At 69.3% G+C, this 101510-nt stretch carries 96 protein-coding genes, 1 pseudogene and 1 riboswitch; of the genes and pseudogenes, 39 read left to right on the top strand and 58 right to left on the bottom strand.

Annotated features, from left to right (window positions below):
- On the bottom strand, positions 1–246 hold a 246-nt coding region (locus A5680_RS16745), incomplete at its 3' end, for a lipoprotein LpqH (RefSeq protein WP_197499801.1).
- On the opposite strand from A5680_RS16745, the gene A5680_RS25825 reads away from it, so the two are divergent.
- The 5 genes from A5680_RS25825 (at position 223) to A5680_RS16725 (ending at position 3728) form a co-directional block, all read left to right on the top strand.
- Positions 223–360: a lipoprotein LpqH gene (locus tag A5680_RS25825; RefSeq protein ID WP_156675142.1), complete on the top strand. Its 138-nt coding sequence runs from the start codon at positions 223–225 to the stop codon at positions 358–360. The genes A5680_RS16745 and A5680_RS25825 overlap by 24 nt on opposite strands.
- A gap of 53 nt (positions 361–413) precedes the next feature.
- Complete coding sequence (locus tag A5680_RS16740) at positions 414–1739, top strand: cytochrome P450 (RefSeq protein WP_055403458.1); 1326 nt, start codon at positions 414–416, stop codon at positions 1737–1739.
- A gap of 61 nt (positions 1740–1800) precedes the next feature.
- Positions 1801–2244, top strand: a complete 444-nt coding sequence (locus A5680_RS16735) for a nuclear transport factor 2 family protein (protein ID WP_055403429.1) — start codon at positions 1801–1803, stop codon at positions 2242–2244.
- Positions 2245–2522: 278 nt separating this feature from the next.
- On the top strand, positions 2523–2762 hold the full coding sequence (locus tag A5680_RS16730; RefSeq protein ID WP_055403428.1) for a hypothetical protein: 240 nt from the start codon (positions 2523–2525) through the stop codon (positions 2760–2762).
- 33 nt (positions 2763–2795) lie between these two features.
- A complete protein-coding gene (locus A5680_RS16725) occupies positions 2796–3728 on the top strand; it encodes a DMT family transporter (RefSeq protein ID WP_067821260.1) in 933 nt (310 codons plus the stop codon).
- Positions 3729–3883: 155 nt separating this feature from the next.
- On the opposite strand, the gene A5680_RS25345 is transcribed toward A5680_RS16725, so the two are convergent.
- From A5680_RS25345 to bfr, 9 genes are all read right to left on the bottom strand, one after another.
- On the bottom strand, positions 3884–4132 hold the full coding sequence (locus A5680_RS25345; protein WP_082459860.1) for a DUF3761 domain-containing protein: 249 nt from the start codon (positions 4130–4132) through the stop codon (positions 3884–3886).
- Positions 4133–4239: 107 nt separating this feature from the next.
- Positions 4240–4674: an SRPBCC family protein gene (locus tag A5680_RS16720; protein WP_055403426.1), complete on the bottom strand. Its 435-nt coding sequence runs from the start codon at positions 4672–4674 to the stop codon at positions 4240–4242.
- The gene (locus A5680_RS16715; protein WP_067821257.1) at positions 4674–5516 is read right to left on the bottom strand and encodes a lysophospholipid acyltransferase family protein; all 843 of its coding nucleotides are present in this window, start codon (positions 5514–5516) and stop codon (positions 4674–4676) included. Before A5680_RS16715 ends, A5680_RS16720 begins: the two co-directional genes overlap by 1 nt.
- Before the next feature lie 30 nt (positions 5517–5546).
- Positions 5547–6656, bottom strand: a complete 1110-nt coding sequence (locus A5680_RS16710; RefSeq protein ID WP_067821255.1) for an amidohydrolase family protein — start codon at positions 6654–6656, stop codon at positions 5547–5549.
- 10 nt (positions 6657–6666) lie between these two features.
- A complete protein-coding gene (locus A5680_RS16705) occupies positions 6667–8019 on the bottom strand; it encodes a glutamine synthetase family protein (RefSeq protein ID WP_067821253.1) in 1353 nt (450 codons plus the stop codon).
- A 33-nt stretch (positions 8020–8052) separates the two neighbouring features.
- Positions 8053–8934, bottom strand: coding sequence for a TIGR03854 family LLM class F420-dependent oxidoreductase (locus A5680_RS16700; RefSeq protein ID WP_067821252.1), 882 nt, complete (start codon positions 8932–8934; stop codon positions 8053–8055).
- Between the two features lie 55 nt (positions 8935–8989).
- Positions 8990–9484 (bottom strand): carboxymuconolactone decarboxylase family protein, encoded by a 495-nt coding sequence (locus A5680_RS16695; RefSeq protein ID WP_055405244.1) that lies wholly within the window; start codon positions 9482–9484, stop codon positions 8990–8992.
- Positions 9485–9513: 29 nt separating this feature from the next.
- Positions 9514–11586: an MDR family MFS transporter gene (locus tag A5680_RS16690; RefSeq protein ID WP_067821251.1), complete on the bottom strand. Its 2073-nt coding sequence runs from the start codon at positions 11584–11586 to the stop codon at positions 9514–9516.
- 84 nt (positions 11587–11670) lie between these two features.
- The gene (bfr, locus tag A5680_RS16685; RefSeq protein ID WP_055405255.1) at positions 11671–12150 is read right to left on the bottom strand and encodes a bacterioferritin; all 480 of its coding nucleotides are present in this window, start codon (positions 12148–12150) and stop codon (positions 11671–11673) included.
- A 358-nt stretch (positions 12151–12508) separates the two neighbouring features.
- Here bfr and A5680_RS16680 point away from each other — a divergent pair, with 358 nt between their 5' ends.
- On the top strand, positions 12509–12694 hold the full coding sequence (locus A5680_RS16680) for a bacterioferritin-associated ferredoxin (RefSeq protein ID WP_055405246.1): 186 nt from the start codon (positions 12509–12511) through the stop codon (positions 12692–12694).
- 6 nt (positions 12695–12700) lie between these two features.
- Here A5680_RS16680 and A5680_RS16675 read toward each other — a convergent pair whose 3' ends face one another.
- From A5680_RS16675 to A5680_RS16660, 4 genes are read right to left on the bottom strand one after another with little or no spacing between them, the layout of a single operon-like run.
- The gene (locus A5680_RS16675) at positions 12701–13450 is read right to left on the bottom strand and encodes an enoyl-CoA hydratase/isomerase family protein (RefSeq protein ID WP_067821250.1); all 750 of its coding nucleotides are present in this window, start codon (positions 13448–13450) and stop codon (positions 12701–12703) included.
- Between the two features lie 18 nt (positions 13451–13468).
- Positions 13469–13912 (bottom strand): PPOX class F420-dependent oxidoreductase, encoded by a 444-nt coding sequence (locus A5680_RS16670; RefSeq protein WP_067821247.1) that lies wholly within the window; start codon positions 13910–13912, stop codon positions 13469–13471.
- Positions 13909–14619 carry an EthD domain-containing protein gene (locus A5680_RS16665; RefSeq protein WP_067821243.1) on the bottom strand — a complete coding sequence of 237 codons (711 nt, stop codon included), beginning with the start codon at positions 14617–14619 and terminating at the stop codon, positions 13909–13911. The genes A5680_RS16670 and A5680_RS16665 overlap by 4 nt, the downstream gene beginning before the upstream one ends.
- A gap of 36 nt (positions 14620–14655) precedes the next feature.
- On the bottom strand, positions 14656–15591 hold the full coding sequence (locus A5680_RS16660) for a hydrogen peroxide-inducible genes activator (RefSeq protein ID WP_067821239.1): 936 nt from the start codon (positions 15589–15591) through the stop codon (positions 14656–14658).
- 101 nt (positions 15592–15692) lie between these two features.
- Here A5680_RS16660 and A5680_RS16655 point away from each other — a divergent pair, with 101 nt between their 5' ends.
- The 3 genes from A5680_RS16655 to A5680_RS16645 are packed head-to-tail and all read left to right on the top strand — an operon-like array spanning position 15693 to position 18124.
- Positions 15693–16280 carry a peroxiredoxin gene (locus tag A5680_RS16655; RefSeq protein WP_067821237.1) on the top strand — a complete coding sequence of 196 codons (588 nt, stop codon included), beginning with the start codon at positions 15693–15695 and terminating at the stop codon, positions 16278–16280.
- Positions 16281–16307: 27 nt separating this feature from the next.
- On the top strand, positions 16308–16844 hold the full coding sequence (locus A5680_RS16650) for an alkyl hydroperoxide reductase (RefSeq protein WP_067821234.1): 537 nt from the start codon (positions 16308–16310) through the stop codon (positions 16842–16844).
- Entirely contained in the window at positions 16844–18124 is a 1281-nt protein-coding gene (locus A5680_RS16645) for an alpha-amylase family protein (protein ID WP_067821231.1), read from the top strand. Before A5680_RS16650 ends, A5680_RS16645 begins: the two co-directional genes overlap by 1 nt.
- On the opposite strand, the gene A5680_RS16640 is transcribed toward A5680_RS16645, so the two are convergent.
- Positions 18110–18547 (bottom strand): DUF1810 domain-containing protein, encoded by a 438-nt coding sequence (locus tag A5680_RS16640; RefSeq protein ID WP_055405254.1) that lies wholly within the window; start codon positions 18545–18547, stop codon positions 18110–18112. The two genes, A5680_RS16645 and A5680_RS16640, sit on opposite strands and share 15 nt — an antisense overlap.
- An 18-nt stretch (positions 18548–18565) precedes the next feature.
- Here A5680_RS16640 and A5680_RS16635 point away from each other — a divergent pair, with 18 nt between their 5' ends.
- From A5680_RS16635 to A5680_RS16600, 8 genes are all read left to right on the top strand, one after another.
- Positions 18566–19810 (top strand): alpha-hydroxy acid oxidase, encoded by a 1245-nt coding sequence (locus tag A5680_RS16635; RefSeq protein WP_067821228.1) that lies wholly within the window; start codon positions 18566–18568, stop codon positions 19808–19810.
- A gap of 93 nt (positions 19811–19903) precedes the next feature.
- Entirely contained in the window at positions 19904–22225 is a 2322-nt protein-coding gene (lon, locus tag A5680_RS16630; RefSeq protein WP_067821225.1) for an endopeptidase La, read from the top strand.
- Between the two features lie 66 nt (positions 22226–22291).
- Entirely contained in the window at positions 22292–22780 is a 489-nt protein-coding gene (locus tag A5680_RS16625; RefSeq protein ID WP_067821222.1) for a hypothetical protein, read from the top strand.
- A gap of 150 nt (positions 22781–22930) precedes the next feature.
- Entirely contained in the window at positions 22931–23416 is a 486-nt protein-coding gene (locus tag A5680_RS16620) for a hypothetical protein (protein WP_067821219.1), read from the top strand.
- Positions 23417–23508: 92 nt separating this feature from the next.
- Positions 23509–23886 (top strand): nitroreductase family deazaflavin-dependent oxidoreductase, encoded by a 378-nt coding sequence (locus tag A5680_RS16615; protein ID WP_067821216.1) that lies wholly within the window; start codon positions 23509–23511, stop codon positions 23884–23886.
- 10 nt (positions 23887–23896) lie between these two features.
- Entirely contained in the window at positions 23897–24229 is a 333-nt protein-coding gene (locus A5680_RS16610) for a TfoX/Sxy family protein (protein ID WP_067821213.1), read from the top strand.
- Between the two features lie 43 nt (positions 24230–24272).
- Positions 24273–24908: an endonuclease gene (locus A5680_RS16605; RefSeq protein ID WP_067821210.1), complete on the top strand. Its 636-nt coding sequence runs from the start codon at positions 24273–24275 to the stop codon at positions 24906–24908.
- Positions 24905–25630: a DUF72 domain-containing protein gene (locus tag A5680_RS16600; protein ID WP_067821207.1), complete on the top strand. Its 726-nt coding sequence runs from the start codon at positions 24905–24907 to the stop codon at positions 25628–25630. The genes A5680_RS16605 and A5680_RS16600 overlap by 4 nt, the downstream gene beginning before the upstream one ends.
- Here the strand turns inward: A5680_RS16600 and A5680_RS16595 are convergent.
- From A5680_RS16595 to A5680_RS16585, 3 genes are all read right to left on the bottom strand, one after another.
- Complete coding sequence (locus tag A5680_RS16595) at positions 25627–27738, bottom strand: hypothetical protein (protein ID WP_067821204.1); 2112 nt, start codon at positions 27736–27738, stop codon at positions 25627–25629. The genes A5680_RS16600 and A5680_RS16595 overlap by 4 nt on opposite strands.
- Positions 27739–27847: 109 nt before the next feature.
- Entirely contained in the window at positions 27848–29332 is a 1485-nt protein-coding gene (locus A5680_RS16590) for an acetyl-CoA acetyltransferase (RefSeq protein WP_067821201.1), read from the bottom strand.
- Between the two features lie 58 nt (positions 29333–29390).
- Positions 29391–31784, bottom strand: a complete 2394-nt coding sequence (locus A5680_RS16585) for a CaiB/BaiF CoA transferase family protein (protein ID WP_369827671.1) — start codon at positions 31782–31784, stop codon at positions 29391–29393.
- Between the two features lie 121 nt (positions 31785–31905).
- On the opposite strand from A5680_RS16585, the gene A5680_RS16580 reads away from it, so the two are divergent.
- Positions 31906–32814, top strand: a complete 909-nt coding sequence (locus tag A5680_RS16580; RefSeq protein ID WP_067821195.1) for an undecaprenyl-diphosphate phosphatase — start codon at positions 31906–31908, stop codon at positions 32812–32814.
- Positions 32815–32823: 9 nt separating this feature from the next.
- On the opposite strand, the gene A5680_RS16575 is transcribed toward A5680_RS16580, so the two are convergent.
- Complete coding sequence (locus A5680_RS16575) at positions 32824–33324, bottom strand: GNAT family N-acetyltransferase (RefSeq protein WP_067821192.1); 501 nt, start codon at positions 33322–33324, stop codon at positions 32824–32826.
- A 103-nt stretch (positions 33325–33427) separates the two neighbouring features.
- On the opposite strand from A5680_RS16575, the gene A5680_RS16570 reads away from it, so the two are divergent.
- From A5680_RS16570 to A5680_RS16560, 3 genes are all read left to right on the top strand, one after another.
- Complete coding sequence (locus A5680_RS16570; protein ID WP_055403629.1) at positions 33428–34276, top strand: SDR family oxidoreductase; 849 nt, start codon at positions 33428–33430, stop codon at positions 34274–34276.
- Positions 34277–34351: 75 nt separating this feature from the next.
- Complete coding sequence (locus A5680_RS16565; protein ID WP_055403628.1) at positions 34352–36721, top strand: phosphoketolase; 2370 nt, start codon at positions 34352–34354, stop codon at positions 36719–36721.
- A 110-nt stretch (positions 36722–36831) separates the two neighbouring features.
- Complete coding sequence (locus A5680_RS16560) at positions 36832–37575, top strand: CPBP family intramembrane glutamic endopeptidase (RefSeq protein WP_055403627.1); 744 nt, start codon at positions 36832–36834, stop codon at positions 37573–37575.
- A gap of 7 nt (positions 37576–37582) precedes the next feature.
- Here the strand turns inward: A5680_RS16560 and A5680_RS16555 are convergent, their stop codons facing one another.
- The 5 genes from A5680_RS16555 to A5680_RS16535 all read right to left on the bottom strand — a co-directional run bounded on the left by A5680_RS16555 (position 37583) and on the right by A5680_RS16535 (position 42133).
- Positions 37583–38611: a zinc-binding alcohol dehydrogenase family protein gene (locus tag A5680_RS16555; RefSeq protein ID WP_067821190.1), complete on the bottom strand. Its 1029-nt coding sequence runs from the start codon at positions 38609–38611 to the stop codon at positions 37583–37585.
- A gap of 48 nt (positions 38612–38659) precedes the next feature.
- Positions 38660–38959: a GlsB/YeaQ/YmgE family stress response membrane protein gene (locus A5680_RS16550; RefSeq protein ID WP_055403625.1), complete on the bottom strand. Its 300-nt coding sequence runs from the start codon at positions 38957–38959 to the stop codon at positions 38660–38662.
- A 131-nt stretch (positions 38960–39090) separates the two neighbouring features.
- Complete coding sequence (locus A5680_RS16545; protein ID WP_067821187.1) at positions 39091–40146, bottom strand: alanine and proline-rich secreted protein Apa; 1056 nt, start codon at positions 40144–40146, stop codon at positions 39091–39093.
- Between the two features lie 107 nt (positions 40147–40253).
- Positions 40254–41360, bottom strand: coding sequence for a sulfate/molybdate ABC transporter ATP-binding protein (locus A5680_RS16540; RefSeq protein WP_067821185.1), 1107 nt, complete (start codon positions 41358–41360; stop codon positions 40254–40256).
- A complete protein-coding gene (locus A5680_RS16535; protein ID WP_067821182.1) occupies positions 41357–42133 on the bottom strand; it encodes an ABC transporter permease in 777 nt (258 codons plus the stop codon). Before A5680_RS16535 ends, A5680_RS16540 begins: the two co-directional genes overlap by 4 nt.
- Positions 42134–42267: 134 nt before the next feature.
- Between A5680_RS16535 and A5680_RS16530 the strand changes: the two genes are divergently transcribed.
- Positions 42268–44928, top strand: a complete 2661-nt coding sequence (locus A5680_RS16530; protein WP_231977641.1) for an adenylate/guanylate cyclase domain-containing protein — start codon at positions 42268–42270, stop codon at positions 44926–44928.
- Between the two features lie 9 nt (positions 44929–44937).
- On the opposite strand, the gene modA is transcribed toward A5680_RS16530, so the two are convergent.
- A complete protein-coding gene (modA, locus tag A5680_RS16525) occupies positions 44938–45708 on the bottom strand; it encodes a molybdate ABC transporter substrate-binding protein (protein ID WP_067821179.1) in 771 nt (256 codons plus the stop codon).
- A gap of 254 nt (positions 45709–45962) precedes the next feature.
- On the opposite strand from modA, the gene A5680_RS16520 reads away from it, so the two are divergent.
- The 4 genes from A5680_RS16520 (at position 45963) to A5680_RS16505 (ending at position 49674) form a co-directional block, all read left to right on the top strand.
- The gene (locus A5680_RS16520) at positions 45963–46640 is read left to right on the top strand and encodes an SDR family oxidoreductase (RefSeq protein ID WP_067821263.1); all 678 of its coding nucleotides are present in this window, start codon (positions 45963–45965) and stop codon (positions 46638–46640) included.
- Between the two features lie 59 nt (positions 46641–46699).
- Positions 46700–47617 (top strand): LLM class F420-dependent oxidoreductase, encoded by a 918-nt coding sequence (locus tag A5680_RS16515; RefSeq protein ID WP_055403619.1) that lies wholly within the window; start codon positions 46700–46702, stop codon positions 47615–47617.
- A gap of 107 nt (positions 47618–47724) precedes the next feature.
- The gene (locus A5680_RS16510) at positions 47725–48105 is read left to right on the top strand and encodes a DUF4189 domain-containing protein (RefSeq protein ID WP_055403618.1); all 381 of its coding nucleotides are present in this window, start codon (positions 47725–47727) and stop codon (positions 48103–48105) included.
- Between the two features lie 180 nt (positions 48106–48285).
- Complete coding sequence (locus tag A5680_RS16505) at positions 48286–49674, top strand: NAD(P)/FAD-dependent oxidoreductase (protein WP_067821176.1); 1389 nt, start codon at positions 48286–48288, stop codon at positions 49672–49674.
- A gap of 13 nt (positions 49675–49687) precedes the next feature.
- Here the strand turns inward: A5680_RS16505 and A5680_RS16500 are convergent, their stop codons facing one another.
- Positions 49688–50077, bottom strand: coding sequence for a PaaI family thioesterase (locus tag A5680_RS16500; RefSeq protein WP_067821173.1), 390 nt, complete (start codon positions 50075–50077; stop codon positions 49688–49690).
- 273 nt (positions 50078–50350) lie between these two features.
- Between A5680_RS16500 and A5680_RS16495 the strand changes: the two genes are divergently transcribed.
- The 4 genes from A5680_RS16495 to A5680_RS16480 all read left to right on the top strand — a co-directional run bounded on the left by A5680_RS16495 (position 50351) and on the right by A5680_RS16480 (position 54770).
- On the top strand, positions 50351–50770 hold the full coding sequence (locus A5680_RS16495; protein WP_055403615.1) for a BlaI/MecI/CopY family transcriptional regulator: 420 nt from the start codon (positions 50351–50353) through the stop codon (positions 50768–50770).
- Positions 50771–50784: 14 nt separating this feature from the next.
- A complete protein-coding gene (locus A5680_RS16490) occupies positions 50785–51735 on the top strand; it encodes a M56 family metallopeptidase (RefSeq protein WP_055403614.1) in 951 nt (316 codons plus the stop codon).
- Between the two features lie 100 nt (positions 51736–51835).
- On the top strand, positions 51836–53293 hold the full coding sequence (gene gndA / locus A5680_RS16485) for an NADP-dependent phosphogluconate dehydrogenase (protein ID WP_067821170.1): 1458 nt from the start codon (positions 51836–51838) through the stop codon (positions 53291–53293).
- A gap of 40 nt (positions 53294–53333) precedes the next feature.
- A complete protein-coding gene (locus A5680_RS16480) occupies positions 53334–54770 on the top strand; it encodes a GuaB1 family IMP dehydrogenase-related protein (RefSeq protein WP_067821167.1) in 1437 nt (478 codons plus the stop codon).
- A 10-nt stretch (positions 54771–54780) separates the two neighbouring features.
- Here A5680_RS16480 and A5680_RS16475 read toward each other — a convergent pair whose 3' ends face one another.
- Positions 54781–55401, bottom strand: coding sequence for a GNAT family N-acetyltransferase (locus A5680_RS16475; RefSeq protein ID WP_067821164.1), 621 nt, complete (start codon positions 55399–55401; stop codon positions 54781–54783).
- A gap of 299 nt (positions 55402–55700) precedes the next feature.
- On the opposite strand from A5680_RS16475, the gene A5680_RS16470 reads away from it, so the two are divergent.
- The 6 genes from A5680_RS16470 to A5680_RS16445 all read left to right on the top strand — a co-directional run bounded on the left by A5680_RS16470 (position 55701) and on the right by A5680_RS16445 (position 65108).
- Positions 55701–57071, top strand: a complete 1371-nt coding sequence (locus A5680_RS16470) for a hemolysin family protein (protein WP_067821161.1) — start codon at positions 55701–55703, stop codon at positions 57069–57071.
- A complete protein-coding gene (locus tag A5680_RS16465; protein ID WP_067821158.1) occupies positions 57068–58108 on the top strand; it encodes a hemolysin family protein in 1041 nt (346 codons plus the stop codon). Before A5680_RS16470 ends, A5680_RS16465 begins: the two co-directional genes overlap by 4 nt.
- 280 nt (positions 58109–58388) lie before the next feature.
- On the top strand, positions 58389–60578 hold the full coding sequence (locus A5680_RS16460) for a malate synthase G (RefSeq protein ID WP_055404175.1): 2190 nt from the start codon (positions 58389–58391) through the stop codon (positions 60576–60578).
- Between the two features lie 114 nt (positions 60579–60692).
- On the top strand, positions 60693–62738 hold the full coding sequence (locus A5680_RS16455) for a substrate-binding domain-containing protein (protein WP_067821155.1): 2046 nt from the start codon (positions 60693–60695) through the stop codon (positions 62736–62738).
- Between the two features lie 238 nt (positions 62739–62976).
- Positions 62977–64230 (top strand): 3-oxoacyl-ACP synthase KasB, encoded by a 1254-nt coding sequence (gene kasB, locus A5680_RS16450; protein ID WP_055404173.1) that lies wholly within the window; start codon positions 62977–62979, stop codon positions 64228–64230.
- A gap of 17 nt (positions 64231–64247) precedes the next feature.
- Entirely contained in the window at positions 64248–65108 is an 861-nt protein-coding gene (locus tag A5680_RS16445; protein WP_067821152.1) for a haloalkane dehalogenase, read from the top strand.
- Positions 65109–65112: 4 nt separating this feature from the next.
- On the opposite strand, the gene gcvP is transcribed toward A5680_RS16445, so the two are convergent.
- The 12 genes from gcvP to A5680_RS16385 form a co-directional block, all read right to left on the bottom strand.
- Positions 65113–67938 carry an aminomethyl-transferring glycine dehydrogenase gene (gcvP, locus tag A5680_RS16440; RefSeq protein WP_067821149.1) on the bottom strand — a complete coding sequence of 942 codons (2826 nt, stop codon included), beginning with the start codon at positions 67936–67938 and terminating at the stop codon, positions 65113–65115.
- A 161-nt stretch (positions 67939–68099) separates the two neighbouring features.
- Positions 68100–68197, bottom strand: a riboswitch (glycine riboswitch).
- Between the two features lie 41 nt (positions 68198–68238).
- On the bottom strand, positions 68239–68844 hold the full coding sequence (locus A5680_RS16435; protein ID WP_067821146.1) for a MerR family transcriptional regulator: 606 nt from the start codon (positions 68842–68844) through the stop codon (positions 68239–68241).
- Positions 68845–69093: 249 nt separating this feature from the next.
- On the bottom strand, positions 69094–69588 hold the full coding sequence (locus A5680_RS16430) for a bifunctional nuclease family protein (protein ID WP_007170013.1): 495 nt from the start codon (positions 69586–69588) through the stop codon (positions 69094–69096).
- A 102-nt stretch (positions 69589–69690) separates the two neighbouring features.
- Complete coding sequence (locus tag A5680_RS16425; RefSeq protein ID WP_055404169.1) at positions 69691–70452, bottom strand: MerR family transcriptional regulator; 762 nt, start codon at positions 70450–70452, stop codon at positions 69691–69693.
- Positions 70452–70913: a glycogen accumulation regulator GarA gene (gene garA / locus A5680_RS16420; RefSeq protein ID WP_369817909.1), complete on the bottom strand. Its 462-nt coding sequence runs from the start codon at positions 70911–70913 to the stop codon at positions 70452–70454. Before garA ends, A5680_RS16425 begins: the two co-directional genes overlap by 1 nt.
- Before the next feature lie 250 nt (positions 70914–71163).
- A complete protein-coding gene (gene gcvH / locus A5680_RS16415) occupies positions 71164–71562 on the bottom strand; it encodes a glycine cleavage system protein GcvH (protein WP_067821140.1) in 399 nt (132 codons plus the stop codon).
- Positions 71563–71591: 29 nt separating this feature from the next.
- On the bottom strand, positions 71592–72431 hold the full coding sequence (locus A5680_RS16410; protein WP_055404181.1) for a DUF881 domain-containing protein: 840 nt from the start codon (positions 72429–72431) through the stop codon (positions 71592–71594).
- Positions 72432–72433: 2 nt separating this feature from the next.
- Positions 72434–72766, bottom strand: coding sequence for a small basic family protein (locus tag A5680_RS16405; protein ID WP_067821137.1), 333 nt, complete (start codon positions 72764–72766; stop codon positions 72434–72436).
- A 52-nt stretch (positions 72767–72818) separates the two neighbouring features.
- Positions 72819–73742, bottom strand: coding sequence for a DUF881 domain-containing protein (locus A5680_RS16400; protein ID WP_055404165.1), 924 nt, complete (start codon positions 73740–73742; stop codon positions 72819–72821).
- The gene (locus A5680_RS16395; RefSeq protein WP_055404164.1) at positions 73735–74355 is read right to left on the bottom strand and encodes a CDP-alcohol phosphatidyltransferase family protein; all 621 of its coding nucleotides are present in this window, start codon (positions 74353–74355) and stop codon (positions 73735–73737) included. Before A5680_RS16395 ends, A5680_RS16400 begins: the two co-directional genes overlap by 8 nt.
- 61 nt (positions 74356–74416) lie before the next feature.
- Positions 74417–76741, bottom strand: coding sequence for an accessory Sec system translocase SecA2 (gene secA2 / locus A5680_RS16390; protein WP_067821134.1), 2325 nt, complete (start codon positions 76739–76741; stop codon positions 74417–74419).
- A gap of 38 nt (positions 76742–76779) precedes the next feature.
- Positions 76780–78423 (bottom strand): acetolactate synthase, encoded by a 1644-nt coding sequence (locus A5680_RS16385; RefSeq protein ID WP_067821131.1) that lies wholly within the window; start codon positions 78421–78423, stop codon positions 76780–76782.
- Positions 78424–78516: 93 nt separating this feature from the next.
- On the opposite strand from A5680_RS16385, the gene A5680_RS16380 reads away from it, so the two are divergent.
- Entirely contained in the window at positions 78517–80442 is a 1926-nt protein-coding gene (locus A5680_RS16380; RefSeq protein ID WP_067821127.1) for an ABC transporter ATP-binding protein/permease, read from the top strand.
- Here the strand turns inward: A5680_RS16380 and A5680_RS16375 are convergent.
- From A5680_RS16375 to A5680_RS16365, 3 genes are all read right to left on the bottom strand, one after another.
- Positions 80439–81893, bottom strand: a complete 1455-nt coding sequence (locus A5680_RS16375) for an FAD-binding protein (RefSeq protein WP_067821124.1) — start codon at positions 81891–81893, stop codon at positions 80439–80441. The genes A5680_RS16380 and A5680_RS16375 overlap by 4 nt on opposite strands.
- Positions 81894–81942: 49 nt before the next feature.
- Complete coding sequence (locus tag A5680_RS16370) at positions 81943–82446, bottom strand: VOC family protein (protein WP_067821121.1); 504 nt, start codon at positions 82444–82446, stop codon at positions 81943–81945.
- A gap of 121 nt (positions 82447–82567) precedes the next feature.
- Entirely contained in the window at positions 82568–83251 is a 684-nt protein-coding gene (locus A5680_RS16365) for a TetR/AcrR family transcriptional regulator (RefSeq protein ID WP_197281309.1), read from the bottom strand.
- A gap of 113 nt (positions 83252–83364) precedes the next feature.
- Between A5680_RS16365 and A5680_RS16360 the strand changes: the two genes are divergently transcribed.
- Complete coding sequence (locus A5680_RS16360) at positions 83365–83820, top strand: nitroreductase/quinone reductase family protein (protein WP_055404896.1); 456 nt, start codon at positions 83365–83367, stop codon at positions 83818–83820.
- Between the two features lie 6 nt (positions 83821–83826).
- Here the strand turns inward: A5680_RS16360 and A5680_RS16355 are convergent, their stop codons facing one another.
- Together A5680_RS16355 and A5680_RS16350 are read right to left on the bottom strand one after the other, a co-directional pair.
- Positions 83827–84510, bottom strand: coding sequence for a hypothetical protein (locus A5680_RS16355; RefSeq protein ID WP_055404904.1), 684 nt, complete (start codon positions 84508–84510; stop codon positions 83827–83829).
- A gap of 95 nt (positions 84511–84605) precedes the next feature.
- Positions 84606–85550 carry a sterol desaturase family protein gene (locus A5680_RS16350; RefSeq protein WP_055404897.1) on the bottom strand — a complete coding sequence of 315 codons (945 nt, stop codon included), beginning with the start codon at positions 85548–85550 and terminating at the stop codon, positions 84606–84608.
- A 64-nt stretch (positions 85551–85614) separates the two neighbouring features.
- Between A5680_RS16350 and A5680_RS16345 the strand changes: the two genes are divergently transcribed.
- Positions 85615–86811 carry an NAD(P)/FAD-dependent oxidoreductase gene (locus A5680_RS16345; protein WP_067821114.1) on the top strand — a complete coding sequence of 399 codons (1197 nt, stop codon included), beginning with the start codon at positions 85615–85617 and terminating at the stop codon, positions 86809–86811.
- Here A5680_RS16345 and A5680_RS16340 read toward each other — a convergent pair.
- From A5680_RS16340 to A5680_RS25340, 14 genes and pseudogenes are all read right to left on the bottom strand, one after another.
- The gene (locus tag A5680_RS16340) at positions 86808–87527 is read right to left on the bottom strand and encodes an MgtC/SapB family protein (RefSeq protein ID WP_055404899.1); all 720 of its coding nucleotides are present in this window, start codon (positions 87525–87527) and stop codon (positions 86808–86810) included. The two genes, A5680_RS16345 and A5680_RS16340, sit on opposite strands and share 4 nt — an antisense overlap.
- Before the next feature lie 148 nt (positions 87528–87675).
- Entirely contained in the window at positions 87676–87996 is a 321-nt protein-coding gene (locus tag A5680_RS16335) for a DUF732 domain-containing protein (RefSeq protein WP_055404900.1), read from the bottom strand.
- A gap of 92 nt (positions 87997–88088) precedes the next feature.
- The gene (locus tag A5680_RS16330) at positions 88089–88412 is read right to left on the bottom strand and encodes a DUF732 domain-containing protein (protein WP_067821111.1); all 324 of its coding nucleotides are present in this window, start codon (positions 88410–88412) and stop codon (positions 88089–88091) included.
- 47 nt (positions 88413–88459) lie between these two features.
- On the bottom strand, positions 88460–89872 hold the full coding sequence (locus A5680_RS16325; RefSeq protein WP_067821108.1) for a PPE family protein: 1413 nt from the start codon (positions 89870–89872) through the stop codon (positions 88460–88462).
- Between the two features lie 64 nt (positions 89873–89936).
- On the bottom strand, positions 89937–91193 hold the full coding sequence (locus A5680_RS16320) for a PPE family protein (RefSeq protein WP_067821104.1): 1257 nt from the start codon (positions 91191–91193) through the stop codon (positions 89937–89939).
- Between the two features lie 959 nt (positions 91194–92152).
- Complete coding sequence (eccA, locus tag A5680_RS16315; RefSeq protein ID WP_067821102.1) at positions 92153–93985, bottom strand: type VII secretion AAA-ATPase EccA; 1833 nt, start codon at positions 93983–93985, stop codon at positions 92153–92155.
- The gene (gene eccE, locus A5680_RS16310; protein WP_055405604.1) at positions 93982–95178 is read right to left on the bottom strand and encodes a type VII secretion protein EccE; all 1197 of its coding nucleotides are present in this window, start codon (positions 95176–95178) and stop codon (positions 93982–93984) included. Before eccE ends, eccA begins: the two co-directional genes overlap by 4 nt.
- An 18-nt stretch (positions 95179–95196) precedes the next feature.
- On the bottom strand, positions 95197–97014 hold the full coding sequence (locus A5680_RS16305) for a type VII secretion-associated serine protease mycosin (RefSeq protein ID WP_067821099.1): 1818 nt from the start codon (positions 97012–97014) through the stop codon (positions 95197–95199).
- Positions 96992–98503, bottom strand: a complete 1512-nt coding sequence (eccD, locus tag A5680_RS16300; RefSeq protein ID WP_067821096.1) for a type VII secretion integral membrane protein EccD — start codon at positions 98501–98503, stop codon at positions 96992–96994. The genes A5680_RS16305 and eccD overlap by 23 nt, the downstream gene beginning before the upstream one ends.
- Before the next feature lie 267 nt (positions 98504–98770).
- A complete protein-coding gene (locus A5680_RS16295; RefSeq protein ID WP_055405688.1) occupies positions 98771–99673 on the bottom strand; it encodes an ESX secretion-associated protein EspG in 903 nt (300 codons plus the stop codon).
- A gap of 87 nt (positions 99674–99760) precedes the next feature.
- Entirely contained in the window at positions 99761–100045 is a 285-nt protein-coding gene (locus A5680_RS16290; RefSeq protein ID WP_046182844.1) for a WXG100 family type VII secretion target, read from the bottom strand.
- Between the two features lie 50 nt (positions 100046–100095).
- Positions 100096–100392 carry a WXG100 family type VII secretion target gene (locus A5680_RS16285; RefSeq protein WP_007771418.1) on the bottom strand — a complete coding sequence of 99 codons (297 nt, stop codon included), beginning with the start codon at positions 100390–100392 and terminating at the stop codon, positions 100096–100098.
- Between the two features lie 288 nt (positions 100393–100680).
- Positions 100681–100980 (bottom strand): PE family protein, encoded by a 300-nt coding sequence (locus A5680_RS16280; RefSeq protein WP_046182845.1) that lies wholly within the window; start codon positions 100978–100980, stop codon positions 100681–100683.
- A gap of 404 nt (positions 100981–101384) precedes the next feature.
- Positions 101385–101510 (bottom strand): annotated as a pseudogene (locus A5680_RS25340) (hypothetical protein); the annotation flags it as partial.

Genomic DNA, 101510 nt, shown 5'->3' with positions numbered 1-101510 from the left:
GCGAACTCTGCCCGGAGTGATGCCGGTGAACCCGTCGACGTTGCGGATCTTCACCCACTGGGGCATCACCCGATAACCGCTGGTGAGCACCACGGCCTCCACCGAGCCGTCGCGGTCCTTGATGTCGATGGTGCGGTACTGCTGGGTCTGGCTGCACGACGGCGGGCGTGTCGTATGACTGGCACCGTCGATGGTCAGGCGCGCGGCCTTGCGGGGCGTGGTTTGGGCCTGCCCGCATCCGGCCACGCCGACGTCACCAACGACGCGTACACGATCAGCGGCAGCGCGTACGGCATCAACAGCAGCAACAACCCCAACAAGGTGATCACGACCGAGTTCAAGATCATCGCCGAGTGCTGACGCCGTCCGGGGTGCGGGCCTAGGCTCGGTGACATCGAGCGATGGAGGGGCCGGTGAAGGAACGTTTGCACTGGTTGGCGATGCACGGCTTCATCCGGGGCGTCGCGACGCTGGGGGTGCGGCGGGGCGACCTGCACGCCAGGTTGATCGCCGATCCAAGGGTGGCCGCCGACCCGGTGCCCTACTACGACGAACTGCGGGCCGCCGGCCCGCTGGTCAAGGGCCGCGTCAGTTATCTGACGGCCGACCACGCGCTCGCGCATGAGTTGCTGCGCTCCGACGACTTCCGCGTGCTGGTGTTCGGGTCGAACCTGCCGGGGCCGTTGCGCCGGTTGGAGGAACGCACCCGCGACGACCTGCTGCATCCGCTTCGCGCGCCGTCGTTGCTCGCCGTCGAGCCGCCGGACCACACCCGCTACCGCAAGACGGTGTCGGCGGTGTTCACCCCCAGGGCGGTAGCGGCGTTGCGCGATCGCGTGCAGCAGACCGCCGCCGACCTGTTGGATCGGCTGGCCGCCGAATCCGGACAGGTCGTCGACGTTGTGGGCCGGTATTGCTCGCAGCTGCCGGTGGCGATCATCAGCGATATTCTCGGCGTCCCCGCCGAAGACCGGCGGCGCGTGCTGGAGTTCGGCGAACTCGCCGCTCCCAGCCTGGACATCGGGCTGACCTGGCGGCAGTACCGCAGCGTGCAGCGAGGGCTGGAAGGGTTCAGCTCGTGGCTCGCCGGGCACCTGAGCGAGTTGCGCCGCAACCCGAGCGACAACCTGATGAGCCAACTGATCCAGATCGCCGAAAGCGGCTCCGCCGAAACGTATTTGGACCCCGACGAGCTGCAAGCGATCGCCGGGCTGGTGTTGGCCGCCGGGTTCGAGACGACGGTCAACTTGCTGGGCAATGGGATTCGCATGCTGTTGGACGCTCCCGACCGCCTGGACACCTTGCGCCACCGGCCCGAGCTATGGCCCAACGCCGTCGAGGAGATCCTGCGGCTGGAGTCGCCGGTGCAGCTGACCGCCCGGGTGGCGCTGGGCGACGTCGAGCTGGCCGGTCAGCAGCTTCGCCGGGGCGACCTGGTGCTGGTCTATCTGGCCGCCGCCAACCGCGATCCGGCGGTGTTCGCCGAGCCGCACCGCTTCGACATCGAACGGCCCAACGCGGGAAGGCATCTCGCGTTCTCGGGCGGCCGGCACTTCTGTTTGGGTGCGGCGCTTGCGCGCGCCGAGGGCGAGGTGGGGCTGCGCACGTTCTTCGACCGGTTCCCCGAGGTCCGCGCGGCGGGCGCGGGCAGCCGGCGCGATACCCGCGTGCTGCGCGGCTGGTCGTCGCTGCCGGTGGCGCTGGGGCCGGCCCGGTCGATGGCCCGCGTCGACGGCTAGGGCATCCCCCGTTGACACCCGGGGAGTTACCGAGTTTATTTGCGCTATGACAGACGTGTCTATGATCTCGGTCGAGGATGTCGTACTCGGGCTATGGCAGGCGCTCTCGCGGCGGGACTGGGAGGCGGTCAAGACGTTCCTGTCCGATGACTGCCTCTACGTCGACATGCCGGTGCCCGCGTTGTCGGCGCGCGGACCCGAAGACATCGTCAAGCGGCTGAAGATGGGGCTCGAGCCGCTGGCCGGTTACGAGAACCACGACGGCGTGCTGGTTTCCAACGGTTCCGACGTGCTGTACGAGCACTCCGAGACGTGGACGTTCGAGACGGGCGAGCAGGGCGTGCTGAGGTTCGTCACCGTCCATAAGGTCGCGGACGGGAAAATCACCGTCTGGAAAGACTATTGGGACATGAACAGTCTCGTCAGCTTCGCTCCCCCGAACCACTTCGAGAACCTCGCGACGGCCGACACCAGCTGGGTCTTCGACGCGACGAGCTTGGTCTAGCGGAACCGTCCACTCGTTTCTCTCCCGGTGTGAGCGCACGAGCACTCCCCCAGAACTGACCAAGCGGAAGGTTCAGGGCTGGGTGGCCAGACTGAGAGACGCGTCGGCGCGCGCCACCACGTTGTCGCCGTGGCGGGTTGGTCAACGGCGAGCCCTCTTACGCGGGGCGGGCACGCGCGATGCTTACCAAATGGATAGGAAACTCTATCCCTAGAGGCAACCCAATCTGGCTTCCCGGCCATTCCGGGAGCAGTGCTTCGTCCATCACCATTTTCTTCATGATTCGGCATGAACCGCGCAACGACGATGCACATGACCGAAAGGACGTCGACGATGCCATGACCGCCAGCAACATCCACCCGCCGACCGCCGCCGACCAGCAGAACCCTCTCCGGTCGGCGTTCCGGGCCGCCTTCATCGTGGCTGTGACTGGTGGCACCTTGGCCGGCACCGGGCTGGTCCTGTGGCTGTTGAAAGCGCTGGCGACGAGCAGGTACGGCGTCTACTTCGGGGTCTAGCCCGAAGTGGTCTCGGAATCTTGAGGAGGTCCCATGGTGAAGTCGGAGATCGCGGTTGTGCTCGCCCTGTGCGCCGCGCTGGCATCCGCGATCGGCGCGGTGAGCCGTCAACAGTCCGCGCACGAGGTCACCGACGAGCCAGTCGGCCACTGGGAGTTGTTCCGCATGTCGTTGCGCGACACCCGGTGGTGGCTTGGCGGCGGCGGTGCCGTTGCCAACTACAGCCTGCAAGCCGCCGCGCTGGAGGTCGGGTCGGTGATGTTGGTGACGGCGCTGCAGGTGACGGCGCTGCTATTTGCCCTGCCGGTCAACGCGCGGCTGACCCGTCAGCGGGTGACCCGCGGGCAGTGGATGTGGGCGACGGTGCTCGCCGTCGCTCTGGCGGTGGTGGTCACGGTTGGCGACCCGACGGCCGGGCAGTCGCAGGGGTCGCCGGCAACCTGGACTCTGGTGGCCCTGGTGTTGGGTCCGCTACTGGTGTTCTGTGTCCTGGGTGCGCGCAAGTGGCCCGGTCCGCGTGCGGCGGTACTGCTGGCGGTGGTGGCCGGTTCGTCGCTGGCCCTGTTCGCGGTGCTGACCAAAGCCGTCGTCGCGGCGGCCGGACACGGTTTCGGGGCGCTGCTGTGCGCGCCGGAATTCTATGTCTGGATACTGGCGGCGTTGGCGGGGATGGTCTTTCAGCAGTCTTCGTTTCGCGCCGGTGCGCTGACCGCCTCACTGCCGTCGGTGACCGTGGCCAAACCGGCGGTGGCATCGGTCCTGGGCATCGTGGTGCTCGGCGAGACCCTGAACGCCGACGGCGTGGGCGTGATGGTCCTGGCGTCGGCGGCGATAGTGGTGATTGTCGCGATAGTGGCGCTGGCCCGCGGCGAGGCCCATACGGGGGCGTTCAGTAGTGAGCAGAACGCGCAAACCTCGGCCGATGCCGACACCGGCTGGGTGTTCGGCGCGCCGGCCTTGGTCTGACCGACCGGTCGGCGGCCTGCATTCGGCCCTCCGCCGACGCTAATCCTGTTGCGCCACAGGATGTTCGGCGATGCCGGCGCTTGGGCGTTCGGATGGTCACCCCTCGTCCTCCGACCATCCGATCGCTTGGGAGCAGCGCCGGTCATCGCCGACCGCTACAAGTACTGCTGGACTCCCCCGTGTCCGTGGCAGGTGCCGCCCGCATGCGGGTGTTCGCTGAACGACCAGCTGCCGTCCGCGCATTTCGCGGTGGCACCGGGTGGCTGTGACGGGCCTTGTTGCGGATAGGGCACGCAATCGCCGGAACTGGCGATGTAACAGCCGGGCGATGAGTGGGCCGGTGCTGCCAGACCGCTTGCGGCGGCGGCGACGACGGCGGCGACGAGAGTCGCTCGAAGCAACATGCTCCCAAATCCTTCTGGTCCTGCGATGGATGGTGACGTTGCCCGATTCGTCGATCGGAGCCTATGCCGCGCGGGGATTTCTCGGGGGGTGAATTGGAAAAATTCGCCTACGACTCGGCGAGCTTCCGCAGGCGTTTGAGTGTGTCGGCGACGGTGCGTCCCACCTGGCGCACGGCGATCCGGTCAGCGATGTACCCGAGCAGTCCCCCGGGCGCCTGATACGACAGCCGGAACGTCACCTTCGTGCAGCCGTCGCCGCGGTCGCGCAACCGGATCCGTCCGCGCAGCGTGACCCCGGTGATGCCCACCCAGGCCAGGTCCCGGCCCTCGTCGAACTCGACCACCTCGATCAGCCCACCCACGGGCACCGAGCCGATCTTCCAGTGAACGGTGTAGCGCGCACCGACGCCGGCCGGCTTGTCGTTCGACGACTCCCAGCGCTCCAAGTTCGTCATGAACGACGGGTAGCAGTCCGGGTCGCTGACGATCTTCCAGACCGCGTCGCGGTCGGCGTTGATGACGCAGCGGCGTTCGACGCGCATCAGCCGATCACCGGGAATCGTCGCTCGGCGGCCAGCCGGTCGACACCGCCCTGCAGGCTGGCCATGACCTTGTCGTGCACCGCTTGGTCTTCGAATTCCGAGCCGTCGACCTCGATCGGGTCCTGCACCTCGATCACGATCTTGGTCGGCAACGGAATGTGGCCCGCCAGGTCGCTGATGTTGAGGCCCCACGGCAGCGCCAGCGAGATCGGGATGCTCTTGAGCCGGAGCAGCTTGTCGGCCATCAGCAGCTTGGCCAGCCACTGCCCGCGGTTGAGGAACAGCGCGCTCTCCTGGCCGCCGACGCTGGCGACGGGAACGATCGGCACGCCGGTTTCGCGGGCCAGCCGCACGTAGCCCATGCGGCCGCCGAAGTCGACGGTGTGGCGTTCCCACGACGGGCGGAAGACCTCGTAGTCGCCGCCGGGGTAGACCAGCAGCGCCGCCCCGGATTCCAGTGCGAGGCGGGCGTTTTCGGGGTTGGCGGCGACCGTGCCGAACTTGCGCAGCCAGCCCAGCGGTGGCGCGGAGACGACGAGGTTGTGGGCCAACTGATAGAAGGGCCGCTCGACGCCGAAATAGGAGCAGAACGCGAGGGTGAAAACGAACGTGTCCGGGGGCACGTTGCCGCCGCTATGGTTGCCGACCAGCAGCACCGGCCCCTCGGCCGGGATGCGGTCCAGGCCCCGCACGTCCGCGCGGAAGTACAGCGACGCCAGCAGCCAGGTTCCCGGAAGTTGGTCGCGGATGTAGTCCGGATCGCGCTGATCGAGGTCGGCTTTGGGCACCCGCGACACGACCTGATCGCGGGCCCAGTTCAAGACGTCGCCCATGGTCGCCATTGGGGCGGGGTACCCCGGTGCTACCGCACGTCAAACGCCATAGAGGCGGGCGGCGTTGCCGTGGGCGATCAGGTCGACCACCCGGATGGCGTCGCTCGCGCTCCAATCGCCGTCGGCCACGAAGTCCCGCAGCACGCGATGAATTGCCCTGCGCCACAGGGCCGCGCCGAGGAAATGCAGTTCGGCGGGCCCGAACCCGTCCGACGAGTACAGGATTTTGCCGAAGGGGGCCAGCTCAAGCAGCCGGGCGACGAACGCCGGTGACCGCGCGCCCAGCTGGTTCACGGTCAGTCCGCCGTCGACATAGACGTTGTTGAAGGCCTGCGCCAGGTAGCCGGCCTCCCGCTCGTACGGGTAGCAGTGCAGCAGCACGATCGGGGTGTCCCCGGACCGCCGCAGGAAGTCGAGCAGCAGCAACGGGTTGGTCTTGTGCAGGTCGCAGTCCCTGTCGCCGAGGCCGACGTGGAATTGCAGGGGCTTGCCCAGTCGGAGCGCCTGATGGAGACCGAAGCGCAGCAGCACCCGGTCCTGCAGCCGGGTGCCGCCGGCGTCGCGCCACCGGGCGGCGGCCTTGGTCACCTGCGCCGGTGACGGCTCGCTCAGGTCGCCGTCGAAGCCGCCCCGGTAGGCCAGGATCGACTTGGTGCCCACCGCCGTCGCCGCGCGCCGGCGCAGGATGTCCTCGAAGGCCCTCGCGTAGTCGCCCGGCGCCCGCGCGGCCTGCTCGGCGACCTGCTCGAGGCGCACCACCTCGTGGGCGCGGTTGCCGGAGAGGTTCGCCATCTCGTCCGGCCCGGCGGTGTCGGCGCCGATCCCGGTGTCCACCAGCCAGTCGCTGACTCCGGCGGCCGACAGGAACGTCCGGGCCAGGTCGGCCTCGCTCAGTTGGCTGCGGCGATCCCAATAGGATTGGGGCTCAGCATGTTTGGGCAGGCCCAGCAGCGGGGCGCAGTGGGCGCGCACGGCGAAGCCGAGCTGAGAGTCGAAGCCCGACCCCACGATGGGCTCGGTGTTGGCCTCGTTGAGCGCGTTCTCGAACCGCCGCCGGTCCCCCGCCGTCAACCAGCATCCGTGCGCGTGCTGGTCGATCAGGGCCACTTCGCCGACGTGCCGGGCCAGCGCGGAGGAATCAGGCGCCATGACGAGCCCGTCACACGCTCCAGGCCATGCGGAACTTGTCCGCCAGTTGCTCGGCCTCCAGGCCGCCGTACCGCTCGTGCTCCAGGCGCCGCACCGCGACCACCATGTCGACCGTTGGATCGCCCAATATGCCCCGCATTAGCTCCGAGCCGTCCAGTGCGGCAATGACTTCCGCCTGTTGCCGGTGCAGGGTGGCGATCCCGTTGCGCTCGCGATCGGCATCGGACAGGGTGGCCGGGTCGACGGTGATCTCCGGTGGCAGCGGCGCTCGGCGGTTGATGCCGTCCAGCGCGAGCCCCAGAATCGCCGCCGACGCCAGGTAGGGGTTCGCCGAGGGGTCCACGATCTTGACTTCGACGTTCCCGCCACGCGGGTTGCCGGGCCCGCCCTCGATGAATCGCACCGCCGCCTCGCGGTTCTCGGTGCCCCAACACGCGTAGGCGCCGGCCCAGTTGCCGGGGTGCATCCGCAGGCCGGACACGATCGACCCGCACAGCACGGCCTGCGCCTGCGGCAGTCCGCGGACCACCCCCGCCACGGCGCTCCCTCCCGCCACCGTCATGCCGCGCGCGCCCGTGCCACCGGAGAACAGCGGCTCCTCCGACATGGTGAGCGAAAAATGTTGGTGGGCACCGGATCCGACGCCGTCGGCGAACGGTGCGGGCGAGAAGCTGATGCGAAGCCCGTGGCGGCGCGCCACGCGGCCGATGACGAGCCGCAACAACACCAGCTGGTCGGCGGAGGCCACCGGCGTTTGGGGCGCCACGGACAGTTCGAATTGGTTGGCGCCGTACTCGGGATGAAACTGGTCGATCGCGATGCCGGCCACCGCCGCCGAGCGGGTCACGTCCCGGACGAACGCCTCGTGCTCGAGGATGCCGGCCAGCCCGTACTGCGCCCACAGCGTCGTCGGGAGGCGGGCACCGTCGGGGGCGACCAGCAGGAATTCGACCTCGTGCCCGATCACCGCCTCGACACCGGCCTCGGCCAGCGCGGCCTCGACGCGGCTCAGCGTGCCGCGCGCGCAGGCCGGAACGGGCGCGCCGTCCTGCTCGAAGAACCCGGCGGGCGCCCACGCCAGCCCGTCGCCGACGATGCGCATCGCCGACAGGTCGATGCGGAGGCGCTGGTCGCCGATCACCCCGACATCGGGGGTGAAGGCGATGCCGCTCTGGTCGATCGCGAAGGCGTGCCACGAGGGGCTGGCGCCGAGGCCGGGATTGGCGAACGCGTTCGTCCGCCGGAGCGGGACCGTCTTGGCCAGGATGAGCCCCGCGGGGTTCACCACGGTGCCGATCACGGTGTCGACGCCCTCGGCCTCCAGCTGGGCGATCGCCGCGGCGGCAAGCGGTGTGCCGGTCATGGCAGTCATTGTGCAGCCTCGAGGCCGCCGAATTCAGTTCTGGCGGGCGGTCAGCTCGGTGACGAACCGATCGAGGAAGCCGTCCAGCGGCGCGCCCCCCGCCGGCCGGATCACGAATTTAGTCAATCCCGCGTCGATGTAGGCGTCGAGTTGTCGGTGCAGCTGGTCCCAACCGGCGGCGATGAGCTCGGCGGGGTCGACGTCCGGGCGCCGCTGCCGAGCGGCCGCGGCCAGTCCGGCGGGCAGCTCGCCGTCGGTGACGGCCAACGAGATGCCGAAGTGATCGGGTTCGATCTCGCGGCCCGCCTGCGCCGCGGCGCGCTGGATCGCCTCGCGGGCCGCCCGCGACTCGGCCGGGGTGAGGAAACTGCCCAGCCAGCCGTCGGCCAAGGCCCCGATGCGCCGGTACGCCGCCGGCGACGAGCCGCCCACCCAGATGTCCAGCGGGGGCGTGGGCCTGGGCAGCACCGACGCCCCGGTGACGGAGAAATACCGACCCGAATAGCTCGCCCGATCCTCGACCAACGTCGCGCGCAGCACCCGCAACGCCTCGTCGAACACCGCGGCGCGCTCCCCGTCCGGCACCACGAAAACCTCCCGCTCGGCCGGGATCGCCGACCGCAGGCCGAAGACGGGCAGCACCCGCTTCGGTGCGACGGCCGCCAGCGACGCCAGCTGCTTGGCCACCAGCACCGGATGCCGCCCGGGCAGCACGGCCACCGAGGTGCCGACCTTGAGGCGGGTCGTCCTGGCGAGCGCGTAGGCCATGCCGACCACCGGGTCGACCGCCGGGGAGTACACCAGCTCGGAGAACCACAGCGAATCCACGCCGCCGGCCTCGAGACGATCGACGATGGGCGCCAACTGATCTGGTGTGGTGTCCGCGCCCAGTCCGACGCCGAAACGGATCTTCACGCCTAGCGCAACGCGGCGGCGCCGCGGTTTGTGCCCGGAAGACGACGAGCCGCGGCTACGCCCGGCTGGGAATCGTCAGTTTGCAGGCCTGCCCGATGTCGAGCGTGCGCAAGACGCGACCCATGCCGACCCACAGCGCGCAGGACAGCGCCAGATCGGCCAGCAGCTCGTCGGAAAAGTGTGCCGAGCAACGGCTCCAGAAATCCTCGTCGTCGCGCAGGGCGGTGTGGTCGGTGGCGAATCGGTCCGCGAACTCGGCGGCCAGCCGCTCCTGTTCGCTGTAGCCGGGCCAGGTGCGCCACTCAAGCGCGTGGTCATACAACTCCTCGTCGACGCCGGCGGCGGGGCCGTCTTCGTCGCGGGTGTTGACGCAGACCACACATTCGTTGCGGTGGGCGATCACCGCGCGCGCCAGCTCGCGGGTGCGCAGCGGCAACCGGTTCTTCGTGTAGACCGCGTTACTGAAGCCGCCCAGGGCGCCGCCGATGTCGGGAGACTTCGCGAACCAGCCGGCCAGGTCGTCGTCAGCAAATGTTCCGATTCGGCTCATGGCGTGATGGTACGCCCGCACCGCCCGTTTCAGGGGGTGGGCACCGCGATCTTGGTGGTGGGCCGGTCGTCGCTCCAGTCCCGTTGCGCGAGAACGCGCCCCGCGACGCGATTCAGCGCCGCTTCGACCACGCGACGATCCGGTCGTCCGTCGAATCCCGGTGACCGGGCGAGCTTGTCGACCAGCCAGCCCACCAGCAGCGAGTGCACGTAGTCCACTTGCTGGGCGCCGGCCGGCGTCAGCCACATCTGGTCACCGTCGCCCCTGGCGTATCCGGTCGCGATCAGGCGCGCGAAGGTGGGCTCCAAGACCTCGAACGGTATCCGCAGGTAGTCGGCGATGTCGGTGAGCCGGGCCGTGCCGTACATCTGTCCGTAGCGGTTGATGCGCAGGACGCCCCACAATCCGGCCACGTCGAGTCGGCAGTCGGGTCGCATGGCGATGCTGCGCAATCGCATGCCGGGCACCCCGCGCAGCATGCGTTCGACCGCGCCCTCCAGCATCTGATCCGGTGTCTCGGTGTTCGGCATGCCGAACGCGTCGCCGAGATCGATTGTGCTGTCGTGCATTTCGCGCAGCGGGATCTCCCGCAGGAACAGTGCCAGGACGAAGCCGGCCAGCGCGACCGGAACCGCCCAGAAAAACACGTGGGTGAGCGACTCGGCGTAGGCGGCGACGATCGGGGCGGCCTCCTGGCGGGGCAGCCGGTGCAGGGCCTCCGGCGACGCGGCGGCCGCGGCCGGCGCGCGGCTGGCCACCAGTGCCGGGCCGATCCGGCTGTGCAGGAAGTTCGTGAACAGCGAGCCGAAAATGGCGGCGCCGAACGAGCTGCCGATCGTGCGGAAGAAGGTGACGCCGGAGGTCGCGACGCCGAGGTCGTCGAAGCTCACGGTGTTCTGCACGATCAGGACGAGGGTCTGCATGCACATCCCGATCCCCGCGCCGAGGATGACCAGGAACAGCGATTGGACCAACGTCGATGTGGACGGGTCCATCCGCGACATCAGAAAGAACGCCACCGCCATGACGGCGGTGCCGGCGACGGGAAAGACTTTGTATCGGCCCGTGCGGCCGACGATGACACCACTGCCCATCGAAGTGATCAGCATCCCGATCACCATCGGCAACGTGCGCAGGCCCGATGTGGTGGCCGAGACGCCGTCGACGAACTGCATGTACGTCGGCAGGAACGTCAGGGCGCCCAGCATCGCGAAACCCACCACGAACGACAGCACGCAGCACACCGTGAACACCGGGCTGCCGAACAGCCGGGTCGGCAGGATCGGCGCGGCGGCGCGGCTTTCCACCCAGGCGAAGATGCACAACGCGATCACCGAGCCGGCGAACAGGCCGATGATCGTGGGCGATCCCCACGGGTAGGTGGTGCCGCCCCAGCTGGTGGCCAGCGTCAGCCCGGCGGCGCCCAGGCCGACGAACAGGATCCCGGTGTAGTCGATGACCGGTTTGGTGCGCTCGGACAGCGCCGGGATGGCGGCGGCCGCCACGAAGAAGACCACGACCGAAATCGGCACGTTGATCCAGAACGCCCAGCGCCAGGTGAAGTGGTCGGTGAAGTAGCCGCCGAGCAAGGGGCCGATCACGGTGGTGACGCCGAACACCGCGCCCATCGCGCCCTGGTAGCGGCCGCGGTCCCGCAGCGGGATCACCTCGCCGATCAGCGCCATGGCGGTCACCATCAAGCCGCCGCCGCCGATGCCCTGCAGCGCCCGCGCCGCCACCAGCATGCCCATCGAGCTGGAGAGCCCACACAGCACCGATCCGGCGACGAAGAACACGACGGCCGCCTGGAACACCCGCTTGCGGCCGAACAGGTCACCGAACTTGCCGACGAGGGCGGTGATGATGGTCGAGGCGAGCAGGTAGCTGGTGACCACCCACGATTGATGGCCTGCGCCACCGAGATTGGCGACGATGGTCGGCAGCGCGGTCGCCACGATCGTCTGGTCCAGCGCGGCCATCAGCATGCCGAGCAGGACCGCGACAAAGATGAAATTGCGTCGCTGCGGGTCGACCGCGACGTCCCCGGGCTCGGAATCCGACGTGCCACCGGTTTCAGCCGCCGCTGGTGTTGCCCTCGTCATGCCCGCCTTCCCACGGCTTTCGATGGTAGTGAGTGCCCACGGTCAACCCGTGGCAACCAAAACCGGCGAAAGGCGTGGGCCGGGTCAGCTCGGCGGCCGGGACACGCACTGCGCGGAGTAGAGCTCCACGCCCAGCTTGTCCATCAGCTCCAGCTGCGTCTCGAGGTAGTCGATGTGCTTTTCCTCGTCGGCCACGATCTCTTCCAGCAAATTGGCGCTGGTGGTGTCCTGCTTCTCGCGGCACATGATGATGCCGGGCTTGAGCCGGTCCATCACCTCGTACTCGATCGCCAGGTCGGCCTCGAACTGCTCGCGCAGTGTCTGGCCGATGCGCAACGAAAAGAGGCGCTGGTAGTTGGGCAACCCGTCCAGCAGCAGGATGCGGTCGGTGATGGCCTCGGCGTGCCGCATCTCATCGAAGGATTCGGCCCGGGTGTGCTCGGCGAGCTCGGTGAACCCCCAGTTGTCCTGCATCTTCGAGTGCAGGAAATATTGGTTGATCGCGGTGAGCTCGCCGGTCAGCTGCTCGTTCAGCAGGCGCAAAACATCCGGATCGCCTTGCATCTTCACTCCCCTACGGTGACGGTGTAAACGGTGGCCGTTCTCGGCGCCGGGCCGGGCGCGCTGGGCTGAGCGCACCATGCCGGGCCGTAACCGCACTTTGCCACGGCCGGTGGCAATCTTCCAGCAAGGTATGGCTGTGCTCAGTGTGTGTCTCGCGGAAACTCCGTGGCCCACGTTGCTGGCGGGTAAGGTTAGACTGCGCTAACGAAGTTAGGTTAGACTCAACTAATAAGGCTGTCGGTTCGGCACTTGTTTCGGGATTCCCGCTGACGCGGGATGCCGAGAGGGAGGACGAAGTGCGGTCGCGTGGCCACGCCGTCGACGAAGGGAATGTCGCCCGCATGCAGGGGATGCGCTGATGTACGTGTGCCTCTGTGTCGGCGTGACGAACCACACGGTGTCCGAGGTGGTCGCGCGCGGCGCCTCCACCTCGAAAGAGGTCATGGCCGCGTGCGGGGCCGGGGGCGACTGCGGACGGTGCAGGCGGACGCTGCGGGCGATCATCGCCGCGTCGGCGAACCTCGAGGCCGCCCCGTCGCGGTAGCCGGCGTCAGCGTTTGTTGAAATCCGCCAGGGCGGCGGCGTTCGCCTGGGCGCCCATCAACTCGGCGAAGTGAGCGTTTTCCCGCGCGGTGGCCGCCGCGATCTCCGGACGAACGGGTTCCATCATCGTGTGCTTGACCGCCATCAGGCTCGAAATGGGCCGGCTGGCAAGGACTTCGGCGTGCCGGCGGGCCTCGGGCAACAGGTCATCCGGCTCGCAGACCCGCCAGACCAGGCCCATGCGGAGCGCCTCGTCGGCGTCGACCCATTCCGAGGACATCAACAGCCAGGCGGCGTTCTGCCGGCCCACCAGCTGCGGAAGCAGGTAGGACGACGCCGCTTCCGGCGCCACCCCCAGGCTGGTGAACGGGCACTTCAGCCGGGCCGTCGACGACATGAACGCCAAATCGGCGTAGCCCAGGATCGTGGCGCCGATGCCCACGCCGACCCCATTGACCGCGCAGATCAGTGGTTTGGGGAACGCGCTGAGCGCGTTGATCAGCCCGATGAAGCCATGCTTGCCCGGGGCGAAATCCGGATCGGTGATGCGGGCCTGCATCTCGGCCAGATCGGTTCCGGCGCTGAAGCCGCGACCCGCGCCGGTCAGCAGCACCACGGCGACCTCGGGATCCTCGGCGGCGGCCAGCAGCGCTTCCGTGGTGGCGTCGTAGAGGGCTTCGTCGAATGCGTTCAACGCCTCGGGCCGGTTGAGCGTGAGGGTGCGCACCCGCTTGTCGTCATCGATCTGCAGCGTCACCGCTGCAGCGTAACCAGGTCAGCCGTTGCTGTAGACGCGGGTGGGCGCGATCAGCACGACGGCGCGGCGCTCCCGCGCCATCACCCGGTCGTACTCCTCCCAGTCGTCGTGCGTGCCGCCCGCGGCGGTGAAGACGTCGCGCAGCAACAGCCGCAACTGGTCCTGGTCGGGCAACCAGGGCTGCGTGTCGTCCGGACCGACCAGCTCCGCGCGGCCCTCGACCGTCGCCCACTGCCAGCCGTTGCGGAAGGTGATCGCCAGCTGCGGCCGCGCCCGCAGGTTCGCCAACTTGACCTTGCCGTAGGTGGTGAAGCCCAGCACCTCCTGCCCGGTTTCCGGGTGCGGCAACAGGCCGACGTTGACCAGCGAGGCCTGCACCGTTCCGTCGGCGCGGACGGTGGAAACGACCGCCAGGCCGTGTTCCGCCGCGGCCAACGCCACGGCGTCGCGCAGAGTTGTCATGTGGCTTCCTCGATGAACGGTGTCTTGAAGACGTAGCGGCTGGTGGGAACGGTGTCGATGTTCTCGTTGGCGCCGAACGCCGTGGTACTCGCGACCATTCGGCCCAACCGGTCGTGCAGATCGTTGTCGTCGGCGGCACCGAAGAACGCCTTGAGATCGGTGATCGCCTCCGTGGGGAACAACTCCTCGACGATGCCCGCGATTCCCGGTGCGTCCGGGGTGAGGGTCCGCACCACCCAGTTCTGGGTGTAGCCGAAGGTGGACTGCGTCTCGATGGCCACCGAGGTGTGATAGCGCTGCCACCGGGTCAGCCAGCTCGCCTGGTCCAGCCCGGCCGGCCGGCGCAGCAGCGCAATGTTAGCCAAACCGGTTGTGCGAGAACCTAATTCGGACGTAGGCGCTTTCAGCGGCACGGATTCGGTCACCAGGTACGCGGCGAGTTGTTCGCATTCGGCGCCCAGCAGTGCCAGGGCCGCCGTCATCTGCTCGCCGTAGCACTGCTGCGTCCACATGCTCACCACCGCCCCGACGGGCGGGTCCAGCGTCGTCAGCGTCATCAGTGAGTGGCGCACCGCGTCGTCGCGCACGTTGACCGACAGCCCCGGCAGGCCCAGCTCCAACAGGGCGCTGACGACGGGGCCGCGCTGGCGGGCGCACCACTTCTCGTCCGAATCGGCACGCATGAGCACGGCGATGACCTTCTCCATAGGCAGAACCTACTGCCCGGCCCGCGCCCCGCCGCCCTATTTGACCAGGCGCACCTGATGTTGGCTGCGGATCACGGTGCCGATGATCCCGGCCAGCTGCCGGTAGGACTCGTCGCGGCCGCTCGACGAGCGGTACACCAGGCCGATGCGCCGTCCGGGGCGGGGCGCGGCGAACTGCGCCAGCCCGAGGCGGCTTCGCGTCGCCTCGACCGGCACCGCGCTCTGCGGGATCAGCGTCACGCCCAGACCGCCGGTCACGCACTGCACCGCGGTGGCCAGCGAGGCCGCCCGGGTATTGGCCAGCTCCGCGCGCACGCCCGCCTTATGGCACACCTCGAGCGCCTGGTCGCGCAGGCAGTGCCCCTCGTCCAGCAGCAGCAGCGGCAGGTCGGCCAGTGCCGTCGCCGGGACCCGGCGCTGTCCCGACAGCGGATGCCCGGGCGGCAACGCCAGCACGAAGTCCTCGTCGTAGATCGGGATCGCGGTGACACCGCGGGCGTCGGCCGGCAGCGCAAGGAGCGCCGCGTCGAGCGCGCCCTCGCGCAGTATCGTCAGCAGCCGCTCGGTCTGGTCTTCCGTCACCCGCAACGTCATCGCCGGGAAGCGTTCGGCGAGGCCGGCCAGCACGGTCGGCAGCACGTAGGGCGCCACCGTGGGGATCAGTCCCAGCCGCATCCCGGCGCGCAGCGGATCGGCCGAGCCGGCGGCCGCGGCGGTGAATGCGTCGGCCGCGTCGACGACGGCCTGGGCGCGCGGAAGCAGCGACGCGCCCTCCGCGGTCAACAGGACACGCCGGGTCGAGCGCTCGATCAGCTGGGTGCCGAGCCCGGTTTCCAGCGCCGCCAGCGCCTGGGACAACGTTGACTGGCTGACGCCGAGACTGGCTGCGGCGCCGCTGAATTGACGCTTCTCGGCGATCGCGACAAACGCGCGCAGGCCGGCGATCGTCGGCTGATAACTCCTATCGGACATGCCTATAAGTGTAGTGGGAAATATCACCTTTACTTTAGGTAAGCGAAGCGGGCACCATGGCAGGGACGGCTAATCTTGAGTAAATCCAAAAAAGGAGCGACATGCCTCTGCTGACCATCGGCGACCAATTCCCCGCCTACGAGCTCACTGCACTGATCGCGGGCGACCTGTCCAAGGTCGACGCCAAGCAGCCCGAGGACTACTTCACCACCATCACCAACGACGACCACGAAGGCAAGTGGCGCGTTGTGTTCTTCTGGCCCAAGGACTTCACCTTCGTGTGCCCGACCGAGATTGCCGCCTTCGGCAAGCTCAACGACGAGTTCGCCGACCGCGACGCGCAGGTGCTCGGCGTCTCGATCGACAGCGAGTTCGTCCACTTCAACTGGCGGGCCCAGCACGAGGACCTGAAGAAGCTGCCGTTCCCGATGCTGTCCGACATCAAGCGGGAGCTGAGCCTGGCCACCGGCGTTCTCAACGCCGACGGCGTCGCCGACCGCGCGACCTTCCTGGTGGATCCCAACAACGAGATCCAATTCGTTTCGGTCACCGCGGGTTCCGTGGGCCGCAACGTGGAAGAAGTGCTGCGGGTCCTCGACGCGCTGCAGTCCGACGAGCTGTGCGCCTGCAACTGGCGCAAGGGCGACCCGACGCTCGACGCCACCGAGCTGCTCAAGGCTTCGGCCTAATCACTAGGGTTTGATCAGGGAGGCGAGATGAGCGTAGAAAACCTCAAGGAAGCGCTGCCCGAGTACGCCAAGGACCTCAAGCTCAACCTGGGCTCCATCACGCGCACTACGGAGCTGAACGAGGAACAGCTGTGGGGCACCCTGCTGGCGAGCGCCGCGGCGACCCGCAACACCGAGGTGATCACCCAGATCGGTGCCGAGGCGGCCGATGTCTTGTCGGCCGAGGCGTACAACGCCGCCCTGGGCGCCGCCTCGATCATGGCGATGAACAACGTGTTCTACCGCGGCCGTGGCTTCCTGGACGGGAAGTACGACGACCTGCGGGCGGGCCTGCGGATGAACATCATCGCCAATCCCGGTGTGGACAAGGCGAACTTCGAGCTGTGGTGCTTCGCGGTGTCCTCGATCAACGGCTGCCCGGATTGCGTGGCAGCCCACGAGCACACGCTGCGCGAGGCGGGCGTCAGCCGGGAGACCATCCAGGAGGCGCTGAAGGCCGCGGCCATCGTCGCCGGCGTGGCGCAAGCGATCGTCGCCTCCCAGACGCTGGCTGCCGTCGGCTAGTGACGGCTCCAGCCTGGGTAGAACACGCGATCTGGTGGCAGGTCTATCCGCTGGGGTTCGTCGGCGCGTTTCCCGCGTCGGACGGGCCGCCGCAGCCGGGCGAACACCGGCTGCGGCGGCTCGTCGACTGGTTCGACCACGCCATCGCGCTGGGCGCTTCGGGCATTGCGCTGGGACCGATATTCGCCTCGCGCACACACGGTTACGACACCACCGACCACTACCGCATCGATCCCCGGCTCGGTGACGACGCCGATTTCGACCACCTCGTCGCCGAGGCTCACCGCCGCGGGCTGCGCATCCTGCTCGACGGCGTGTTCAACCACGTCGGCGTGGACTTCCCCCGCTACCGCGACGGGGCACCGGGGTGGTTCAGCGGCGGAACGTTCGAGGGCCACTCCGAGCTGATCACGCTCAACCACGACAACCCCGAGGTCGCCGACTACACCGTGGACGTGATGGCGCACTGGCTGGGCCGCGGCGCCGACGGCTGGCGCCTGGACGCGGCTTACACGGTGCCCGAACGGTTTTGGGCGGCCACGCTGCCGCGGGTGCGCGAGCGGTTCGGAGACTCCTGGTTCGTCGGCGAGCTCATTCACGGCGACTACGCCGCGGTAGTGCGCGCCGCCACGTTCGACTCGGCGACCCAGTACGAGCTGTGGAAGGCGATCTGGAGCGGCCTCAACGACGGCAACTTCTTCGAGCTGGACTGGGCGTTGCAGCGGCACGCCGAGTTTCTCGCCGGCTTCGCGCCCCTGACCTTCATCGGCAACCACGACGTCACCCGTATCGCCAGCCGGCTCGAACGCCCCGAGCACGTGGCGCACGCGCTGGTGATCCTGCTGACCGTCGGTGGCGTGCCCAGCGTATACGCGGGCGACGAGCTGGGATTCCGCGGGGTCAAGGAGGAGCGCTACGGCGGCGACGACGCGGTGAGGCCCGAGTTCGCTTCTCCCCCATTGCAATTGGATGACTTCGGGGCGGAAATGTGGGCCCTGCACCAATTCCTGGTCGGGCTACGTCGTCGCCACCCGTGGCTGCACCGGGCGACGACGAGCGCGCTGCGGCTGCGAAACCGGCACTACGTGTACGAGACGCGCAACGGCGACGACGCGCTGCTGGTCGCGCTCAACATCGGCGAGGAGCCGATGCGCGTGGCGCTGACGGAGCTGGGCGCGGGATACCGGCGGGTCATCGGCGGATCGGCGGCCCCACCGCAGGAGGTCGTCGACGCGGTGGTGGTCGAGCCGCACGGCTGGCGGATTCTAGGCCCGGCCTAGCCGCTTCAGCGTCAGCTCATCCTGCTGCCCGCCGTAATACTTCTCGAGCAGCGCGACGAACTCCCCGTTCTCGTCGGTCGCCAAGGCGAACAGCGTCATCGACGAACGTAGCTTCAGGTCGTCCGGCGAGCCGAAGATCTCGCCGGCCGAGCGGCCCCGCACCTGGTTGACCAGGCGGGCGCACTCGCGCAATCGCGGCCCGAGCAGCTCGTGGGCCAGGTAGGCCCGCGCCTCGTCCAGCGACGAGATGCCGTAGTGCACCGCGGTCGGGCTGCCGCCCAGGCCGCGCAATTGCGGGAAGACGAACCACATCCAGTGGCTGCGTTTTCGACCGGCGCGCAGCTCGTCCACCACGGTGCGGTACACCGGGGCCTGCGCGTCGACGAAGCGCTCCAGGTCGAAGGGGTCGCTGCGCGCGTCCATGTGACTACGGTTGCACATATGCCGGTCCGACGACGAGTGCCCAGGGTGCGCGATCTGGCGCCGCTGATCCAGTTCAAGCGACCGCAGTTCGACGCCACCAGGCGCCGCCTCGACGCCGCGTACACCATCGAAGACCTGCGGCGGATCGCCAAACGGCGCACCCCCAAGGCGGCGTTCGACTACACCGACGGCGCGGCCGAGGACGAGATCTCGCTTTCGCGCGCTCGACAAGCCTTCCGCGACATCGAGTTTCACCCGACGATCCTGCGTGACGTCACCAACGTCACCGCCGGCTGGAACGTGCTGGGTCAACCGGTCGTCCTGCCGTTCGCGATCGCGCCCACCGGCTTCACCCGGTTGATGCACACCGAGGGCGAGATCGCCGGTGCGGGGGCGGCGGCCCGGGCCGGCATTCCATTCTCGCTGTCCACGCTCGGCACCTGCTCGATCGAGGACCTCGTCACCGCTGTTCCCCAGGGCAGGAAGTGGTTTCAGCTCTACATGTGGCGCGACCGGGAACGCTCGATGGCGCTGGTGCGCCGCGCGGCCGACGCGGGTTTCGACACCCTGCTTGCTACCGTCGACGTCCCGGTGTCCGGGGCCCGGCTGCGGGACAACCGCAACGGGATGACGATCCCGCCGACGCTGACGCTGCGCACCGTGCTGGATGCCGTGCCGCACCCGAAGTGGTGGTTCGACCTGTTGACCACCGAGCCGTTGGCGTTTGCGTCGATGGACCGCTGGCCCGGGACCGTCTCGGAGTACCTCTCCACCATGTTCGACCCGAGCCTCACCTTCGACGACCTGGACTGGATCAAGGCCCAGTGGCCGGGCAAGTTGGTGGTCAAGGGCATCCAGACGCTCGAGGACGCCCGCGCGGTCGTCGAGCGCGGCGTCGACGGCGTCGTGTTGTCGAATCACGGCGGACGCCAACTGGATCGGGCCCCGGTGCCCTTCCACCTGTTGCCCGTGGTCGCCCGCGAGCTGGGCAAGGACACCGAGATCCTGGTGGACACGGGGATCATGTCCGGCGCCGACATCGTGGCGGCGATCGCCCTCGGTGCGCGGTGCACGCTCGTCGGGCGGGCCTACCTGTACGGGCTGATGGCCGGCGGCCAGCCCGGCGTCACCCGCGCCATCGAGATCCTGGCCGACGGCGTAATCCGGACGATGCGGCTGCTGGGCGTCACCTGCCTCGAAGAGCTTTCGCCCGGGCACGTGACACAGCTGCGGCGACTGGGGCCGGTTTCGCCGCCAGTGTGAGGCGGGCCGCACGTTGGGCCTGAAGGAAGCGTCCCGGGAACAAACCGGCGCCGGGCTGGGTTGAGCGCATCAGACTCAGTTTTTGGAGGATTGATGGCTGAAGCCAAATCGGTGCCGGTGCTGTTTGTCACCGACACCATCGTGTTGCCCGGAATGGTCGTGCCGATCGCGCTCGACGATGCCGCTCGGGCGGCGATCGACGCCGCCCAGGCGAGCGAGTCGGGGCAGCTGCTGATCGCGCCCCGGCTCGACGACCGCTACCCCTCGCACGGCGTGATCGCGAAGATTTTGCAGGTCGGACGCATCGCCGGCGGCGGCACCGCGGCCGTCGTGCGCGGGGAGCGCCGGGCGCAGATCGGGACGGGAGCCTCCGGGCCGGGCGCGGCGCTGTGGGTCGAGGTGACCGAGGTCCCCGACGTCGAGACGACCGACGAGGTCAAGGCGTTGACCGCCGAGTACAAGAAGCTGCTGCTGGCCATGCTGCAACGGCGCGAGGCCTGGGAAATCGTCGACTACGTCAACAGGCTGACCGACCCGTCGGCCCTGGCCGACACCTCGGGGTATGCGTCGTACCTGTCCAACGAGCAGAAGCGGCAGCTGGTCGAGACCGTCGACGTCGCCGAACGGTTGCGCGTGCTGATCGACTGGACCAGTTCGCACCTCGCCGAGGTCGAGGTCAACGACAAGATCGCCGAGGACGTCCGCGAGGGCATGGAGAAGACGCAGAAGGAGTTCCTGCTGCGCCAACAGCTGGCCGCCATCCGCAAGGAACTCGGCGAGGGCGAGCCCGATGGATCCGACGATTACCGGGCCCGCGTGGAGGCCGCCGACCTGCCCGAAAAGGTGCGCGAGGCCGCGCTGCGCGAGGTCGGCAAGCTGGAACGCTCCAGTGACCAGAGCCCGGAGAGCGGCTGGATCCGCACCTGGCTGGACACGGTCCTCGACCTGCCCTGGAACGTCCGGACCGAGGACTCGACGGACCTGAAGGCCGCGCGCGGCGTCCTGGACGCCGACCACCACGGGCTGGACGACGTCAAGGACCGCATCGTCGAATACCTGGCCGTGCGGGCCCGCCGCGCCCAGCGGGGGCTGCAGGTGGTGGGCGGCCGCGGCTCGGGCGCGGTGATGGTGCTGGCCGGTCCCCCCGGCGTCGGCAAGACGTCGCTGGGTGAGAGCGTCGCGCGGGCGCTGGGCCGCAAGTTCGTGCGCGTCGCCCTGGGCGGTGTGCGCGACGAGGCCGAGATCCGCGGGCACCGGCGCACCTATGTGGGCGCGTTGCCCGGCCGGATCGTGCGCGCCATCGGTGAGGCGGGAACGATGAATCCCGTTGTGCTGCTGGACGAAATCGACAAGGTCGGTTCGGACTATCGGGGCGACCCGAGCGCCGCGCTGCTGGAGGTCCTCGACCCGGCGCAGAACCACACGTTCCGCGATCACTACCTGGACTTGGACCTGGACCTGTCGGACGTGGTGTTCCTGGCAACCGCCAACGTGATCGAGAACATCCCGTCGGCACTGCTGGACCGCATGGAGCTGGTGGCTATCGACGGCTACACCGAGGACGACAAGGTCGCGATCGCGCGGGACTACCTGCTGCCCCGGCAGCGGGAGCGGGCGGCGCTGACCGAGGACGAGGTCACGCTGACCGACGCCGCGCTGCGCAAGATCGCCGCCGACTACACCCGGGAACCCGGTGTGCGACAGTTCGAGCGGCTGCTGGCCAAGGCGCTGCGCAAGGTCACCACCAAGCTGGCGGACGATTCCGGGCCGATCACCATCGACGAGCCGGATCTGGTTGAGTACCTTAGCCGCCCGCGGTTCACGCCGGAATCGGCCGAGCGCACGGCGGTGCCGGGCGTGGCCACCGGCCTGGCCGTCACCGGGCTGGGCGGCGACGTGCTCTACATCGAGGCCGGCTCAACCGAGGGCGAACCTGGCCTGCAGCTGACCGGTCAGCTGGGTGACGTCATGAAGGAGTCGGCGCAGATCGCGCTGTCCTACGTGCGCTCCCACGCCGCGGACTTGGGGGTCGATCCGAAGGCCCTCGACCGGCGCATCCACGTCCACGTGCCCGCCGGCGCGGTGCCCAAGGACGGCCCGTCGGCCGGTGTCACCATGGTGACCGCCCTGGTGTCGATGGCCACCGGACGCCAGGTGCGCTCCGACGTGGGCATGACCGGCGAGGTCACGCTGAACGGTCGGGTATTGCCGATCGGCGGCGTCAAGCAGAAACTGCTCGCCGCGCAAAGAGCCGGCCTGTCAACGGTTTTCATCCCGGCGCGCAACGAGCCCGACCTGGACGACGTGCCCGCCGAGGTGCTCGACGCGCTGGACGTCAAGCCGATGACCGACGTCGCCGACATCGTCGCGCAGGCTCTCGAACCGGTGGTCGGGACAGCCACGGCCGCTGCCTGACGCAAGCCTGGCCGGGATGCGCAGCAAACTCGCTCGCATCCCGGCCAAGCGCGTTAAGGTCCGTGGATGGCCGTGATCCTGCGCAGATTGCTCCGCATCGGCAAGCTTCCCGCCGACATGCGGGCGGAGGTGGAACCGGAGGGCATTGTCCTGCTCGCCGAGTACGTCCCCGCCACTTTCCGATTCAGCGGCTCGGTGCCGGGATTCGTCGCCAAGGGAAACATCCGCAGCTATGCCGGCTCCCTGGTGCTCACGTCCCAGCGGGTGCTCGGCACGCTCTCGACGGTGCCCAAGCTCGCGGGACGGGCCATCGACCAGCGCTGGGATGCGCCGCAGGAGGGCCCCGTGCAAGCCGAGCTGTCGCCGAACGGGCTTGTGCTCACCGCCGACGTCGGCAACATCGATCCCGCGTTCTCCGGACGCCTGTCACTGCACTACAAGACGGCGATACCGGAGCCCGTGCTGACCACCATTCCGCGCAGGTCACTTGCGTTCTCGGTTCCCCGCGAATGGGTGTTGCGTGCCGTGGGCGTGCCGGCCCCGCGGCCTGCGTAGGACGAAAGAAGGTTTCCGACATCCATCGCTCGGGTATCTGGGTGGTTGGAGGTTCGACTGCCCGATGAGGGCGGTGGGGTGAGCGAATCACCAAGTCAACCGCTTGAGCTGCACTAAGCGGCCCAAACTGCTCGACAAGGGGGTTCACTGATGAATCTGAGCAAAATCGCAGCCGGCACACTCATGGCCGGAACCATCACGTCCGCGGCGTTCGGAATTGGCGCCGGTATCGCACAAGCAGACCCGCACGGCCCGAACGTGCCGAACCCGAACATTCCGGGTCCGAACGTTCCGGGCGGCGACCGGGACGACCTGCCGGGCCAGCACGTGCCCGGGCAGCCGATCTGTAACCCGGGTGGGCCGGGCGTCAACTGCAACGGACCGGGCAGCCCGCTTCCCCCGGGACACGACGGTTTCCCGCCGCCGGGGCACTACAACGACCCGGGTCGCTACGGCCTCCCGGCCACGTGGGTGCCGCCGGTGGGTGACCCGGACGGAACCCAGCTTCCGGTCGTGTTCAACCCGGATCTGGGCCAGTGGGGCGTCCAGACGTCTACCGGATTCCAGGCGTACACGCCCGTCGGCGGGGTGAACGCCGGCGGCGGCGTCAACGGCGGGATCAACCCGGGGACCTAGAGAACGGCGTAACGAGGCAGCCGCCCCCGCAAGGGGGCGGCTGTTTCATTTGCACGGTGACACGGCCGGCGGGCGCGGCGTTGAATGGACCCGTGACTCTCAAACGCCAAGTGGTCCACCGCGTGCAGCGGCTGCTCGTCAATCCGGTAGGCCGGCAGATGCCCGGAATCAGCCTGGAAACCACCGGCCGCAAGAGCGGCAAGCCGCGGCGCACCGCCGTCGGCGGGCGGCTGGTCGGCAATCAGTTCTGGATGGTCTCCGAGCATGGCGAACACTCCGACTATGTCCGCAACATCAAGGCCAATCCCGCCGTCCGGGTGCGCATCGGTGGCCAATGGCGCAGCGGCACTGCGCATCTGCTGCCCGATGACGACCCGCTGCAGCGGCTCGGTAACCTGCCGCGGCTCAACAGCGCGGTGGTGCGCCTGATGGGCAGCGACCTGCTGACCATCCGGGTGGACCTGGACTGACGCACCGCCCGTGGCCTACGACGAAAGCCTGGCGGAAGAAATCCGCGAGCTTGTCGCCGCCGAACGCGGCGTCGAAGAGAAACGCATGTTCGGCGGCCTCGCCTTCCTGATCAACGGCAACATGTCCGTGGCCGTCAGCGGTCAGGGCGGCCTCCTGGTCCGGGTGCCGCGGGACGAATTCGACAAGGTGGTGCAGCGCGCCCACGTCAGCCCGATGGTGATGGCGGGCCGCGACGTCCGTGGCTGGGTTCGGGTGGAGCCCGCCGGGGTGCGGACCAAACGGCAACTCCAGGCCTGGGTGTCGCGCGGGGTCGGCTACGCGCGCAGCCTGCCGCCCAAGTGACCGCCGCCGTTTGCTGGGGCCGGGCGCGGGTACGTCATCGGGTATGCCCGAACCTGCGCGACTGGTGCGACGGCTGCTCGAGGTTGCCGCAACCACCGATGCCGCCGAGGCGCGAATCAGGCTCAGCGACAAGCCGATGCCGCTGTTTCAGCTGCTGGTCGTCTGCATGCTTGCCAGCAAGCCGATCGATGCGGGCATCGCCATGGCCGCCGGACGGGAACTCTTCAAAGCCGGCCTGCGCACCCCCCGGGCGGTGCTGGCCTCGGACCGGCAGGCGATGATCGACGCCTTCGGGCGCGCCCACTACGTGCGCTACGACGAAAGCTCAGCCACCCGGCTCACCGACATGGCCGGACGGGTGCGCGACGAATACGGCGGCGATTTGCGGCAACTCGCCGATCGCAGCCAGTGCGACGTCGCAGCCGCGAAGCGTTTGCTCAAGGGATTCAAGGGGATTGGCGACACCGGCGCCGACATCTACCTGCGCGAGGCGCAGGACGTGTGGACCTGGGTGCGGCCGTACTTCGACGACCGGGCTATCGCCGCGGCCAGGCAACTGGGCCTGCCCACCCAGCCGGCAAAGCTGGGAGCCCTTGCGCCGCAGGCCAATGCGCGGCTGGCCGCGGCACTGATCAGGGTCTCGCTGGACGACGACGTGCGCCGGCAGGTGACCGGTTGACCGTACGGATCGGTACCTCGGGATGGTCCTACAACCACTGGGCGGACGTTCTTTACCCGCCCGGCCTGCCCGTGGCGCGCCGGTTGGCCCGCTACGTTGAGGTGTTCGACACCGTCGAGCTGAACGCGAGTTTCTATCGCTGGCCGAAGGATTCGACGTTCGCGGGCTGGCGCGAGCGGCTCCCGGACGGCTTCAAGATGTCGGTCAAGGCCCATCGAGGGCTGACGCACTACCGCCGCCTGGCCTCGCCCGAGCCGTGGATCGAGCGCTTCGTGCGCTGTTGGGACCTGCTGGGTGATCGCCGCGGGGTGCTGCTGGTGCAGCTGCATCCCGAGCAGCAGCGCGACGACGCGCGCCTGGACGCTTTTCTGGCCGGCGTGCCGGAGTCGATCCGGGTCGCCATGGAGCTGCGCCACCCGTCCTGGAACGACGCGGGCGTCTTCGAGTTGCTGGAACGCCGGCGCGCCGCCTACGTGGTGATGAGCGGCGCCGGGTTGGCGTGCGTGCCGCGGGCCACCACCGACCTGGTGTACGTCCGCATGCACGGCCCGGATCAGGACGCGATCTACGCCGGCTCCTATTCGAACGACGAGCTGCGGCGCTGGGCCGACCGGATCGCCGCCTGGAGCGACGACGGCAAAGACGTGTGGATGTATTTCAACAACGACCTGGGCGGCCACGCGGTGCGCAACGCGCTGTACCTGCGCGAACTCCTCGGTTAATCGGGGGCCTGCTCGACGGGAGCCCACGTCCCGTCGATGACGTCGGGCGGGCGCTGCACCTGCAGCCGTTCCCGTTCGGCGCGGCGGCGTTTGATCCGCAGCCGGGCGTCTGTCGGCATGGTGACCAGCTCGTCACAGGTCAGGTAGTAGACGTCCTCCACCACGTCGATCAGGTCGGCGGCCACGCGGCGAGATCCCAGCTCGCGCAACGTCATCCGCAGTTGATGAGTGAACCGCAGCGTGGTGTCGTGGGCGAGTTCTCGCGAGTCGCGGGCATTGGTGGTCAGCCGCCGGGCCAGCGTCGCCGACGGCGGTTCGGTCGACGCGGCGGCGGACACCGCGGCCGCCCCCGCGGCCGTCAACAGCAGCGCCGGGTCGTCGGCGTAGGTGCGGCTGGCCAGCTCGGCTTCCCCGGGCCCGCGATGCGCCAGCCGGGCGACGGCGGCGTCCACCGCCGCGGCGGTGGCCGGAGACAGCGCGCGGATGCTGTCGAGGTTGCCCTCCTGGGCCAGCGCGCACAGCGGCGGATCGGCCCGCAGCACCGCCGCCAGCTGGTCGGTCTCGGCCGCGACGCGCGTGCTTTCCATGATCATGTCCACCCCAGGCACACCGCGCGCCTCCTTGCTGCGCTCCAGCGCCGCCGCGGTGACGCCGGTGTCGATCAGCCACAACGCGGTGAGGATCCAGCCTTGATGAATCCGGTCCCGCAGCAGGCGAATTCGGACTTCCAGGCCGGCGTCGGGCAGCGACGCAAGCTGTGTGGCGTCGAGCTGTTCGGCGTCGGCGGCGGCGCTGTAGGCCCCGGTGTCGGACTTCAGGTGGCGCAGCAGCGCCAGCGACCGCCCCGCCACGACGGCCTTGGCGATGTACCCGAGGGCGCCGCCCGCCAGCGCGGGCTCACCGAACGGCAGGGGGTCTCCGACGTGCGGCCGGCCCGCCAGCGCGTTACGGGCGACCGCATCCTGGTCCCAGCCGGGCAGCTGGGCCGCGGCGACCATGTTGACCGACACCCCGACGTAGGCCCGGTGGCCGAACACCGCGATGGCCCTGTTGCCCCACTCGTCGCCCGTCACGCCGCCCAGCGCCAGCACGTGACTCAGCACCCCATTCGCCGCGCGCAATCCGCTCAACTGGACGTCCAGCGTGATGGGGGTGAGCGGCCCGGGCAGCGCCTCGGCGAGGTTGGCCGCGCTGAAAATGGGGAAGCGCGGATCGATCCAGTCGTCGAATTCGCCCTCGACGCCCTCGGGTGCCGCGCTGTGCTCCTCCGCCGAAGGTGGCAAACGGGGGGCGACCTCGACGGGGATCGCCAGTTGGCGCCCGTGGCCGGTGGCGCCCGCGGGGCCGATCTGGCGGCCGACAAGGCCGCGGGCGGTGTCGGCCACGGCCTCGAGTGCCTGCCAGCCGAACTTGAACGACCAATCCTCTTGCGCCGCAGCGATATCCATGTCCGGAACGAGCCGTGCCCAGCTGCGCACCCGATTCAGCCGGGACCGTGGGTCGGCGGATCGCAGCATCCGCCACGCGGTGATCATGTTGACCGTGTCCGGGGAGGCCAGGTCGACCACGCCGGTGCGGTCGGAGTCCAGCGACGAGACCAGGAAGCGCACCAAGTCGTCGATGTGCAGCACGCGCATCGGTTGCGCCGACACCTTCGTGCGCAGCAGCGTGGCCACGGTGCGGCACACCATCCAGTCGAGCTGGCGCCCGACCGGTGGGGCGATGCGGACGACCAAGCTGGGCCCCCAACTGGTGGACACGAGCTCCTCGGCGGGCCGGTACAGCTCGGGCCGCCCGGCGGCCTGGGACACGAACAGCAACCGGTCGCCGGCCCGGGCGGCCACGTCGGTCACATGGGCCAGCAGGTCGATGTCGGCACTGCCGGGTGCGGTGGTGTCGACCGGGGCCAGGTGGATGACCGCGTCGGCTTCCTCGGCCATCTCCCGCAAGACCGGGTGGCGCAGCGGTGCGCAAACAAACTCGACGTTGCCGTCCAGGCATGGGTGGGGACGCCCAGCAATGCCGGTCACCGTGTGCCCGGCAGCGATCAGCTGCCGTGCGACCAGCCGCCCGAGCGCGCCGGTGGCGTCGGTAACCAGGATCTGCACCTGGGCTCACCTCCCCCGACCTCAAGCTAAACAATAGGCAAGACGGCATGACCTAGCGACCGTTATCGGGCAAACGGCGCCCCGAACTGGCGGGATCGCCGCGGCCGGGTTACTGCAGCGTGGCGCTGCCGTCGTCGGCGACGGCAACCTTGGCGCCGCCGATGTCTTCGCGCACGGTGGCCTGCGCCTGCGCGGTGTCGCTGATCACGGCGAGGGTGCGCGACCCGTCCGGCGTGCGCACGGCCAGATAGGCCTTCTCGGGTCGGCCGTCGCGGTCGAACGGAGTGGTCCAGGCTTCCACGGTGCCGACGCCCTCCCAGTCCACCAAGCCCTCCCGGGTGGGCTCGCGGTCAACCGCCGGTTGCGTGTCTTCCCAACGGAATTCGGCGGGCGGCTCCGTGCCGTACACGCCGAAGCTGTGCTTGGTCAGGTAGCCGCCGTTGGCCGTGATCAGGCCGCGGCGCCCAGGATGGGCCGCCAGCAACTCCGCCATGGTGGCGATGGAGTGCATCACGTAGTTGCTCCAGGGTCCGCCTGCGAACGTCAGCCCCCCGGTGACCGTGAGCGCGCGGGCCGGATCGTCGACCGGCAGGCCCAGTTCGGCCGCCGCCACCTGAACGGCCGAGGGAAAGCACGAGTAGAGGTCGACATGGTCGACCTCGTCGATGCCCAGGCCGGCGAGTTCCAGCGCCCGGCGGCCGGCGATCCGGATCGCCGGCGAACGGTGCAACTCGTCGCGCTCCGCGATGGCCGAGGTGTCGTGCGCGTCGGTGCCCGCGTGCGGGTAGACCCAGCGGTCGGCCGGAATCCGCAGGCGCCGAGCCTGTTCCACCGACGCCAAGACCAGCGCGGCGCCCTGGTCGACCATGTTGTTGGAGTTCATCAGCTTGGTGTACGGCCAGCTGATCATCCGGTTCTGCGGTCCGGGCTCGCAGATCTCCTCGGCGGTCACCGGTTTGCGGATCCACGCGTACGGGTTGTCGACCGCGACGGCGTTGAAACGGGCCCACAGTTCGCCGATGCGCCGCCGGTGGTCGTCGACCGACTCGCCGCCTGCGATCCGCAGCGCCTGCTCGAACAACGGGTAGACGTAGGCCGGCCGGTCCAACCTGATCCTGATCTCCGCATCCCCGGCCATCGGCACGTCGTCGCCGCTCACCTCGGCCATGGGGACGGAGTCGTCCTGGACGGTCCACTCGAGTTTGGCGCCCTTTGCCCGCAGGCCCCGGCGGGTGCGCCAGGTCTCGGCGCCGGCGAGCAGCACCACCTGCGCCCGGCCCCGCTGGATGTCCAGGCATGCCTGGTTGACCAGCGACTGCGGCACGTTGCCGCCGACGGGGCTGTACAGCGTGGTGAAGTCGGTGGCACCGATCCGCTGGCCGAGCAGCAGCCCCGGATCGCGGTAGTGCGCCGACAGAATGTTCACCACGCGGATGGAGTCGACGGCCTCGATCACCCGCGCATCGGCGGCCTGCCGGGCCGCGGCCACCATCAGGTCCACCGGTTCGACGGACCGCCGCCCGGGGTCGATCTCGTCGCGGTGGTTGACCTGGCCATACCCGATCAGCACCGGTGTCCTGGGGTCCACCTTCATACGAACGAACTTAGCGTGGCTATCGGTCCAGGCGACCGCGGGCCGGATCGGCCGGTGGTCAGCGCGGCCCGAACAGCACGCCCTCGCCGACGAGCCGGTCGATCTCCTGGGGGCCCATGCCGAGCAGCCTTCGGCAGATCTCGACGGTGTCCTGACCCGGCACGGGTGCCGGGCGCTGCGGCGCGCGCGGGATGTGCTGAAAGGGCGCCGGGCCCGTCTCCGCCGGCAGCGCGCGTTCGACGAGCGGATGCGTCATCTGCGCATACAGCTTCCGCTCGACCAGCTGCGGGTCCTCCAGGACGTCGGGCGGGCGGTTCATCGGTCCGGCCGCGACCCCGGAGGACTGCAGCAGTTGGGCGGCCCGTTCCGGGGTGCGCGTCCGGGTCCAGGCCGACACCAGCTCGACCAGCTCGCGCCGGTTCGCCAGCCGCGCCTCGCCGGTGCCGAAGCGCGGGTCGTCGGCCCACTCGGGGTGGTGGAAAACGCTTGCCGCGCAACGCCATTCATCGTCCGAGCCGATCGAAATGACGCACCATTCGTCGTCGCCTGCACACGGATAGACGGCGTGCAGGCTGGTGTCGTCGGCGATCCTCGGGATGCCCGCGGCCTGCGCGCCCTGGGTGACGTACAGGGTGTCGAGCTGGTTGACCACGGCCTCGGCCTGCGAGATGTGCACGTGCGACCCGCCGCCGGTCCGGTGCCGGTGGATCAGCGCGGCCAGCGCCGCGATGGCGGTGATCCGCCCGACCACGTGGTCGGGAAAGATCGTCGTCGCGTCGTAGAAGGCGTGCCGCGCGGCCCCGTCGTGGTTGTCCGGATCGTCAGTCGTCCACAGCCGGGTGACGCCGGTCGCCGCGCGGACCAGCGGCCCGTATCCCATGCGGGTGCTCCACGGGCCCGCCTCGCCGTAGGCGCTGCTCTCGGCCAGCACGATCCGCGGGTTCAGGCCGCGCAGGTTGTCGTAGGAAAAGCCAAGCGCGGCAAGCGTTCCCGGCTTGAAGTTGGCGAAGACGGCGTCGGACTCCGCGGCCAGCCGGGCGAAGATGTGCTGGCCGGCCGGGCTGCGCAGGTCCAGGCCCATCGCCAGGTGGTTGCGGTGTGTCCAGGCGAACGACTCGCTCATCGCCTCGCCGACGCGGGCCTGCCGAAGTCCGTCAGGGTACTGCGCGCTCTCGATCTTGATCACCTCGGCGCCCAGGTCGCCGAACAGCCGGCTCAACTCGCCGCCGGCGACGATGATGCCCAGGTCCAGGATGCGAAGGCCCGCAAAGGGATACTCGCCGACCCGGCCGGAGGGTGAGGACACCACCGCCGGATTCCCGCGCCAGCCCGGCCCGTCCCGCCCGGCGGCCGGGGCCGGGCTGCGGAAGCCCGCGTGCCGGCCGTCGACGACGAAATATCCGGTCGGCACGCTGACGCGGACGCCTGGGACGAGTTCGGCGTCGGTGATGGCGCCGACGGCCGCGAAGTGCTCGGAGCTCATCGCCCACGACGGCGTGAGCACCGCGGCGATGGGAACGCCGTGGGCCTGCCCCGCGGTGACCAGATCCTTCATGGTCTGCCCGGCGAACAGCGCCTGGACCAACTCGCTGATCTGTGGCCACGCGGCGAAGCGCGCGCCGATCACGTCGTATTTCGGGTCCTGGAAATCCTCCGGCTCGCCCAGCCATCGCCGCAGCCCCCGCCACTGACGAGGCGCCATCACGCACAGCCGGACGTAACCGTCCTGACACGCATAGATCGGGTAGGCGTCCTGGTTCTTCGGGCGGCCCCGCCACTGGCCGGTGCGGCGGATGCCGGCGGCGACCTGTCCGTGCGCGCCGAACGCCGGGTCGAGCGACATGACCACGGCGTCGAATCGCGAGAAGTCGATGTATTCGCCGGTGCCGCAACGCAATCGGTTGTAGTAGGCGACCAGGGTTGCCCAGGCCGCCTGGACGGCGGCCGTGGCCGACGCGATACCGTCCGGCGGCAACACCGGCGTCCCGGTGGTGGGACCCGACCGCGACAGCGAGCCACCCATCGCGTACAGCACCGCATCGGTGGCCCGCCACAGCGAGCGCGGCCCCGTCGCGCCGAAGTCGGTGATCGACAGCACCACGAGGTGGGGGTGCTGGGCGGCCAGCTCCTCGACCGAGGTCCCGAACGTGGGGGCCTCCCCGTAGAAGCCGTCGTCCACGACGATGTCGGCCTGCGCCGCGAGGTCGAGGAACACCCCGCAGTCGTCCTCGTCGAACGGGTCCAGCACCACGCTGCGCTTGTTCGCGTTGTGCACGGCGAACGGGATGCTGGCGCCGGCGATCGTGGGCGGGGTATCGCGGGCGGGGCTGCCGGTCGGGGGTTCGACCTTGAGCACGTCGGCGCCCAGGTCGGCGAACAGGCGCGTCACCGCGTCGCCGTTGCCGCTCGACAGGTCGAGGACGCGCACGGCGTCGAGCAACCCGTCGGCCATCAGCACACCGTACCCGCAGGTGCGGGGCCCGGCCGGTCGACCGTTGGACACCGGCCAAAAAGCCAACTGGGCAAGCTGATTGGGTGGCCGAGCCGGCCGTCGGCTATCGTCGGCACCCGACATGAGCGCGCACCTGACCTACATCGAGGCCGTGGTGGTCGGCGCTTTCCAGGGCGTCACCGAGCTCTTCCCCGTTTCCAGCCTGGGGCACGCGGTGTTGGTTCCCGCGGTCGTCGGCGGGCGGTGGGCGCAGGACCTGAACGTCTCCGCGCCCGAATCGCCCTACCTCGCGTTCATCGTCGGCCTGCACGTGGCCACCGCCGCGGCGTTGCTGGTGTTCTTCTGGCGGGACTGGCTGCGCATCGTGGGCGGGTTCGTGTCGTCCTTGCGGTATCGCCGCATTCAGACGCTCGACGAGCGGCTCGCCTGGCTCATCGTGGGCGGCACCATCCCGGTGGGATTGGCCGGGCTGGCGCTGGAACGGACCTTCCGCACCACCCTGGGCAAGCCCATCCCCGCGGCGATTTTCCTGCTGCTCAACGGCATCGTGCTCTACGCGGGCGAGGTGCTGCGCCGGCGCGTCTCCCCCGACGACGCGCCGGTCACCGAACAGCCCGCGCACACCGGCGATGCCGTCGACAATCGGCTGGCGCAGCTGCCCCTGCGCCGCGGCGTCCTGATCGGCGCCGCGCAGATCCTGGCGCTGTTCCCCGGCATCAGCCGCTCGGGCATCACCATGGTGGTCGGGCTGTGGCGCGGCTTGTCCCACGAGGACGCCGCCCGGTTCTCCTTCCTGTTGGCGACGCCCATCATCCTGGCCGCCGGTGTGTACAAGATCCCGGAACTGTTCGGGCCCCGGGCGGCCGGGATCGGCGGCCAGGTGCTCGCCGGCAGCATCGCCTCGTTCGTGTGCGCCTACCTGGCCGTGCGGTTCCTGACGCGGTACTTCCAGACCCGCACGCTGACCCCGTTCGCCATCTACTGCGCGCTCGCCGGCGGCGCCAGCCTGGTCTGGCTTGCCCTGAACTGACCGCCGCGGCTACGTCAGCGCGCGCCGGTAACGCACCTGTCGCGCCTCGGTGTTCCCGAAAGCGACTGTGCGGCAGGCCCCGTCGGGCCGCCAGCCGTCGCGCGCGTAGAACCGTCGAGCGCGGGCGTTCGCGTCCAGCACCCACAGCACGGCGTCCGTCACCCCGACCGCGCGCAGCCGCCCGCGGGCGGCCGCCACGAGCGTGCTCCCCACGCCCGAGCCCAGGCGGGCCGGGTCGACGTACAGCGCCATCAGCTCGCCGAGGTTCGGCAGGTCACTCAGGCCCGTAGTGGCGAAGCCGCGCACCGCGGAACCGTCGATCGCGACCAACGTCGACGGCACCCGCAATCCCATGCGGCCGAAGGTGTACCGGCGGACCAACGCCTCGGGGGTGAGACCGTCCAGGTAGTCCCGGTCGATGAGGCCCCGGTACGCCGACCGCCACGCCCGCGCATGCAGGCGGGCGACCGCGCGGGCGTCCGCCGGGACCGCCACCCGCACCTCGATCATCGTTAGCAGTATTCGGCCACCTGGGTTGTTGCGCAGCCCCACGCCGAGTGTTGTGCTTACCGGATCGCGTGGTTGACACCCGTCAAGAATCCGGAGGGCAGGAATGGCTGATACGGCGTCCATTGGGCTGAAGGTCCGCGGCAAGGTCGTGGTGATCACCGGGGGCGCCCGCGGAATCGGTCTGGCCACCGCGACCGCGTTGCACAAGCTGGGCGCCAAGGTGGCGATCGGTGACGTCGACGAGGTAACGGTGAAGGAATCGGGCGCCGGGCTGGACCTGGATGTGTACGGCAAACTCGACGTCACGGACCCGCAGTCGTTCTCGGAGTTCCTGGACGACGTCGAGCGCCAGCTCGGCCCGATCGACGTCCTGGTCAACAACGCCGGCATCATGCCGCTCGGGCGGATCGTCGACGAGCCGGACGCCGTCACCCGGCGCGTCCTCGACATCAACGTCTACGGCGTCATCCTGGGCAGCAAGCTGGCCGCCCAGCGCATGGTCCCCCGCGGGTCCGGCCACGTCATCAACATCGCCTCGCTGGCCGGGGAGACGTATATCCCCGGGGCGGCCACCTACTGCGCCAGCAAGCACGCGGTGATCGGGTTCACCGACTCCGCCCGGATCGAATACCGCCGGGCGGGCGTGAAGTTCTCGGTCGTCATGCCGACCTTCGTCAACACCGAACTCATCGCGGGCACCTCGGGCGCCAAGGGGATCCGCAACGCCGAGCCGTCCGATATCGCCGACGCGATCGTCAAACTGGTGGCGCACCCCCGGCCGCGCGTGCGGGTCACGAAGACGGCCGGCGCGATCATCGCGTCGCAGAAGTTCATGCCGCGTGCCGTGTCCGAGGGCCTGAATCGGGCGCTGGGCGGCGAGCACGTCTTCACCGATGACGTGGATGCCGAGAAGCGCCGGGCCTACGAGGCGCGGGCGCGCGGCGAAGAGTAGTCGGCGATCGCGAGCGCCAACACAAAGCACCACCGCGTCGAGCGCCGTTCACCGTCGGCGCGGACAATCGGGCGGGTGAGCCTAGAAACCCAGACAACCGCTCCCCTTGCGGACGACGAACTCGACCTGATCAACGCCTACTGGCGCGCCGCCAACTACGTGTCGGTCGGGCAGATCTACCTGCTGGACAACCCGCTGCTGACCGAACCGCTGTCGCCCGAGCACGTCAAACCGCGGCTGCTGGGACACTGGGGCACCACCCCGGCGCTGAACCTGATCTACGCGCATCTCAACCGCATCATCCGCGACCGCGACGCCAACGTCATCTACGTCACCGGGCCCGGCCACGGCGGCCCCGCGCTGGTGGCCAACGCCTATCTCGAGGGCACCTACAGCGAGGTCTACACCGGCATCGAGGAGGACGCCGAAGGCCTGCGAAAGCTGTTCCGGCAGTTCTCCTTTCCCGGCGGCATCCCCAGCCACGTCGCCGCCCAGACCCCCGGCTCGATACACGAGGGCGGTGAACTGGGCTACGCGCTGGTGCATGCGTACGGCGCGGCCTTCGACAACCCGGAGCTGGTGGTGGCGTGCGTGGTCGGCGACGGCGAGGCCGAAACCGGGCCGCTGGCGACCAGCTGGCACTCCAACAAGTTCCTCAACCCGGCCACCGACGGCGCGGTGCTGCCGATCCTGCAGCTCAACGGCTACAAGATCGCCAACCCGACCGTGCTGGCGCGCATCCCGCACGACGAACTCGAGGCGCTGCTGCGCGGCTATGGCTACCGGCCCATCACGGTCGCCGGTGACGATCCGGCGAACGTGCACCAGCAGCTGGCCGCCGCGCTCGACGACGCCTTCGACGACATCGCGGCGATCCAGCGCGCCGCCCGCAGCGGCAACGGGACGCAGCGGCCCGTGTGGCCGATGATCGTGCTGCGCACCCCCAAGGGCTGGACCGGTCCAAAGGTGGTGGACGGCAAGAAGGTCGAGGGCACCTGGCGAGCGCATCAGGTTCCGCTCGCCGAAACGCACGACAATCCCCAGCACCGCGCGCAGCTCGAGGAGTGGCTGCGCAGCTATGCGCCTCAGGAACTTTTCGACGGCGACGGGGCGCTGCGCCCCGAGCTGCGCGCGCTGGCGCCGCGCGGTGACCGCCGGATGAGCGCCAACCCGCACGCCAACGGCGGCCTGCTGCTGCACGACCTCGACCTGCCGGACTTCCGCGACTACGCGGTCGAGGTGTCGCGGCCCGCCGCCCAGACGCACGAGGCGACGCGGGTGCTGGGCACCTTCCTGCGGGATGTCATCGGCCGCAACAGGGATCGGTTCCGCCTGATGGGTCCCGACGAGACCGCCTCGAACCGGCTGGACGCCGTCTATGGGTCGACGGCCAAGGTGTGGCTCTCGGAGCTCGGTCCCGACGACGAAAACCTCGCCGCCGACGGCCGGGTGATGGAGGTGCTCTCGGAGCACCTGTGCCAGGGCTGGCTCGAGGGTTACCTGCTGACCGGGCGGCACGGCCTGTTCAACTGCTACGAGGCGTTCGTGCACATCGTCGACTCGATGCTCAACCAGCACGCCAAGTGGCTGGCCACCAGCCGGGAGCTGCCGTGGCGAAGGCCGATCGCGTCGCTGAACTACCTGCTGTCCTCACACGTGTGGCGCCAGGACCACAACGGCGCGTCGCACCAGGACCCCGGCTTCATCGACCTGGTCGCCAACAAGCGGGCCGAGATCACCCGGGTGTACCTGCCGCCGGACGGCAACACCCTGCTGTCGGTGGCCGACCACTGCCTGCGCAGCCGCGACTACATCAACGTCATCGTAGCCGGCAAGCAGCCCGCGCTGGCGTACCTGGACATGGAGCAGGCCATCGAGCACTGCGCCCGCGGCCTGGGCATCTGGCCGTGGGCGAGCACCGCGACCGCCGAACCCGACGTGGTGCTGGCCTGCGCCGGGGACGTCCCGACGCTGGAGACCCTGGCCGCCGCGGACATCCTCCGGCGCGAACTGCCGGAGCTGGCGGTCCGGGTGGTCAACGTCGTCGACCTGATGCGGCTGCAGCCGGAGTCCGAGCATCCGCACGGCCTGCCCGACCGGGAGTTCGACGCGCTGTTCACCCGCGACAAGCCGGTCATTTTCGCCTATCACGGCTATCCGTGGCTGATCCACCGGCTCACCTACCGCCGCACGAATCACCCGCACATCCACGTGCGCGGGTTCAAGGAGCGCGGCACCACGACCACGCCGTTCGACATGGTGATGCTCAACGATTTGGACCGCTTCCATCTGGTGATGGATGTCATCGACCGGGTCGACGGGCTGGCCAGCCGGGCCGCGGTGCTGCGCCAGCGCATGGTCGACGCCCGGCTCGCCGCGCGGGTCTACACCCGCGAGCACGGCGAGGACGACCCGCAGATCGCCGGCTGGACCTGGGAGGGTTGACGCCTGACGCCGAGATTGCCGTGGTGGCTGCGGTTGGCGCGCGAACCACGACCGTGGCGGCAATCTCGCTGAACCCGGGGGTGCGCCCGGCGCCCGGGTAAACTGGCCCAATGCCCGACGCGACCGCCGCCGCCCCTCAGCACCCCGCAGCGGCGCACCGGCTCCGGATCCATCTGGACATCGCCGTCGTCGTGGCCGTCCTGGTGCTCACGAACCTGATCGCGCACTTCACCACGCCGTGGGCGAGTGTCGCCACCGTGCCCGCGGCCGCCGTCGGCCTCGCGATGTTGATGCGGGCCCGGGGCCTGGACTGGGCCGACCTCGGCCTCGGACGCGCCCACTGGAAGTCCGGGTTCGGTTACGCGCTGGCCGCCGTCGCGGTCGTGGCGGCGGTGATCGCCGTCGGGGTGCTGCTGCCCATGACGCGGCCGATGTTCATGAACCACCGCTACGCCACGGTCTCCGGCGCGTTGATCGCCTCGATGGTCGTCATTCCCTTGCAGACCGTGATTCCCGAGGAGCTGGCCTTCCGCGGGGTGTTGCACGGCGCGCTGCACCGGGCCTGGGGCTTTCGCGGGGTCGCGCTGGCCGGCTCGCTGCTGTTCGGCCTGTGGCACGTCGCCACGTCGCTGGGGCTGACCAGTAGCAACGTCGGCTTCACCCGGCTGCTGGGCGGCGGGTTCCTCGGGATGGTCGCCGGCGTGGTGGGCGCGGTGTTCGCCACCGGCGCCGCCGGCTTCGTCTTCAGCTGGCTACGACGGCGCAGCGGCAGCCTGATCGCGCCGATCGCGCTGCACTGGTCGCTGAACGGGCTCGGGGCGCTGGCCGCCGCGCTGGTGTGGCACCTGACATAAGGGCCGGTCAGACCAGCAGCACCGCCGCGCCGGCGATGCGTCCGGCGCTGAGATCCGCCAACGCCCGATCCGCTTGGGCCAGCGGGTATTCCGGGGTGGTCACCTCGATGTGGTGCGTGCCCGCGAAGTCCAGGAACGCGCGCGCGTCGGCCCGGGTGTTCGACGTGACCGAGCGGACCTGGCGTTCCTGGAACAGGTGGCGCTGGTAGTTGAGCACCGGGATGTCGGACAGGTGGATGCCAGCGATCGCCAGGGTGCCGCCGCGGTCCAACGCCTCCAGCGCGGGCAGCACCAAGTCGCCGACGGGGGCGAACAGGATCGCGGCGTCCAGCGGGACCGGCGGCGGGTCGGCCGCGCCCTGCGCCGACGCCGCGCCGAGCTCCATCGCCAGCTCCCGCGCCTCGGCGCCCCGGGTCATCACGTGCACCTCGGCGCCCTGCGCCAGCGCGACCTGCGCGGTGATGTGCGCGCTGCCACCGAAGCCGTAGAGCCCGAGCCGGCCGCCCGGCGGCAGCTCCGCCCGCAGCAGGGAGCGGTATCCGATGATCCCGGCGCACAGCAGCGGCGCCAGCTCGCTGTCGGTGTAACCGTCCGGCAGGGGGTGCGCGAAAGCGGCCGGGACCGTGGCGAACTCGGCGTAGCCGCCGTCGGCGTCCCAGCCGGTGTAGCGGGACTGGGGGCAGAGGTTCTCGTCGCCGCGGCGGCAGTACTTGCACACGCCGCAGGTGTGGCGCAGCCAGGCGATGCCCACCCGGTCGCCGACCCGGAACTCCCCGGCGGCCTCGGCGCCGACCTCGACGACCTCCCCCACCACCTCGTGGCCGGGCGTGACCCGCTCGCGGTGCACGGGCAGGTCGCCCTCGGTGACGTGCAGGTCGGTGCGGCACACGCCGCAGGCCCGGACGGCGACCAGCAACTCCGACGGCCCGGGGCGCGGCACTTCGCTGGTGACCGGCTCGAGCGGGTCCGTGTTCATCGGGCCGGGCCGACGCACCCGCCACGCGCGCATGGTCGCGGTGGTTAGCGGTGACACCATCCGTCAATCATGCCGTCAACCACCGCGGCCGCAACGCGGTAACCGCAATCAGGTGCGTCGCACCATGCCGACGATCCACAACAGGATCAGCGACCCCAGCAGCGCGGTGAAGAAGGTGAAGATGAGGCCGCCACCCGCGGTGTTGACGAAGAAGCTCAGGATGAAGCCGCCGATCAGCGCGCCGATGATGCCGATGACGATGTCCATCAGGATGCCGGCGCCGCTGCCCCGGATGATTTTGCTGGCGAGCGCACCCGCCAAACCGCCGATGATGATGTAACCGATGAGGCCGACGCTAGTGAATGTCGTTGAGCGGGCCAGGTATTCGGTAGCTGCCATGACGTCCATGCGGGTCTCCTTGCATTCGCTGGCAAAGCCCAGCGCGTCGCTGAGCCGTCATTTCGGTATACCCGCTCTGCGTAACGAAAAAGGTTCGCATTTAACGACGATTGGGCGCATGTTCCGCACGCCCGGCCGCGTCAGGCCGACTGCGTGCGCTGCGGCAACGGCGACGGGGTGGGGCTGACCTCGCCCGCCGGCGCGGGGGCCGGCGAGGGAGCCGCCGGGGCTCCCGGAGCCGGGGCAGGGGCCGGCGCCGCTGGCGCCGGTTGGGTGCCCGGAGCCGGTTGAGCGCCCGGCGCGGGTTGGGTGCCCGGAGCCGGTTGGGTGCCGGGCACCGCCGCGGGCGGACCAGCCCAAGGCTGGATCGACTCCGCCAACGCCTTGGCCGCGCCCTTGTCCACCGGGTCGTTCGCCGTGCCGAGCCACACCACGAACCAGCGTTGCGGCGGTCCGGACGTGCTCGTCGCGGGCAGTCCGACCACGCCCGTCCAGATCTGGCCGTTCGGCTTGGATGCGTCGCTGAACTTGACCTCGTAGTAGGACGCGCTGCCGGTGACCCCATTGGCCCCGGTGAGCGTGGTGCTTTCCTGGTTGATCCGGGTGCCCGGGTACGGCAGGAAGAACTCACCCATGTCCGAGCCGAGCCGCACCGCGGCCTTGGCGTTGTTGGCTTCGGCACTGGCGTAAAGCTTTTGGTCCAGCCGGCCCATCACGATGCGGGTGTCGTTGGCGACCGGTGGCGGCTGGTCCGGCAGCGGCGGCTGGCCCGTGGTCTTGCTCAGCAGCGCCGAGCCGTAGTCGAGGTGCGATGCGTCCGACTCCACCCAGCCGGGGGGCAACACGTAGCTGAAGCCACCCACGGCGTTGGCGACCCGCCCGGCGTTGGGGTCGACGGGCGGCGGCGGCGGTGCGTTCGGGTCGACCGGCGGGGGCGGCGGAGGCGCAGGCGCGTTCGGGTCGACGGGCGTCGGGGACGCGCCGGGCGCGGGCGCCGCCGGCGCCGGCGTGGTTGCGGGAGCCGCCGGCGCGGGGGCCGTCGTGGTCGCCGGCGGGACCGGAGTCGGCACCTCCGGATCGGCGTTCGAAGTTGCCGGCAAGGCGATGGTGACGGCGCTGGCACTGGTCACCGCTGCTATCGCGAGCGTCGCCCACAGGCCTTGGCGACGCGTCGAGTTGGGTTCCACCTGCTCCATGGCGACGAACCTACCGTGTTACCGCTGTGACGCAAGGAGCCTTGCGGACAATTGCGCCGTCGTTTTGCCGATGTTGCCGATGTGCAACGCGCGTCGAATTTCGCCGGTCAGTGCGCCGCCGGGTACAACGTCACCTCGTGGGCCTTGACGGAAAACCACACCGTCTCGCCGGGCGCCAGCCGCAACTCGGAGGCCGCGTCGACGGTGATCTCCGCGGCCAGGCCCGGGGCGCCGTCGGCCTGCTGCTCGCCGCGCACCAGCACCGCCGGCCCGCGGACGTCCAGCTCCGCCACCGTCACCTCGACCGTGTTGCGCGGGCTGCCGTGCGGTTGGTCCCGATAGACCGCCACCGCCGTGGGCGGGAAGACCGCGATCGCGCTGCGGCCGGCGGTCAGCTCGTCGCCCCCGACCGGCGTGGGCTTCGCGTGCCAGCGAGCGCCGGAGCGCGCGTGCAGCGACGCGTCGCCGGTGACCGTCCCGTTGACCAGGTTGACGCCGGCGATGCGGGCCCCGAAGTGACTGCGCGGCGCCGTCAGCACGTCGGGAACCGGACCGATCTCGGCGACCTTTCCGGCCTCCAGCACCAGCACCCGGTCGGCCAGCGTGAAGACGTCGAGCAGGTCGTGCGTGATCAGGACGACCGCGCAACCGGTGCGGCCGACGACGCCGCGCAGCACCGCGCGGACGCCCGCGGCCGCGGCGACATCCAACCCGCTCAGCGGTTCGTCGAGCAGCAACACGTCGGGCTGCGCGGCCAGCGCCCGCGCGATCGCCACCCGCTGGGCTTGACCGCCGGAGAGCTGCCGCGCCTTCCGGTCGGCGAGCCCCTCGGCGTCCACCTCCCGCAGCCAGCGCAGCGCCGTCGCCTTGCCCTCGGCCCGGCCCCGGCGAAGCCACCCGCGCCGGCAGCGCGGCCCGAACGCCACGTTGGCGGCAACGCTCATGTGCGGGAACAACAACGGGTCCTGCAGCAACAGGCCGACGCGGCGGTCGTGGGTGGCCACGTCCACCCCGGCCGCGGTGTCGGTCAGCACCCGGTCCCCCAGCCGCACCAGCCCGTGATCCGGGCGGATCAGCCCGGCGACGACGTGCAGCGCCGTCGACTTGCCCGCGCCGTTGGGCCCGAGGACCGCAAGCACTTCGCCCGCCGACACGGAGAACTCCACGTCGAAGCGGCGATCCGCCACGACGGCGCGCAGCCGCAGTTCGCTCATGGGCCCTCGGTCCCCGTCAGCCGGCGGGCGCCGAGCCCCAGCACCACCACCGCGGCCACCGCCACCAGCAGGATCGACAGCGCCACCGCCGCGTTGGCGTCGGTCACGCGCTGCAGGTAGATCTCCAGCGGCAGGGTGCGGGTGACGCCCTGGCGAGAGCCGGCGAAGGTCAGCGTTGCGCCGAACTCCCCGAGCGAGCGGGCGAACGCCAGCACCGCCCCGGAGATCAGGCCCGGCAGCAGCAACGGCAGCGTGACCCGCCACCAGACGGTGCTGGGCCGCGCCCCCAACGTCGCCGCCACCACTTCGTAATCGGCGCCCGCGGTGCGCGCCGCCCCCTCCAACGAAATCACCAGGAACGGCAACGACACGAAGGTCTGCGCCAGCACCACCGCGGTGGTGCTGAACGCGATGCCGATTCCGGCGGCCTCGAGGTACCGGCCGACCAGCCCGAGCCGGCCGAACGCATAGAGCAACGCGATCCCGCCCACCACCGGCGGCAGCACCAAGGGCAGCAGGATCAACGGCCGCAGCAGCCGCAACACGCGCGCCGCGCTGCGGGCCAGCACCAACGCCATCGGCACGCCGAACAGCACGCACAGCACCGTGCTGGCCGCGGCGGTCTTGAGGCTGAGCAGCAGGGCCGCCCGCGACGACGAGCTCGTGATCAGCGCCCAGAAGTTCGCCCAATCCACCTTGATCGCGATGGCCAGCAACGGCAACGCCACGAACGCGGTCCCCACCGCCGCGGGGACGTATACCCATCGCGGCAGAACGGCGCGACGCCCGCTAATGCCTGGGCCTCAACCATGATCGGGCGATGAACACCGCCCCAACCTAGCGCCCGGGGCCGCGGTTTCCGCCGATGTGCGAGGCCGAAGCGGGTCCGTTGTGAGATTCTGCTGGGGTGTCCGCTCCGCCGGCGGCTGCTCCTTCGGGGGTGGTGACGTTCCTGTTCACCGACGTCGAGGGTTCGACGCGTCGGTGGGAGGCCGACGCGGACGCGATGCGGGCGGCCCTCGCGGCCCACGACGACGCCTTGCGTAAAGCGATCGAGGAGCACCGGGGCTGGTTGTTCAAGCACACCGGTGACGGTGTGTGCGCGGCGTTCGCCTCGCCGCGCGCGGCGGTGGATGCCGCGGTGGCAGCGCAGCGCACCCTCGACTTGCCGGTGCGAATGGGGCTGGCCACCGGCGAGGCCGAGCTGCGCGACAACGACTACTTCGGCACCGTGCTCAACCGTGCGGCGCGGGTGATGGCCGCCGGGCACGGCGGTCAGATCCTGGTGGCCGAGTCGACGGCAGGCCTGCTGAACGGAGTGGATCTGCTCGACCTGGGGCCACGACGGTTGCGGGACATCCCCCTGCCGGTCGGCGTGTTCCAGGTCCGCGCCGAAGGCCTGCGGACGGAGTTCCCGCCGCTGCGGGCGCTGGATGCGAGTCCGGGAAATCTGCGTCCCGCGGGCACCAGCCTGATCGGCCGCGAGGCCGCGGTCGCCGACATCGAGGCGGCGGTCAAGACGCACCGGCTGGTGACGCTGACCGGAGTCGGCGGCGTCGGCAAGACCCGCCTGGCGTTGGAGGTGGCCGCGCGGTTGGCCGATGAATTCCCGGACGGCGCTTGGCTTTTCGAATTGGCCGCGGTCACCGATGCGGCGGCGGTGCCCGACGCCGTCGCGGCGGTGCTCGGCATCACCCAGCAGCCCGGCAAGACCGTCACCGAGTCGGTGGCCGCCGCGTTGGAGGGCCGGGTCAGGCTGTTGGTGCTCGACAACTGCGAGCACGTGCTCGACGCCGCCGCCGACCTGATCGAAGCCATCCTCGCGCGATCAGCGACCGTGAAAATCCTTGCCACCAGCCGCGAAGGCCTCGGCATCCCGGACGAGCAGGTGCGCCCGGTGCGCTCCCTGGACGTGGCGGCGGGAGTGGACTCGGCCGCGGTGACGCTGTTCGCCGAACGCGCCCAAGGCATCTCGGCGGGCTTCTCGATGGCCGACGGCGGTGAGGCCGCCGCGGTGGCCGAGATATGCCGGCGGCTGGACGGAATTCCCCTCGCCATCGAACTGGCCGCCTCGCGGATGGCGTCGATGACCGCCGGTGAAATGCGCGACCGCCTTGACCAGCGCTTCAGGCTGCTGGTCGGCTCGCGGCGCGGCCTGGAACGCCACCACACGCTGCGCCACGCGGTGGCCTGGTCCTACGACCTGCTCGACGACACCGAACGGGCAGTGCTGGACCGCTGTTCGGTCTTCGCCGGCGGGTTCGACCTCCAAAGCGCTTGTGCCGTCATGGGTTCCGATGATGACTACGCCATCCTGGACCTGCTCGATGCTCTGGTGCGCAAGTCGCTGCTGGTCGCCGACCGGTCTTCGGGACGCACCCGGTTCTCGATGCTGGAGACGATCCGCCAGTTCGCCGAGGAACAGCTCCTCGCCTCCGGCGCGGAGGAGATTCGCGCCGCGCATGCCCACTACTTCGCCGGGCGTGAGGCCGACATCATGGCGCTGTGGGACAGCCCGCGCCAGCGCGAGGCATACGACTGGCTGACGGTCGAGTTGGCCAACTTGCGCACCGCCTTTCGCTGGTCGATCGAACACGGCGACCTGGATGCGGGTGCGGCCATCGCCGCGTATGCGGGCTTGCTTGGTCCGTTCCTCGAGAACTACGAACCCATCGCCTGGGCCGAAGAAATGGTCGGCCCCCTTCGTGCCGTCGACCACCCGCGGCTGGCAGCCGTGTGCGTGGGGGCATCGCTGGCCGTTCTGGTCGGCCGGTACCAAGAGGCCGTGCGCTACAGCGAAATCGGTGCGACGGTTATCGCCGCCGCCGGCGACAAGGTGTCGTCCTTCGGCGAGGCCTTTCTCGGCAGCGCGTATTTGTTCGTCGGGCAGCCCGAACGGTATCTCGAGCTGTGCCGCGCCCAGGTGCGGCGCGGTGGTGACGCCAACACGTTCGCCAGGGCGAACCTGGTGTTCGCTTTGGCCGTCTGCGGTTCGGCTGACGAGGCGTTGGCAACGGGCGACGGCCTCATCGATGCCGCCGAGGCCACCGGGAATCCATGGGTGCTTGCCTACGCACTCTTCGCGTACGGGTACGCGGTCCGGGCCACCAATCCGGATCGCGCCCTGGCGGCGCTGCGCCGCAGTCTGCTCGTCGCGCGGGATAGCGGCAACCGGTTCTACGAGACCCAATTCCCGTACTGGGCCGCCGGACTCATGGCCGAGCAAGGGGACCCCGGGGCGGCGGTGGATCACCTCGCCGTGGCCATCCGCAACAACCACGAGTCGGGCAACATCGGCATGATGTACAACGCGCTCGCCGTCCTCGCCGTGTTCCTCAACCGGCTGGGACACTACGAACCGGCCGCCACCATCGCCGGTTTGGCGGCGGTGAGCCCGATGGCAGCAACGACCTTGCCCGAACTCTCGGAATTGATCGCCGACCTTCGCAAGGTCCTCGGCGACCAAACCTACGAATCGCTGGCTCGCAAGGGCGCGGCGATGACCATCGCCGACATCGTGACCTACGCCTATGACCAAATCGACCGGGCGAGAACGGAATTCGAATAGCCGCGCTGATCAGGGCTTGGCAAAACCCAACTGGGCCAGAATCTTTTGGCCGGCGTCACCCGTCACCATGGCCACTAACCGTTGCGCCAGCGTCGGCTGCGGCGCCTTCTTCAACACCGCGATCGGATAAACGTTCACCGCGCGGGCCGCCTCCGGGAAGGCCACCGCGGTGACCTTGTTCCCGGCGCTGCGCGCGTCGGTGACGTAGACCAGCCCGGCGTCGGCCTGCCCGGTGGTGACCTTGTTGAGGACATCCGTCACGCTCAACTCCTCGCTCACCGGGTTGAGACGCACCCCGGTGCTGTCCTCGACGCGGCGGGTGGCCGACCCGCACGGCACCGGCTGTTGGCACACGACCACGGCCACGCCCGGCCTGGCGAGGTCGGCGAACGATCCGACGTTTTTGGGGTTGCCCGGCGCCGTGACGATCTCCAGGGTGTTCGACGCGAAGTTCGTCGGGTCACCGGACAGCAAGCCGGCCCTGGCGACCGTGCCCATCTGCGCGGTGTCCGCCGAGGCGAAGACGTCGGCGGCCGCGCCCTGCGTCAACTGGGTGGCCAGTTCGGAGGATCCGGCGAATTCGAAGTCGACCTCGCTGCCGGCGTTTTCCGCCTTGAACTGCGCACTGATCTGGGTGAACGCGGGCTTCAGCGAGGCCGCGGCGAATACCACCACCTTCCCCGACGCCGAGGGCGGTGGCGCCGATTTCGAACCGCACCCGATGAGGGTCGCCGCCAGCAGCGTCGACACCAAACCCGCCAGCAACCCGATCCGAGGCATGGATGCACCCTAACCCGCCGCCAATGCGGTCCAATTACCCGCCGAATCGGCGCAGAAAAGTGACGGCCGAAGAGTTATGCAAATGATCCGCGCGTCGCGGCGCGAACAATTTCGCCGACTAGCTACTGTCCAGTAACATCTAAGGAGATTGATGCCATAACGCGCTGACATCCCAGGCGGGTCCTCTCAGCGGTCCGGTGGTCGACCACACGGAACTGCCCGGGTCTGGGTTCAACGTTGAACACGAGGAGGTCATGGCAGTGGAAGTACTGGTCACCGGCGGAGACACCGAACTGGGTCGCACAGTGGCCGAAGGCTTCCGCGATGACGGTCACAAGGTGACCCTCGTGGGGGCGCGGCGCAGCGACCTGGAGATCGCCGCGAAGGAACTGGACGTCGACGCGATCGTTTGCGACACCACCGACGCGGCGAGCCTGACCGAGGCCCGCGCGCTGTTCCCGCACCACCTGGACACCATCGTCAACGTGCCGGCGCCCTCCTGGGAAGCCGGCGACCCGCGCACCTACTCGCTCGCCGACACCGCCGCTGCGTGGCGGAACGCCCTGGACGCCACCGTGCTGTCGGCGGTGTTGACGGTGCAGACCGTGGGCGACCACCTGCGCTCGGGCGGCTCGATCATCAGCGTGGTGCCGGAGAACCCGCCCGCCGGAAGCGTCGAGGCCGCGATCAAAGCGACGCTGTCGACTTGGGTCGCCGGGCAGGCGAGCATCTTCGGCACGCGTGGCATCACGGTCAACGCCGTGGCCAGCGGGCGCAGCGCCCAGCCCGGTTACGACGGCCTGTCCCGCACGCCCCCGTCGGTCGCCGCCGAGGTGGCCCGGCTGGCGCTGTTCCTCACCACCCCGGCGGCCCGGCACATCACCGGCCAGACGCTGCACGTCAGCCACGGCGCGCTCGCGCAATTCGGCTGAGGGCGTAATCACCGGTCGAGCCGTATCGTCGCGCGCGGCGCCGCACTACGGTAGATCGCGTGGCAATTCGACTCGGTCTGCAGATTCCCAACTTCTCCTACGGCACCGGGGTGGAGCAGCTCTTCCCCACCGTTGCGGCCCAGGCCCGCGAGGCCGAGGCGGCCGGTTTCGATTCGGTCTTCGTGATGGACCACTTCTACCAACTCCCCATGCTCGGCGATCCCGACCAGCCGATGCTGGAGGCCTACACCGCCCTGGGCGCGCTGGCCACCGCCACCGAACGAGTTCAGTTGGGCACCTTGGTGACCGGCAACACCTACCGCAACCCGGCGCTGCTGGCGAAGACGATCACCACCCTCGACGTGGTCAGCCAGGGTCGCGCGATCCTGGGCATCGGCACCGGCTGGTTCGAACTCGAACACGACCAACTGGGATTCGAATTCGGCACCTTCACCGACAGGTTCAACCGGCTCGAGGAGGCGCTGCAGATCATCCTGCCGATGATCTCCGGCGAGCGGCCCACCTTCTCGGGCAAGTGGTACCAAGTGCGCGAGGCGCTCGCGAATCCCCGCTTCCGCGACCACATTCCGCTGATGATCGGCGGCAGCGGTGAGAAGAAGACGATCCCGCTCGCCGCGCGCCACTTCGACCACCTGAACGTCATCGCCGGATTCGACGAGCTGCCAGGCAAATTGGAGGTCGTGCGGCGGCGCTGCGAGGACATCGGCCGCGACCCGGCGACGCTGGAGACCAGCACGCTGACGACGGTGCTGGTCGACGAGAACGCGAAACCCGATCAGGTTCCGGCGGAGATGACCCAGCGCATGGTGGTCGGCAGCCCCGACTCGGTGGCCGACCAGATCAAGACCAAGGTGGTCGACGCCGGCATCGACGGCGTGATCATCAACCTGCCCTTCTACACCCCCGGCGTCATCGCCGCGGTGGGTGAGGCGCTGCGCCCGGCCGTCGGCCTGTAGCCCGCTGCCCTGGGGTCGCGAATTGGCCCCGCCGCGGTAATACTTCGGTGTAGCAGCGTTTACCTGCGCCACCGGGTGCAGCGCGGAAGAAAAGGGCCGGGCGGGCCATGAAGAGACGAGCCGTGGCGGCGATCGCGGCCGGTGTGGCGTTTGCCGCACCGCCGATCGCGCACGCCGACAACAACTGGATCGCCATGGCGATCTCGGACTCCACCGGCCAGATCAAGATCGCCGACGGGGCGGCCAATCAGGGCGCGGCCGAGAAGGCGGTGATGGACACCTGCCGCAAGAGCATCAGCGACTGCCGCCTGCTGGCCAGCGGCGAGGGTGGCTGCCTGGCGCTCGCGGTCAACGCGGCCAAGACCCGATACTTCGGCGGCTGGGGTCCGACGCGGGAGGAGGCGGAGGCGGCAGCGCTCGGCCGCGCCCCCGGCGGAACCATCGCTCAGGGCCACGACCACTGCGCGGGAGAAGGCTCCAGCCAGTGACGGCGGCGCGGTGATAACTGCGCCACAGCACCCGTTGCCCACCAGGGTTTTCGCCGCCGTACACCGTTAGTGTTGCAAACAACACAGGGGTATCAATTAGGTTTCCGGGTACCCGCCTGACTAGCGTTGTGGCTAACAACAGTCGCGTGTCCAGAAGCCCCCGTCAGGAGCAGTGGAAACATGAGCCCCCCACCAGAAACCACAGCTGGAACCGATCGTCGCCACCAGGTCGTCATCATCGGTTCGGGCTTCGGTGGCCTCAACGCGGCAAAGAAACTCAAGCACGCGAACGTCGACATCAAGCTGATCGCCCGCACCACCCATCACCTGTTCCAGCCGTTGCTGTACCAGGTGGCGACCGGCATCGTGTCCGAGGGCGACATCGCCCCGCCCACCCGCGTCGTCCTGCGCAGGCAGCGCAACGTTCAGGTGCTGCTCGGCGACGTCACGCACATCGATCTGGCCGGGAAGTTCGTCGTTTCCGATTTGCTCGGCCACACCTACGAAACCCCTTACGACAGCCTGATTATCGCCGCCGGCGCGGGCCAGTCCTACTTCGGCAACGACCACTTCGCCGAGTTCGCGCCCGGCATGAAGTCCATCGACGACGCGCTCGAGGTGCGCGGACGGATCTTGAGCGCGTTCGAACAGGCCGAGCGGTCGAGTGATCCGGAGCGACGGGCCAAGCTGCTGACGTTCACCGTCATCGGCGCCGGCCCCACCGGCGTCGAAATGGCCGGGCAGATCGCGGAATTGGCGGCCCACACCCTGAAGGGCTCCTTCCGGGGCATCGACTCCACCAGGGCGCGGGTGATCTTGCTCGACGCCGCCCCGGCCGTGCTGCCGCCGTTCGGCGAGAAGCTGGGGACGCGGGCGCGGGCCCGGCTGGAGAAGATGGGCGTGGAGATCCAGCTGGGGGCGATGGTCACCGACGTCGACCGCAACGGCATCACGGTCAAGGACTCCGACGGCACCGTCCGGCGCATCGAGTCCGCCTGCAAGGTGTGGTCCGCCGGCGTGCAGGCCAGCGGGCTGGGCCGGGACCTGGCCGAGCAGTCGTCGGTCGAACTCGACCGGGCGGGCCGGGTCAAGGTGCTGCCCGACCTGTCGATCCCGGGACACCCGAACGTGTTCGTGATCGGCGACATGGCCGCCGTCGAGGGCGTTCCGGGCGTGGCCCAGGGCGCCATTCAGGGCGCCAAGTACGTCGCCGGCACGATCAAGGCCGAACTGGGCGGCGCGAACCCGGCGGAGCGCGAGCCGTTCCAGTACTTCGACAAGGGCTCCATGGCCACCGTCTCGCGGTTTTCCGCCGTGGCCAAGGTCGGCCCGCTGGAGTTCAGCGGCTTCATCGCCTGGCTGATGTGGCTGGTGCTGCACCTGGTCTACCTGGTCGGGTTCAAGACGAAGGTCAGCACGTTGCTGTCGTGGACGGTCACGTTCCTGAGCACCCGCCGCGGCCAGCTGACCATCACCGAGCAGCAGGCCTTCGCCCGCACCCGCCTCGAACAACTGGCGGTGCTTGCGGCGGAGGCCAAGCGCCCGGCGACCACCAGGCGCGCGAGCTAACCGGCCGCCTCGGCTACGCCTCGAGGTTCTGCAGCCGCACCTGGCCGCGGGCCACCACCTTGCCGTCGTCGTCGGTGATGGTGACCAGCCACAGCTGCTGGCGCCGGCCCCGATGGATCGGCTCGGCGGTGCCGTAGACCATGCCCGAGCCGATGGAACGCAGAAAGTCGGTGTTGTTGTTGACGCCGACCACGTTGCCGCCGCCACGGGTGGCGAGCCAGGTGTAGGCCGCCACGCTGGCCATGCTCTCGATGATCGAGCAGTAGACACCGCCGTGCACCAGGCCCATCGGCTGCAGCAGCTTGGGGGTGACCTCGAGTTGCGCCCGGGCGCCGTCGGGGCTGAGTTCGGTGAATTGCAGCCCGATCTCCTGATCGAAGGGCGCGGTGAAATCCGGTGGCATGGTCGGCGGCTGTGGCACGTTCTGTGTTTACACCATCGCCCAGAAACGGCTGAGCCCCGTGCCGCTGGGCACGGGGCTCGCCGATCGAGTAGACCGGGGGTCACTGCAGCCCTCAGGACTCTGCCGCGGTCGTTGTTCGCTCGACCCGGTTAGCATAGGCAAGGCTGCCCTAATTTCGCAAGCACCTATTCGGCGGCGCGGGGAGCCGCTTCGGTACGACGGTCGGTAGTAACGCGGAGTACGATGATGTCGACGCTCAGGAGAGAACGCACTATGGCGAAACTGACCCGGCTGGGGGATCTGGAACGCGCGGTGATGGATCACTTGTGGTCCATGCCCGAGCCTCAAACGGTCCGGCAGGTCCATGACGCGTTGTCCGCGCGACGCGACCTTGCCTACACGACGATCATGACCGTCCTGCAACGGCTGGCCAAGAAGAACCTGGTCTCCCAGATTCGCGACGACCGCGCGCACCGCTACGCGCCCGTGCACGGCCGCGACGAACTGGTCGCCGGCCTGATGGTGGACGCCCTCGCCCAGGCGGAAGACTCCGGCGGCCGGCAGGCCGCGCTGGTGCACTTCGTCGAGCGGGTGGGCGCCGACGAGGCGGACGCCCTGCGGCGGGCGCTGGCCGAACTCGAGGCCAATCAACGCGATCACGCGCCATCCGCTGGCGCGTCGACGGAGGACTGAGGGAGACTGGCAGCGTGTCCGCGCTGGCCTTCACCATCCTCGCGGTGCTGCTGGTCGGCCCGGTGCCGGCCTTGTTGGCACGCGCGAGCTGGCCGCTGCGCGCTCCGCGCGCCGCGATGGTGTTGTGGCAGGCCATCGCGCTGGCCGCGGTCCTCTCGGCGTTCAGCGCCGGCATCGCCATCGCCACTCGGCTGTTGATGCCGGGTCCCGACGGGCGGCCCACGGCCAGCATCGTCGGCGCGGCCGGCCGGCTCGGGTGGCCGCTGTGGGCTGCCTACATCAGCGTGTTCGCCCTGACGGTGCTGGTCGGCGCCCGCTTGATGGTCGCCGTCGTCCGGGTCGCCATCGTCAACCGGCGCCGGCGAGCCCATCACCGCATGGTGGTCGATTTGGTTGGCCACGGGCACGACGGGGCGCTCCCCCGGCCCTGCGCCCGCACCCGCGACCTCCGGGTGTTGGACGTCCCGCAGCCGCTCGCCTACTGCCTGCCGGGCGTCCGTAGCCGGGTGGTCGTCAGCGAGGGCGCGCTGAGCGCGCTCGCCGATGCCGAGGTCGCCGCGATCCTCAGCCACGAGCGGGCCCACCTGCGCGCCCGGCACGACCTCGTCCTGGAGGCCTTCACCGCCGTGCACGCCGCCTTCCCGCGGCTGGTGCGCAGCGCGAACGCGCTCGGCGCGGTGAAGCTCCTCGTCGAGCTGCTCGCCGACGACGCCGCCGTGCGCGCGGCGGGTCGCACTCCCCTGGCCCGCGCGCTGGTTGCCTGCGCGTCGGGGCGCGCGCCGTCGGGCGCGTTGGCCGCCGGCGGCCCCAGCACGGTGGTCCGCGTGCGCCGGCTGTGCGGGGACGGCAACAGCTTGGCGCTTTCGGCGGCCGCATACCTGTCCGCGGTGGCCGTGTTCGTGGTGCCCACCGTCGCGCTGGCCGTACCGTGGCTCACGGAGCTGCGGCGCCTGTTCAACCTCTGACCCGACGCCGAAGCGATCACCCCGGGCGCACGCCTGCCCGCTGTGCCACAGTGTGACGGAAAGCTTTTCGGCAGAGTTCACCGACGTGAGAGGCCAAGACATGAGTTCGTCCGATTCGACTACGGGTACCGCGCAAATCGGCGTCACCGGGCTGGCGGTGATGGGTTCGAACATCGCACGCAATTTCGCCCGGCACGGCTACACCGTCGCGCTGCACAACCGGTCGATCGCGAAAACCGACGCGCTGCTGTCCGAGCACGGCGACGAGGGCAACTTCGTGCGCTCGGAGTCCATCGCCGAGTTCCTGGACGCGCTCGAGAAGCCCCGACGGGTGCTGATCATGGTCAAGGCCGGCGACCCCACCGACGCGGTGATCAACGAGCTTGCCGACGCCATGGAGGAAGGCGACATCATCATCGACGGTGGCAACGCCCTCTACACCGACACCATTCGACGGGAGAAGGCCATGCGGGAGCGCGGCCTGCACTTCGTCGGCGCCGGCATCTCGGGCGGCGAGGAGGGCGCGCTGAACGGGCCCTCGATCATGCCGGGCGGCCCCGCCGAGTCGTACAAGTCGCTGGGCCCGCTGCTCGAGGAGATCTCCGCCCACGTCGACGGCGTCCCGTGCTGCACCCACATCGGGCCCGACGGCGCCGGCCACTTCGTGAAGATGGTGCACAACGGCATCGAGTACTCCGACATGCAGCTGATTGGCGAGGCCTACCAGCTGCTGCGCGACGGCCTGGGCAAGACCGCGGGCGAGATCGCCGACGTCTTCGACGAGTGGAACAAAGGCGACCTGGACAGCTTCCTCGTCGAGATCACCGCAAAAGTGTTGCGTCAGAACGACGCCAAGACGGGTAAGCCGCTCGTCGACGTCATCCTCGACGAGGCCGAGCAGAAGGGCACCGGCCGCTGGACGGTGAAGTCGGCGCTGGACCTCGGTGTCCCGGTCACCGGCATCGCCGAGGCGGTGTTCGCCCGCGCGCTGTCGGGTTCGGTGACCCAGCGCAGGGCCACCACCGGGCTGGCGTCCGGCCAGCTGGGCGAAAAGCCCAGCGATGCAAAGCAATTCGTGGAGGATGTCCGCCAGGCCCTGTATGCGTCGAAGATCATCGCTTACGCCCAGGGCTTCAACCAGATCCAGGCCGGCAGCGCCGAATACGACTGGGACATCACGCCGGGTGACCTGGCCACCATCTGGCGCGGCGGCTGCATCATCCGCGCGAAGTTCCTCAACCGCATCAAGGACGCCTTCGACGAGGACCCCGACCTGCCGTCCCTGATCGTCGCGCCCTACTTCCGGAGCGCGATCGAGGCCGCCATCGACGGCTGGCGTCGCGTCGTGGTGACCGCCACGCGCCTGGGCATCCCGATCCCGGGCTTCTCCTCCGCGCTGTCCTACTACGACGCCCTGCGCACCGAGCGGCTGCCGGCCGCGCTGACCCAGGGCCTGCGGGACTTCTTCGGGGCACACACCTACGGCCGCATCGACGACGACCCGGCCAAGCGCTTCCACACGCTGTGGAGCGGGGACCGCAGCGAAGTGCCCGCCTAGCGGGGTACTACTAGAGGACACGAGGGGGCAGGCGACGGCGATGAGATTCCTGGACGGGCATCGGCCCGGGTACGACCTGACCTACAACGACGTCTTCATCATGCCGAACCGGTCGGAGGTCGCCTCGCGCTTCAGCGTCGACCTGTCCACCGCCGACGGCTCGGGCACCACCATTCCGGTGGTGGTCGCCAACATGACCGCGGTGGCCGGGCGGCGGATGGCCGAGACGGTCGCGCGGCGGGGGGGCCTGGTCATCCTGCCGCAGGACCTGCCGATCACCGCGGTGCAGCAGACCGTGGAGTTCGTCAAGAGCCGGGACCTGGTTCTCGACACCCCGGTGGTGCTGGGGCCCGACGATTCGGTGTCCGACGCGACGGCGCTGATCCACAAGCGCGCCCACGGGGTCGCCGTCGTCGCGTTCGAGGGCCGCCCCATCGGTTTGGTCAGCGAATCCTGCTGCCTGGGCGTGGACCGCTTCACCCGGGTGCGCGACGTCGCCATCACCGATTTCGTCACCGCCCCGGCCGGCACCGAGCCGCGCAAGATCTTCGACCTGCTCGAGCACGCCCCGATCGGCGTCGCCGTGGTGACGAACGCGGACGGCACGCTGTCCGGCGTGCTGACCCGCACCGGGGCCGTCCGGACCGGCCTCTACACGCCGGCGGTCGACGGCACCGGACGGCTGCGGGTGGGCGCGGCCGTCGGCATCAACGGCGACGTGGGGGCCAAGGCGCGCTCCCTGGTCGAGGCGGGCGTCGACGTGCTCGTCATCGATACCGCGCACGGGCACCAGGTCAAGACGCTCGACGCGATCCGCACGGTGTCGTCGCTGGAACTCGGCGTGCCGCTGGTGGCGGGCAACGTCGTCTCGGCCGAGGGCACCCGCGACCTGCTGGGCGCCGGGGCCAACATCGTCAAGGTCGGCGTCGGGCCGGGGGCGATGTGCACCACCCGGATGATGACCGCCGTGGGCCGCCCACAGTTCTCGGCCGTGGTCGAATGCGCCTCGGCGGCAAGGCAATTGGGTGGGCACGTGTGGGCCGACGGCGGCGTCCGGCACCCGCGGGACGTGGCCCTGGCGCTGGTGGCCGGGGCGTCCAACGTGATGATCGGTTCGTGGTTCGCCGGGACCTACGAATCGCCCGGGGACCTGATGCGCGACCGCGAGGACCAGCCCTACAAGGAGAGCTACGGCATGGCCTCCAAGCGAGCGGTGGTGGCCCGCAGCGCCGCCGACACCGCGTTCGATCGCGCCCGCAAAGCGCTGTTCGAGGAAGGCATTTCGACATCACGCATGGAGCTGGACCCCGATCGCGGCGGCGTCGAGGATCTGCTCGACCACATCACCTCGGGCGTGCGCAGCACGTGCACCTACGTCGGCGCCGCCAACCTGACCGAGCTGTACGAGCGGGCCGTCGTCGGGGTGCAGTCCACCGCCGGATTCGCCGAAGGGCATCCGCTGCCGCTGGGTTGGTGAGCGGCCCCGGTCACGCGTCCGGACGGGGCAGCGCGTAGAGCGATATGCGCCGGTTCCCGGTGTCGTGCTCGCCGAGGAACGCGCAGCCGACGTACTCGCACACGCGGCGCGCCGAGGTGTTGCGGTGATCGGGGTCGAACATGATGCGCCGGCACCGGGGCTCCGCGGCGAACAGGCTGCCGACGATCCGCGGCAGCAGCGTCGCGCCCAGCCCCTGGTGCACCATGGCGGGGTCGGCGATCGCGGCGTGCAGCCCCAGGTCGAAGGGCTGGGCATCGTAATGCCGAGAAATCAAATCCTTTGCGCCCCAATACACTTCGAGATAGGCGCACGCCGTGTTGCGGACGGCGCCGATCAGCGGCAGCGAATACGTGCCGTCCAGCTGCGCACCCAGATGTCGCTCCCACCGCGGGGTGGGCCAGTCGTATTCCCAGGCCGCCGCCAGGTGCGGGCGGTTCATCCAGTCCGACACCATGCCCGCGTCCTCGTGCCGCGCGACGCGCAGCGCGAAGGGCGCCTCCAGCACGGGCAGCGGCGGCCGGGCGATGCGCGCGATCTCGTGGGGGATGTCGGCGCGCTCGCGCGGAAGGGCTTGGGCCGGTTGGGTTTCGGGTGGGGCTTCGGAGGCCATAGTGCGCAGAGCCTACCGGAGTAAGGTTAGGCAACCCATACTTGGGTCGCGGTCCCCGAGCGGGGCGCCGGCGAACACGGTGCTCGGCCGGGGCGCGGCCCGGATCCGGCTACCATAAATCAGCAAAGACGGAGGCGACCGCGTCCGCACCGGATTCTCCGCAGCGAAAGGATCGACGTGCCGCAGGCACCCGTGCAGGCCATGGGCTTTCGGGGGCGGCAGCCGTCGGACGAGCCGCCCGATGCGGAGCCCTCCCCGGCGAGGCGGGCAGGCCGATCGGCCGGCGGGCGGCGTGATCGATGAACGTCAACGTCACCGCGCTCAGCATCGTGGCCATCGCGGTGCTCATCTTCGGCAACGCGATATTCGTGGCCGCCGAGTTCTCGCTCACGACGCTGGACCGCAGCGCGGTGGAGGCCAACGCCCGCGGCGGCGGGCGCCGGGACCGCGCGATCCGGCGGGCCCACCACAAGCTGTCGTTCCAGCTGTCCGGCGCCCAGTTGGGCATCTCGGCGACCACCCTGGCGGCCGGTTACCTGACCGACCCGATGCTGGCCGACCTGCCGCACCCGTGGTTCGACGCGATGGGCGTTCCCGACAAGGTGGCCGACGCGATCATGGCGTTCGTGGCGTTGGTGATCGTCACCTCGGTGTCGATGGTGTTCGGCGAGCTGGTCCCGAAATACCTCGCCGTCGCCCGGCCGTTGTCCACGGCCCGGGCCGTGGTAGGCGTCCAGTTGCTGTTCTCGCTGCTGTTCACCCCGGCGATCCGGCTCACCAACGGCGCGGCGAACTGGATCGTGCGCCGGCTGGGCATCGAACCGGCCGAGGAGCTGCGGTCGGCGCGGTCGCCGCAGGAGCTGTTGTCGCTGGTGCGCTCCTCGGCGCGCAGCGGCTCCCTGGACGCGGCCACCGCCGCGCTGGTGCGGCGCTCGCTGCAGTTCGGCACCCTGACCGCCGAGGAGCTGATGACGCCCCGGTCGAAGATCGTGGCGCTGCAGACCGACGAGACCGTCGCCGACCTGGTGGCCGCGGCCGCCGAGTCCGGCTTCTCCCGCTTCCCGATCGTCGACGGCGACCTCGACGAAACCGTCGGCATCGTGCACGTCAAACAGGTGCTGGCCATCCCGGCGGCCGACCGGGCGCGCACGCTGCTGACGACCGTGGCGCGGCCCGTTCCGGTGGTGCCGTCGACGCTGGACGGCGACGCCGTCATGGCGGAGATCCGCGCCAACAGCCTGCAGACCGCGATGGTCGTCGACGAATACGGCGGCACCGCGGGCATGGTGACGGTCGAGGACCTGATCGAGGAAATCGTCGGCGACGTCCGCGACGAACACGACGACGCCACCCCGGACGTGGTCGCGGCGGGCAGCGGCTGGCGGGTCTCGGGTCTGCTGCGCATCGACGAGGTGGCCACCGCCACCGGCTTCCGCGCCCCCGAGGGGCCCTACGAGACCATCGGCGGGCTGGCGCTGCGCGAATTCGGTCACATCCCGGTGGCCGGCGAAACGGTCAAGCTGCCGGCCCTGGACGCCGACGGGCTGCTGGACCATGCGTTGCGGTGGCAAGCGACCGTCATCCGGATGGAGGGACGCCGCATCGACCTGCTGGAGCTGATCGAGCTTCGCGGTGACGGCGAGACCGCGGCGGCCGGGGGGCAACGATGAGCGATCCCGTGGGCGTGGTCCTGGCGATCCTGCTGATCGGCGTGAACGCCTTCTTCGTCGGGGCGGAATTCTCGCTGATCTCGGCCCGGCGCGACCGCCTCGAAGCGTTGGCCGAACAGGGCAAGGCGCGGGCGGTCACCGTGATCCGTGCCGGCGAGCAGCTCCCGGCCATGCTGGCCGGGGCCCAGCTGGGGGTCACGGCCGCCTCGCTGCTGCTCGGCCGGATCGGTGAGTCGGCGGTCTCCAGCCTGCTGCGCTCGGCGCTGGGCCTGACCAGCATTCCCCCGACGCTGCTGCACACGCTGTCGTTCGCCATCGCGCTGGCGATCGTCGTCACGCTGCACGTGCTGCTCGGCGAGATGGTGCCCAAGAACATCGCGCTGGCGGGCCCCGAGCGCACCGCGATGCTGCTGGTGCCGGCCTACCTGGCCTATGTGCGAGCCGTCCGGCCGTTGATCGTGTTCTACAACAAGTGCGCCAGCGTGGTGGTCCGCGCGTTGGGCGTGGAGCCCAAGGAAGAGCTCGAGATCGCGGTCTCCCCCGTTGAGCTCAGCGAGATGATCGCCGAATCGGAATCCGAAGGCCTGCTGGACCGCGAGGAGCACACCCGGCTGACGCGGGCGCTGCAGATCGGCACCCGGGTGGTCGGCGACGTGGCCGTCCCGCTCGCCGACGTCCACGCCGTGCCGGTGGCCGCGCCGGGCAGCGGGCCGACGATCGGCGCCGTCGAGCAGGCCCTGGCCCGGACCGGCTACTCGCGGTTTCCGGTGGCGAACGCCGCCGGCGACTTCATCGGCTACCTGCACATCAAGGACATGCTGACGCTCGGTGACGATCCGCGCACGGTGATCGACCTGGCGATGGTCCGGCCCCTGCCGCGGCTGCCCAAGTCGCTGCCGCTGGCCGACGCGCTGTCACGGATGCGCCGCAGCAACAGCCATCTGGCGCTGGTGACCGGCGCGGGCGGCGAGGTGGTGGCGATGGTCGCGATGGAAGACCTGGTTGAGGACCTCGTCGGCACGATGCGCGAGGCTTAGGGGTACGCCGTCCCCGAGGCGGATTCGCAAGAGCCCGTATGATTTCCATCGGCTGCCAGTCAACAAAGTGCTGGAGGGCGCAGGATCCCCGCGCGCGGATGCGTTGCTGGAAAACGATCCCCTGGCCCGCCGCGGCGGCCTGGTTTTGAGCTGTCAGCGCGGCCTGACCTGGGGTGGCGGGTTAGGCGGATAAGCTCACCAGGCTGCTGCTCGGTACGCTGAAGGCATTGCCGCTCCGAGCCAATGGCGGCTTGAAGAGGCTTCATTATGGAGGAGAAACATGACTGATCGCGTGTCGGCGGGGAACCTGCGCGTCGCCCGAGTGCTCTACGACTTCGTGAACAACGAGGCCCTGCCCGGCACCGACATCGACGCGGACAGCTTCTGGGCCGGAGTCGACAAAGTCGTCACCGACCTCACGCCCAAGAACCAGGATCTGCTGCGCCGGCGCGACGAGCTGCAGGCCCAGATCGACAAGTGGCACCGCCAACGCGTCATCGAGCCGTTCGACGTCGAGGCGTACCGCCAGTTCATCACCGAAATCGGTTACCTGCTGCCCGAACCCGAAGACTTCACCATCACCACCTCCGGTGTCGACGACGAGATCACCACGACCGCGGGCCCCCAGCTGGTGGTGCCGGTGCTCAACGCCCGCTTCGCGCTGAACGCCGCGAACGCGCGCTGGGGCTCGCTGTACGACGCCCTGTACGGCACCGACGTGATCCCGGAGGACGACGGCGCTGAAAAGGGCACCGGCTACAACAAGGTTCGCGGCGACAAGGTCATCGCCTACGCGCGCAAGTTCCTCGACGAGGCCGTGCCGCTGGAGTCCGGCTCCTGGGCGGACGCGACGGGCCTGTCCGTCGACGACGGGCAGCTGAAGGTGGCGACCGGTGACGGCTCCGTCGGCCTGGCCAGCCCGGAGAAGTTCGCCGGCTACACCGGCGAGCTCGGCTCCCCCGACTGGTCGGTGCTGCTGGTCAACCACGGCCTGCACATCGAGATCCTTCTCGACCCGGAATCGCCGATCGGCAAGACCGACCGCGCCGGCATCAAGGACGTGGTGCTGGAATCCGCGGTCACCACGATCATGGACTTCGAGGACTCGGTGGCCGCCGTCGACGCCGACGACAAGGTGCTCGGCTACCGCAACTGGCTCGGCCTGAACAAGGGCGACCTGTCCGAGGAGGTCGCCAAGGACGGCAAGAGCTTCACCCGGGTGCTCAACCAGGATCGCACCTACACCACGCCCGACGGTGAGGGCCAGCTGACCCTGCCCGGCCGCAGCCTGTTGTTCGTCCGCAACGTGGGCCACCTGATGACCAACGACGCGATCGTGGACGCCGAGGGCAACGAGGTGTTCGAGGGCATCATGGACGCGCTGTTCACCGGCCTGACCGCGATCCACGGGCTCAAGACCGGCTCCGACAACGGCCCGCTGGCCAACAGCCGCACCGGATCCATCTACATCGTCAAGCCCAAGATGCACGGTCCCGACGAGGTCGCGTTCACCTGCGAGCTGTTCAGCCGCGTCGAGGACGTCCTGGGCCTGCCGCAGGCCACCCTCAAGGTCGGCATCATGGACGAGGAACGGCGCACCACCGTCAACCTCAAGGCGTGCATCAAGGCCGCGGCCGACCGGGTGGTGTTCATCAACACCGGCTTCCTGGACCGCACCGGTGACGAGATCCACACCTCGATGGAAGCCGGCCCGATGATCCGCAAGGGTGCGATGAAGAACAGCACCTGGATCAAGGCCTACGAGGACGCCAACGTCGACATCGGGCTGGCCGCCGGGTTCAAGGGCAAGGCCCAGATCGGCAAGGGCATGTGGGCGATGACCGAGCTGATGGCCGACATGGTCGAGCAGAAGATCGGCCAGCCCAAGGCCGGCGCCACCACCGCGTGGGTGCCCTCGCCGACGGCGGCCACCCTGCACGCGATGCACTACCACTACGTCGACGTGGGCGCCGTCCAGGAGGAGCTGGCGGGCAAGAAGCGCACCAACATCGACGAGCTGCTGACCATCCCGCTGGCCAAGGAACTGGCCTGGGCGCCCGAGGAGATCCGCGAGGAGGTCGACAACAACTGCCAGTCGATCCTGGGCTACGTGGTGCGCTGGGTCGCCCAGGGCGTCGGCTGCTCGAAGGTGCCCGACATCCACGACGTGGCGCTCATGGAAGACCGTGCCACGCTGCGGATTTCGAGCCAGCTGCTGGCCAACTGGCTGCGGCACGGTGTGATCACCGAGGAGGACGTGCGCGCCAGCCTGGAGCGGATGGCGCCGCTGGTGGACGAGCAGAACGCCAAGGATGCGGCGTACCAGCCGATGGCGCCCAACTTCGACGACAGCCTGGCGTTCCTGGCCGCCCAGGACCTGATCCTGACCGGCACGCAGCAGCCCAACGGCTACACCGAGCCGATCCTGCATCGCCGCCGGCGCGAAGCCAAGGCCCGCGCGGCGCGGTGAGATTGAGCCCGTGCCCGCATCGGGCTCGCGGCGCATCGACGCCGCCGATGACTAAGATCAGCGGCGGATTGACAACAGCTCGGCTTCATCGACGGAAAGGCGACGGACACCGCTATGGGTAGGCACAGTTTGCCCGACCCTGACGACTCCGTCGACGAGCCGTACGACGACGGCGAGGCGGACGACCAGCAGCGGGACGACGTCACCGAGGACTACTCGGACGAGGGGCACTATCCCGCCGACGATGACTTCCGCGGCGACGACGACTTCCCCGCCGAGGATGAACCCTATGCCGCCGGCGACGCGTCCGAGGGCGGCACTGCCGACGACTACCCGGAGTTCCCGCCCCGGCAGCCCGGCCCGTCGAGCGCGGAGCCGCCGGCCTCGTCGCCCTCGCTGTTTTCCCGCGGCCACCGCGGGCTCGGCGATTGGCGCGGCGGCCACCGCAGCGAGGGCGGGCGGCGGGGTGTCAGCATCGGCGTGATCGTGGCGCTGGTCGCCGTCGTCGTGGTGGTGGGCAGCGTGATCCTGTGGAGCTTCTTCGGCGACGCGCTGTCCAACCGCTCGCACAAGGCCGCCGGGGGCTGCGTGGGCGGCAAGGAGACGGTCGCGGTGGTCGCCGACCCGTCGATCGCCGATTCGGTGCAACAGTTCGCGGAAAGCTACAACGCCACCGCCGGCCCGATCGGCGACCACTGCGTGGCGGTCAGCGTCAAACCGGCCGCCTCCGACGCGGTGCTCAACGGATTCATCGGCAAGTGGCCCGCCGAGCTGGGCGGACAGCCGGCGTTGTGGATCCCGGCAAGCTCGATCTCGGCCGCCCGGCTCGCCGGGGCCACGGCGCAGAAAACGATCACCGACAGCCGCTCGCTGGTGACGTCGCCGGTGGTGCTGGCCGTCCGTCCCGAGCTGCAGCAGGCGCTCGGCAACCAGACCTGGGCGGCGCTGCCCGGGCTGCAGACGAACCCGAACGGGCTGGCCGGCGTGAACCTGCCGGCGTGGGGGTCGCTGCGGCTGGCCGTGCCGATGAGCGGCAACGGTGACGCCGCGTTCCTGGCCGGGGAAGCGATAGCGGCGGCCGCGGCGCCTCCCGGTGGCCCCGCGACGCAGGGTACCGGCGCGGTGCGCACGGTGCTGGGCGCGCAACCCAAGCTGGCGAACAACTCGCTGACCGAGGCGATGGACATCCTGATCGGGCACCCTGACGCGGCAAGCGCGCCGGTGCACGCCGTGGTCACCACCGAGCAGCAACTGTTCCAGCGGGGGCAGACGCTGCCAAACGCCAAGGGCGCGTTGGCTTCCTGGATGCCGTCCGGGCCGGCGCCGGTCGCCGACTATCCCACTGTATTGCTCAGCGGGTCCTGGCTGACCAAGGACCAGACCTCGGCGGCCAGCGAGTTCGCCCGCTTCATGCACAAGCCGGATCAACTCGCCAAGCTGGCCAAGGCCGGTTTCCGGGTCAACGGCGTCTCCCCGCCCAGCAGCCCGGTCACCTCGTTCCCGGCGCTGCCCGCGGCGCTGTCGGTGGGTGACGAGGCCATGCGCGCGACGCTGGCCGAGGCCATGGCCGCCCCGTCGAGCGGACTGGCCGCGACCATCATGCTCGACCAGTCCATGCCCGGCCAGGAAGGCGGCAAGTCCCGGCTGGCGAATGTGATTGGCGCACTTCAGGACAAGATCAGGGCGTTGCCGCCGACCGCAGTGGTCGGCCTGTGGACGTTCGACGGCCACGAGGGGCGTTCGGAGGTGCCCGGCGGCCCGCTCGGAGACCCGGTCAACGGCCAGCCGAGGTCGACGGCGCTGACGGCCGCGCTGGACAAGCAATACTCCTCGGCCGGTGGCGCGGTGTCCTTCACCACCCTGCGGATGATCTACCAGGACCTGCAGGCCAACTACCGCGCCGGCCAGACCAACTCGATCCTGGTCATCACGGCGGGCCCGCACACCGACCAGACCCTCGACGGCCCCGGCCTGCAGGACTTCATCCGCAAGAGCGCCGACCCGGCCAAGCCGATCGCGGTGAACGTCATCGACTTCGGCGGCGACCCGGACCGCGCAACCTGGGAGGCGGTCGCCCAGCTCAGCGGTGGTGGCTACCAGAATCTGGCCAGCTCGGCGTCCCCCGACCTCGCCGCGGCCATCAACGCCTTCCTGGGCTGAGGCCGGGGATAGGCTCGGGTACGGACCGGTAAGCGAAGGTTGCGGCGGGGTGTTCCGGCTCGGAATCCCAACTTGGCGCTAGGCTCGACCGAGGTTGATGCCACGGCCAACGCTATGGGGAGCGGTGCGATGGTTCGGGTCGGGCGCCTTCCTTCTCACCTGGGGAGGGTGACCTGCCAACACGCGCGTCCGCGAACACGGCCGGGGGTGACGCTGCGAAAGGATGACGGCGACAGCAATGACGAATCTGGTTACTGGGCAGGCGCTTCCGGACATCGTCGTGACCGGGTTCGCGATGACCACCGCGTTGGCCACCGATGCCGAGACGACCTGGAAGTTGCTCCTCGACTGCCAAAGTGGGATCCGCGAACTCGATGACCCGTTCGTGGAGGAATTCGACCTCCCGGTTCGCATCGGCGGGCACCTGCTCGAGGAGTTCGACAGCGAGCTGAACCCGGCGGAGCTGCGCAGGACGGGCTACCTGGCCCGAATGTCCGCCATCGTCAACCGGCGGGCCTGGGACCATGCCGGCTCGCCCGAGGTCGACCCCAACCGGGTGCTGGTGTCCATCGGCACCGGTTTCGGCTCCGGCGAGGAACTGGTCTTCACCCGCGACACCCTGCGCGCCCGGGGTGTGAAGGCGGTCTCGCCGCTGGCCGTCAGCAAGTACATGCCCGACGCGGCCGCCAACGCGGTGGGGCTGGAACGACGGGCCCGGGCCGGGGTGATGACGCCGGTGTCGGCGTGTGCGTCCGGTTCCGAGGCCATCGCCCGGGCCTGGCAGGCGATGGCGTTCGGGGAGGCCGACGTCGCGATCTGCGGGGGCGTCGAGACCAGGATCGAGGCGGTGCCCATCGCCGCCTTCGCGAACATGCGGATCGTGATGTCGACGAACAACGCGAATCCGGCCGGGGCCTGCCGCCCGTTCGACAAGGACCGCGACGGGTTCGTGTTCGGCGAGGCCGGCGCCCTGATGGTGCTCGAAACCGAGCAGCACGCAAAGGCGCGCGGGGCGCGCATCCTGGCCCGGCTGATGGGGGCCGGCGTGACGTCCGACGGCTACCACATGGTGGCGCCGGACCCGAGCGGCAACCGTGCCGGCCAGGCGATGACGCGCGCCATCCAGCTCGCGGGCCTCACGCCCGGCGACATCGACCACGTCAACGCCCATGCCACCGGCACCCAGATCGGTGACCTGGCCGAGGGCAAGGCGATCAACAACGCGCTGGGCAGCAACAAGCCGGCGGTGTACGCGCCCAAGTCCGCCCTGGGCCATTCGGTCGGCGCGGTCGGCGCGGTGGAGTCCATCCTGACCGTGCTGGCGCTGCGCGATCAGATCGTCCCGCCGACGCTGAACCTGGAAAACCTCGACCCGGAAATCGATTTGGACGTGGTGGCGGGCGATCCCCGGCGCGGCAACTACCGGTACGCCATCAACAACTCGTTCGGGTTCGGGGGCCACAACGTCGCCCTGGCCTTCGGCCGGTACTGACGGCTCGACCGCCGGACATGAGCATCGCCTTCACCCCCGACCCCCGGCTGTATCCGTTCCAGTCGCGCTGGTTCGACAGCTCACAAGGCCGCATGCACTACCTCGACGAGGGTGACGGGCCGCCGATCCTGCTGTATCACGGCAACCCGACGTGGAGCTTCCTGTACCGCAACATCGTCATCGCGCTGCGCGACCGGTTCCGTTGCATCGCACCGGATTACCTCGGGTTCGGCCTTTCGGATCGGCCGGCCGCGTTCGGCTACACGATCGAGGAGCATGCCCGGGTGGTCGGCGAGTTCGTCGACCATCTCGGCCTGGACGGCTACCTGACCATGGGCCAGGACTGGGGTGGGCCCATCAGCATGGCGGTCGCCGTCCAGCGTGCCGAGCGGGTGCGCGGCGTCATCCTGGGCAACACCTGGTTCTGGCCGACGTCGGAATTCACCACGAAGATGTTCAGCCGCGTGATGTCCAGCCCGCCACTGCAATACGCGATCCTGCAGCGCAACTTCTTCGTCGAGCGTTTGGTCCCCGCCGGAACCGCGCACCGCCCCAGCGACGCGGTGATGGCGCACTACCGCGCGGTGCAGCCCAACCCGGACGCCCGCAGGGGCGTCGCCGAGATGCCCAAGCAGATCCTGGTCGCGGGCCCGCTGCTGGCGCGGCTCGCCCGGGAGGTGCCGGACAAGCTGGGCACCAAACCGGCCCTGTTCGTCTGGGGCATGAAGGACTTCGCCTTCCGGCCGGGTCCCAACATCCCGCGCATGCGCGCGGCGTTCCCCGACCACGTCGTCGTCGAACTGCCCCACGCCAAGCACTTCATCCAGGAGGACGCGCCGGATCAGATCGCGGCGGCGATCGTCGAGCGATTCGGCTAGCCGGTCAGGCGAACGCCTCCACCGGCGGGCACGAGCACACCAGGTTGCGGTCCCCGTAGGCGCCGTCGATGCGCCGCACCGGCGGCCATACCTTCGGCCGGAAGGCCTTGCCCAGCGGGTAGGCGGCCTCTTCACGCGTGTACGGGTGCTCCCAGTCGGTGACCAGCAGGCACTCGGCCGTGTGCGGCGCGCCCCGCAGCGGGTTGTCGTCGACCGGCCACTCCCCCGAACCCACCCGGTCGATCTCACCGCGGATGGCGATCATCGCTTCGCAGAAGGCGTCGACCTCGGTCAGCGTCTCGCTCTCGGTGGGCTCCACCATGAGCGTGCCCGCCACCGGGAAGCTCATCGTCGGTGCGTGAAAACCATAGTCCGCCAACCGCTTTGCGACGTCGTCGACGGTAACGCCGGTGGACTTGGTGATCGGCCGCAGGTCCAGGATGCATTCGTGGGCGACCATGCCGTTCTCCCCGGTGTAGAGCACCGGGAAGTACTCGTCGAGCCGGCGGGCGATGTAGTTGGCCGACGCGATGGCGGTCAGCGACGCCGCCCGCAGGCCGTCGGCGCCCATCATCCTGATGTAGGCCCAGCTGATCGGCAGGATCGAGGCCGAGCCGTAGGGCGCCGAGGACACCGGATGACCCTGCGGCAATTCCGGGGCGTGCGGGTGCCCGGGCAGGAACGGGGCCAGGTGCTCGCGCACCGCCACCGGCCCCACACCCGGTCCCCCGCCGCCGTGCGGGATGCAGAACGTCTTGTGCAGGTTCAGGTGGCTGACGTCGCCGCCGAACTTTCCGGGCCGGGCCAGGCCGACCAGCGCGTTGAGGTTGGCGCCGTCGACGTACACCTGGCCGCCGGCGTCGTGCACGGCCGCGCAGATCTCGGCGATGTCGTGCTCGTAGACGCCGTGGGTGGACGGGTAGGTGATCATCAGCGTGGACAGCTCGTCGCCGTGCTGAGTCACCTTGGCGCGCAGGTCATCCAGGTCGACGTCACCGTTGTCGTGGCAGGCCACCACGACCACCCGCATGCCGGCCAGCGCCGCCGATGCCGCGTTGGTGCCGTGCGCGCTGGACGGGATCAGGCAGATGTTGCGGTGCGGTTCGCCCCGGCTGGCGTGGTAGTCGTGGATGGCCAGCAGACCGGCGTACTCGCCCTGCGAGCCGGCGTTGGGTTGCAGCGACACGGCGTCGTACCCGGTGATCCGCACCAGCCAGGTCTGAAGGTCGCTGATCAGCCGGCGCAGCCCGGGCGTGTCGGACGCCGGGGCGAACGGGTGCTGGCGCGCGAATTCGGGCCAGGTGATCGGCTCCATCTCCGCGGCGGCGTTGAGTTTCATGGTGCAGGAGCCGAGCGGAATCATGCTGCGGTCCAAGGCGATATCCTTGTCCGCCAGCGTGCGCAGGTACCGCATCATCGCCGTCTCGGTGCGGTACTGCGTGAACGCCGGATGGGTCAGGAACTCCGACGTGCGGGTCGCGATGTCGACGCCTGCCGGCTCGGCCGCCGCGACCCCGAACGCCTCCAGCACGGCCGCCACGTGGGCGTCGGTGGTGGCCTCGTCGCAGGCGACCGAGACGTGGTCGGCGTCGACGCGCCACAGGTTGACGCCGTTCGCCTTGGCCGCGGCCACCACCTCGTCCGCGCGACCCGGGACCCGCGCCAGCACGGTGTCGAAGAAGGTGGCGTGGACCAGCGCGTCGCCGAGCGCCGCGGCGATGGCCTCGGCGTGGGCGTGCACCCGGCGGGCGATCGCGGCCAGCCCGTCGGCGCCGTGGTAGCTGGCGTACATCGCGGCCATCACCGCCAACAGCACCTGCGCGGTGCAGATGTTGCTGGTCGCCTTGTCCCGGCGGATGTGCTGCTCGCGGGTCTGCAGCGCCAGCCGGTAGGCCGGGGAGCCGTCGGCATCCAGCGACACGCCGACGAGCCGGCCCGGCAGCTGCCGGGCGTGCTTGGAGTGCACGGACAGGTAACCGGCGTGCGGACCGCCGAATCCCATTGGCACACCGAATCGTTGGGTCGTGCCGAACGCGACGTCGGCACCGATGTCGCCCGGCGGCGTGATCAGCGTGCACGCCAGCAGGTCGGCGCCGATGGCGATGAGCGCGCCACGGTCGTGCGCCTGTTGCACCAGCGCGGCCCAGTCGGTGATCCGGCCGCTCGCGCCGGGCAGCTGCGTGATGACGCCGAAGAAGTCGCCGTCGGGCAGGCCCGCGCTCAGGTCGGCGGTGACGATCTCGATGCCCAGCGGCCGCGCCCGCGTCGCCAGCACGGCCGCGGTCTGGGCGAACAGGTCGGCGTCGACGGCCAGCCGGTTCGACGTGCCGCGGGTCGCGCGGTGCATCAGCGTCATGGCCTCGGCGGCCGCGGTGCCCTCGTCGAGCATCGAGGCGTTGGCGACTTCGAGCCCGGTCAGGTCGGCCACCATCGTCTGGAAGTTCAGCAGCGCCTCCAGCCGGCCCTGGCTGATCTCGGGCTGGTACGGCGTGTAGGCGGTGTACCAGGCCGGGTTCTCCAGCACGTTGCGCAGCAGCACCGGCGGGGTGAGCGTGTCGTAGTAGCCCTGACCGATCATCGACACGGCCACCGTGTTTGCCTCGGCCATCGCCCGCAGCTCGGCCAGCGCCTCGGTCTCGGTGACGGCCGGCGGCAGCTCGTCCAGCCCGGGTGCCGCCCCGCCGCCGGTGAGCTTGTCGAGGATGCCGGCGGGGACGGCCTTGGCCGCCAGCTGGTCGAGCGAATCGACGCCGATGACGGCGAGCATGGTCGCGACGGCTTGGCCGTCCGGCCCGATGTGCCGGGCTGCGAAGGTTGATTGGTCGGGCACTGGCGAACTCCTACGGCGTCGACAAGGCAGAGGACGTGCGGTCCTCTCCCTCTGTCTTCACCCGATCGCCGGGCGCCTGAGAGATTCGGCGCGGGGTGCTGCCCGCGCGCCTTTCCCCATCGGCGGGTGCCGGGGATCGGCACCGCTTTCCAGAGGCATCGTTAACCCGCGCGGTCCGGGTGCCTGAGAGGTTAGCGGAGAGGTGTTGCTCCTTCGGCGCCCGTGACTGGCCGTCACGGAACTCTCCCGCACGAGTGCGATGCGTGCGCCAGTTTACCCGGCCGGGCGGCGCGGGTGCGCTTAACCGATCTTGCGGTCGCGGTGCTTGCGGCGGGACGCCAGCTCGTCTTCCGGCGCGGCGATGGACTCGCCCCCGTCGGCCCGCTCGCCGGGGAAGTCGGCGATCACCCCGGTGAGCTCGCGCATGGCGCCGGAGACGGCGATGCCGAACACGCCCTGCCCGCCCTGCAGCAGGTCGACGACCTCTTCGGCCGACGTGCATTCGTAAACCGTGGTGCCGTCGGAGAACAACGTGATGTTGGCCAGGTCCTGCACGCCGCGCTGGCGCAGGTGGTCGACCGCGACCCGGATGTTGTGCAGCGAGATCCCGGTGTCGAGCAGCCGCTTGACGATCTTGAGGACCAGGATGTCCTTGAACGAGTACAGCCGCTGGCTGCCCGAGCCCGCGGCGCTGCGGATCGACGGCACCACCAGCGAGGTGCGCGCCCAATAGTCCAGCTGGCGGTAGGTGATTCCGGCGATCTGGCAGGCGCTTGGGCCGCGGTAGCCCACCAGCTCGTCCGGCACGGAGTCGTCGGGAAACAGCCCGGGTTGCACGGGCGCTTCCGGCGCGGCGGTCGCGGTGTCAGCTAGGTCTAGCTGTTCTTGGCGTGGCTGCTCGCTCACGGTGCTTCCTCTCGCCGATCGCGCTATCGTTTCCAGCTGCGTCTCGTGGCTGGGTCGCAGCCACGTTTGCTCAGGCCCGAGTGCTAGAGAGCTTACGCTGTTCGATAGCTACCGCGCCCTTAAGTCGTGATCAAAGTATGGCCGCCGCCGGGCTAAGAGGGGGCGCTATCCGCCAGGCGTGTCGACATCCCGATGCCAGTTGAGACGCATCCGTGATGTCGGTGTCCAGGGTAGTACGCCCGCGGGGGCCTAGGTGGCCTTGAAATCGTCGGGCGACACGCTGTCGAGGAACTCCTTGAACTTCTCCACCTCGTCCTCGCGGACGGCGGTGCCGCCCTCTTCGTCGCTCTCGTCCGGGATGAGCAGGCCGGCCTGGGCCAGCACGGCCTCCTCGACGTAGATCGGGACGCCGACGCGCAGCGCGATCGCCACCGAATCCGAGGGCCGCGCCGACACCGTGATGTTGCGGTCGAAAACCAGGTCGGCGTAGAAGGTGCCCTCTTGCAGGTCGACGATGCGCACCTCCTTGAGCGAATGACCAAGCGCGGCAATCACATCCCTGATCAGATCGTGCGTCAGCGGGCGCGGCGGCTCGACGCCCTGCTGCTCGAGCGCGATGGCGGCGGCCTCCGATTGACCGATCCAGATCGGCAGGTAGCGGTCGCCGTCGGTTTCGCGCAGCAACAACACGGGCTGGTTCTGCGGCTGCTCCACGCGAATGCCGACAACACGAACTTCACCCATCTGTGTCTGCCCTCCGCATAGACCGCCGTTGTTCTTGGCGCAACGACGACGCCGAATTACCGCTGTGCCGCTGACAACCAAGCTATCGACGAAGTCTAGTCCTCAGCGATGGAGAACGTCGCGAACGGCCGATTTGATCAACGACGTGTGCAGGGTGATGGCCAGGGCGGCCACCTCACGCGCGAGGTCGTCGGCCCGATCGCGGGCGCCGGTCTTGCCGGCTTTGACTACCGGCCCGGCGATTTGGGCGATCAGGTCGGATTGCCGGTCGGCCGCCGAGCGGAACGCACGCAGGTGCCGCGGCTCGACACCGTACTCCGAAAGCGCCCGCGCGCACTGCAGGATGACGACGGCGTGTTCGTCGAAGAAGCCGCCGGGGCCGGTGGTGATCACGCCCGCCTTGAGCAGCGCCGTCAACAGATCGCCGTCGACGCCGGAGCGCTCCAGCAGATCCTCACGACTGAGCCGAATGCTCGACGGCGCCACCGCGGCCGCGTCGGACTTGGGCCCGGCGCCCGGCTCGTCGTCGGCCTCCCCGATTCCCGCCACCGAGACCAGGCGCGGCGCGGCGTAGGGCGAGCCGAACGGCGGCAGTTCGCCGTCGGGCTGGGCGTCCAGCTGCGCCCGAATGACCTTGAGCGGTAGGTAGTGATCGCGCTGCGCGGTCAGGATGAACCGCAACCTCGCGCAGTCGTACGCGGTGAATCTCCGATAGCCCGACGCGGCGCGCTGGGGCGTCACCAATCCCTCGGCCTCCAGGAAGCGAATCTTGGAGATCGTGACATCGGGAAAGTCCGGCCTCAACAGTTCCAGGACCGCCCCAATCGACATCCCGGCCAGTGCCGGGCTATCGGGTGCGCTCACTAGCCTCCGGATCCTCCATCCTCACCCTGCTTGGGCCCGGTCAGAAACACCAAGCGGAACTTGCCGATCTGCACCTCGTCGCCGTTGGCGAGCACCGCCGAGTCGACGGGCTCCCGATTGACGTAGGTGCCATTAAGGCTACCGACATCCACCACGTTGAATTCGTTGTTTTCCAACCTGAATTCGGCGTGGCGTCGACTGACGGTCACGTCGTCGAGGAAGATGTCGCTGTCGGGGTGCCGGCCGGCGGACGTGATGGGCTGGTCGAGCAGGAAGCGCGATCCGGCGTTCGGTCCCCGTTTGACGACCAGCAGCGCCGAGCCCGCCGGGAGGCCTTCGACCCCGGATACCGCGGTCTCGGTGCCCGCCTGGGCGGGGGCGTCCAGTTCGTTGAGGAAGTCGGCCCGGAAGACGGAGGTCGTCTCCACCGTGACTTCGTCAGAGGTCTGGTCGTTGTCCATGTCCGTCACGCGCTGCTCCTCACTGGCCGCTGTGGCGTTGTTTGACCGGGCCGCTCGGCCGGCTGCTTACTGGGTTTATTCGCCCGGTACTGCCGATTACTAAGACGGGTGGGTTCGAGTGTCGATCTGTCGACGGTACCGCGCATAGGTCTGCAATGTGGCCCCCACCCGACGATCGGAAGACCGATTTTCCGCCTTTCCCCCGCCGGTTCGCCGCACCGCTCGCGGCTGGCAGGCAGATTAGCAATCCTCATTCGGTCAGTGTTCCGCGGTAGGCCTCGGCGTCAAGCAGCGACGAGATGGCCGACTCCAATGCGGCGACGTCGGACACCTCGACATCCAGCAACCAGCCCGCGCCGTACGGGTCCGAGTTGACCAGCTGCGGGCTGCCCTCCAGGTCGGCGTTGACCGCGGCGACCTTGCCCGTAACCGGGGCGTACAAGTCCGACACCGACTTGGTCGACTCGACTTCGCCGAACGATTCGCCCGCGGTCAGTGCGGCGCCGACGTCGGGCAGCTGAACGAAGACGACATCGCCCAGCGCCGACTGGGCGAAGTCGGTGATCCCGACCCGCACGGTGGCATCCCCGCTTCGGCGAACCCACTCGTGTTCGGCGGTGTAGTGCAAATCGGGTGGGATATCGCTCACGAGTAGTCCTGTTCTGTCGACCGAAGTGCTCACTTGACGGGCTGAGCGTATTGGTGCGGTTTTGGTTGTCGCAAGGTGGTCACGTCCACCCGGTCGGCCTGCCGGACGGACATGCGCGCGCCGACGCGCTTGATGCTGTCCTCGGCGCCGCCCGGGATGTTCATCGCCGCGGCCAGGGTGGGTGGATCGCCAATCGCCAGAATCGAATACGGGGGTGACAGGGTCTTGGTGTCGATGGTCAGCGAGCCGGGCATACCCGCCACCCAGGTATCTACACCCACACGCACCGACTGGTGCGCGTCGTTGATCTCCATCGCCTCCGCTCCGGCGGCCCGCAGTTCGTTGATGACGTCGAGCATCACCTCCGGCGCGACGCCGGGACCGGGGTCGTCGATGGTGACGGTGACCCCCGGCCCGGTGGCCCCCACCGCGCCGGCCAGGATGGACAGGGCCGCCAGCTTGGCCTGGGCGGCCGCAATCGCGGCCTGGTCGTTGTTGCCGGACGCTTGCAGCGAATTCAGTGTGTTCTGCAGTTCGCTCACTTCGGCGTTCAACGTGGCCTCGCGCTGGCGCAACGAATCCAGCAACACCAACAGGTCCGCCGGGCGCGCCGTCTCCAGCGAGTCGCCCGACTCGTTCTGGCGGACCTGCGTGACGATGGCGACGCCCAGCAGCAGGCACAACAGCGTCGCCAACGTTCCGAACGCGAACCGGGAGCGGCCGCTGCGGACCAGCCCCGACAGCCCCGTGCGGCGCACCGCGCCGATCTGAGGGCGCGGGCGGTTTGCCGGCAGCTCGTGGCGGCCATGGGGCGAACGGCTTGCCGCGTCAGCACTTTCGGGGGCGCCGTCTGGCGGATCTTCGCTCACCATCACGCCCCGAACAGCCGGCGCCGCAGCGCGGCGGCGTTGCCGAAGATGCGGATCCCCAACACCACGATGATGGCCGTGGACAACTGCGTGCCCACACCCAACTGGTCACCGACGTAGACGATCAGCGCCGCCACGAGAACGTTGAACACGAACGAGATCACGAAGACTTTGGGGTCGAAGATTCGTTCCAGGTAGGCGCGCAACCCGCCGAACACCGCGTCGAGCGCGGCGACCACCGCGATGGGCAGGTAGGGCTGGACGACCTCCGGCACGGCGGGGTGGAAAACCAGGCCGAGCACGATGCCGATCGCCAGCGCCGCGATGCCGATCATGCCCGATTTCCCGTCCGCGAGCGCCGGGTGAGCGGATGAGAGAGGACTTTTCTCACTGTGGCCCAATCTGTTTGGCGAACTTGATATCGCGGATCGATCCGGCGGGCAGTGTCAGCCCGTCGGCCGCGTCCACGGTGACGACGACGCCGTAGGAGACCTCGAGGAGTTTGAGGCGCTGCCGGCCGGAGCTCTCGTCGAAGGTGTCCCGCATCGCGCGGGCCGGCCCCACCGCGAGGATCGTGTACGGGCTACTGGTGGGGTTGTTGTCGACCAGGATCGCCCCGCCGGCTTGCCGAATGGTCGCGTTGGGTCCGATGCGGACGCCGCCGACCGAAATCGCCTCGGCGCCACTGGCCCACAACGAGTTGACGACAAGCTGCAGGTCCCGGTCCAAGATGATCTGCCGGCTGCCGCTGACCCGCTGCTTGGACACGTCGGAAAGGTTGGGGCTGGCACCGGGATCCGTCACGATCACCTTCAGGCCGGGGCCGATGACCGCCCGGTTGGCCGCGGCCAGGCCGAGCGCGTCCAGACGCGCCAGCAGCCGCTGCCCTTCGGCGTCGTCGGCCAGCGCGCGGCGCTGCACGTCGTCGACGCGGGCGGACAGCTCGCTGCGCCGCTGGGCGAGCCTGGCGGCGGTCGTCTCGGTCGACCGCACGTTGCCCAGCAGGAGCTGCTGCGCCGAACGCACGCCGGGGGCGACCGAGCGGGCCTGCGCGACCGCGGCGGCGAAGACCGTCGCGATGAGCAGCGCCGCCAGCGCCTGCCACAGCCAGCCGAAGGCGCGTGCGCGCGCCCCGGGCGGGTCGGCGTCGCGACGCCTTTCTGCGGCCGCGGCGTAACCGGGATCCAGGTGCTCCGAGAGCAGGGCGCGCAGCAGCGAGGGCACCGGAATCAGCTGCGGACGCGACGCCACGTGGGCGCTGCGGCCGGCATTGGGGTCGTAGCCGCCGAGCAGGCGGTCCGGGTCAGCCATGCCGCGTCCTCTGGGGCCGGGAGGGCTCGTGTTTGAGCCTGGGCACCCGCCGGATGACCATGGTCATCTGCACCACGTACAGTGCGAACGCCCACAGGTAGGCGTACATGCCCCAGATCAGGAACGCCCAGCCGCAGGCCCCGACGACCCGGCTCCACAGCGCGTCCCAGGTCCCCAGCAGAACCAGCGGGAAGCCGGACATCAACGCGAACGTGGCGGCCTTGCCGATGTAGGTCACGGGCAGCGCGGACAACCCGCGGCTCCACAGCAGCGGCAGCGTCGCGGCCAGCAGCCCGTCGCGGGCCAGCAGGACGGCGACGAACCACCACGGCACGATCCCGCTGAGCGCCATCGTGACGGGAACGCAGATCATGTAGAGGCGGTCGACCGCCGGGTCGAGCAGGACGCCGAGCCGCGACGACTGGTCGAGCAGGCGGGCGATCTTGCCGTCGGCCCAGTCCGACGCGCCGCTGAACATCAGGATCCCGACCGCCCAGCCGTTGGCGTGCGCGAACAGCAGGGCGTAGACGAACACCCCGATGAGCACCAGGCGGATGACGCTCAGGGCGTTGGGCACCGTCAGCACCCGGTTCGGCGGAAGCTCCGGCTCCATGAGGCGTGACCTTAACGCGGGCGTATTGCGTTCCGTTAAACGGACCGACCCGGGCCCCGGCTTAGCGGAAGACCCCGGGCAGGCTCAGCGTGGACAGCGTGTCGTCGGACAGCGGGTTGTCGTTGACCATGTACGTCCACGTCGACGTCGGGCGGGCGAGCTTGGACAGGTCGAGGCCCTGCTCCTCCTCGAGCACGTTCGCCGTCTCGAAGGTCTGCTGCGCGGCCTCGATCGCGTCGGCGGCCAGCGACGCGAACGCGTCGACCGCCAGCCGGTGGAACTCGTCGAGCGGGTTCTGCCGGCCCAGCGCGCGCAGGTGGATGCTTTCGCGGATGTCGGCCAAATAGGCCAGGTGGTCGGCCCAGCCGCGGTCGAGGTGATAGAGCATGATCTGCCGGCAGATCTTCTCCAGGCGGTCCTCTTCGATGTCCTTGGCCAGCCGCTTGTACCGCTTGGGCGCCAGTTCGGCGAGCTCCTCGCGCGCGGTTGCGGTGCGCAGCAACGTGTTCCGGCGATCGACGATGATGGCGCGCTGCTGGGCGATCAACTGGTTGTAGCGCCAGGTATTGGCGTGCACGTCGAGCATCCGGCCCTCGGCGACGCGCTGCGCATGGTCGAGCAGCCCGGCCGCCCTGGGGCTGACGATCCGGCCGTCCTCGTCGGTTTCCATGGGCAGCTTGTTGTGGTCGAGGTTGGCCGCCACGACGTCGTCTTCCCAGCTGGAGAAGAACACCGACGAGCCGGGGTCGCCCTGCCGTCCGGCGCGCCCGCGCAGCTGGTTGTCCAGCCGCTCGGTGTGGTGTCGGCCCGTCCCGACCACGTGCAGGCCGCCGAGCTCGGCGACCCGGTCGTGGTCGGCTTCGTCGGAGCCCCCGAGCCGAATGTCGGTGCCCCGCCCCGCCATCTGCGTCGACACGGTGACCACCCCGTACTTGCCGGCCTCGGCGATGACCTCCGCCTCCTCGGCGTCGTTCTTGGCGTTCAGCACCACCGCGGGCACGCCGCGGCGCAGCAGCCGCTCGTGCAGTTCCTCGGATTCGGCCACGTCGCGGGTGCCGACCAGCACCGGCTGCCCGGTCTCGTGCACCTCGGCGATGTGCGCGACGACCGCGTCGTTCTTGGCGGCGGCGGTGATGTAGACGCGGTCGGACTCGTCCTCGCGAATGTTGGGTTCGTTCGGGGGAATTGGCGACACGCCCAGCTTGTAGAACTGGCGCAGCTGCTCCCCGGCGGCCAGCGCGGTGCCGGTCATGCCGCAGACGGTGTCATAGCGGTTGATCAGCGCCTGCACCGTGATGGTGTCGAGCACCTCGCCGGTTTCGGTGGTCTCGATGCCCTCCTTCGCCTCGACGGCGGCCTGCAGCCCGTCCGGCCAGCGTTGCAGTTGCGCGATGCGGCCGCGGGCGGCGTTGATCAGGTGCACCGCGTCGTCCCGGACGATGTAGTGCACGTCGCGTTGCAACAGCACGTGCGCGTGCAGCGCGACGTTGACCTCGGTCAGGGTGGTGCCGACGTGCTCCTCGGAATAGAGGTCGATGCCGCCGAGCGCCTTTTCCACCTTGCGCGCGCCGACGTCGGTCAGATGGACGTTGCGGCTGTCGGAGTCCGTGTCGTAGTCGGTGTCCGGGGAAAGCTCGCCGACCAGCTTGATGATCTCCAGCCGCGGCGTCTCGCGGTGGGTGGTGCCCGCCAGCACCAGCGGCACCAGGGCCTCGTCGACCAGCACCGAGTCGGCCTCGTCGATGAGGGCCACATCCGGGTTCGGCGACACCAGGTCGTCGACGTCGACCACGAGCTGGTCGCGCAGCACGTCGAACCCGATCTCGTTCACCGAGGCGTAGGTGACGTCGCAGCCGTAGGCGGCGCGGCGCTCCTCGCTGGTCGACTCGGCGGTGATCCAGCCGACGGTCAAACCCATCGCCTCGACGAGCGGGCCCATCCACTCCGCGTCGCGGCGGGCCAGATAATCGTTGATCGTCACCACGTGCACGTGCCGCCCGGCGAGGGCGTAGCCGGCGGCCGCGATCGCCCCGGACAGCGTCTTGCCCTCACCGGTGGCCATCTCGATGACGTCGCCGGCCAGCATGCGCAGCGCGCCCAGCAGCTGCACGTCGAACGGGCGCAGCGAGGTGGCCCGTTCGGCCGCCTCCCGGGCGATCGCGAGGAACTGCGAGATGTCGGCGGACTCCGCGAGCTCATCCAGTTTGAGCAGCCCGGCCGCCTTGCGAAGCTGCTCGTCCGTGAGGCCGGCGGCCTCCTCGTCGTACTCGGACGAGTCGGTGACCTGGGAAAGGGATCGGCTGCGGTTCTTTTCGGTGCTGGCGCCGAGCAGTTTCCAGAATCGGCTGCTCAGGCGGCCGGGTTGCGGGCGGCTGGTCTTTGGCACAGGTCAACGGTACGCGGTGCGCGGACCCACCCGGCTCATCAGGCGAGGTTGGACCGGCGCGGATAGGCGATGCTCGGGTCGGTGAGGACGTTGACCACCGACGGCAGGCCGCTGGCGAAGGCGCGTTCCAGCGCCGGCCGCAGCTCGGCCGGCGCGGAGACCAGCTCGCCGTGGCCGCCCAGGGCGCGCACCACCTCGTCGTAGCGGGTGCCGGGACGCAGTTCCGCCACGACCGAGTAGCCGTACAACGCCTCCATGGGGTGCTTCTCCAGGCCCCAGATCCCGTTGTTGCCGATCACCGAGACCACGGGCACGTTGTGCCGGACCAGGGTGTCCCATTCCATCCCGCTGAAGCCGAACGCGCCGTCGCCCTGCAGCAGGACGACCTGACGGTCCGGCCGGGCCAGCTTGGCGGCCAGGGCGTAACCGGGGCCCGAGCCGAGGCAGCCGTACGGGCCGCTGTCCAGCCAGCAGCCCGGCTGGTAGCTGTCGATGACCCGCCCGGCGTAGGACCCGAAGTCGCCGGCGTCGATCACCACGATGGCGTCGCGATCCAGCATCGGCGCGAGTTCGGCGTACACCCGCATCGGATGCAGCGGGGTGCGGTCGTCGGCCAGTTCGGCCTTTTCCTTTGCCCGCGCCGCGGTTTCCGCCGCCCGCAGTTCGTCGATCCAGTCCTGGTGGTCGCTGCGGCCCCCGGGGGCCAGCGCCGCCAGTATCGACAACAGGTCGCCGTACAGTTCGGCCTCGACCGGGCGGGGATGTTTGCGTTCGGGTTCGGCACGGTCGGCCACGATGAGCCGCGTCTGCGGCCCGAACACCGCCCCGAAGCCCAGCCGGAAGTCCATCGGCACGCCGACGATCAGCGCAACGTCGGCCTCCCCCAACGCTTTTCCGCGCACCCGCGAGAACGCCAACGGGTGATCGGCGGGCACCGCGCCGCGGGCCATCCCGTTCATCAGCACCGGGATCTGCAGTTCCTCGGCGAGCCGTAGCAGGGCCGCCTCCCCGTGCCCCCACCACAGGTTGGTGCCCGCCATGATCACCGGCCGCCGCGCGGCGGACAGGGCGCTGGCGGCCCGGCCGAGCGCCTCGCCGTCGGGAGCGGGCCCCGGCGGCAGGTCGGCGAGGGCGCCGGGGCGGCCGTGATCCTCGGACATGGAAAAGACGTGGTCCATGGGGAAGTCGACGAAGCCGACGCCCGAGGGCGCGCCGACCGCCGCCCGCAACGCCTCGTCGACGAGCCGGCCGGCGTCCTCGGCCGACTGGGCCGTGGCGGCGAACCGCGCCAGCGGCGCCACGAACGGCACGTGGTCGATCTCCTGCAGCGAGCCCATGCCCCAGCGCTGCGCGGGCGCCCGGCCACCCAGCACCACCAGGGGTGAGCAGTTCTGCTGCGCCGCCGCCATCGCGCTCATCCCGTTGGTGACGCCCGGTCCCGCGGTGAGAGCGGCAACGCCGGGCACCCTGGTGACCTTCGACCAGCCCTCGGCGGCGAAGGCGGCGGTCTGCTCGTGGCGGGTGTCGATCAGCCGAATGCCCTCCTCGCGGCAGCCGTCGTAAACGGAGAACAGGTGGCCGCCGGACAACGTGAAGACGGTGTCGACCCCGCTGGCCCGCAGCCGGCGCGCGACCAGCCGGCCGGCGTGCAATGTTTGTGTGGGGATGGCGTCGGTGCTCATAACCGCAGCCTATCCAGATCCTTCCGGTACCTTCGCCGAAGGATTTGAAGTTCCAGCACAGTCCACCGGCTCGATCGTGAGGAGATAGCGACCATGGGCCCAAAGCCGTTCAAGCCCTCGATCGACTGGTCGGCCGCTGCCGTGGATTCCCTGCGGTGGGTCGCCATCGCGTGGTTGATCAGCGTCGTGTCTCTCTTCCTCGCGCTGGTGGCGTTCAGGTACCTCACGCCGTGGGGGCGGCAGTTCTGGCGGATCACCCGCGGCTACTTCGTCGGGGCGCGCAGCGTGGGTGTGTGGCTGATGCTCGGCGTGTTGTTGCTGTCGGTGCTGCTGTCGGTGCGGCTCACGGTGTTGCTCAGCTACCAGGGCAACGATCTGTACACGGCGGTGCAGAAGGCGGTGCAGGGCGTGGCGGCCGACGACGACGCGGTCAAACAGTCCGGCATTCACGGCTTCTGGATGTCGATCGCCATCTTCAGCGTGCTGGCCACGCTGTACGTCATCCGGTTCATGATCGACATCTACCTGACGCAGCGGTTCATCATCGCCTGGCGCATGTGGCTGACCGCCCACCTCACCGACGACTGGCTCGACGGCAGGGCCTACTACCGGGACCTGTTCATCGACAACACGATCGACAACCCCGACCAGCGCATCCAGCAGGACATCGACATCTTCACCGCGAATGCCGGTGGTACGCCGAACATTCCGTCGAACGGGACCGGCAGCACCCTGCTGTTCGGGGCGGTCAACGCGGTGGCCTCGGTGATCTCGTTCGCGGCGATCCTGTGGAACCTGTCCGGAAACCTCAACGTGTTCGGCGTCGACTTCCCCCGCGCGATGTTCTGGACGGTCCTGGTGTATGTGTTCGTCGCCACGCTGGTCGCCGTCTGGCTGGGGCATCCGCTGATCCGGCTGAGCTTCAACAACGAGAAACTCAACGCCGCGTTCCGGTATGCCCTGGTGCGCTTGCGGGATGCCGCCGAGGCCGTCGGCTTCTACCGCGGCGAGCGCGTCGAGCGGTCGCAACTGTGGCGCCGGTTCACCCCGATCATCGACAACTACCGCAAGTTCGTGCGCCGGACCATCATCTTCAACGGCTGGAACTGGTCGGTGTCGCAGGCGATCGTCCCGCTGCCGTGGGTGATTCAGGCGCCGCGCTTGTTCGCCGGGCAGATCGACTTCGGTGACGTCGGGCAGAGCGCGACCGCCTTTGGCAACATTCACGATTCGTTGTCGTTCTTCCGGAACAACTACGACGCCTTTGCGGCCTTCCGCGCGGCCATCATCCGGTTGCACGGGCTGGTCGACGCCAACAGCCAGGGCCGCGCGCTGCCGAGCATGCTGGTCAAGCCCAGCGAAGAATCGGCCGTCGAACTCCGCGACGTCGAGGTGCGCACGCCGGGCGGCGACCGGTTGATCGACCCGCTGGATGTTCAACTGGCCGAAGGTGATTCGCTGGTGATCACCGGGCGCTCCGGTGCCGGCAAGACCACGCTGCTGCGCAGTCTCGCCGAGCTGTGGCCGTATGCTTCCGGGACCCTGTGCCGCCCGGACGGCGACAACGCGACGATGTTCCTGTCGCAGCTGCCGTACGTGCCGCTGGGCAACCTGCGCACCGTGGTGTGCTACCCGAACTCACCGGACGGCGTCTCCGACGACGAGCTGCGTGAGGTGCTGAACAAGGTCGCCCTGGCCCCCCTGCTCGATCGGCTCGAGGAGGAACGGGATTGGGCCAAGGTGCTTTCGCCCGGCGAGCAGCAGCGTGTCGCCTTCGCGCGGATCCTGCTCACCAAACCCAAGGCGGTGTTCCTGGACGAGGCCACCTCCGCGCTGGACGAGGGGCTGGAATTCGCGCTCTACCAACTGGTGCGGACCGAACTGCCGGACTGCGTGGTCGTGAGCGTCAGCCACCGGCCCACCGTCGAGCAGCACCACGAACAGGAGCTGCAACTGCTCGGTGGCGGACCGTGGCGGCTGGGTCCCGTGGAGGAGAAGAAGGAGCCCGCGCGGGTCTAGCGCGCTCGGGCCGCGTGCGCTCCGGCGCGGCGCCCGAAGAACGAGCCCTCCCCCAGCTGCGTGCCACTGGCGTAACCCTTGCCATCCTGGGCGATATTCGAGGCGCACGCCCCGGCCGCGTACAACCCCGGCACCACGGTGCCGTCCGCGCGCAGCACCTCACCGTCCACGGACGTGGCCAGCCCGCCGATGGTGAAACCGGCATACATCGCCTTGCCCAGCGACATGTCGAACGCGCCCCACGGCCCGTGATCCTGTGCCGCAAGGAATTCCGGTTGCTTGTGAAAATCGGGGTCCTCGCCGCGGGCGGCGTTGGCGTTGTACCGGTCCAGCGTGGCAACGAGGTTGCCCTCCGGAATGCCAAGCGCCGCTTCCATTTCCGGCACAGTTTCCCACCCGTCGATGAGCGGGACCAGCGGCATCTTGGGGTGCTCGAGGTGCGCCTCGTCGACGATGAGGAACGCCGCGCTGTCCGGCTGGTCCATGATGAACCCCGAGGTCCTGGAATGGTATGAGTCCTCGGCCACGAAGCGCTGCCCGAGCTTGTTCACGATGATCCCGGTCAACAGGATCGACGGCGGGTACGGCGGGGCCGTGATGAAGATCTGATCCATGTGCTCGGTGGCGCCCCCGGCCGACACGCCCATCCGGATGCCCAGCCCGTCGTCGTAGGTGTTGCCCAGCACGAACGGCTTCTCGGCCAGCTTCGGCGTGTACTTGGCAACCATCTCCGGGTTCATCACGAAGCCCCCGGCAGCGATGATCACCGACTTTGCCTTCACCGCACCGGTTTCGGCGAAGTGCTTCCACATGACACCGCTGACCGCGCCCGAACCGTCCACGATGAGCTCGGTTGCACCCGTCTCGTACCGGATCTGCACGCCCAGGCTCGCGGCACGCTTCAGCAGCAGGTCGATCACCATGCTGGCGCCCCCGGTGTCGCCGGGCACGGGCACCTTGTGGCCACGCGGCGCCGGCACCGCCTTCTCCAGGAAGGGCCACACCTTCTCGTTGCCGGTGAACATCAGGCCCTCGGTGTTGGGCTGGATGACCGCCTTGCCCGGGAAGTAGCTGCGCTCGAACTGAAAACCCAAGTCTTCCAACCAGTTGAAGTGCTCGACGCTGCCTTCGCAGTACGCCCGGATTTTGTCGTGGTCCGGCTTCCGGGACACGGCCACCAGGTACTTGTACATCTCCTCCGGCGAATCCGGGTGGCCGGTCGCTTCCTGCACCGCCGTTCCCCCACCCAGGTAAAAATGGCCGCCCGCAAGCGAAGTCGTGCCGCCGGCCGCCGCCGCGCGCTCCAGCACCAGCACCCGCCCCCCGGCGGCCGCCGCGCTGACCGCCGCGCAGCCGCCCGCGATGCCGAAGCCGATCACCACCACGTCGACGTCATCGGACCACGAATTGACGTCGTCCGCGCTGACGGTGGCCGGTATCTCGGTGCTCATTGGCGCCACTCCTCCTCATTGCTGTGCACTGCATCGTCGCCGGCGCGGCTCATAGGCGCTGCTCCTGTTTGATGTAGTCGTAAAACGCCCTCATCTCGGGCGCAATGTAGGCGATCTCCACGAACGGCACCGCCGCCCGCGGCGCCGACACGTACGCGAATTGGATACCGCCGGGCATCACGCCTTGCTGCACCACGGGGGCCCCGAACTGCACTGCCTCGGCCAGCACCGCGTCGAACTGCTCCGGGCTTTCCACCTCCATGCAGATGTGGTGCAGACCCGGCGCGGATTCGCGCAGAAAGTCACTATAGATGTTCTCCCCGCTGACCGGCTGGATCAGTTCCAACTGCATGTCACCGAGATAGCTCAGCGAGATGCTGGCAACGAAATCGGCGGGCTTTCCGAGGTAGCTGCAGGTGTCCGGAGCAAAGTGCACCTCGGGTATCCGCACCCACTTGCGCACACCTAACAGGCCGGTGAGGGCGGTTTCGGTGGCATCCAGGTCGGTGGTAACCCACGCGATCTGCGTCGGCGACTGAACGGGAAGGGTCATCGTCTCGCAGGATAGTCCAGCGGCCCGCACGCCAGAAAGGGCCGCGAAAACTTTGCCATCGCGGGCCGTCGCGCCGCCGGGACGGCCGGGTGAACATGTTCTAATTCGGCCGGCCGGCCGGTCAGTGCTGGCCCAGCACGTCCACCAGGAGGCGCACCTGCGTGTCGAACACCGCCTCGGGGTCGGTGAGGGTGTCGGCGCCGTACTGCCCAAACACCTCGAGGCTGATCGCGCCCAACACCCCGGCCCACAGCAGGAAACATTTGGCCACGACCCGGTCATCGCCGGGAAACCCGAACTCGTGGCGAATCCGCTCGAAGTCCGACGACATTGGTTGCGGTGCAACGACATCGGTCAGCCTGATGTCACCGGTGGCGATCCCGGACGCGACGGCGTCGAAGAAGGCCGCGACCACGCGGGTTCCGACCGCCACGGTGCGCTCCGGCGGGGCGTGATAGCCGGGCACGGGGCTGCCGTAGAGCAGGGCCCAGCGGGAGGGGTGCGCGACGGCCCACCGCCGCACCGCACGCGCGATGGCGACGACATCCTCGCTCCACAGCTCCCCGACAGTCTCGCGGGCGCGGTCCACGGCGTCGGCCAGGTCCGAGTAGGCGTCCACCAGCAGCAGGGTCAGCAGCTCGTCGCGGCTGGACACATATCGATAGACGGCCGAGGACACCATGCCCAGGTCCCGGGCGATCGCGCGCACGGACAGCCCGGCCGCGCCGCGCTCGACCAGCTGCCGGCGACCGAGCTCGACGATGCGCGCCTCGATCTGCTCCCGGGTTTCCTGGCGTTTGCCCACGCGGCCAGTCTGGCACAACCGAGATCACCGCTCTTGCTTTCTTGCCAGGACTGTGGCAGTGTCGCCGATTTAGAGAGCACCGCTCTCGGTAAGTTTGCGAGGGAGGACGCGACATGTCGACGCGATACGAAGAGCCGAACGCCGCCGCACGGGCCGCCAACGCGGTGATCCGGTGGCTTGCCGAACTGGGGATTAGCATCGCCGGGACCCGCGCGCTGCGGGTCCGCGGGCGCAAGTCCGGGAAACCGCGGGCGGTGGTCATCAACCTGTTGACCGTCGACGGCGTGGACTACCTGGTGTCGCCGCGCGGCAACACCCAGTGGGCGCGCAACGTCAGGGCGGCGGGCGTCGTCGAAACGGGCCCCCGCTGGCGCAGGCGGCGCGCCCGGGTCAGCGAGGTGGCCGACTCGGCCAAGCCGGAACTGCTGCGACGCTATCTGGACCGCTGGTATTGGCAGGTCAAGGGCTACGTCGGCGGGCTGACGCCGGACAGCACCGACGAACAATTCCGCGCCGCCGCGCCCACGATCCCGGTGTTCGCCCTCGCGCAGGCCGAAGCGCCCCGCTGAGTTCCCTTAGCGGGCCCCGCCCCGCGCCACCCCGAGGTCCTCCCGGACCTCTTCGGAAGTGGCCCGCCACGACACCGCCGCCGGGAAGTCCCCCCAGACGCTGTTGAAGATGCCGACGAGCAGCCCGGGGCCGGCGCTGGACGGCAAGTACACCGGGCCGCCCGAATCGCCGTTGTGGCTCTGCACGCCGTGCGACATGGTGAACCAGCCGTTGTTCACGCTTTCCACCGTCCCGCAGGTTTCGCCCGTGCTCACCCCGAAGTGACAGATCGCCTGGCCGGGGGCCAGCGCGGCGGCCGGGTTCGAGATCAGTTGCCGCCCGCCCGGCAGGACGTTGTTCGCCAGCACGCCGTTGTCCAGCACGATCGCCTCGTAATCGGTGATCAACTGGTCGGTGGCCACCGTCGTGCCACTGGGGGTGTTGTCCCGGAAGGCGGCCAGCCGGCCGATGACCGCGCCACCCCGGTCGGTCACGACCCCGCCTTCGCCGCGGCAGTGGCCCGCGGTGAACGCGATTTTGAGACTGGGGTCGACGTAACCCAGCGTGCAGACGCGGTTGCCCTGGTGGATCTCCATGCCCGGATATACCGCGACGGGATCGGCCTCGGCCGGCGCAGGGGGCATCGATTGCGCGAGCGCGGCGACGGTGATCGACGCGGTGAAAGCGCGCATTGCCAGGCGACGCACCATCAACTCCGATCCGTCGGGGCCCAAATCTCGACCGATTCGAGATTACGGCGTGACTTTCCGTTACGCAGAAGTCTTCGCGCCGTGAAGTCCCCGCGTTACGGCGAAGTCGCCAGCGGGACGGTCGCCTCGCCGGCTTCCGCGGTGCGCGGCGCCCAGCCCGGTGGCCCGAAAACGTAGCCCAGACGATCGCGCAGGCGGTTTGCCGATCGCCAGTCGCGGGCGATCGCGACGTATTCGCGGGTCTGCAGCTTCCAGATGTTGAACGTGTCGACCTGCTTGGTGAGGCCGTAGTGGGGGCGGAACAGTTCGGGCTGGAAGCTGCCGAACAGCCGGTCCCAGAGGATCAGGATGCCGCCGTAGTTCTTGTCCAGATAGATCTGGTCCATCCCGTGGTGCACCCGGTGGTGCGAGGGGGTGTTGAAGACGAATTCGAACGGGCGCGGCAGCTTGTCGATGCGCTCGGTGTGGATCCAGAACTGGTAAATCAGGTTCAGCGACCAGCTGAAGTACACCATCCAGGGGGGAAGGCCCAAGAGCGGCAACGGAACCCACATCAAGACCTCGCCGCTGTTGTTCCACTTCTGGCGCACCGCGGTGGCGAGGTTGTAGTACTGGCTCGAGTGGTGGGCCTGGTGCGTCGCCCATACCAGTCGGACCCGATGAGCCATCCGGTGGTAGCCGTAGTACAGCAGGTCGACGCCGACAAGCGCGACGACCCAGGTGTACCACTTGGCCGGCGAGAGGTGCCACGGCGCCAGGTAGGCATAGATCGCGGTGTAACCCAGCAGCGCGAGCGCCTTCCAGCCGGCGCTGGTGGCGATCGAGACCAGGCCCATCGAGATGCTCGTCCACGAGTCGCGGGTCAGGTACGCGCCGGATCCGGGCCGCTCCTCAGTGGTCTGGGAGGCCTCGCTGCGCTGCAGCTTGCGGGCCGCGGTCCATTCGATGGCCAACAGCAATAGGAAGAACGGGATGGCGAACAGCACCGGGTCGCGCACCTGCGGGGGCAGCGCGAACCAGAACCCGATGACAGCATTCACACCGATAGATTACGACCATCGGCCGACTCTGGTAACGGCCCGTACCAAATGAGGTATTGAGCACTTGACCGCTGTGCTGGTGATCGGCTCGGGGTTCGCCGGGTTATGGGCGGCACTCGGCGCGGCCCGGCGCTGCGACGAGCTCGCCATCCCGGCGGGCAGCGTCGACATCACCGTCGTGAGTGCCAAACCCTTCCACGACATCCGGGTGCGTAACTACGAAGCCGACCTGACGCCCTGCCGGATTCCGCTCGCCGACCTGCTCGACCCCGTTGGGGTGGCGCACGTTGCCACCGAGGTGACCGGCATCGACACCGACGCCCGAACAGTCGCCACCTCGAGCGGGGTGACCTATCCCTACGACCGGCTGGTGCTGGCGTCGGGCAGCCACGTCGTCAAACCCGCCATCCCGGGCCTGCGGGAACACGGCTTCGACGTCGACACCCATGCCGGCGCCCTGGCGCTGCGGGACCATCTGCGTCGGCTCGCCGACGGAGCGCCGACGGCCGCGGCGGCCACGGTCGTCGTCGTCGGGGCGGGGCTGACCGGCATCGAAGTGGCCTGCGAGCTGCCGGAGCGGTTGCGGGGACTGTTCGCCGCGAGCGGCGCCACTCCCCGGGTGGTGCTGCTGGATCGCGGCCGCATCGGCTCCGATATGGGCGCGGCAGCGCGCCCGGTGATCGAAGAAGCCCTGTCGGCCAACGGCGTCGAGGCGCGGGCAGGGGTGGGCGTCACCGCGATCAGCGAGCGCGGCGTGTCGCTGACTTCGGGCGAGCACCTGGCGGCGGCCACGGTGGTGTGGTGCGCCGGAATGCGGGCGAGCCCGCTGACCGAGCAGCTGCCGGTGGCGCGCGACGGCCTGGGGCGGGTCATCGTCGACGACTATCTGCGGGTGATCGGACTGCCCGCGGTCTTCGCCGCGGGCGACGTCGCGGCGGCCCGCATGGACGACGACCACCTGTCGGTGATGTCGTGCCAACACGGCCGCCCGATGGGGCGCTACGCCGGGTACAACGTCATCAGTGACCTGTTCGGCGAGCCGCAGCTGGCCCTCCGAATCCCTTGGTACGTCACGGTTCTCGACCTCGGGCCCGCGGGGGCGCTCTACACCGAGGGGTGGGATCGGGCGGTGGTGTCCGTCGGTGCCCGGGCCAAGGACACCAAGCGGACCATCAATACCCGCCGGATCTATCCGCCGTTGACCGGCAACCGCGCCGACCTGCTGGCCGCGGCCGCGCCGGAGCTGCAGTCGCGCCCCTAGCCGCGGCTGTCCGACTGCGCCTCGTCGCCGGCGTACCACTGGACCGCACGGACCCCGGGTTGCAGGGACAGCTCGGCCACCAGCCGCTCCAGCCGCGATGGCGCATCCCCGTCCATGAGCAGGTGCGCGGTCAGGGTGATCTCGTCGTCGCCGTCGGCCCGCCCGGTGTGGATGCCGCGCAGCGTGATGTCGTTGCCGTTGGCGTGCTGCACGATCTGGGCGCGCGCGTACTTCTCGTGTTTCGGGCGGGCGATCACCTGCACCAGGTAGGGCCGCAGGCTTTCGTCCTCGTCGCCGGTGTTGTCGCGGTCGATCAGCCGGCCCAGCGGGCGCCCGAACACATGGATGGCGATGACCGTGCCGGTGCCGATCAGGGTGAACACCAGATGCCCGGACGCGGCCAGGACGCCGATCGCCGCGGAGCACCACAGGGTGGCGGCGGTGTTGAGGCCCCGGACGTTGACGCCTTCCCGCAGGATCACGCCACCGCCGAGGAAGCCGATGCCGGACACCACATACGACGCGACCCTGGTCGGGCTGGTGTCCGTGGTGGCGACGGCGTACAGCACGAACAAGGTGGCGCCGGCCGCGACCAGCGCGTTGGTGCGCAATCCGGCCCGGCGCGCCCGCCATTGCCGTTCCAGGCCGATGAGGGCGCCGCAGCCCACCCCGACGGCGAGCCGGAGCGCGAAATCGGCGACGCTGAGCGTATCCATGGCACTCCTTCTCCTCGGGCCGCGTACGCTGCCGTAGCCGCAGCTAACCAGGCTCAGGTGAACAGCGGGTGGACCTCGCCCGAACCGGACGCGCGGCGGCCACCTGTGCGAAACCTGGGGGCCGCCAAACGGTTCCCGCTATGGGCGGCTAGCTCCTGTTGAGTTGCTGGGGGCAGTAATACTTCGCGGCGATCGCCAGAAACGACGTCGCGTGATCCGTAGTGAGCCCGGGGTTTTGGCCCTTCAGATCGTTGACCATTTGGGGGCCGTACTCGCCGTTGCCCATCGCCGTGCACACCGCTTGGGCGAACTGGACCGCCGCCTCCGGCGTCTTGTAGGTGATGCCCGCGCTTCGCAGCGACGCGAGAAAGCTCGCCTGGTCGACGCCGCCGGTATCCGGGTCACCATGTGCGGGCGCGGCGAGTCCGATCGCGGCGCACACGCCGACGACACCCACCAGCATCCTCATAGCTCGCGATTGTCTCACGCCGGCGCACCGCGTGCAGCGTCGAATCCTATGGCTGAATCGCCTTGTCCATCAGCCTGACTCGGGCCGGCCAATCAGGCCTTGGAAAGTTGATGCGGGCAGTAGTACTTCGCCGAGATCATGGCGAAGTTGGAGGCCATCTCCATGTCCATCCCCGGATTGTGCGTCTTCACGTCGTGGACCAGCTCGAGGCCCGACTCGCCGTTGTTCAGACACGAACACACGGCCCGGCCCGCCCCGACGGCCGCGTCCGGGCTGGCGAAGCCGAAGCCCGCCTGATGCAGGGCGGCGAGGAAGGCCCCGTCGTCGCCGTCCGGCTCTGGCGGCGGGCCGGCGTGCGCCGGCGCGGCCAACCCGATCACGACCGGGGCGCTCAGTAGAACCAGTAAACGTTTCATCGCGCAACCTCCTTGGCTTAGCTGTTTGGCCCGAAACATGTTGACCCTCAGCCCAATTGGGCGTCGGCGGGCAGGACCTTGGACTTGTCACCCTTCTTCAGGTGGACCGCGTGAATGCCGGGTTTCTTCGCCAGCTGCTCGAGCAGGGCGTCCAAGCCTTCCTGGTCGACGTTGTGGTGCTGCACGGTTTCGGGTTTCTCCGATATCTGCGCGACCAGACGCTTGAGTTGTTCCGGCGACTGCTTGTCTTTGAGGTCCTTGATCGGCTTCATCCGATTGCGCACGCTGGCCCCCACCACGGTGGGCCCGCCGGCGCCGAGGGCACTGCCGAGCATCCCCGCCATGGCCATCGAACTGAACAGGCCGCCCTCGGCCAGACTGGCGGCCGGGACGGCCTCGGGCCCGGCGGCCGACAGCGCCGCGGCGACCGTCCGGATGGCCGGGGTGGCCGAGGCCCAACTGGGCGGGACGGTGAGCTGCCCCACCAAGGTGCCACGCGCGAAACCCGCCGCCGGACTGATCGCGTCGTACAGCGTGCCGCGGCCGAAGCCCAGCGCCCCTAGACCGGCACCCAGCGCGTCCTTCGGCAACGCGCCGTAGGCGGCGGGTGGGGCGAACTTGAGCCACTGCGACAGGGGGAAGTTGATCAGCAACCCGACGTCGTTGAACTGGGTGGTCAGCCCCAACGGCACCTTGACGGCGTTGTACATGGCCGTGATCAAGGGGGTGCCGGCGGGCGTGGTGCCGAAGCCCTTCAAGAACGTGGTGATCGCGGTGTTGTATTCGGTGGCGAGCTGCGACAGCCACGCCAGTATCGGGTTGCCCGGGCCAGCGGTCAGCGAGTCGGCCGTTGCGCTGATGGTCGACCCGACGCTGCCGGCCGACGTGCCCGCGGCTTGGCTCACCGCGGCCGATTGCATCGTCGGGCCCGCGCCGGTGGTGGTTTGCGGCGGGTCGTTGAACGGCGTGAACCGGGTGGCCACCTCCGACGAGCTGGCGTAGGTGTCCATCGCCACGGCGTCCTGGGCCCACATCTCGCCGTACTGGGTCTCGGTGGCCGCGATCGCCGCCGTGTTCTGCCCGAACAGGTTGGTCGCCATCAGCTGCGCCAACAGGGCCCGGTTTTCGGCGATCACCGGGGGCGGCACGTGGGCCGCGAGTGCCGTCTCGTAGGCGGCCGCCGCCGCGGCGGCCTGCGTCGCGGCCTCCTGGGCCTGGACGGCGGTCTGCTGCATCCAGGCCACGTAGGGGGCCGCCGCCGACGCCATGGCGATCGAGGACGGACCGACCCAGGGGCCGGTGGCCAGACTCGAGACCACCGAGGAGTAGGCGGTCGCCGCGGACTGCAGCTCGGTGGCCAGGTTCTCCCATGCCGTCGCCGCGGCCACCAACGACTCCGCCCCCGGACCGGCGTATATCCGGCCGGAGTTGAACTCCGGCGGGAAGGCTCCGTAAAACATCTCTATTCCCCTGTCCTCGGCGCCCGCGCGGACGGCGCTGGCCTCTGTGTGGTGGTCATCGCCGTCAGTCCTCCAGGGCCGGGATGACGATGATGGTGGCCGCGGCCGGATCGGCCTCGGCGACGGCACCGCCCAGCGCAGTGGCCGTAGCCGCGGCGCCGCCCACCGAACGTGTCGCGCTGCTCGCGACGGCGCGGCCGAGCAGGCTCGACAGGCCCATCTGGCTGAACATGCCCTCCTCACCGGCCAGGGCGGCGGCCGGCGCGGCCGTCATGTCGGCGGGCAGCACCTGGGCGATCGTTCGGATCGCCGGAGCGGCTTCCGTCCAGCCCTGCGGCACCGACATGCCGCCGACCAGGGCCGCCTTGCCCATGGACCCCGACGCCGGCCCCACGGCGGAACTGAGCATCGGCCGCACCGCGCTCGGGCCGCTGGTCAAGGGGGCGAGCGCGCCGTTGATCGCCTTCGGGCCGGACAGGTAGGCGGCGGCGCCCTGGCCGTTCTGGCCCCAGGCGTACGCCTGACCGAAGGACAGGAACGGGCCACCCGGGACGCTGCTCCAGGACTGCGGGGAGTACGGGCCCGTCAGCACCGACCAGATGTTGTTCCAGTAGTCCAGGTTTTGTCCGATTCCCAGGCCCGTTCCCGTCGTCGGGGCGGTCGGGGCGGTCGCCTGGACATTGCCGGCGTTGAGCATGGGTTGCATCGCGGTGCTCAGCTGCGCGGCGGTGTTGGAGCTCGACTGCGCGCCCGACTGGGTGACGGCGGCCGCCTGCATCGGACCGGCCGACTCGTTGGTGGTCTTGGGCGGCTCGGCGAACGGCGTCAGCTGCGATGCCGCCGCCGACGAGGCCGCGTAGCCATACATCGCGGCGGCGTCCTGGGCCCACATCTCCATGTATTGGGCTTCGGTGGCGGCGATCGCCGGCGTGTTCTGGCCCAGGAAGTTGGTGGCGATCAGCGCCGCGAGCAAAGCGCGGTTGGCCGCGATCACCGGGGGCGGCACGGTGGCCGCGAACGCCGCCTCGTAGGCGCCCGCGGCCAGCTTGGCCTGGGCGCCTGCCTCCTCGGCCTGGGCGCCGGTGGCCTGCATCCATACCACGTACGGCGCCGCGGCGGCGGCCATCGCTATCGACGACGGACCCGTCCAGGGGCCCGTCGCCAGCATCTCGATCGTCGAGTGGTACGACACCCCGGCCGCCTGCAACTCCGCGGCCAGTTCGTCCCAGGCCGCCGCAGCGGCCAGCAACGGGCCCGACCCCGCGCCCACGTACATCCGCCCCGAATTGATCTCCGGCGGAAGCGCTCCAAAATCCAGCATGTACTACCTCCGGTCCCGCAAGTGGCCGCCATGGTAGGCGCGGCTTTGCTGGGTCGGCCGCAACCGCGGCACAGTTCTAAGGAAACGCATCGAATCCGCTACGCCGGCCATGGATTCACTTCACGCACTGCAGACACAGGACCATTTCCTCCCTAGCTGAATTCCCCCGGCGAAGATTGGCGTCCGGGACGCCCAACCCATCGCTGCACCAATATAAGATCATCGTGACCGTAATGTATTCGCGCATCGTTCCCAGCGCGTAACATAATGTAAAAGGTCAATGACACGACGGTATTGGCGAGTGTGAGAACTTTGGCCCGCCTAGCTATTCGATCATATCGCAAACACGCAGCGTAAAAAGATTTATGCAGCACAGAGCAACGGTAACGAAAGGCTCCGCCACCGCTGCTTTAGCAATACTCACTTCACGAACCCGGCATTTCACCGGCCTCGGTTAAACGTGATCTAGCCCCTATTCAGACCGCAATATGCGTCAGCAGAATAGGCCTCCTATTGACGTAAATAAGACAGCACAAGATAAACGCACGACAACTCCTCGAATTGTCATTCACCCTAAACCGGCCAGCTCATAGCCGGCGTATCACCGAACCAATTGCCTCAAAGTCGGAGGCAGTCGCCCCGGCTGCAAGCCGACCGCGCTGTCGGCGTCACGTTGCTGGCGCCACCCGCTCGAACCGCCGCCGACGCCAAGCCGCCGGCCGCCGTCGCACCGCGAGCGAGTGATTTGCCATGTCATTCCCTACTGTTCACCTACTCGCAGGGTAAACGGGCTAGACTGCCGCACCGCTGACTAGCTGCTGGCAGTTTCCTGGGAGCGGTTCCAACCGCGGGTTTTTCAGAAGCGGCGCCGATCCGCTCCGACGGTACGTGGGTCGCTCGGCGGCGAATGGTCCCCGGAGGGTCGCGTCATGGCCGCCTGCCACGGACGCGAGGCCGAGTTACGTCGTCTTCTTCTCGGCCACTGCCGCGCTGAGGCCCTCGGCGAGGTCCTCGGCGGTCAGCTCCTTGAACCGCAAGAGTTGCCGCTCGCTGAATTCGGTGACGTCACTGGCCAGAACCGCGTCCAGGTCTTCGTCGTCGAGGCGGAAACTGCGGTGATCGCGGGCCTTTTCCACCACGTTGCGCACGAAACCGGCGTTGCCCAGCGTGTCGATGCCGCGGATCAGGTCGCCGTCTTCGGAGTAGTTCTCGTCCAGATAAAACCTTGTGTAGGAAGGCAATAGGGAGTGGGCCGCTTCTTCGGTGATCACATCCTCGTTCTCCTGGCCCATCAACCGGGTCAGCGCGACCAACTCGTCCGGCGTGTAGCTGAAGAACTCGATCACGGTCGAAAACCGCCGTCGCAGACCTTGATTCACGTCGAGCATCTTTTCCATCGCCTTGGCGTATCCCGCGCCGAAGACCACGAGTTCGTCGCGGTGGTTCTCCATGTACAGCAGCAGCGTGTTGATGATCGCGTTCCCGTAGGGGTCGCCTTGCTGGTAACCCTTCTCGTGCAAGGTGTGCATCTCGTCGAAGAAAACCGCCCCGCCCAGAGCTTCCTCGAGCATTTCCTCGGTGTTCTTCTCCGCGTCGGCCATGTAGCGGCCCAACAGCTTGGTGCGGCTGGTTTCCACGACCACCGGCTTGCGCAGCACGGTCAGGCCGCACAACTGCTTGCTGAACGCTCGCGCCACCGACGTCTTGCCGGTCCCGGGAGGCCCCAGCAGCAGGGTGTGGCGCGACGTCACGGGCACGGGAAGGCCCATCTTGGCGCGCGCCAGGTTCACCTTCGTCGTCGCCTTGATGAGCTTGATCTCCCGCTTGGCCCGCTCCATGCCCAGCATCGCGTTGAGCTCCGCGTCACCCTCGGCGAGATACCGTGCCGCCTCCTCGGCGTGGCGGGCGGCCTCCGTCTCGGCACGGCTCGGCGCGCTGTCCGCGTCCCACGGATCTTTGCGCGCCTCAATGGTTTCCGGGTCGGTCAGGACCAACCGATAGTTCGGGTTGTCCAGCGCTTCGCGGGCCGGGCTGAACTTGGGGTCCCGCGAATACACCCGGCGCAGCAGTTCGACGGCCTCGTCCTCGCGCCCCAGGTGCCGCAAGCACATCCCCTGGGTGTAGAGGGCGATGTTGGCCGCCCCCGGCACCCGGTCACCTTCGATGGCGTCCTGGCCGCGCCGCAGCGCCTCCTCGAAGACGCCCAGCGACGCCAGCGCCGTCGTCGCCATGGCCGCCCCCGCCGCCTTCAGTTCGGGCTGTCGCCAGACCTTGCCCTCCGGGAACTGGCTGAGCACGTCGGGCCACCGCCCGGTGCGGAAATACAGCACGCCGCGGACGTAGTCGACCAGTTCCTGCTCGAAGGGCTGGCGCGGCTCGACGCCGTCGAGCAGCTCCGCCGCCTCCTCGTAGCGTTTGGCCTCGGCGAGCACGGCGGCGTAAGCGCACGCCAGCGACTCCACGCTGGTGACGGCCAGCTGCAGGAACAACCCGTCGGAGACCTGGGGCCGGAAGTGCAGATCGGTGACGCCGAGCCGGCGGGTTTCCCACCCGAACGTGCGGATCGACGCCCAGGCGCCGGCCAGCACCTCGATGCTGCGCTCCCCCGCCAGCAAGCGCGCCAGCCAGGCGTCGCACATCCCGGGATCGAGGTTGCTGGCCGTGGCGAACATCTGCGAGGCGACCTGCGGGTTGTGGCTCGGTTGCAGCCCGTTGACCGAAATACCCGATGCCAACAGGCCGGCGACCATCGCGTTGCGGGCGCCCTCAGCGGTCGATTGCGGCCGCGTCATTGTGCCGCAGGCACGCCGGCCGGGCTCCCTCGCAGTTGATCGACCGACAGCGTGAGTTCGTCGTCGTCATGCAAGGCGCGGCTCGGCAGGGAGAGCGAGGCGTGCGTCGACGGGGCGGGCAGGCTGGCGCGGACCGCGGCCAACTGACGTCCGGTGAGGCGGTTGAGCCCGGCCGTCACGTCCCGGGGCAGCCGCTTCTCGGTGTGGTAGCGCACCCAGGCCGACACGTGTGGCCGGCCCGCTTGGGCGCTGAGCCGGACCGTCAGCACGGTGGCGACGGTGTCCGCCTCCCACAGCGCATCCAGCGTGTCCGTGGTGATGTCGGCGGGCGACACCCAGAAGCTGGTGGTGAACCCGTTGAAGTGCTTGAGGTGGCGCCAGCCGGGCCGGCTCCAGGTCGGCTCCAGGTCGGCGAGTACCGCGCGGTCGACCTCGGTGAGCTCCTCGGCGGTCAACGGCTTTGCGGCACAGGTGAGCCCGTCGAGATCCTGCGCCAGCCGCTCGGTGGCCGCGACCAACGTCGAAGCCAGCGAATCGCGGACCGCGACCGCGGCGATGTTGAGCTGCGGGTTCATCCGCACCACCACCCAGGTGCGGCGAACGTAAGAGGTGGGCTCGCCGTTGGCCACCTCCCACTCCTCGGGGCCCCAGTCGTCGAGCTTCGACAGCTCCGCCGCGTTGCCGCCCCGGCGCACCTTGACCGACACGATGTCGATGTCATCGAGGTGAATGTCGAACTGCTGCAACCCATCCGCCACGGCCTGCACCAGCAGGGCGGGCGACGACGTCCGGTGCCGGTGGCGCGACGAGGGGTCGTCGTCACCCCCGTTCACCGCGATCACCGAGACCAGTTGGCCCTCGTACTCGCGCACGCCGACCTTGTCGCGGCCGAACCGGCGCTGGTAGTCGACCGCGGGAGTGCAACCGGCGCCCAGCGCGGTGCCCGGATCGGCGGACCAATCCCACAGCCAGTTGGCCAATCCCGACGTGAGCGTGATGCCGTGATAGGTGATCAGCGAGAAGAGGGCGACCAAAACCGCGAGGCCGACGCCCACCCAGAACGCGATGCGATAGTTGCCCTGCCAGGACTCCGGGCAGTGGCTGGCCACCACCATGATCGCGATGTCGACCAGGAACACCGCCGTGACCCGTGGCCACGACAACGACAACCCCAATTTTCGCTGAGCCTTCATGACTGTTGCTGCTCCGCCCTATTGCTGCTTCCGCGATCGCTTCATGAGCATCGCCGTACCAAACACGCCCCCACCGATCAGTAACGCCCCGAGCAGGCCTCCCGCGGCCACCCACACTGGCACCATATCCCGGTGCGGGACGGGTTTCGGTATGTTCAGCGGCGCTGAAAGTTGCTGTGGCGGCTTCAACGGACCTTCGGGTACATCCCACGTCAATGCGGCCACCGGGTCGACGATGCCGTGCCCGACCTGGTTGTCGACCCCGCGCGCCGGTGCCCGCGCGGTGCGGGTCAGCCGGTTGATGACCTGATAGGCCGAGAGTTGGGGGAACTTGGCACGGACGAGCGCTGCGATACCGGACACGATCGCGGCCGAGAAGCTGGTGCCGGAAGGGACCAGCAGCGTGTTGTCCGGTCCGTCGATCGCGTTGATGACGCCGTCGTCGCGCGGGGACAGCCCGACGACGTCGGTGCCCGGCGCAGCGATGCCCACCCACGGGCCGGACACGCTCGTCGATCCCTGACCCTGGCCCCCGGTCTGCGGCCGGCCGTCCTCGTCGACCGCTCCCACCGTCAGGACGTAGTCGCTGAACCAGGACGGCGTGACGACGGTGGTGACCGAGTTCCAGTTGCGAGGATCGTTGGGCTGCAACGGATCATGCGGCGGGTTCTGCTTGCAGTCCTTCTTGTTGGTGTCCCCGGCCGCGGCCACGATGACTGCGTTCTTGTCGACCGCCGCGTAGCGCACCGCGGCACCCAGCGCCCGCTGGTCGACGATGTTGCGCGCGCTCATACAGGTCACGTCCGAGATGTTGATGACCTGCGCGCCCATGTTGGCGGCGTGCACGATCGCCCGCGCCATCGTCTGCACGCCGTCGATCTTCGCCCGAGTCTGCGGGTCTTCGTCGCCGGTGTAGGCGTCCTTGAGCCCGAAGGCCTGGCTGGACTGGCGGATCGCGATGAGGTCCACATCCGGTGCGACGCCGCTGAACGCGTCGGGGCCGGCCGACGGCGGGGCCGGCGGCGGCGGCGGGCCGGGGGGCGGGTCGAGGGGGCGCGGGTAGTCCACGCCGACCACGTGCCCACCGCCGGAGTAGCCCGGTATCGTCACCGTGCCGCCACCACGGTTGCCGGCCGGGGCCTGTGCCGGCCCCGGTGGCGGCCCGTTACCGGGCGGAGGCGCCGCCGGCGGCGCGGGCGGTGGCGCCCCGAACGGTCCGGGGGCGGGCTGGTCCTGCGGCGGAGGCGGAACCATCGTCACGGTCTGCGGCAGGGGCGAGAGCGTAACCGTTTGCGGCGGTGGCGCTTTCGGCGGCGGCTCGGTGGTCGGGATGGTGACGGGCCGGCGCGGTGCGGCCGGCGGCACCCCGGCGCCGTTGGCCGGCGCGGCCCCGATCATGGAGGCCACGATCGTGCCGTGCGCGTCGCAGTCCGACAGTCCGTCGCCGCCCATGACGTAATCCCCGCCGGGGATCAGGTGCGGGAAGCGCGGGTGTGGGCTGACGCCGGTGTCGATGACGGCCACCTTCACGCCGGCGCCGCGGCCGAACTGCCATGCCTCCTGCAAGTTCAGCATGTCCATGTACTTCGGTTGCAGCCGGAAGTCGGTGCCGGGCAGGACGCCGACCTCGGTGCAGTACGAATTCTGCTTCATGGGCGCCGGTGGCCCCGGCGGACCGTCAGGCGGGACCGCGCCGGGATCGATCGTTGGCGGTGAGATCGCAGAGGCGGGCGGTAAGCCGGCCAATGCTCCTGAGGTGAGCAAGATTGCGGCGAGGGCCGCGGCGGACGCGCGCCCTCGCCACACCTTGCTACTACCGGTAGCGGATCGCTGCATAGACATTCATCAACCACAATGCCAGCGGGAAAATTGGCATGAGGCAGAGGTATTCGATCCATTCCACGAACTTGCGGAACAGCGGGCTGTAGATGGTGTTCGGCACCACGGCCGCGGCCGTGAGGCCCGCCGCCGGCAGCAACACCAGGATCGCCGCACTGATCGACACCGCCAGGGGCGACTGCAACACAAGGGCGTACCGGACCACCACCGCACCGACGATCAGGACCGCGGTGACGGCCAGGGTGATGGCCTGCCAGCGGTCGACGTACGAGCGCCCGCGCAGCATCAGGAAGCCGGCGCTGAAACCGGCCAGCAGCAGCGGCAGCCAGCGCTGGCCGGTGTGCGGGTCCGACAACGCCGTCAGCGAGACGACCATCAGCACGCCCAGGCCGATCAGCAGCCCGGTCAGGAAGGAACGGGCGCGCTCGGCCTGCACCAAGACATCGCGGACCGACGCGGGCCCCTCGAGGACCGGCGGCCCACCGTCGGAGCGGACCACGGTGGTCGGCAGGTCGGGCCGGGCCTCGAACACCCAGCGGCTGGTCGCCGACGGGAACACCGGCAGCCGGATGCCGGCCAACCGGCGCGAGAGCGCCGGGGCCGTGTGATAGACCAGCACGCACACCAGCACAACAGTGGTCAGCAAGGTCACCGCGCTGGTCATCGCGACCATGCGGGCCAGGGCCGCGATCGCCGTGACCAGGCTGACGGTGACCAGCGCGGTGTAGAGCCCCAGTCGGCGCCCGGTGAAGCGCAGGGACAGCATCGCGGCGATGGTCAGCACGCCGAAGCCCAGCACCGCGTGCGGGGACCCCACGCCGCCGGGAGGCGCCGCGGCCGCGGCGACTGTGAGTGGCGCCAGGCCGCTCAGCAGCATGATGTCGGCGACGCGGCGGTCCTGGTCGGTGCGCGCCCGCATCAGGAGCAGCAGGGAGACGCCGAGCACCACCGCGGCGATCACCGCGGAGAACGCGGTCGGGAGCCAGGAGTTGTGGTGCCACCGGTACCAGAGCAGCAGCCCCGAGGCGGCGGTCACGCCGGTCGCCACCATCGACGCCCCCACCTGCACCGCGACGACCGGGTCGATCGCGGCGAACCGCTTGCTCAGGTTTGCCGCGACCGCGGTGGAGATGTGCTCGATGACCTGCGAGCGATGCTCGGTGTCCTGGATGAACCGGATCCACAGTCGGTCGCCGTCGTAGACGTCCTGTTCGGTCAGGGACTGCGTGGCCCGCAGTGGGCTGCCGTCGACCAGGCAGAGCGCCCACCTGCCGCGGCCGGTGGCCTCCAGCGGGCTCTCGCCGAGCTCCCTGAGCCGGCTGTTCACCACCTTGAGCAGCGGCTCGGTCATCACCGAGACGGGGGCGTTGGCGTCCAGCAGGACGCCGATCTGTACGCCCGCCCCGGCCATAACGCCGACCACGACCGCCCGAGGCTGTGAAATTCCCTCAACGTCAGGCTGTAGCGCTTCAACTACCGCAGTCATCGCCGTGAACCCCTTACCGTCGTGAATGTGTAACCCCGCGCCGCGAGCCGGGCGGGGGTCTGCGCCGGCCCACCTTCGGGGGCGTTACGGCCCCCAGGAAAGTGCAGCTCGACTATTCCGAATTCCATCTACCCCGCCTCGCGACTAAAAACTTTGGTGACAGTGGCTTGAGATTTGCTGAATCTCTTAGAGAAGTATGCCGTGTTGGCATCTCAACCGCATGTTGAGTGCAAAGCCATTGGTGAACTTTATGTTTCGTCGAGAAGGTCAGACCCGGCTATGGGTTTTCCACTCGCCGTACGGAAGCGTGTCCAGCACGGTCTTGACGCCCACCTGCACCAACTGGGGGGTCGCCGGGCAAATGGCCAGCCAGGCCTCCCCCGACCCCGCCGTCCGCGCCTGCTGGTAGAGCGCGATGCGGCCACCGGAACCGTCCTTGAGCGACAGCACCGACGCGCTCGGCCCCTTCGCGTCGTCCCGGTATTGACGCGCGTACACCGCGACCTCGGCCGCCGGATCCGAGAGCGCCTGCCCCAGCGCGGCCACCGTGGCGGCGCTGATGCCCATCCGCCGCAGGTCACCGCCGGAAAACACGTTGAACCCCGACTCCTGCCAGGACTTCGTCGCTTCGAGCATCTCCTCGAGCGGCACGTTGACCGCGTTGATGGCCGCGGGCTCCGCGTGGTGGATCGACTCCAGGGCGTCCAAGACCAGGGACGCGATCGAGGCGCTGTCGGCGATGGCGACGTCGTCGACGGTGATGTCACCGCCGACCCGGACCGCGGAAACCCAGTGCTGGCCCCGGCGGGCCAGCACCACCCGGAACTCGTTGTCGGGGATGTCCCGCGAGCCGGGCGGCTGATTCTCGTCGTCGACGACGCCGTAGAGCAGCTTGCCCCTGGACAGCAGCGCGATGACCTCGAGGTCGGGTGCGGCCAGCACCCGCATCCGCGCGGCCACATGCTCGTTCACCTGGTCATTTTCGACGATGCCCTGCTCGCGCATCACGGCCATGCCGGGATGCTCGTTGAGCCAGTCGCTCGAGTCGGTGGAGACAAATGGCCGGCACCGCAGCTCCGGCGCGACGTGCCGAATGTCCAGGAGGGCCTGGAGCATCCAGAAACCATCGACGTTGACGGTGATGTCGGTGCGGGCGGTCTGTTGGTCCATCATTCCCTCAGGGAGTCAAAGTGCACGGTAACGGCAGGACGCGGCAGCACACCACCCGTCGGTGTGCTGCCGCGCCTGAAGTGCGGGTTAGGCCCAGCTGGACCCAACGGCGCTGTCGGTGCTGGCCATGTTGCTGCCGGCGCTCTGCACCTTCTGCCCGTGGGCGTTGGCCTGCTCGTAGATCACCTGGAAGTTGCGACCCAACTGGGTGATGAACTCCTGGCAGGCCACCGAACCGGCACCGCCCCAGAAGTCACCCGCAGCAAGCACATCGCGAACGATGGCCTGGTGCTCAGCCTCCAAAGACGCGGCCTGGGCGCGGATCAAGGCACCGTGGGCGTCGACATCGCCGAACTGGTAATTGATTGTCATAACGGTGTTCTCCTAATGTCTGGAATGGTACGCAGCCGCGGTTTTTAGCGCTAGCTGCCGAGGATTTGCTGCGAGGCCTGCTCTTGCTGCTCGTAGTTGTTCGCGTCGCGAATCAGACCGTCGCGCACACCGTGGAGCATGTTGACGATGTTGCGGAAGGCCTGGTTGACCTGACCCATGGTGTCGTACGAGGTCGCCTGCGCCTGACCGCTCCAGCCCGAACCCGCGATGTTCATCGAGGACGCCCACATCTTGCGAGCCTCGTCCTCAACGGTCTGGGCGTGCACCTCAAAGCGGCCCGCCATCGCCCGCATTTCGTGCGGGTCGGTCATAAAACGAGTTGCCATCTGGCCTGTCTCCTTAATACGTGATTACTCAGATACCTGCTGTGGTTTACGACGATGGCCGGACCGGTTACGCGCTGGCGAACCGCCGAGCCGAATCAAAAAGGATGATCCCCCCTTCCCGTCAGCCGGCGGCCACCGGTCGCAGTGACACGGTGAGACGGACGTCAAACCCGAACCACGGCGTTTGAGTTGTCCGGCCGTCAGCCCCCGAGATCATCGGTAGCTCGGCGGTGAGGTGGGTGCTCAAGTCGTAGACGTCCAGTCCCCGAGCCACAACCGCCAGTCCGATCAGCCCGCAGCAGCTGCGTTGATTGCCTCGGTCGCAGCGTACGAGCCAGAACTTGTGGTGAGCGTGTTCACGAACGCCTCGTGAATGGCGGCGGCCTGCGCGCTGACCGCCTGGTACATCTGCGCGTGCGCTGCGAACTGCGCCGCCGTCAGCGCCGACACCTCGTCGGCAGCAGCGGGCACAACCCCGGTCGTGGGGGCCGCAGCAGCCGCGTTCTGTGCGCTCAGCGTTGAGCCGATGGCCTGCAGGTTTCCGGCCGCCGCAGCCAGAGCCTCGGGCTGTGTGGTCACGAACGACATACTTGGTTCCCTCCTAAGATCAATCCCCGACTCTGCAGAGACTAGATGACGGCGGCCCCTGAAGCGCTTCCGGAAGCCGCCTGTTTGCAACTGTTCACGTGGCAGTACGACGAATTCATTTTTGGTAACGCCACAGTAACAGCGTCTGGGCGGGAGCGCAGCACCTTACACCATGGTCACAGCAAACCGTGACCGTCCCGCGTCCCAAAGGTGCTGGTAGGCCTCTCGCGCGGCGCTTTCCCAGGGCAGGCCCGCTAAAAATCTCATTGCCCATTATCTCCCCCCTGCCGGCCAGCAACGGGTGGACGGGCTCGCGACGCGCCTCCGCGAGGCGTCGGCCCCGGCCGCTCTCAACGCCGAGCGCACCCACTTTGTTAACCCCCCGTTCGAACGATCGAAAGCCGTTATCCGGCGAAGGGGGGTCGGGCCATGACGGTGGGGCGGAATCCGTAGCGGGGGCCGGCACCGGCGTGGGTGCCGCTGCCGACGCCGGCCAGGGGCATGCCGCCGAGCAGGTTGCCCGGTCCCCC

It is taken from the genome of Mycobacterium sp. E2989 (genome assembly GCF_001667595.1).
Lineage (GTDB): Bacteria > Actinomycetota > Actinomycetes > Mycobacteriales > Mycobacteriaceae > Mycobacterium.
Note: the sequence above shows the minus strand (reverse complement) of the source record. Positions and strands in the feature narration are given on the sequence as shown.

Coding starts and splice junctions, on each gene's coding strand:
- modA (WP_067821179.1), bottom strand. CDS start 45,708: ATGCCTCGGATCGGGTTGCTGGCGGGTTTGGTGTCGACGCTGCTGGCG.
- A5680_RS16500 (WP_067821173.1), bottom strand. CDS start 50,077: ATGCCACCGGATTTCACCGCGCCCTTCGATCAGGAGATCGGGCTGCAA.
- A5680_RS16545 (WP_067821187.1), bottom strand. CDS start 40,146: ATGGAGCAGGTGGAACCCAACTCGACGCGTCGCCAAGGCCTGTGGGCG.
- A5680_RS16730 (WP_055403428.1), top strand. CDS start 2,523: ATGATTCGGCATGAACCGCGCAACGACGATGCACATGACCGAAAGGAC.
- kasB (WP_055404173.1), top strand. CDS start 62,977: ATGACGAATCTGGTTACTGGGCAGGCGCTTCCGGACATCGTCGTGACC.
- A5680_RS16510 (WP_055403618.1), top strand. CDS start 47,725: ATGAAGAGACGAGCCGTGGCGGCGATCGCGGCCGGTGTGGCGTTTGCC.
- A5680_RS16690 (WP_067821251.1), bottom strand. CDS start 11,586: ATGACGAGGGCAACACCAGCGGCGGCTGAAACCGGTGGCACGTCGGAT.
- A5680_RS16290 (WP_046182844.1), bottom strand. CDS start 100,045: ATGACAATCAATTACCAGTTCGGCGATGTCGACGCCCACGGTGCCTTG.
- A5680_RS16395 (WP_055404164.1), bottom strand. CDS start 74,355: ATGGAGCCGGAGCTTCCGCCGAACCGGGTGCTGACGGTGCCCAACGCC.
- A5680_RS16305 (WP_067821099.1), bottom strand. CDS start 97,014: ATGCAGCGATCCGCTACCGGTAGTAGCAAGGTGTGGCGAGGGCGCGCG.
- A5680_RS16640 (WP_055405254.1), bottom strand. CDS start 18,547: ATGGACGCGCGCAGCGACCCCTTCGACCTGGAGCGCTTCGTCGACGCG.
- A5680_RS16340 (WP_055404899.1), bottom strand. CDS start 87,527: ATGGATACGCTCAGCGTCGCCGATTTCGCGCTCCGGCTCGCCGTCGGG.
- A5680_RS25345 (WP_082459860.1), bottom strand. CDS start 4,132: ATGTTGCTTCGAGCGACTCTCGTCGCCGCCGTCGTCGCCGCCGCCGCA.
- A5680_RS16360 (WP_055404896.1), top strand. CDS start 83,365: ATGTCGACGCGATACGAAGAGCCGAACGCCGCCGCACGGGCCGCCAAC.
- A5680_RS16370 (WP_067821121.1), bottom strand. CDS start 82,446: ATGACCCTTCCCGTTCAGTCGCCGACGCAGATCGCGTGGGTTACCACC.
- A5680_RS16470 (WP_067821161.1), top strand. CDS start 55,701: ATGAACGTCAACGTCACCGCGCTCAGCATCGTGGCCATCGCGGTGCTC.
- A5680_RS16380 (WP_067821127.1), top strand. CDS start 78,517: ATGGGCCCAAAGCCGTTCAAGCCCTCGATCGACTGGTCGGCCGCTGCC.
- A5680_RS16405 (WP_067821137.1), bottom strand. CDS start 72,766: ATGATCGGCATCGCGGCGCTGGCGATCGGCATCGTGCTCGGCCTGGTT.
- A5680_RS16295 (WP_055405688.1), bottom strand. CDS start 99,673: ATGGACCAACAGACCGCCCGCACCGACATCACCGTCAACGTCGATGGT.
- A5680_RS16430 (WP_007170013.1), bottom strand. CDS start 69,588: ATGGGTGAAGTTCGTGTTGTCGGCATTCGCGTGGAGCAGCCGCAGAAC.
- A5680_RS16575 (WP_067821192.1), bottom strand. CDS start 33,324: ATGATCGAGGTGCGGGTGGCGGTCCCGGCGGACGCCCGCGCGGTCGCC.
- gndA (WP_067821170.1), top strand. CDS start 51,836: ATGAGTTCGTCCGATTCGACTACGGGTACCGCGCAAATCGGCGTCACC.
- A5680_RS16585 (WP_369827671.1), bottom strand. CDS start 31,784: ATGGCCGACGGGTTGCTCGACGCCGTGCGCGTCCTCGACCTGTCGAGC.
- A5680_RS16715 (WP_067821257.1), bottom strand. CDS start 5,516: ATGGCGACCATGGGCGACGTCTTGAACTGGGCCCGCGATCAGGTCGTG.
- A5680_RS16710 (WP_067821255.1), bottom strand. CDS start 6,656: ATGGCGCCTGATTCCTCCGCGCTGGCCCGGCACGTCGGCGAAGTGGCC.
- A5680_RS16680 (WP_055405246.1), top strand. CDS start 12,509: ATGTACGTGTGCCTCTGTGTCGGCGTGACGAACCACACGGTGTCCGAG.
- A5680_RS16480 (WP_067821167.1), top strand. CDS start 53,334: ATGAGATTCCTGGACGGGCATCGGCCCGGGTACGACCTGACCTACAAC.
- A5680_RS16620 (WP_067821219.1), top strand. CDS start 22,931: ATGAATCTGAGCAAAATCGCAGCCGGCACACTCATGGCCGGAACCATC.
- A5680_RS16570 (WP_055403629.1), top strand. CDS start 33,428: ATGGCTGATACGGCGTCCATTGGGCTGAAGGTCCGCGGCAAGGTCGTG.
- A5680_RS16655 (WP_067821237.1), top strand. CDS start 15,693: ATGCCTCTGCTGACCATCGGCGACCAATTCCCCGCCTACGAGCTCACT.
- A5680_RS16540 (WP_067821185.1), bottom strand. CDS start 41,360: ATGAGCGAACTGCGGCTGCGCGCCGTCGTGGCGGATCGCCGCTTCGAC.
- A5680_RS16455 (WP_067821155.1), top strand. CDS start 60,693: ATGGGTAGGCACAGTTTGCCCGACCCTGACGACTCCGTCGACGAGCCG.
- A5680_RS16720 (WP_055403426.1), bottom strand. CDS start 4,674: ATGCGCGTCGAACGCCGCTGCGTCATCAACGCCGACCGCGACGCGGTC.
- eccA (WP_067821102.1), bottom strand. CDS start 93,985: ATGACGCGGCCGCAATCGACCGCTGAGGGCGCCCGCAACGCGATGGTC.
- eccE (WP_055405604.1), bottom strand. CDS start 95,178: ATGAAGGCTCAGCGAAAATTGGGGTTGTCGTTGTCGTGGCCACGGGTC.
- A5680_RS16280 (WP_046182845.1), bottom strand. CDS start 100,980: ATGTCGTTCGTGACCACACAGCCCGAGGCTCTGGCTGCGGCGGCCGGA.
- A5680_RS16605 (WP_067821210.1), top strand. CDS start 24,273: ATGCCCGAACCTGCGCGACTGGTGCGACGGCTGCTCGAGGTTGCCGCA.
- A5680_RS16560 (WP_055403627.1), top strand. CDS start 36,832: ATGCCCGACGCGACCGCCGCCGCCCCTCAGCACCCCGCAGCGGCGCAC.
- A5680_RS16725 (WP_067821260.1), top strand. CDS start 2,796: ATGGTGAAGTCGGAGATCGCGGTTGTGCTCGCCCTGTGCGCCGCGCTG.
- A5680_RS16660 (WP_067821239.1), bottom strand. CDS start 15,591: ATGTCCGATAGGAGTTATCAGCCGACGATCGCCGGCCTGCGCGCGTTT.
- A5680_RS16550 (WP_055403625.1), bottom strand. CDS start 38,959: ATGGACGTCATGGCAGCTACCGAATACCTGGCCCGCTCAACGACATTC.
- A5680_RS16325 (WP_067821108.1), bottom strand. CDS start 89,872: ATGTTTTACGGAGCCTTCCCGCCGGAGTTCAACTCCGGCCGGATATAC.
- A5680_RS16465 (WP_067821158.1), top strand. CDS start 57,068: ATGAGCGATCCCGTGGGCGTGGTCCTGGCGATCCTGCTGATCGGCGTG.
- A5680_RS16375 (WP_067821124.1), bottom strand. CDS start 81,893: ATGAGCACCGAGATACCGGCCACCGTCAGCGCGGACGACGTCAATTCG.
- A5680_RS16705 (WP_067821253.1), bottom strand. CDS start 8,019: ATGACCGGCACACCGCTTGCCGCCGCGGCGATCGCCCAGCTGGAGGCC.
- A5680_RS16355 (WP_055404904.1), bottom strand. CDS start 84,510: ATGGTGCGTCGCCTGGCAATGCGCGCTTTCACCGCGTCGATCACCGTC.
- A5680_RS16285 (WP_007771418.1), bottom strand. CDS start 100,392: ATGGCAACTCGTTTTATGACCGACCCGCACGAAATGCGGGCGATGGCG.
- A5680_RS16590 (WP_067821201.1), bottom strand. CDS start 29,332: ATGAAGGTGGACCCCAGGACACCGGTGCTGATCGGGTATGGCCAGGTC.
- eccD (WP_067821096.1), bottom strand. CDS start 98,503: ATGACTGCGGTAGTTGAAGCGCTACAGCCTGACGTTGAGGGAATTTCA.
- A5680_RS16400 (WP_055404165.1), bottom strand. CDS start 73,742: ATGGCTGACCCGGACCGCCTGCTCGGCGGCTACGACCCCAATGCCGGC.
- A5680_RS16735 (WP_055403429.1), top strand. CDS start 1,801: ATGATCTCGGTCGAGGATGTCGTACTCGGGCTATGGCAGGCGCTCTCG.
- A5680_RS16385 (WP_067821131.1), bottom strand. CDS start 78,423: ATGAGCACCGACGCCATCCCCACACAAACATTGCACGCCGGCCGGCTG.
- A5680_RS16695 (WP_055405244.1), bottom strand. CDS start 9,484: ATGAGCCGAATCGGAACATTTGCTGACGACGACCTGGCCGGCTGGTTC.
- A5680_RS16580 (WP_067821195.1), top strand. CDS start 31,906: ATGAGCGCGCACCTGACCTACATCGAGGCCGTGGTGGTCGGCGCTTTC.
- A5680_RS16495 (WP_055403615.1), top strand. CDS start 50,351: ATGGCGAAACTGACCCGGCTGGGGGATCTGGAACGCGCGGTGATGGAT.
- A5680_RS16505 (WP_067821176.1), top strand. CDS start 48,286: ATGAGCCCCCCACCAGAAACCACAGCTGGAACCGATCGTCGCCACCAG.
- A5680_RS16650 (WP_067821234.1), top strand. CDS start 16,308: ATGAGCGTAGAAAACCTCAAGGAAGCGCTGCCCGAGTACGCCAAGGAC.
- A5680_RS16520 (WP_067821263.1), top strand. CDS start 45,963: ATGGCAGTGGAAGTACTGGTCACCGGCGGAGACACCGAACTGGGTCGC.
- A5680_RS16635 (WP_067821228.1), top strand. CDS start 18,566: ATGCCGGTCCGACGACGAGTGCCCAGGGTGCGCGATCTGGCGCCGCTG.
- A5680_RS16670 (WP_067821247.1), bottom strand. CDS start 13,912: ATGACAACTCTGCGCGACGCCGTGGCGTTGGCCGCGGCGGAACACGGC.
- A5680_RS16665 (WP_067821243.1), bottom strand. CDS start 14,619: ATGGAGAAGGTCATCGCCGTGCTCATGCGTGCCGATTCGGACGAGAAG.
- A5680_RS16330 (WP_067821111.1), bottom strand. CDS start 88,412: ATGAAACGTTTACTGGTTCTACTGAGCGCCCCGGTCGTGATCGGGTTG.
- A5680_RS16320 (WP_067821104.1), bottom strand. CDS start 91,193: ATGCTGGATTTTGGAGCGCTTCCGCCGGAGATCAATTCGGGGCGGATG.
- A5680_RS16335 (WP_055404900.1), bottom strand. CDS start 87,996: ATGAGGATGCTGGTGGGTGTCGTCGGCGTGTGCGCCGCGATCGGACTC.
- lon (WP_067821225.1), top strand. CDS start 19,904: ATGGCTGAAGCCAAATCGGTGCCGGTGCTGTTTGTCACCGACACCATC.
- garA (WP_369817909.1), bottom strand. CDS start 70,913: ATGGACAACGACCAGACCTCTGACGAAGTCACGGTGGAGACGACCTCC.
- bfr (WP_055405255.1), bottom strand. CDS start 12,150: ATGCAAGGCGATCCGGATGTTTTGCGCCTGCTGAACGAGCAGCTGACC.
- A5680_RS16460 (WP_055404175.1), top strand. CDS start 58,389: ATGACTGATCGCGTGTCGGCGGGGAACCTGCGCGTCGCCCGAGTGCTC.
- A5680_RS16445 (WP_067821152.1), top strand. CDS start 64,248: ATGAGCATCGCCTTCACCCCCGACCCCCGGCTGTATCCGTTCCAGTCG.
- A5680_RS16475 (WP_067821164.1), bottom strand. CDS start 55,401: ATGGCCTCCGAAGCCCCACCCGAAACCCAACCGGCCCAAGCCCTTCCG.
- A5680_RS16555 (WP_067821190.1), bottom strand. CDS start 38,611: ATGGTGTCACCGCTAACCACCGCGACCATGCGCGCGTGGCGGGTGCGT.
- A5680_RS16625 (WP_067821222.1), top strand. CDS start 22,292: ATGGCCGTGATCCTGCGCAGATTGCTCCGCATCGGCAAGCTTCCCGCC.